Annotated in this window: 104 protein-coding genes and 1 pseudogene (1 of these 105 running past the window's edge); 50 read left to right on the top strand and 55 right to left on the bottom strand. The window is 66.0% G+C overall.

Going from position 1 to position 112,637, the window contains the following annotated elements; genetic code table 11:
- Window positions 1–206: 206 nt before the first annotated feature.
- The 3 genes from secF to yajC all read right to left on the bottom strand — a co-directional run bounded on the left by secF (window position 207) and on the right by yajC (window position 3,614).
- The gene (gene secF, locus ACZ47F_RS03860) at window positions 207–1,163 is read right to left on the bottom strand and encodes a protein translocase subunit SecF (protein WP_464925980.1); all 957 of its coding nucleotides are present in this window, start codon (window positions 1,161–1,163) and stop codon (window positions 207–209) included.
- A 39-nt stretch (window positions 1,164–1,202) separates the two neighbouring features.
- Window positions 1,203–3,170 carry a protein translocase subunit SecD gene (gene secD / locus ACZ47F_RS03865; protein ID WP_464925981.1) on the bottom strand — a complete coding sequence of 656 codons (1,968 nt, stop codon included), beginning with the start codon at window positions 3,168–3,170 and terminating at the stop codon, window positions 1,203–1,205.
- Window positions 3,171–3,278: 108 nt separating this feature from the next.
- Window positions 3,279–3,614, bottom strand: a complete 336-nt coding sequence (gene yajC / locus ACZ47F_RS03870; protein WP_464925982.1) for a preprotein translocase subunit YajC — start codon at window positions 3,612–3,614, stop codon at window positions 3,279–3,281.
- A gap of 168 nt (window positions 3,615–3,782) precedes the next feature.
- Here yajC and argC point away from each other — a divergent pair, with 168 nt between their 5' ends.
- Together argC and erpA are read left to right on the top strand one after the other, a co-directional pair.
- A complete protein-coding gene (argC, locus tag ACZ47F_RS03875; protein ID WP_464925983.1) occupies window positions 3,783–4,841 on the top strand; it encodes an N-acetyl-gamma-glutamyl-phosphate reductase in 1,059 nt (352 codons plus the stop codon).
- Between the two features lie 55 nt (window positions 4,842–4,896).
- Complete coding sequence (gene erpA / locus ACZ47F_RS03880) at window positions 4,897–5,274, top strand: iron-sulfur cluster insertion protein ErpA (protein ID WP_464925984.1); 378 nt, start codon at window positions 4,897–4,899, stop codon at window positions 5,272–5,274.
- 60 nt (window positions 5,275–5,334) lie between these two features.
- On the opposite strand, the gene ACZ47F_RS03885 is transcribed toward erpA, so the two are convergent.
- Window positions 5,335–7,812, bottom strand: a complete 2,478-nt coding sequence (locus tag ACZ47F_RS03885) for a YbcC family protein (RefSeq protein WP_464925985.1) — start codon at window positions 7,810–7,812, stop codon at window positions 5,335–5,337.
- A 1-nt stretch (window position 7,813) separates the two neighbouring features.
- The gene (locus ACZ47F_RS03890; RefSeq protein WP_464925986.1) at window positions 7,814–9,445 is read right to left on the bottom strand and encodes an NADH-quinone oxidoreductase subunit L; all 1,632 of its coding nucleotides are present in this window, start codon (window positions 9,443–9,445) and stop codon (window positions 7,814–7,816) included.
- A gap of 145 nt (window positions 9,446–9,590) precedes the next feature.
- Here ACZ47F_RS03890 and ACZ47F_RS03895 point away from each other — a divergent pair, with 145 nt between their 5' ends.
- The gene (locus tag ACZ47F_RS03895) at window positions 9,591–10,526 is read left to right on the top strand and encodes a LysR family transcriptional regulator (protein WP_464925987.1); all 936 of its coding nucleotides are present in this window, start codon (window positions 9,591–9,593) and stop codon (window positions 10,524–10,526) included.
- Here the strand turns inward: ACZ47F_RS03895 and ACZ47F_RS03900 are convergent.
- The 3 genes from ACZ47F_RS03900 to ACZ47F_RS03910 all read right to left on the bottom strand — a co-directional run bounded on the left by ACZ47F_RS03900 (window position 10,514) and on the right by ACZ47F_RS03910 (window position 14,421).
- Window positions 10,514–11,590: an anhydro-N-acetylmuramic acid kinase gene (locus tag ACZ47F_RS03900; protein WP_464926569.1), complete on the bottom strand. Its 1,077-nt coding sequence runs from the start codon at window positions 11,588–11,590 to the stop codon at window positions 10,514–10,516. The genes ACZ47F_RS03895 and ACZ47F_RS03900 overlap by 13 nt on opposite strands.
- 22 nt (window positions 11,591–11,612) lie before the next feature.
- The gene (locus ACZ47F_RS03905) at window positions 11,613–12,938 is read right to left on the bottom strand and encodes a peptidoglycan DD-metalloendopeptidase family protein (RefSeq protein WP_464925988.1); all 1,326 of its coding nucleotides are present in this window, start codon (window positions 12,936–12,938) and stop codon (window positions 11,613–11,615) included.
- Between the two features lie 67 nt (window positions 12,939–13,005).
- On the bottom strand, window positions 13,006–14,421 hold the full coding sequence (locus tag ACZ47F_RS03910; protein ID WP_464925989.1) for a peptidoglycan DD-metalloendopeptidase family protein: 1,416 nt from the start codon (window positions 14,419–14,421) through the stop codon (window positions 13,006–13,008).
- Window positions 14,422–14,726: 305 nt separating this feature from the next.
- Here ACZ47F_RS03910 and tyrS point away from each other — a divergent pair, with 305 nt between their 5' ends.
- Window positions 14,727–15,959, top strand: a complete 1,233-nt coding sequence (gene tyrS, locus ACZ47F_RS03915) for a tyrosine--tRNA ligase (protein WP_464925990.1) — start codon at window positions 14,727–14,729, stop codon at window positions 15,957–15,959.
- Between the two features lie 24 nt (window positions 15,960–15,983).
- Here the strand turns inward: tyrS and ACZ47F_RS03920 are convergent, their stop codons facing one another.
- Both ACZ47F_RS03920 and uvrA read right to left on the bottom strand, forming a co-directional pair.
- A complete protein-coding gene (locus tag ACZ47F_RS03920; RefSeq protein ID WP_464925991.1) occupies window positions 15,984–16,229 on the bottom strand; it encodes a GlsB/YeaQ/YmgE family stress response membrane protein in 246 nt (81 codons plus the stop codon).
- A 67-nt stretch (window positions 16,230–16,296) separates the two neighbouring features.
- Complete coding sequence (uvrA, locus tag ACZ47F_RS03925) at window positions 16,297–19,167, bottom strand: excinuclease ABC subunit UvrA (protein WP_464925992.1); 2,871 nt, start codon at window positions 19,165–19,167, stop codon at window positions 16,297–16,299.
- Between the two features lie 276 nt (window positions 19,168–19,443).
- Between uvrA and ACZ47F_RS03930 the strand changes: the two genes are divergently transcribed.
- Window positions 19,444–20,700: an MFS transporter gene (locus tag ACZ47F_RS03930; protein ID WP_464925993.1), complete on the top strand. Its 1,257-nt coding sequence runs from the start codon at window positions 19,444–19,446 to the stop codon at window positions 20,698–20,700.
- An 83-nt stretch (window positions 20,701–20,783) separates the two neighbouring features.
- Window positions 20,784–21,260, top strand: a complete 477-nt coding sequence (ssb, locus tag ACZ47F_RS03935) for a single-stranded DNA-binding protein (RefSeq protein ID WP_464925994.1) — start codon at window positions 20,784–20,786, stop codon at window positions 21,258–21,260.
- A gap of 64 nt (window positions 21,261–21,324) precedes the next feature.
- Here the strand turns inward: ssb and ACZ47F_RS03940 are convergent, their stop codons facing one another.
- Both ACZ47F_RS03940 and ACZ47F_RS03945 read right to left on the bottom strand, forming a co-directional pair.
- Window positions 21,325–21,981 (bottom strand): class I SAM-dependent methyltransferase, encoded by a 657-nt coding sequence (locus ACZ47F_RS03940; RefSeq protein WP_464925995.1) that lies wholly within the window; start codon window positions 21,979–21,981, stop codon window positions 21,325–21,327.
- Window positions 21,982–22,022: 41 nt separating this feature from the next.
- Window positions 22,023–22,472, bottom strand: a complete 450-nt coding sequence (locus ACZ47F_RS03945) for an OsmC family protein (RefSeq protein WP_464925996.1) — start codon at window positions 22,470–22,472, stop codon at window positions 22,023–22,025.
- A gap of 183 nt (window positions 22,473–22,655) precedes the next feature.
- Here ACZ47F_RS03945 and cydD point away from each other — a divergent pair, with 183 nt between their 5' ends.
- Window positions 22,656–24,425, top strand: coding sequence for a thiol reductant ABC exporter subunit CydD (gene cydD, locus ACZ47F_RS03950; RefSeq protein ID WP_464925997.1), 1,770 nt, complete (start codon window positions 22,656–22,658; stop codon window positions 24,423–24,425).
- A complete protein-coding gene (cydC, locus tag ACZ47F_RS03955; RefSeq protein WP_464925998.1) occupies window positions 24,422–26,206 on the top strand; it encodes a thiol reductant ABC exporter subunit CydC in 1,785 nt (594 codons plus the stop codon). Before cydD ends, cydC begins: the two co-directional genes overlap by 4 nt.
- Before the next feature lie 145 nt (window positions 26,207–26,351).
- Here the strand turns inward: cydC and ubiM are convergent, their stop codons facing one another.
- The 3 genes from ubiM to ACZ47F_RS03970 form a co-directional block, all read right to left on the bottom strand.
- Entirely contained in the window at window positions 26,352–27,608 is a 1,257-nt protein-coding gene (gene ubiM / locus ACZ47F_RS03960) for a 5-demethoxyubiquinol-8 5-hydroxylase UbiM (RefSeq protein WP_464925999.1), read from the bottom strand.
- Between the two features lie 31 nt (window positions 27,609–27,639).
- Window positions 27,640–27,891, bottom strand: coding sequence for a hypothetical protein (locus tag ACZ47F_RS03965; protein WP_464926000.1), 252 nt, complete (start codon window positions 27,889–27,891; stop codon window positions 27,640–27,642).
- 203 nt (window positions 27,892–28,094) lie between these two features.
- On the bottom strand, window positions 28,095–28,940 hold the full coding sequence (locus ACZ47F_RS03970) for a 23S rRNA (adenine(2030)-N(6))-methyltransferase RlmJ (protein ID WP_464926001.1): 846 nt from the start codon (window positions 28,938–28,940) through the stop codon (window positions 28,095–28,097).
- 120 nt (window positions 28,941–29,060) lie between these two features.
- On the opposite strand from ACZ47F_RS03970, the gene pyrE reads away from it, so the two are divergent.
- On the top strand, window positions 29,061–29,747 hold the full coding sequence (gene pyrE, locus ACZ47F_RS03975) for an orotate phosphoribosyltransferase (protein WP_464926002.1): 687 nt from the start codon (window positions 29,061–29,063) through the stop codon (window positions 29,745–29,747).
- Between the two features lie 22 nt (window positions 29,748–29,769).
- On the opposite strand, the gene ACZ47F_RS03980 is transcribed toward pyrE, so the two are convergent.
- The 6 genes from ACZ47F_RS03980 to ACZ47F_RS04005 form a co-directional block, all read right to left on the bottom strand.
- Window positions 29,770–30,408, bottom strand: coding sequence for an MBL fold metallo-hydrolase (locus ACZ47F_RS03980; protein ID WP_464926570.1), 639 nt, complete (start codon window positions 30,406–30,408; stop codon window positions 29,770–29,772).
- 35 nt (window positions 30,409–30,443) lie between these two features.
- Window positions 30,444–30,887 (bottom strand): BLUF domain-containing protein, encoded by a 444-nt coding sequence (locus ACZ47F_RS03985; RefSeq protein ID WP_464926003.1) that lies wholly within the window; start codon window positions 30,885–30,887, stop codon window positions 30,444–30,446.
- 51 nt (window positions 30,888–30,938) lie between these two features.
- Window positions 30,939–31,259, bottom strand: coding sequence for an antibiotic biosynthesis monooxygenase family protein (locus ACZ47F_RS03990; RefSeq protein WP_464926004.1), 321 nt, complete (start codon window positions 31,257–31,259; stop codon window positions 30,939–30,941).
- 220 nt (window positions 31,260–31,479) lie between these two features.
- The gene (locus tag ACZ47F_RS03995; protein ID WP_464926005.1) at window positions 31,480–31,689 is read right to left on the bottom strand and encodes a hypothetical protein; all 210 of its coding nucleotides are present in this window, start codon (window positions 31,687–31,689) and stop codon (window positions 31,480–31,482) included.
- Between the two features lie 14 nt (window positions 31,690–31,703).
- Window positions 31,704–32,837: a cytochrome d ubiquinol oxidase subunit II gene (gene cydB, locus ACZ47F_RS04000; protein ID WP_464926006.1), complete on the bottom strand. Its 1,134-nt coding sequence runs from the start codon at window positions 32,835–32,837 to the stop codon at window positions 31,704–31,706.
- Window positions 32,838–32,843: 6 nt separating this feature from the next.
- Window positions 32,844–34,481: a cytochrome ubiquinol oxidase subunit I gene (locus ACZ47F_RS04005; protein WP_464926007.1), complete on the bottom strand. Its 1,638-nt coding sequence runs from the start codon at window positions 34,479–34,481 to the stop codon at window positions 32,844–32,846.
- A 314-nt stretch (window positions 34,482–34,795) separates the two neighbouring features.
- On the opposite strand from ACZ47F_RS04005, the gene ACZ47F_RS04010 reads away from it, so the two are divergent.
- Window positions 34,796–35,119 (top strand): DUF1840 domain-containing protein, encoded by a 324-nt coding sequence (locus ACZ47F_RS04010; protein ID WP_464926008.1) that lies wholly within the window; start codon window positions 34,796–34,798, stop codon window positions 35,117–35,119.
- Between the two features lie 46 nt (window positions 35,120–35,165).
- Here the strand turns inward: ACZ47F_RS04010 and ACZ47F_RS04015 are convergent, their stop codons facing one another.
- Both ACZ47F_RS04015 and ACZ47F_RS04020 read right to left on the bottom strand, forming a co-directional pair.
- Window positions 35,166–36,218 carry a sterol desaturase family protein gene (locus tag ACZ47F_RS04015; protein ID WP_464926009.1) on the bottom strand — a complete coding sequence of 351 codons (1,053 nt, stop codon included), beginning with the start codon at window positions 36,216–36,218 and terminating at the stop codon, window positions 35,166–35,168.
- A 10-nt stretch (window positions 36,219–36,228) separates the two neighbouring features.
- Window positions 36,229–37,254 (bottom strand): YVTN family beta-propeller repeat protein, encoded by a 1,026-nt coding sequence (locus tag ACZ47F_RS04020; RefSeq protein WP_464926010.1) that lies wholly within the window; start codon window positions 37,252–37,254, stop codon window positions 36,229–36,231.
- Window positions 37,255–37,492: 238 nt separating this feature from the next.
- Between ACZ47F_RS04020 and ACZ47F_RS04025 the strand changes: the two genes are divergently transcribed.
- The 14 genes from ACZ47F_RS04025 (at window position 37,493) to hprK (ending at window position 51,501) form a co-directional block, all read left to right on the top strand.
- Window positions 37,493–37,888 (top strand): hypothetical protein, encoded by a 396-nt coding sequence (locus ACZ47F_RS04025; protein ID WP_464926011.1) that lies wholly within the window; start codon window positions 37,493–37,495, stop codon window positions 37,886–37,888.
- 37 nt (window positions 37,889–37,925) lie between these two features.
- Window positions 37,926–38,462, top strand: coding sequence for a hypothetical protein (locus ACZ47F_RS04030; RefSeq protein ID WP_464926012.1), 537 nt, complete (start codon window positions 37,926–37,928; stop codon window positions 38,460–38,462).
- A 233-nt stretch (window positions 38,463–38,695) separates the two neighbouring features.
- Window positions 38,696–41,155 carry a penicillin-binding protein 1A gene (locus ACZ47F_RS04035; protein WP_464926013.1) on the top strand — a complete coding sequence of 820 codons (2,460 nt, stop codon included), beginning with the start codon at window positions 38,696–38,698 and terminating at the stop codon, window positions 41,153–41,155.
- 58 nt (window positions 41,156–41,213) lie between these two features.
- Complete coding sequence (gene glyQ / locus ACZ47F_RS04040; RefSeq protein WP_464926014.1) at window positions 41,214–42,158, top strand: glycine--tRNA ligase subunit alpha; 945 nt, start codon at window positions 41,214–41,216, stop codon at window positions 42,156–42,158.
- 89 nt (window positions 42,159–42,247) lie between these two features.
- On the top strand, window positions 42,248–44,374 hold the full coding sequence (glyS, locus tag ACZ47F_RS04045) for a glycine--tRNA ligase subunit beta (protein WP_464926015.1): 2,127 nt from the start codon (window positions 42,248–42,250) through the stop codon (window positions 44,372–44,374).
- 20 nt (window positions 44,375–44,394) lie between these two features.
- Entirely contained in the window at window positions 44,395–44,958 is a 564-nt protein-coding gene (gene gmhB, locus ACZ47F_RS04050; protein ID WP_464926016.1) for a D-glycero-beta-D-manno-heptose 1,7-bisphosphate 7-phosphatase, read from the top strand.
- 11 nt (window positions 44,959–44,969) lie between these two features.
- Window positions 44,970–45,707, top strand: a complete 738-nt coding sequence (locus ACZ47F_RS04055; protein ID WP_464926017.1) for a lysophospholipid acyltransferase family protein — start codon at window positions 44,970–44,972, stop codon at window positions 45,705–45,707.
- Complete coding sequence (locus tag ACZ47F_RS04060; RefSeq protein WP_464926018.1) at window positions 45,694–46,533, top strand: M48 family metallopeptidase; 840 nt, start codon at window positions 45,694–45,696, stop codon at window positions 46,531–46,533. Before ACZ47F_RS04055 ends, ACZ47F_RS04060 begins: the two co-directional genes overlap by 14 nt.
- Before the next feature lie 112 nt (window positions 46,534–46,645).
- Window positions 46,646–47,035, top strand: a complete 390-nt coding sequence (gene gloA / locus ACZ47F_RS04065; RefSeq protein WP_464926019.1) for a lactoylglutathione lyase — start codon at window positions 46,646–46,648, stop codon at window positions 47,033–47,035.
- Between the two features lie 228 nt (window positions 47,036–47,263).
- Complete coding sequence (tetH, locus tag ACZ47F_RS04070) at window positions 47,264–48,064, top strand: thiosulfate dehydrogenase (RefSeq protein WP_464926020.1); 801 nt, start codon at window positions 47,264–47,266, stop codon at window positions 48,062–48,064.
- Window positions 48,065–48,095: 31 nt separating this feature from the next.
- On the top strand, window positions 48,096–49,130 hold the full coding sequence (locus tag ACZ47F_RS04075) for a molybdate ABC transporter substrate-binding protein (protein WP_464926021.1): 1,035 nt from the start codon (window positions 48,096–48,098) through the stop codon (window positions 49,128–49,130).
- 419 nt (window positions 49,131–49,549) lie between these two features.
- Window positions 49,550–49,882: a ribosome hibernation-promoting factor, HPF/YfiA family gene (gene hpf / locus ACZ47F_RS04080; protein ID WP_464926022.1), complete on the top strand. Its 333-nt coding sequence runs from the start codon at window positions 49,550–49,552 to the stop codon at window positions 49,880–49,882.
- Window positions 49,883–50,015: 133 nt separating this feature from the next.
- A complete protein-coding gene (ptsN, locus tag ACZ47F_RS04085; RefSeq protein ID WP_464926023.1) occupies window positions 50,016–50,486 on the top strand; it encodes a PTS IIA-like nitrogen regulatory protein PtsN in 471 nt (156 codons plus the stop codon).
- A 61-nt stretch (window positions 50,487–50,547) separates the two neighbouring features.
- The gene (gene hprK, locus ACZ47F_RS04090) at window positions 50,548–51,501 is read left to right on the top strand and encodes an HPr(Ser) kinase/phosphatase (RefSeq protein ID WP_464926024.1); all 954 of its coding nucleotides are present in this window, start codon (window positions 50,548–50,550) and stop codon (window positions 51,499–51,501) included.
- 4 nt (window positions 51,502–51,505) lie between these two features.
- On the opposite strand, the gene fur is transcribed toward hprK, so the two are convergent.
- Window positions 51,506–52,003 carry a ferric iron uptake transcriptional regulator gene (gene fur / locus ACZ47F_RS04095; protein WP_464926571.1) on the bottom strand — a complete coding sequence of 166 codons (498 nt, stop codon included), beginning with the start codon at window positions 52,001–52,003 and terminating at the stop codon, window positions 51,506–51,508.
- A gap of 98 nt (window positions 52,004–52,101) precedes the next feature.
- Between fur and ACZ47F_RS04100 the strand changes: the two genes are divergently transcribed.
- The 4 genes from ACZ47F_RS04100 to ACZ47F_RS04115 are packed head-to-tail and all read left to right on the top strand — an operon-like array spanning window position 52,102 to window position 54,681.
- Entirely contained in the window at window positions 52,102–52,734 is a 633-nt protein-coding gene (locus ACZ47F_RS04100) for an outer membrane protein assembly factor BamE (RefSeq protein WP_464926025.1), read from the top strand.
- Between the two features lie 16 nt (window positions 52,735–52,750).
- Window positions 52,751–53,572, top strand: a complete 822-nt coding sequence (dapB, locus tag ACZ47F_RS04105; protein WP_464926026.1) for a 4-hydroxy-tetrahydrodipicolinate reductase — start codon at window positions 52,751–52,753, stop codon at window positions 53,570–53,572.
- 8 nt (window positions 53,573–53,580) lie between these two features.
- Window positions 53,581–54,228, top strand: a complete 648-nt coding sequence (locus ACZ47F_RS04110) for a MotA/TolQ/ExbB proton channel family protein (protein WP_464926027.1) — start codon at window positions 53,581–53,583, stop codon at window positions 54,226–54,228.
- A 15-nt stretch (window positions 54,229–54,243) separates the two neighbouring features.
- Window positions 54,244–54,681 (top strand): ExbD/TolR family protein, encoded by a 438-nt coding sequence (locus ACZ47F_RS04115; protein WP_464926028.1) that lies wholly within the window; start codon window positions 54,244–54,246, stop codon window positions 54,679–54,681.
- Between the two features lie 9 nt (window positions 54,682–54,690).
- Here the strand turns inward: ACZ47F_RS04115 and ACZ47F_RS04120 are convergent, their stop codons facing one another.
- The 4 genes from ACZ47F_RS04120 to dnaA form a co-directional block, all read right to left on the bottom strand.
- Window positions 54,691–55,047: a c-type cytochrome gene (locus ACZ47F_RS04120; protein ID WP_464926029.1), complete on the bottom strand. Its 357-nt coding sequence runs from the start codon at window positions 55,045–55,047 to the stop codon at window positions 54,691–54,693.
- 169 nt (window positions 55,048–55,216) lie between these two features.
- The gene (gene gyrB / locus ACZ47F_RS04125) at window positions 55,217–57,700 is read right to left on the bottom strand and encodes a DNA topoisomerase (ATP-hydrolyzing) subunit B (protein WP_464926030.1); all 2,484 of its coding nucleotides are present in this window, start codon (window positions 57,698–57,700) and stop codon (window positions 55,217–55,219) included.
- A gap of 227 nt (window positions 57,701–57,927) precedes the next feature.
- Complete coding sequence (dnaN, locus tag ACZ47F_RS04130; RefSeq protein WP_464926031.1) at window positions 57,928–59,043, bottom strand: DNA polymerase III subunit beta; 1,116 nt, start codon at window positions 59,041–59,043, stop codon at window positions 57,928–57,930.
- Window positions 59,044–59,303: 260 nt separating this feature from the next.
- Entirely contained in the window at window positions 59,304–60,746 is a 1,443-nt protein-coding gene (dnaA, locus tag ACZ47F_RS04135; protein ID WP_464926032.1) for a chromosomal replication initiator protein DnaA, read from the bottom strand.
- A 591-nt stretch (window positions 60,747–61,337) separates the two neighbouring features.
- Here dnaA and rpmH point away from each other — a divergent pair.
- The 5 genes and pseudogenes from rpmH (at window position 61,338) to mnmE (ending at window position 65,562) form a co-directional block, all read left to right on the top strand.
- Entirely contained in the window at window positions 61,338–61,472 is a 135-nt protein-coding gene (gene rpmH / locus ACZ47F_RS04140; RefSeq protein ID WP_013107607.1) for a 50S ribosomal protein L34, read from the top strand.
- 113 nt (window positions 61,473–61,585) lie between these two features.
- Window positions 61,586–61,993: a ribonuclease P protein component gene (locus tag ACZ47F_RS04145; RefSeq protein WP_464926033.1), complete on the top strand. Its 408-nt coding sequence runs from the start codon at window positions 61,586–61,588 to the stop codon at window positions 61,991–61,993.
- Window positions 61,990–62,202: pseudogene (yidD, locus tag ACZ47F_RS04150) on the top strand (membrane protein insertion efficiency factor YidD); the annotation flags it as partial. The gene ACZ47F_RS04145 and the pseudogene yidD, both read left to right, overlap by 4 nt.
- A gap of 245 nt (window positions 62,203–62,447) precedes the next feature.
- The gene (gene yidC / locus ACZ47F_RS04155) at window positions 62,448–64,124 is read left to right on the top strand and encodes a membrane protein insertase YidC (RefSeq protein ID WP_464926034.1); all 1,677 of its coding nucleotides are present in this window, start codon (window positions 62,448–62,450) and stop codon (window positions 64,122–64,124) included.
- A gap of 19 nt (window positions 64,125–64,143) precedes the next feature.
- Window positions 64,144–65,562 (top strand): tRNA uridine-5-carboxymethylaminomethyl(34) synthesis GTPase MnmE, encoded by a 1,419-nt coding sequence (gene mnmE / locus ACZ47F_RS04160; protein ID WP_464926035.1) that lies wholly within the window; start codon window positions 64,144–64,146, stop codon window positions 65,560–65,562.
- An 8-nt stretch (window positions 65,563–65,570) separates the two neighbouring features.
- Here the strand turns inward: mnmE and ACZ47F_RS04165 are convergent, their stop codons facing one another.
- Entirely contained in the window at window positions 65,571–66,581 is a 1,011-nt protein-coding gene (locus ACZ47F_RS04165; RefSeq protein WP_464926036.1) for a D-2-hydroxyacid dehydrogenase family protein, read from the bottom strand.
- Between the two features lie 230 nt (window positions 66,582–66,811).
- Between ACZ47F_RS04165 and ACZ47F_RS04170 the strand changes: the two genes are divergently transcribed.
- A complete protein-coding gene (locus tag ACZ47F_RS04170; RefSeq protein WP_464926037.1) occupies window positions 66,812–67,381 on the top strand; it encodes a CoxG family protein in 570 nt (189 codons plus the stop codon).
- A gap of 15 nt (window positions 67,382–67,396) precedes the next feature.
- Here ACZ47F_RS04170 and ACZ47F_RS04175 read toward each other — a convergent pair whose 3' ends face one another.
- On the bottom strand, window positions 67,397–67,753 hold the full coding sequence (locus tag ACZ47F_RS04175; RefSeq protein ID WP_464926038.1) for an ArsR/SmtB family transcription factor: 357 nt from the start codon (window positions 67,751–67,753) through the stop codon (window positions 67,397–67,399).
- Between the two features lie 155 nt (window positions 67,754–67,908).
- Here ACZ47F_RS04175 and ACZ47F_RS04180 point away from each other — a divergent pair, with 155 nt between their 5' ends.
- Entirely contained in the window at window positions 67,909–69,204 is a 1,296-nt protein-coding gene (locus ACZ47F_RS04180) for an MFS transporter (protein ID WP_464926039.1), read from the top strand.
- A gap of 161 nt (window positions 69,205–69,365) precedes the next feature.
- On the opposite strand, the gene ACZ47F_RS04185 is transcribed toward ACZ47F_RS04180, so the two are convergent.
- Both ACZ47F_RS04185 and ACZ47F_RS04190 read right to left on the bottom strand, forming a co-directional pair.
- Window positions 69,366–69,647, bottom strand: coding sequence for a BTH_I0359 family protein (locus ACZ47F_RS04185; RefSeq protein ID WP_464926040.1), 282 nt, complete (start codon window positions 69,645–69,647; stop codon window positions 69,366–69,368).
- 72 nt (window positions 69,648–69,719) lie between these two features.
- Complete coding sequence (locus ACZ47F_RS04190; protein WP_464926041.1) at window positions 69,720–70,952, bottom strand: DUF3108 domain-containing protein; 1,233 nt, start codon at window positions 70,950–70,952, stop codon at window positions 69,720–69,722.
- 130 nt (window positions 70,953–71,082) lie between these two features.
- Between ACZ47F_RS04190 and ACZ47F_RS04195 the strand changes: the two genes are divergently transcribed.
- Window positions 71,083–71,697, top strand: coding sequence for a PhaM family polyhydroxyalkanoate granule multifunctional regulatory protein (locus ACZ47F_RS04195; protein WP_464926042.1), 615 nt, complete (start codon window positions 71,083–71,085; stop codon window positions 71,695–71,697).
- A gap of 155 nt (window positions 71,698–71,852) precedes the next feature.
- Here ACZ47F_RS04195 and trxC read toward each other — a convergent pair whose 3' ends face one another.
- Window positions 71,853–72,269, bottom strand: a complete 417-nt coding sequence (gene trxC, locus ACZ47F_RS04200) for a thioredoxin TrxC (RefSeq protein ID WP_464926043.1) — start codon at window positions 72,267–72,269, stop codon at window positions 71,853–71,855.
- Between the two features lie 142 nt (window positions 72,270–72,411).
- Between trxC and ACZ47F_RS04205 the strand changes: the two genes are divergently transcribed.
- Window positions 72,412–72,969 carry a carboxymuconolactone decarboxylase family protein gene (locus tag ACZ47F_RS04205; protein ID WP_464926044.1) on the top strand — a complete coding sequence of 186 codons (558 nt, stop codon included), beginning with the start codon at window positions 72,412–72,414 and terminating at the stop codon, window positions 72,967–72,969.
- A 59-nt stretch (window positions 72,970–73,028) separates the two neighbouring features.
- Here ACZ47F_RS04205 and ACZ47F_RS04210 read toward each other — a convergent pair whose 3' ends face one another.
- Window positions 73,029–73,883: a helical backbone metal receptor gene (locus ACZ47F_RS04210; protein ID WP_464926045.1), complete on the bottom strand. Its 855-nt coding sequence runs from the start codon at window positions 73,881–73,883 to the stop codon at window positions 73,029–73,031.
- Between the two features lie 17 nt (window positions 73,884–73,900).
- A complete protein-coding gene (locus ACZ47F_RS04215; RefSeq protein WP_464926046.1) occupies window positions 73,901–80,290 on the bottom strand; it encodes an amino acid adenylation domain-containing protein in 6,390 nt (2,129 codons plus the stop codon).
- Between the two features lie 223 nt (window positions 80,291–80,513).
- On the opposite strand from ACZ47F_RS04215, the gene ACZ47F_RS04220 reads away from it, so the two are divergent.
- The 4 genes from ACZ47F_RS04220 to ACZ47F_RS04235 all read left to right on the top strand — a co-directional run bounded on the left by ACZ47F_RS04220 (window position 80,514) and on the right by ACZ47F_RS04235 (window position 82,892).
- Complete coding sequence (locus tag ACZ47F_RS04220; protein WP_464926047.1) at window positions 80,514–82,073, top strand: sensor domain-containing diguanylate cyclase; 1,560 nt, start codon at window positions 80,514–80,516, stop codon at window positions 82,071–82,073.
- A gap of 128 nt (window positions 82,074–82,201) precedes the next feature.
- Window positions 82,202–82,345, top strand: a complete 144-nt coding sequence (locus ACZ47F_RS04225; RefSeq protein WP_464926048.1) for a hypothetical protein — start codon at window positions 82,202–82,204, stop codon at window positions 82,343–82,345.
- Window positions 82,342–82,521, top strand: coding sequence for a hemin uptake protein HemP (gene hemP / locus ACZ47F_RS04230; RefSeq protein ID WP_464926049.1), 180 nt, complete (start codon window positions 82,342–82,344; stop codon window positions 82,519–82,521). Before ACZ47F_RS04225 ends, hemP begins: the two co-directional genes overlap by 4 nt.
- 92 nt (window positions 82,522–82,613) lie before the next feature.
- The gene (locus ACZ47F_RS04235) at window positions 82,614–82,892 is read left to right on the top strand and encodes a hypothetical protein (RefSeq protein WP_464926050.1); all 279 of its coding nucleotides are present in this window, start codon (window positions 82,614–82,616) and stop codon (window positions 82,890–82,892) included.
- A gap of 10 nt (window positions 82,893–82,902) precedes the next feature.
- Here ACZ47F_RS04235 and ACZ47F_RS04240 read toward each other — a convergent pair whose 3' ends face one another.
- From ACZ47F_RS04240 to mnmG, 5 genes are all read right to left on the bottom strand, one after another.
- Window positions 82,903–83,802, bottom strand: a complete 900-nt coding sequence (locus ACZ47F_RS04240) for a ParB/RepB/Spo0J family partition protein (protein ID WP_464926051.1) — start codon at window positions 83,800–83,802, stop codon at window positions 82,903–82,905.
- A 21-nt stretch (window positions 83,803–83,823) separates the two neighbouring features.
- Complete coding sequence (locus tag ACZ47F_RS04245; RefSeq protein ID WP_464926052.1) at window positions 83,824–84,411, bottom strand: RBBP9/YdeN family alpha/beta hydrolase; 588 nt, start codon at window positions 84,409–84,411, stop codon at window positions 83,824–83,826.
- Window positions 84,408–85,181 (bottom strand): ParA family protein, encoded by a 774-nt coding sequence (locus tag ACZ47F_RS04250; RefSeq protein ID WP_464926053.1) that lies wholly within the window; start codon window positions 85,179–85,181, stop codon window positions 84,408–84,410. The genes ACZ47F_RS04245 and ACZ47F_RS04250 overlap by 4 nt, the downstream gene beginning before the upstream one ends.
- Before the next feature lie 76 nt (window positions 85,182–85,257).
- A complete protein-coding gene (gene rsmG, locus ACZ47F_RS04255; RefSeq protein WP_464926054.1) occupies window positions 85,258–85,926 on the bottom strand; it encodes a 16S rRNA (guanine(527)-N(7))-methyltransferase RsmG in 669 nt (222 codons plus the stop codon).
- The gene (mnmG, locus tag ACZ47F_RS04260) at window positions 85,923–87,857 is read right to left on the bottom strand and encodes a tRNA uridine-5-carboxymethylaminomethyl(34) synthesis enzyme MnmG (RefSeq protein WP_464926055.1); all 1,935 of its coding nucleotides are present in this window, start codon (window positions 87,855–87,857) and stop codon (window positions 85,923–85,925) included. The genes rsmG and mnmG overlap by 4 nt, the downstream gene beginning before the upstream one ends.
- A gap of 94 nt (window positions 87,858–87,951) precedes the next feature.
- On the opposite strand from mnmG, the gene ACZ47F_RS04265 reads away from it, so the two are divergent.
- Both ACZ47F_RS04265 and ACZ47F_RS04270 read left to right on the top strand, forming a co-directional pair.
- On the top strand, window positions 87,952–88,623 hold the full coding sequence (locus tag ACZ47F_RS04265; protein ID WP_464926056.1) for a Crp/Fnr family transcriptional regulator: 672 nt from the start codon (window positions 87,952–87,954) through the stop codon (window positions 88,621–88,623).
- A 94-nt stretch (window positions 88,624–88,717) separates the two neighbouring features.
- Window positions 88,718–88,906, top strand: coding sequence for a YgaP family membrane protein (locus ACZ47F_RS04270; RefSeq protein ID WP_464926057.1), 189 nt, complete (start codon window positions 88,718–88,720; stop codon window positions 88,904–88,906).
- Between the two features lie 653 nt (window positions 88,907–89,559).
- On the opposite strand, the gene ACZ47F_RS04275 is transcribed toward ACZ47F_RS04270, so the two are convergent.
- Both ACZ47F_RS04275 and hemN read right to left on the bottom strand, forming a co-directional pair.
- Window positions 89,560–90,183 carry a MarC family protein gene (locus tag ACZ47F_RS04275; protein ID WP_464926058.1) on the bottom strand — a complete coding sequence of 208 codons (624 nt, stop codon included), beginning with the start codon at window positions 90,181–90,183 and terminating at the stop codon, window positions 89,560–89,562.
- Window positions 90,184–90,231: 48 nt separating this feature from the next.
- Window positions 90,232–91,632 (bottom strand): oxygen-independent coproporphyrinogen III oxidase, encoded by a 1,401-nt coding sequence (hemN, locus tag ACZ47F_RS04280; protein WP_464926059.1) that lies wholly within the window; start codon window positions 91,630–91,632, stop codon window positions 90,232–90,234.
- A 188-nt stretch (window positions 91,633–91,820) separates the two neighbouring features.
- Here hemN and ACZ47F_RS04285 point away from each other — a divergent pair, with 188 nt between their 5' ends.
- A complete protein-coding gene (locus tag ACZ47F_RS04285; RefSeq protein WP_464926060.1) occupies window positions 91,821–93,716 on the top strand; it encodes a potassium transporter Kup in 1,896 nt (631 codons plus the stop codon).
- An 88-nt stretch (window positions 93,717–93,804) separates the two neighbouring features.
- Here ACZ47F_RS04285 and soxZ read toward each other — a convergent pair whose 3' ends face one another.
- The 8 genes from soxZ to soxA all read right to left on the bottom strand — a co-directional run bounded on the left by soxZ (window position 93,805) and on the right by soxA (window position 100,368).
- Window positions 93,805–94,116 carry a thiosulfate oxidation carrier complex protein SoxZ gene (gene soxZ / locus ACZ47F_RS04290; protein ID WP_464926061.1) on the bottom strand — a complete coding sequence of 104 codons (312 nt, stop codon included), beginning with the start codon at window positions 94,114–94,116 and terminating at the stop codon, window positions 93,805–93,807.
- A gap of 77 nt (window positions 94,117–94,193) precedes the next feature.
- Window positions 94,194–94,667, bottom strand: coding sequence for a thiosulfate oxidation carrier protein SoxY (gene soxY, locus ACZ47F_RS04295; protein ID WP_464926062.1), 474 nt, complete (start codon window positions 94,665–94,667; stop codon window positions 94,194–94,196).
- Window positions 94,668–94,809: 142 nt separating this feature from the next.
- Window positions 94,810–96,093: an Nramp family divalent metal transporter gene (locus ACZ47F_RS04300; protein WP_464926063.1), complete on the bottom strand. Its 1,284-nt coding sequence runs from the start codon at window positions 96,091–96,093 to the stop codon at window positions 94,810–94,812.
- Between the two features lie 13 nt (window positions 96,094–96,106).
- A complete protein-coding gene (locus ACZ47F_RS04305; protein ID WP_464926064.1) occupies window positions 96,107–97,171 on the bottom strand; it encodes an MBL fold metallo-hydrolase in 1,065 nt (354 codons plus the stop codon).
- 94 nt (window positions 97,172–97,265) lie between these two features.
- Complete coding sequence (locus tag ACZ47F_RS04310) at window positions 97,266–97,715, bottom strand: DsrE family protein (protein ID WP_464926065.1); 450 nt, start codon at window positions 97,713–97,715, stop codon at window positions 97,266–97,268.
- 36 nt (window positions 97,716–97,751) lie between these two features.
- Window positions 97,752–98,786: an MBL fold metallo-hydrolase gene (locus ACZ47F_RS04315; RefSeq protein WP_464926066.1), complete on the bottom strand. Its 1,035-nt coding sequence runs from the start codon at window positions 98,784–98,786 to the stop codon at window positions 97,752–97,754.
- The gene (gene soxX / locus ACZ47F_RS04320; protein WP_464926067.1) at window positions 98,783–99,496 is read right to left on the bottom strand and encodes a sulfur oxidation c-type cytochrome SoxX; all 714 of its coding nucleotides are present in this window, start codon (window positions 99,494–99,496) and stop codon (window positions 98,783–98,785) included. The genes ACZ47F_RS04315 and soxX overlap by 4 nt, the downstream gene beginning before the upstream one ends.
- Window positions 99,497–99,519: 23 nt before the next feature.
- A complete protein-coding gene (gene soxA, locus ACZ47F_RS04325) occupies window positions 99,520–100,368 on the bottom strand; it encodes a sulfur oxidation c-type cytochrome SoxA (RefSeq protein WP_464926068.1) in 849 nt (282 codons plus the stop codon).
- Window positions 100,369–100,915: 547 nt separating this feature from the next.
- On the opposite strand from soxA, the gene ACZ47F_RS04330 reads away from it, so the two are divergent.
- Entirely contained in the window at window positions 100,916–101,875 is a 960-nt protein-coding gene (locus ACZ47F_RS04330) for an AAA family ATPase (protein ID WP_464926069.1), read from the top strand.
- On the opposite strand, the gene ACZ47F_RS04335 is transcribed toward ACZ47F_RS04330, so the two are convergent.
- From ACZ47F_RS04335 to ACZ47F_RS04350, 4 genes are all read right to left on the bottom strand, one after another.
- Complete coding sequence (locus ACZ47F_RS04335) at window positions 101,865–102,392, bottom strand: TlpA disulfide reductase family protein (RefSeq protein WP_464926070.1); 528 nt, start codon at window positions 102,390–102,392, stop codon at window positions 101,865–101,867. The two genes, ACZ47F_RS04330 and ACZ47F_RS04335, sit on opposite strands and share 11 nt — an antisense overlap.
- 11 nt (window positions 102,393–102,403) lie before the next feature.
- A complete protein-coding gene (locus ACZ47F_RS04340; RefSeq protein WP_464926071.1) occupies window positions 102,404–102,916 on the bottom strand; it encodes a copper chaperone PCu(A)C in 513 nt (170 codons plus the stop codon).
- Window positions 102,917–102,950: 34 nt separating this feature from the next.
- Window positions 102,951–104,012: a transporter gene (locus ACZ47F_RS04345; RefSeq protein ID WP_464926572.1), complete on the bottom strand. Its 1,062-nt coding sequence runs from the start codon at window positions 104,010–104,012 to the stop codon at window positions 102,951–102,953.
- 101 nt (window positions 104,013–104,113) lie between these two features.
- Window positions 104,114–104,656: a hypothetical protein gene (locus ACZ47F_RS04350; protein WP_464926072.1), complete on the bottom strand. Its 543-nt coding sequence runs from the start codon at window positions 104,654–104,656 to the stop codon at window positions 104,114–104,116.
- 130 nt (window positions 104,657–104,786) lie between these two features.
- Here ACZ47F_RS04350 and ACZ47F_RS04355 point away from each other — a divergent pair, with 130 nt between their 5' ends.
- On the top strand, window positions 104,787–105,851 hold the full coding sequence (locus ACZ47F_RS04355; RefSeq protein WP_464926073.1) for a homocysteine S-methyltransferase family protein: 1,065 nt from the start codon (window positions 104,787–104,789) through the stop codon (window positions 105,849–105,851).
- Window positions 105,852–106,028: 177 nt separating this feature from the next.
- Entirely contained in the window at window positions 106,029–106,610 is a 582-nt protein-coding gene (locus tag ACZ47F_RS04360; RefSeq protein WP_464926074.1) for a hypothetical protein, read from the top strand.
- A gap of 62 nt (window positions 106,611–106,672) precedes the next feature.
- Here ACZ47F_RS04360 and ACZ47F_RS04365 read toward each other — a convergent pair whose 3' ends face one another.
- A complete protein-coding gene (locus ACZ47F_RS04365) occupies window positions 106,673–109,204 on the bottom strand; it encodes a DNA internalization-related competence protein ComEC/Rec2 (protein WP_464926075.1) in 2,532 nt (843 codons plus the stop codon).
- Window positions 109,205–109,379: 175 nt separating this feature from the next.
- Here ACZ47F_RS04365 and ACZ47F_RS04370 point away from each other — a divergent pair, with 175 nt between their 5' ends.
- The 3 genes from ACZ47F_RS04370 to ACZ47F_RS04380 form a co-directional block, all read left to right on the top strand.
- Window positions 109,380–109,976 carry an MliC family protein gene (locus ACZ47F_RS04370; RefSeq protein WP_464926076.1) on the top strand — a complete coding sequence of 199 codons (597 nt, stop codon included), beginning with the start codon at window positions 109,380–109,382 and terminating at the stop codon, window positions 109,974–109,976.
- A 222-nt stretch (window positions 109,977–110,198) separates the two neighbouring features.
- Window positions 110,199–111,968, top strand: coding sequence for a hypothetical protein (locus tag ACZ47F_RS04375; protein ID WP_464926077.1), 1,770 nt, complete (start codon window positions 110,199–110,201; stop codon window positions 111,966–111,968).
- A 242-nt stretch (window positions 111,969–112,210) separates the two neighbouring features.
- Window positions 112,211–112,637: the 5' portion of an indolepyruvate ferredoxin oxidoreductase family protein gene (locus ACZ47F_RS04380; protein ID WP_464926078.1), read on the top strand. The gene runs 3,263 nt beyond the window's last position; the window shows 427 of its 3,690 coding nt (coding positions 1–427); its start codon is at window positions 112,211–112,213; the stop codon falls past the right edge of the window.

Below are 112,637 nucleotides of genomic sequence, written 5' to 3' on the forward strand. Positions count from 1 at the left end.
CGCGTCGCCGAGGAGCTGACCCGCCTCTTTGCGCCTTTCGTCGACCGGGCGCCCTTGTGCTGCCCGCGGCCTGGCTGTACGAATGGCGCCGTGCCGAGCGGCATACTCCCGGTTCGGTAATTTGGAAAGACCGTCTCCAGCCCCTTGCTTGAACTCGTTAAGCGAAGGGCTTGAGCGCGCGCTGGCTTTTTGTTGCCTGGACGGGTTCAGACCACCGCGCCGGCGTTCGGGTCGTTGCGACTGCCGCTGGGCTTGTTGCCGCCGGGCTTGATCAGGTCGTCGCGCTTGACCCCAAACCACATCGCCAGCGCCGCGGCAACGAACACCGAGCTGTAGATGCTCATCGAAATGCCGATGATCAGCGCCAGCGCAAAGTAGTGCAGCGCCGGGCCGCCGAAAAAAAACATCGAGAACGCCATTGCCAGCGTCGAGCCGTGGGTGATGATGGTGCGGCTGGTGGTGTTGGTGATGGCGCTGTCGATCACCTGCATGGTGGTGTACTTGCGGTACTTGCGGAAGTTTTCGCGCACCCGGTCGAAAATCACCACCGATTCGTTGACCGAGTAGCCCAGCACCGCGAGCACTGCAGCGAGCACCGGCAACGAGAACTCCCACTGGAACAGCGCGAAAAAGCCAAGCACGATGATCACGTCGTGCAGATTGGCCAGTACTGCCGCCACGGCGAACTTCCACTCGAAGCGCACTGCCAGATAGAGCACGATGCCCACTACCACCAGTGCCAGCGCCTGCAGGCCGTGGCTGGCCAGTTCGGAGCCGACCTGCGGACCGACGAATTCGGTGCGGCGCAACTGGGCCTGCGGGTCGGCAGCGAGCAGCCCGGTCATGACCTTGGCACTCTGCTCCGAGCTGGTCTGGCCCTTGTGCAGCGGCAGGCGGATGACCACGTCGTTGGCATTGCCGTAAGCCTGCACCTGCGCATCGGCGTGGCCGAGCCTGGCAAGGGTCGCGCGGATGGCGTCGATATTGGCCCCCTGCGGGTAGCCGACTTCCATGACCGTGCCGCCGGTGAACTCGATCGACAGATTGAGCCCGCGGGTCAGCAGCAGGCCGATCGCGGCGACGAACAGCAGCGCCGAGATGATGTTGAACACCAGCGCATGGCGCATGAACGGAATGTCACGCCTGATTCTGAAAAATTCCATGGTGTGCCTTGGATGGAGGGTCAGTGGGCCGGTGCGGGTTCAGTGCAGCTTGCGGCGGGGTTTGGTACTGCGTGGCCGGGGCGCGTCGAGCGACTTGCCGACGCCAGCTGCGTGGCCGGCGACATCGGTCGCCGCAGATGCCGCCGGCGCGGCGGCCTCGGGCTTCCAGACCTGGCCGATGGAAATGCTGTGCAGACGCCGCTTGCGCCCATACCAGAGGTTGATCACGCCGCGCGAAAAGAACACCGCTGAGAACATCGAGGTCAGAATGCCCAGCACATGCACCACGGCAAAGCCGCGCACCGCGCCGGAGCCGAAGATCAGCAACGCGACCCCGGCGATCAGGGTGGTGACGTTGGAGTCGAAGATGGTGGCCCAGGCGCGCTCGTAGCCGTGGAAGATCGCTGCCTGCGGGCTGGCGCCGTTGCGCAGTTCCTCGCGGATGCGCTCGTTGATCAGCACGTTGGAGTCGATCGCCATGCCCAACGCCAGCGCCATCGCGGCGATGCCCGGCAGGGTGAGCGTGGCCTGCAGCATCGACAGCACCGCCACCAGCAGCAGTAGGTTGACCGCCAGTGCGATGGACGACACCACGCCGAAGAACATGTAGTAGGCCGACATGAACACAACGATGGCGACAAAACCCCAGGTCACCGAATGAAAGCCCTGGTTGATGTTCTGCTGACCCAGGCTAGGGCCGACGGTACGCTCCTCGACAATGGTCATCGGCGCAGCCAGCGCACCCGCGCGCAGCAGTAGCGCAGTGTCGTTGGCCTCCTGCACGGTCATGTTGCCTGAAATCTGCACCCGGCCGCCGGCGATCTCGCTGCGGATCACCGGGGCGGTGACGATCTCACCGCGACCGCGGTCGAACAGGATCATCGCGGTACGCTTACCGATGTTTTCGCGGGTGACATCCTGAAAGATCCGCGCGCCCTTGGAGTCGAGGGTAAGGAACACCGCCGGCTCGTTCGTTTGCTGGTCGAAGCCGGGCTGCGCGTCGGTCAGGTTGTCGCCGGTGAGCAGCACCTCGCGCTTGACCACGAGCTTGCCGCCGCCGCGCTCGGGGAAGATCTGGTCACCGGGTGGCAACGGCCCCTGGCCGGCGAGCGCGGCCAGCGCCGCCGGACTGTCGTCGACCATGCGCACCTCGAGCGAGGCGGTGCGGCCGAGGATGTCCTTGGCACGCGCCACGTCCTGGATGCCCGGCAGCTCAACCACGACGCGGTCACGCCCCTGCTGCTGGATGATGGGCTCGGCCACGCCGAGCTCGTTGATGCGGTTGTGCAGCGTCTGGATGTTCTGCTTGATCGCATACTCCTCCTCCTGCTTGACCGCCGCCGGGGTCAGCGTTGCGCTCAGGCTGTTTGGCCCGGCTGGAGGCTGCGCGGCGATCTGCAGGTCGGGGTGTTCGCGCGCGATGAGCTGACGCGCGGCATCGAGCGCCGCGGCATCGACGAACACCCCCTGGATGCTGTCGCCGACGCGCTCGAGCTTGGTGTAGCGCGCGTCCTTGTCACGCAGCGCGCGCCGCAGCTCGCCGACGATCGAGTCGAGCTTTTTGTGCACCGCGGCCTGCATGTCGACCTGCAGCAAAAAGTGCACCCCGCCGCGCAGGTCCAGACCCAGATACATCGGATGCGCGCCAAGCGCCTTCAGCCACTGCGGCGAGCGCGACAGCAGATTGACCGCGACGACGTAGTGTGGATCGGCCGGGTTGGGGTTGAGCGCACGCGCCAGCACGTCGCGCGCCTTGAGCTGCACGCTGGTGTTGCTGAAGCGGTAATTCACCGTGGTGCCGTTGAAGTCGGCCGATTCGGGCTTGAGCCCGGCGGCATCGAGAATCTGCTCGCCCTTTTGCAGCAGGACGTTGTCCACCTTGCTGCCGCCAATGCCGGAAATCTGCACCGCGGGCGACTCGCCGTACAGGTTGGGCAGCGCGTAGATCACGCCCACCACCAGCACGACGACCATGATGAGATATTTCCACCAAGGATAGCGATTCATAGCAACAACCTCGATTCGGCCGCGCATGCGCTGCGGCGTCGAAAGAAAAACCGCGCAGGCCCGGCCCGTGCGGTGTGGTGCGCGCAGGCGTGCGGCCGTGCGGTGCGATCACATACTGCTCTTGATCGTGCCCTTGGGCAGCACCATGGTCACGGCGCTACGCTGTACCTGCACTTCGGTGTTCGGAGCGATTTCAAGGCCGATGTAGTTCTCACCGACCTTGGTGATCTTGCCCACCAGGCCACCAGCAGTCACCACCTCGTCGCCCTTGGCCAGCGCCGCGAGCATGGCGCGCAGCTCCTTTTGCTTTTTCATCTGCGGCCGCAGCATGACGAAGTAGAGAATGACGAACATCACGATGATGGGCAGGAGGCTCATCAGCGTGGAGCCGGCGCTGGGCGCCGGGGTGGTCGCTTGGGCATGGGCAATGGAAATGAAATTCATGGGCTGTCGGAAAGGGTGAGAAGCATCGGCATCCCGGCAAGCCGCCGGGGTCGGTCCATCGGCTATTGTCGCAAAGCTGCGCCCCGGCACCGCGATTTCCGGAATTTGGGGCAACACTGATCAAGTCCTTCTGCGCATACCATGAGGGTTTTGAATCTAACCCGCACCATGAATCCTCTGCGCATCGGCATCGTTGGCGGCACCGGCTACACCGGAGTGGAGTTGTTGCGCCTGCTGGCACGCCATCCGCAGGCGCGGCTGGTGGCGATTACCTCGCGCAAGGAAGCGGGCATGCCGGTGGCCGAGCTGTTTCCCAGCCTGCGCGGGCAGGTCGATCTGGTGTTCTCCACCCCGGACGAGGCGCCGCTGCACACCTGCGATGTGGTCTTCTTCGCCACCCCGCACGGTGTGGCGATGGCCCAGGCGCGCCGGCTGGTCGACGCCGGAGTGCGGCTGATCGACCTGGCCGCCGACTTCCGGCTTAAAAACGTCGCTGAATTCACCCGGTGGTACGGCATGGAGCACGCCTGCCCGGAACTGCTGCAGGAGGCGGTGTACGGCCTACCCGAGCTGCACCGCGCGGCGATCGCCCAAGCGCGCATCGTGGCCAATCCAGGGTGCTATCCGACCACGGTGCAGCTCGGGTTTGCACCGCTGCTGCGCACGCCGGGGTTGGTCGAGACCGATCATCTGGTGGCCAAATGTGTGTCGGGCGTGTCCGGCGCGGGGCGCAAAGCGGAAATCGGCTTTCTGTTCAGCGAGGCGTCCGACAATTTCAAGGCCTACGGCGTGGGGGGCCACCGCCACGGCCCGGAAATCAACGAGCAACTGCGCCGCATCGCCGGTGTCGCTGCGGACAGCCGCGCGGTGGACTGCCTGTTCGTGCCGCATCTGGCACCGATGATCCGCGGCATGCACTCCACCCTTTATGTCCGGCTGACGCCCGAAGGACAGGCGACCGATCTGCAAGCGCTGTACACCCAGTTCTACGCGCAGGAGCCATTCGTCGATGTGCTGCCCGCCGGCAGCACGCCCGAAACCCGCTCAGTGCGCGGCGCCAATGTACTGCGCATCGCGGTGCACAAGCCGCGGCCAGATACCGCCATGATTCTGGTGGCGCAGGACAACCTGACCAAGGGGGCGTCGGGTCAGGCGGTGCAGAACATGAACGTGATGTTCGGCCTGCCGGAAACCACAGGACTGGACGGTCTGGCGGTACTGCCCTGACGCACCGCAGGGTCTTGCGCGGCACTAAAATTAAATTCCATTCAAGGAGAAGCCCATGAGCGCCATGCCTGACACCGCCCCCACCGCCGAAATGGCCGCCCCGCCGGCGCCGCTGCTGTTCACCGACAGCGCCGCGGCCAAGGTCAAGGAGCTGATCGACGAGGAAGGCAATCCCGATCTGAAGCTGCGCGTGTTCGTGCAGGGCGGCGGCTGCTCGGGCTTCCAGTACGGCTTCACCTTCGACGAAGCGATCAACGAGGATGACACGCAAATGGTCAAGAACGGCGTCACCCTGCTGATCGACGCGATGAGCCTGCAATACCTGATCGGCGCCGAAATCGACTACAAGGAAGGGCTCGAAGGCGCGCAGTTCGTGATCAAGAACCCGAACGCCACGACCACCTGCGGCTGCGGCTCGTCGTTCTCGGTCTGACGATCCCGTTTTCTCCGACAACAAGAACCGCCCTTTCAGGGCGGTTCTTGTTTTTCAGCGTCACACCCAGTGCCCCGCGGCCTTGCGGCGATGGGTGGTGCCGGAGGGGTCGATTTGCAGGATGTGCAGCCAGCCGCCATCGACCAGTTCGCGCACCAGTTGGTGCCGGGCGATGATGGCATCGATCGCCTCCTGCGGTGCTTCGAGGAACACCGACAGCCGCACCGGCTCGTGCATCCACTGCTTTCCGTCGTGCACCGACTGCAGCGGCAGGCCCACGCGCAGATCGCCGCCGTTGCCCTCGAGCACGCCGATCGCGCCGCCGACGATGTTGTGCAGCACCTTGTTGCCGCTGCCCAGCCGTGCAGCATCGACTACCGAGCCGTAGTACTGCAGGTTGATCCAGTTGGCCACGATCATGGGCGCGGTCATGATCAGCTCCAGAATCTTGAATCCTGCGTCCTGCTGCCAGACATAGTCATGCAGGAAGGCGCGGCCCTGTAGGTCGAGCCCGGCGGTACGCTGGCGCGGCGCGGCAATGAATGCGGCGTTGTTCGCCAGCGCCCATTCCGGCCGTACCTGCGCCCAGTCGCGGCTGCGGCGCTGCACCTCGGCATGCACCTTGTGGTCGGGCAGGTGTGTGAGGCCGAGGAAGGCGGCGCGCTCCACGCGGGTGAGGTCGCCTGCCTGCTCCAGCCACTGCCGGGTCTGCGCCAGATCGTCCCGCAAAGTCTCGGGCAGATCGTCGGTATCGAACACCCGCACCTCGTCGGTCGTGGTGTCGTGCAGCGCGGGCAGGAACCAGGTGTCGTGCGGGATGGCGATGCCGCGCGCTCGCAGCCCCTGACGCACCGAAGGCTGGTTGAGCAGCGCGGCGACCACCCGCGCGCTGGCTTCGCCGGTCTGCCCGGCACAGGCGCCGCAGTCCAGACTGGTGGCGTGCGGGTTGTTCACCGTGGTGCTGCCATGCCCGACCAGCAACACCAGCCGGGCGAACTGCTCGGTCAACCCCATGGCACGCAGGATGCGCTCGGCGTTGTCCACCCGGTCGGCCTCGGGAATGCCCACGGGCAGCACCCGGCCCGCATGGCTGCAACTGTTCGCCCCGTGCGCCGAAATGACCGGCCGCAGCCGCGCGAAGGTTCCCGAGTCCAGCCCCTGGGTCACCGGATCGGGCACCGGCCGCGACCAGCCCAGGCTGTTGGCCAGCAGCTTGGGGGCGTACATCAGGCCTGCGGCCTCGACGAAGGAAAAGCACGACGCGGCCGACAGCTTGAAGCCTTTCCACGCCTTGGCCATACCTAGGCGCTGGCGGCGCTGCTGCGCAACATGTGGCGTGCCGCTGCCTTCGACCTGCTCAGGGATGCAATAGCTCGGGTTGAAGATCACCGGCACATGCATGCGTCCGCTGTCGGCGCCCAGCGGCAGCACTTCGATGAAGATGCCGAAAAACCCGGCAAAGCCCACGGTCTGCACCTGCGGCGCCACAGTCTCCAGACTGCGGCGGAACACCTCCGAGCGCACATCGATGCAAAACGCCGCCTGCAGCGCAGGCCGCGACGGTTTCGCCGGGGAGGAGCGCTTGAGCCCCTTGGCAATGTGACGCTGCACCCCGACTTCCATCGCCAGCAGCACGATGCGGTCGATCTCGGCAGCGGCCTGGCGCTTGGCCGACGGCGGGCGCATGCTGGCAGCGAGCATGTCATGCCAGCGCGCCACCAGCGCCGAGCTGCGTTTTTCCTGGTAGAGCAGCACGTCCCACATCAGCCGGATGGCCAGCAGATCGACGATGGAGTCGTCGCGCCCCCCCTGCAGCTCGGCCTGCCAGCGCAGGTAGCGCGTCCAAGACGCCCAGCCGTTGATGCTCAGCAGCGCAGCATGCAAGTAGCGCTCGAGCGCGGCGTCGGGGATCTCCAGCTGCGCAATCGCCCAGGCGATCGCCTCGCGCGGCTGTGCGGGCAGGCGAGCGACCGCGGTGCGAAAGTCGCCCAGGCCCATCATTGCCGGGCTGCGGTCGATCATTGCCGCGGCCTTCCAGCTGGCGTAGAGACCCTGCCCACGCCAAGGCATGGCAACAAAAGCTTGGCCGAGATCGAAATACGCCGCGCAGTGCAGGCTGATGCGCTCGGTGACAAAGCTGGACCACAGCCCGCCCTCGACCCGTTCAAGGATCACGCTGACCGGCGCCATGCCCAGCCGCGGCTTGGGTGCGCGGGTGGACAGGGTGTGCAGCACGTCCTGCACGTCCAGCGCGCTGCCTAGGCGGGTGAGCGCCTCGTCGATATCCTCCGGCGTGATGCGGCCGCTGTCCACCTGCTCGCGCCAGTAGTCCCAGGGCATATACAGGCTGCTGCCGGCCACCCGGGCCAGCAGGTCGGAGGCATCCTGAAAGTGCAGGTCACGCAGGCCGAAATACGGGTTGACCGCGACGAAGTGCTTGAGCGGCCACAGTGGCGCGATGCGTGCGCAGGCGGCGTCGATGCGGGCGTCGAGCTGCTCGGCGGCGGTCAGGGCTTGGGTGGCGTCGGTGAGGTTCATGTCAGGCTCCGGTAGAAACGGGGGAGGTGGTTTGCAGCGTCGGCGACGGCCAGGCGCGCTGCAGCACGCGGGTAATCGCCACGTCGATGTACAGGCCGTTGTAGAGGTGCACCCACAGCCGCTGGCGCAGCGCCGAGGGGCTGCTGGAGATGAACCGCTGCGCGGCCAGCAGCAGCAGGAACACGCCGATGACCAACGGCACCAGCCAGACCTGTGCCGCAGCTGCGGCGGGCTGCAGCGGCACCACACTGCCACGCAGCAGCGCATCAAACCCGGCGTGCAACAGGTCATAGGCCGCGCACACCACCGCAGCCAGCCCGAATGCGCGCAGCCACTGCGCCGCGCCGAGCACAGCGGTGGTTTGCAGCATCAGCTGCGCGGTCGCCACCGACACAATGACCGCGGCGGCGATCAACGCCGGCTCGTGCCTCCAGTCCAGCCCGAACGCCGCCGCCAGCCCGACCGACACCACGGCCGCCAGCGCGAGCATGGCCACCGTCTGCAACAAGCCGGGCTGCGCGCCGCCGTAGCGCACCGCCGGGGCACGAAAGCCGTCCACCCCGCTGCCCGAGGCCAGAAAGGCATGCGCCTTGTACAGCGAGTGCGCTACCAGGTGCAGCATCGCCAGGCTGTAAAGCCCCAGGCCGCATTCGAGCAGCATGAACCCCATCTGCGCGGTGGTCGACCAGGCCAGCGACACCTTGATGCTGGTCTGGGTGAGCATGACCAGCGCGGCCAGCGCCAGAGTCACCAGCCCGACCAGCGCCAGCACCGACAGCGCCAGAGCCGACTGTGACATCAGCGGACTCATGCGCAGCACCAGAAACGCCCCGGCGTTGACAATGCCCGCGTGCAGCAGCGCCGACACCGGCGTGGGCGCCTCCATCACCTGGATCAGCCAGCCGTGCAGCGGAAACTGCGCCGACTTCAGCGCCGCACTCGCCACCACCAGCAGCGCAGCCACCTGCAGGCCCAGCGGCAGCGACTGCAGCGGCACGGCCAGCCGGGTGTAAAGCTCGGGCAGTTCCAGCGTGTGCAGATGACTGCCGATCAACAGCACCGCCAGCAGCAGCGCGGCATCGCCGATGCGGCTGGCGACGAATTTTTTGTGCGCCGCAAGCATCGCCGCCGGGCGCTCGCGGTAGAAGGTGAGCAACTGGTGCAGGCACAGGCTGGTGGCCATCCACGCCAGCGCGAACAGCAGCAGGTTGCCGCTGACGATCAGCGTCAGGATCGCCGCCAGCGTCCACATCAGCCACAGGTGAAACCGCCCCTGTCCTGGCTCGCGGTCGAGATAGGTGCGCGCAAAGCGCGAGACGATCACGCCGACGAACGACACCAGCAGCAGCATCACCAGGGTGACCGCGTTCAGATAGACGCTGAGCGAAAACGCCCCGACATGGCCGGGCAGAGCGATGGAAAACGCGCTCCACGCCACCGGCGGCCGCAGCGCAAACGCTGCGGCGATGCCCACCGCCGCAGCAAACGCAGCCCAGGCCGCTGCGGTATTCAAGCGAGCGACCGCGGCAGGCCGGGTCGCTGCCCAGCGGCTGCCGAGCAGCCCGGCCAGCCAGAGCACCGCCGGCGGCACCAGGCCGACGGCGGGAGAAACAACAGGGGTGAAGTCTGTCATGGGAATCTCCTCGGTGGGTTTGCAGCGTCGCGGACTGGGCGCGCATTGAATAGGAAGGCAGTCTAGGGAGAGCCAGATCAAAAAACTAATGAATTGTTATCATCAAAACCATTGCCTTTAGGCTATACTTTTGGGAGCGAAGCCGATGCTGCATGTCACCCTGCGTCAATTGCGCACCTTCGAGGCCGTGGCACGCTTGCGCAGCTTTTCGCGTGCGGCCGATGAGCAGCACGTCACCCAGCCCACGGTGTCCAAGCAGATCCGGCTGCTGCAGGAGGCCGTGGGGCTGCCGCTGCTCGAGCAGATCGGCAAGCGCATCTACCTGACGCAAGCCGGCGAGGCGCTGTACGCCACCTGCGGCGGCTGGCTGGAGACCTGGGGCCGGTTCGAGCAGACCATTGCCGACCTCAAGGGCATCAAGCAAGGTCGGCTGCGCATCGCCACGGTGACCACGACCAAATACTTCATGCCGCGGCTGCTCGGCCCGTTCTGCAACGCCTATCCCGGCATCGACATCGCGCTGGAAGTGGTCAACCGCGACCGCGTGCTCGAACGTCTGTCGCGCAATCAGGACGACCTGTATGTGATGGGCGTGCCGCCCGACGATCTGGACATCGTGCGCGAGCCCTTTCTGGAAAACACCCTGGTGGTGCTGGCCGCCGCAGACCATCCGTTGAGCGGACGCCGTAGCATCACCCTAGACGAAGTGGCGCGCGAGCCCTTCATCCTGCGTGAGCGCGGCTCGGGCACACGGCTGACCGTAGAGCGGGTGTTTCGCGAGCGCGGCCTGAACCTGAGCGTGCGCATGGAGCTAGGCAGCAACGAGGCGATCAAGCAGGCGGTGGCCGGCGGACTGGGGCTGGGCATCCTGTCGCTGAGCACCCTGCATGCCGACCCACGTCTGGACGAAGTTGCGGTGCTCGACGTCGAGGGTTTTCCGATCCGTCGCCACTGGTATGTGGTGTGGCCGCGCGACAAGGAGCTGTCGGTGGTGGCCAGGGCGTTTCTGGACTTTCTGCGCGGGCATGTGGACCTGCTCGCGCACCGCGAGCCGGCCGCGCCCGGGCGTCACGCCGGATAGATCGCCCCAAGAATGCGCGGCCCGGCAGCACCGGTGACTGCAGGCAGATTGCCGGGCAGGCCAAGCAGGGTTTGCCGAGCCAGCCAGGCGAACGCCGCCGCCTCGACCTGCTCGGCTGGAATGCCGCAGGCATCACTGAGCCGGCAGGGCACCCCGGGGAGGGCGGCCTGCAGCCGGCGCAGCAGATCGTGGTTGCGCGCCCCGCCGCCGCAGACCACCAGCCGACGCACCTGCGGCATGGCGTGCAGCAGCGCGTCTGCCACGCTGCGAGCGGTGAGCGCTGCCAGCGTGGCCTGCACGTCCTGCGGCGCGGGTGGGGTGGCCAGCCGGGCCAGGTGGCGTTCGAGCCAGGCAGGGTGGAAATCGTCGCGTCCGGTGCTCTTGGGTGCAGCGCGGGAAAAGAACGGATCGGCCAGCAGCGCGCGCAACAGCTCGTCCTGCACTGCGCCGCTGGCGGCCCAGGCGCCGTCGCGATCGAACGGCTGGCCGGTGTGGCGCTGCACCCAGTGGTCGAGCAGGGCGTTGCCGGGTCCGGTGTCGAAGCCCAGGGTGCGGCCGTCGGCGTAGAGCAGGCTGAGGTTGACAAAGCCACCGAGGTTGAGCACCGCGACATCCTCGCCGGTCACGGCGAACACCGCGCGGTGGAATGCGGGCACCAGCGGCGCGCCCTGCCCGCCAGCAGCGACATCGCGGCCGCGAAAGTCGGCCACCACCGTGATGCCGGTGCGCTCGGCCAGCAGCGCCGGTGCGTTGAGCTGGACGGTGTAGCCCAGATCGGGACGGTGGCGCACGGTCTGTCCGTGCGCGCCGATTGCAGCAACCACCCCGGCGCACGGCCCGGCAGTCTGCAGCAGCTCGGCGACCACTGCGGCGTAGACCTGGACCAGTTGCGCCGCGGCAAGGGCGCTGCGGTGCAGTTCGTCCGGCCCGGAGGTGTTCAGCGCCAGCAGCTCGGCGCGCAGCGGCGCGGGCAGCGGGCGCGCCGCATGCGCCAGCACCCGCGGCGGTCCGGCAGAGCTGTCGAGCAGCACGCCATCGACCCCGTCGAGCGAAGTGCCCGACATCAGGCCGATTGTGGACGCGGCTTCAGTCGGCACGGGCCAGCTGGACGACGTCACCACCGCCTGCTGCCTGCGCGAGCCGGGTGCGCAACACCGCAGTGGCCGCGAAAAACGCGGCCTTCTCGCCCGGGGGCAGCGGCTTGCCTTGCGGCACGTAGCTGGCCATGCGCTGGGGATCGACCAAGCGGCCCGCCGCGTGGAACTCGAAATGCAAGTGGGGCCCGGTGGACATCCCGCTGTTGCCGGTTTTGCCGATCAGATCGCCCTCGCTGACTTTCTGGCCGGGTTTGACCGCGATGCTGCTCAGATGCGCATAGACGGTTTCGAAGCCACCGGGATGGGCGATCTTGACCACAAGTCCATAACCGGCCTGCACCCCGGCGAATTTCACCCGGCCATCGGCAACGCTGGGCACCGGCGTGCCGATGTGTGCAGCGTAATCGACGCCCTCATGCATTTCACGCACGCCCCGCACCGGATGCAGGCGCATGCCGAACGGCGAGGTGATCTTGGCGCCGGGCAGCGGAGAGCTCGCCCAGGCCCGCTCCAGGCTCTGGCCCGCCGGGGTGTAGTAGGCACCCTGGCTGTCGTCGCCGCTGGCAAACCAAACCGCCTGCCGTGTGATGCCACGGGTGCGGACTTCCGCGGCCAGCAGCCGTCCTGGGCGCACGTCGCGGCCGTCTAGGGTCTGCATCTCGAACACCAGCGCGATCTGGTCGCCCCGGCGCAGACTGCGGCGCAGATCTATCTGCGGCGCAAACACCTTGAGCAACTGGCTGCCGATGTCCAGCGGCACACCGGCCTGCAGCAGCGCCGTGTTCAGCGCGCCGCGCACCGGTACATTGGCCAGGCGGGTGCGCAGCTGCATCGGTCGTTCGGTGGTGCTGACCTGCAGCGTGCCATCTGCGCCGCCACGCACCTGCAGCTCACGCCACAGTGGCGTGGTCCTGTCGCCCGCGGGCAGCGGCAGTATGGCGTCGAGCCGCACCAGTTCCCCCTGGGCGTTGACCAGTGCGCGCACCGGCTCGGGGCTGGCACCGGCGGACACCAGCGCGCGCAGGCGGGCATCGGCGCCGAGCTGCCGCACGGCGGCAGGGTCGGTCACGCCCAGACGCCGCAGCAACTGCTGCACCGTGTCCTGACGGCGCACCAGCGTGCTGTAGGCATAGTGCAGATCGGCACTGGCGATCGCCTCCGTCTGTGCTTGCACCCCGGCGTCATAGGCGCTGGCGACGGTGACCCGTGGCGGCAGCGGCGGCTGTGCCTCGACCAACGCCCAGGCCCCGGCACTGCTGAGCAGCAAGGCGCCGCCCACCGCCGCGGCAACGCGACGTGGATGCGACCGCAGCACGGCGGTCAAATCGACCGTTCGCTGGGAGAGGTGCTGGACGACTGCGGAAAGTCTGGCGCGGGAGGCATCAACCATGCCGCGCCCCCCTTGCCGGTGGCGTGGCGCTGGCAACCCGGGGAGCACGATCGATCACAGCCAGCAGCCTGCGTGGTTCGGCGGTCTGCGCCATGAACTCGGGCCGCAGCGCAGCAGGCACCGGCGTGCCCTTGGGCGCGTATTGTGCAATGGTCAGCGGGTTGACCGGGGTGCCATGCACGAAGAACTGGAAGTACAGATGCGGCCCGGTGGACCAGCCGGTATTGCCCGACAGCGCGACCACCTCACCCTGCTTGACCTGCTCGCCCACATGCACCTTGAACGCACTCAGGTGCGCGTAGATGGTGGCAAAGCCTCCAGGATGCTCGACCTTGACATACTTGCCGTAGCCCGTGCCCCAGCCCGCATACACCACGCGGCCATCGGCAATGGTCTTGACCGGCGTGCCGATCGGCACGGCCAAATCGATGCCTTTGTGGAACTCGTGGAAGTGCATCACCGGGTTTTCACGCCAGCCCCAGCCCGAGGTGATGCGGTCGTACGGCAGCGGAGAGAGCAAAAACGCGCGGGCCAGGCTGTCGCCGTTCGGAGCGTAGTAGCCCGAAGCCTTGGCATCGCCCCTGGCGTCGAACCACACCGCCTTGTACGCATGCCCCTGATTGACGAACTGCGCCGACAGCAGCCGGCCGTCGGCCAGGGTCTGGCCCTGCGCCTGATAGACCCGGTACACCACGTCGAAGCGGTCGCCCGGGCGCAGACTCCGGCGGAAATTGATCTGGGTGTCGAACACATCGATCAGCTGCGAGGCCACGCTGTGCGGCAGTCCGGCTGCGTCTGCCGCAGCAAAGAAGCTGGACTGGACCACGCCGCTGGCTGCGCGCAGCGCAGGCTCGACGATACGTGTTGCAGTATGGATATCCCAGCCCTGCGGCGTGGCCTGCACGCGCAACTCGCGCCACTGCCGCGCATCGCCGCCGCCTGGCGCCGGTGCCAGACCCGGCAAACGGCCCTGCAGACGTTGCAGCTCGCCGAGCGCGCTGACCTGCGCGCTGACCACGCGCCCTGGGTCGCCGCTGACCAGCGCACGCATCTCGGGCTGCGCGCTGAGCTGGCGCAGCTGCTGCGGATCGGTCACCTGCAGCCGGCGCAGCAGCGACTCCACGCTGTCGTTCGCTCGGACATGCGCGGTGGTGTAGACCACCTGGTCGGCGGTGGACAGCAGTTCGGCCTGTTGCGGTGCGGTGCTGGCCACGGCGACGCTCACCCAGGTCGGGGTCGGCGGGTGCGCCTGCGGCCCCTCGTAAGCCAGGGCAAAGGCTGCGGCGCTGGTCAACAGCAAACCCGCGCCCACCCCTGCGAACACCCGTTTGTGATGCTGGTGCAGCCAGTCGGCCAGATTCCGGGCTCGGCCCTGCCACGCAGCGCGATCGAATTCGACAAAAGACATCCCCACTCCTCACACTTCAGGCCGTGGCGCAAGCGCCGATCCCGACAATGGAAAGTGGCGCCGAAGGCGCAGCCTCCGACACCGTGATGGCGCCACCGACGACGGGCGGCGAGATGCGCGCGACCGCGCGTCTGCGAGCGCACCCTGGGCGCGGCTGGAGGGTCTGCGCGTGGGCTCATGCCAGCCAACCAGCGATCACGCTATGGCACCGAATACACTGCACCCTTTGCTGAAACCGGGTGCAGCACGGACTTCAGGCGGCAAGTCTAGCAGCCTGCCCGATGCGCCTTTTGATTTTCCCCACGATGAACTCCGACTCTCCCGCCGATCTCCCCGACGCCGTGCGCGAAGCGCTGGCCATCACCAAACGCGGCTGCGCCGAGCTGCTGGTCGAGGCCGACTGGATCGCCAAGCTCAGCCGCAGCCATCGCACCGGCCAGCCGCTGCGCATCAAGCTCGGGCTCGACCCGACCGCGCCCGACATCCACCTGGGCCACACCGTGGTGCTCAACAAGCTGCGGCAGTTGCAGGATCTAGGGCACACGGTGATCTTCCTGATCGGCGATTTCACCTCGCGCATCGGCGATCCCAGCGGGCGCAACGCCACGCGGCCGCCGCTGACCCTCGAGCAGATCCAGACCAACGCGCAGACCTATTACGCCCAGGCCAGTCTGGTGCTCGATCCGCAAAAGACCGAGATTCGCTACAACTCCGAGTGGAGCGAACCGCTGGGCGCCGATGGCATGATCCGCCTGGCGGCCAAGTACACCCTGGCACGGCTGCTCGAGCGCGACGACTTCACCAAGCGCTTCAAGGACGGCGTGCCCATTGCCATGCACGAGCTGCTCTACCCTCTGATGCAGGGCTACGACTCGGTGGCACTCAAGAGCGACCTAGAGCTTGGCGGCACCGACCAGAAGTTCAACCTGCTGGTCGGACGCGAACTGCAGCGCGAATACGGCCAGGAGCCGCAGTGCATCCTCACCATGCCGCTGCTCGAAGGGCTGGACGGCGTGGAAAAGATGTCCAAGTCCAAGGGCAACTACATCGGCATCCAGGAGCCGGCGGCGACCATGTTCGCCAAGCTGCTGTCGATCAGCGACACGCTCATGTGGCGGTATTTCGAGCTGCTGTCGTTTCGCCCGATGCAGGAGATCGCCGCACTCAAGGCCGAGGTCGAGGCCGGGCGCAATCCCAAGGAAGTCAAGGTGCTGCTGGCCCGCGAGATCGTCACCCGCTTCCACTCGGCTGCCGCAGCCGATGCTGCAGAGGCCGACTTCGCGCTGCGCGCCAGCGGCGGCATCCCCGACGACATTCCCGAGGTGCGCCTGACGCTGCCCGAAGGCGGCCTGGCCCTGCCGCAGGCACTCAAGCAGGCCGGGCTGGTGCCGTCCACCGCCGAGGGCGTGCGCATGATCGAGCAGCGCGGCGTGCGCATCGACGGCACGGTGGCCGAAGACCGCGCCCTCAAGCTCTCTGCCGGCACCGTGGTGCTGCAGGTGGGCAAGCGCAAGTTTGCGCGGGTGACGCTGGGCTGAAGCGGCGCGGGCCAGCGCGTTCGGTCAGGCTTTTTTCACCAGCCGGATCAGCCACAGCAGCACGATGGCGCCGATGGTCGCCACCACCAGACTGGGCACGATGCCCACCCCCGGGAACAGCCCCAGCGCGTTGAAGAGAAAGCCGCCGATGAACGCGCCGACCACGCCGACCACCATGTCGCCCAGCAGGCCGAAGCCGCCGCCGCGCATGATTTTGCCGGCCAGCCACCCGGCGATCAGGCCGATGAGCAGAAATCCGATGAGTCCCATGCCATGCTCCCTCGCCCGCAGGCGGTTAACGATGGATGCAAGGTATCACCCTTGGGACGGAATTGTCCTACGCGCCGCGCAGCACCCGCGCCAGATAGGGGCCGGTGACGCTGCTTGGATTGCCGGCAATCGCCTCGGGCGGGCCTTCGGCGATCAGTCGCCCGCCGCTGGCGCCGCCGCCGGGGCCGAGTTCGACGACCCAGTCGGCGCTGGCAATCACGTCCAGGTTGTGCTCGATGATCACGATGGTGTTGCCGGCGTCGCGCAGCCTGGACAGCACACCGAGCAGCAGCTCGATGTCTGCAAAGTGCAGGCCGGTGGTCGGCTCGTCGAGGATGTACAGGGTGCGTCCGGTGTCGCGCTTGGACAGTTCGAGCGCGAGCTTGACCCGTTGCGCCTCGCCGCCCGACAGGGTAATGGCCGACTGCCCCAGGCGAATGTAGCCCAGGCCTACGTCCTTGAGGGTTTGCAGCTTGCGAGCAATGGCGGGCACGGCGGAGAAGGTGTCCAGCGCCTGGTCGACCGTGAGGTCCAGTGCCTGTGCGATGTTCAGGCCGCGATAGGTGACTTCCAGCGTTTCGCGGTTGTAGCGCTGGCCGCCGCACACGTCGCACGGCACGTACAGGTCGGGCATGAAATGCATTTCCACCTTCACCGCGCCATCGCCCTGGCAGGCTTCGCAGCGCCCGCCCTTGACGTTGAACGAAAACCGCCCGGCGTCGTAGCCGCGTTCGCGCGCGGTAGGGGTTTGTGCGTATAGCTCGCGGATGGGGGCAAACAGCCCGGTGTAGGTCGCGGGATTGCTGCGCGGGGTGCGGCCGATGGGCGACTGATCGACCGCGATCACCTTGTCGAGTTGATCGAGCCCGTCGATGGCCGCATAGGGTGCGGCCTGCAGCCCGGCGCGGTTGAGTTCCCGCACACAGGCGGCGTATAGGGTCTCGTTGATCAGGGTGGACTTGCCCGAACCCGACACCCCGGCCACGCAGGTGATTCGCCCCAGCGGAAAACGCGCGGTGACGTCATGCAGATTGTTGCCGCAGGCGCCGCGCAGGGTGAGCCAGTGCTCGGGCGCGTCCGGCTGCCGCGGCCTACCGCGAAACACGCTGCGCCGGCCGCTCAAGAATGCGCCGGTGAGCGAGTCGGGGTGAGCCATGACTTGCTGCGGCGTGCCGTGGGCGATGATGCGCCCGCCGTGCTCGCCCGCGCCCGGCCCCATGTCGACCACATGGTCGGCGCACAAAATGGCATCGGTGTCGTGTTCGACCACGATCACGCTGTTGCCCAGATCGCGCAGGCGCTTGAGCGTGGCGATCAGTCGGTCGTTGTCGCGCTGGTGCAGACCGATGGACGGCTCGTCGAGCACGTACATCACCCCGGTCAGCCCCGAGCCGATCTGGCTGGCCAGGCGGATGCGCTGCGCCTCGCCGCCCGACAGGGTGTCGGCGCTGCGGTCCAGGGTGAGATAGTCCAGCCCCACGTCGATCAGAAAGCGCAGGCGGCTGCCGATTTCATGCACCAGGCGCGCAGCGACCTCGGCGCGCTGGCCGTCGAGCTGCAGCGCGCCGAACCAATCGTGCAGTTCGCGCAGCGGCAGCCGCGCCAGCACCTGCAGCCGCTGCCCGCCGATGGTGACATGGCGCGCCACCACGCCCAGGCGCGCGCCGTGGCAGTCCGGGCAGATCTGCACGGTGCGCATGCGCGCCAGTTCCTCGCGCACCGCGGGGCTGTCGGTCTCGCGCCAGCGGCGCTCCAGATTGGGCAGGATGCCCTCGAACGGGTGCTGCCTGACCGTGGGCTTGTTGCGATCGTTTAGATAGGTAAAGGCAATCGCCTCGGTGCCGCTGCCGTGCAGCAGCACATGGCGCACGGTCTGCGGCAACTGCTCATACGGTGTGTCGAGGTTGAAGCCGTAATGTGCGCCCAGCGCCTGCAGCATTTGGAAGTAAAAGGCGTTGCGCCGGTCCCAGCCGCGAATCGCGCCGCTGGCCAGGCTGAGCTCGGGGTGCGCCACCACCCGCGCCGGGTCGAAACGCTCGACCTGCCCCAACCCGTCGCAGGTGGGGCAGGCGCCGGCCGGGTTGTTGAACGAGAACATCTTCGGCTCGAGCGGCGGCACCGTGGTGTCGCAAATGGGGCAGGTCGGGCGGCTGTGAAACGCGGTGAGCGCGCCGCTGTCGGCGTCGAGCGCCAGCGCCCGGCCTTCGGACAGGCGCAGCGCGGTCTCCAGGCTTTCGGCCAGGCGCTGGCGCAGATCGGGGCCGGTCTTGATGCGATCGACCACCACTTCGATGCGCTGCGGCTGCGGCGCGTCGGGGCTGGGCAGGCTTTGCGCATCGACCACCTCGCCGTCGAGCCGAAACCGCACAAAGCCCTGCGCCCGCAGCGCGGCCAGCCGGGCCGCAGTGCCGGTGGGCGCCGGTGGCAGTGGCGCAAGAATCAGCAGCCGCAACCCCGGCGGCCAGGCCGACAGCACATCGACCATTTGCGAAATGGTCTGCGCCTGCAGCGGTTGATCGGGATGGTGCGGGCAATGCGGCGTGCCGGCGCGGGCATAGAGCAGCCGCAGGTAGTCATGGATTTCGGTGACCGTGCCGACGGTCGAGCGCGGGTTGTGGCTGGTGGCCTTTTGCTCGATCGCAATCGCCGGCGCCAGCCCCTCGATCAGATCGACATCGGGCTTTTCCATCAACTGCAGGAATTGCCGCGCATAGGCCGACAGGCTCTCCACATAGCGGCGCTGCCCCTCGGCGTACAGGGTGTCGAACGCTAGACTGGACTTGCCCGACCCCGACAGCCCGGTGATGACCACCAGTTTGTTGCGCGGCAGATCGAGCGAGATGTTTTTCAGATTGTGGGTGCGCGCCCCGCGCACGCGGATCAGCGCATCTGCCGGGGCAGGGTCGGGCGGCTGGTGCGTGGTGGCGGAATCTGTCATCGGAGCAAGCTGCAAAAGGCCAACCCGACACTATAAGGGGCAAGCGCGACCGCCGCTCACACCCACCCACCCAGACCCGTTCGTGGGGTGGCAAGGCCGGCAGCGTCGGCGCCAAGTGAAACCGCGTGTAACAACCGGCATTCTTGCCCGACTCGTCAGCAAAACGGATGCTTTTTGCGCGAAAATGCGCCCTTGCCGCAAAGCGGGCCGGTTGCCCCAGTCGGCATCCGGCTTCCGCCCCCCAGGTCCGACCCGCGGCCTCCGCAGTGCTCTCCCATGGCTTCCAAAACCTCCCGACGATCCCTCACCGCCCGCGCCGACGATGCGATGACTCCTGCCGAGCGCCGCGCCAGCATGACGCTCGCCTCGATCTACGGCTTGCGCATGCTCGGGCTGTTTTTCATCCTGCCGGTGTTCGCGGTGTATGCGCAGCATCTGCCGCAGGGGCATGACAAGTTTCTCGTCGGGCTGGCGCTGGGTATTTACGGCTTGACGCAGGCGCTGATGCAAATCCCGTTCGGGCTGGCCAGCGATCACTTCGGCCGCAAGCCGGTGATGGTGTTCGGGCTGGCGCTGTTTGCGCTCGGCTCGTTCCTCGCGGGGGCGAGCGACAACCTCTATCTCATCATCGCCGGTCGCGCGATCCAGGGCTCGGGGGCGATCTCCGCTGCCATTTCCGCACTGATTGCCGACTCCACCCGCGAGCAGCATCGCACCAAAGCCATGGCCATGGTCGGCATGAGCATCGGCATGGCGTTCATCCTGTCGCTGCTGCTCGGCCCGCCGATCTACCACGCGATTTCGGTACCCGGCATGTTCCAGCTCACCGGCGTGCTCGCGCTGGGGGCGATCGCGGTCGTCATCTGGGTGGTGCCCAGCGTGCCGATGGTCACGCACGCAGAGGAGGTCGAGGGCCACTGGGCACGCGCGGTGTTTGCGCCGGCGCTGCTCAAGCTCGACTTTTCGATCTTCGTCGTCAACTTTCTGCAGGTCAGCATGTTCGTCGTCGTGCCGGTGGCGCTGGTGCAGTACGCCAGCATTCCGCTGCTGCATCACTGGATGGTCTACCTGCCGGTCACGCTGATCTCGTTCGCGCTGGCGATTCCGGGGATCATCTGGGCCGAGAAATACGGCTACATGAAACCCGTGTTCGTCGGCAGCGTGGCGCTGCTGGTGCTGACCATGCTGGGTTTTGCCGCGGGCTACAAGCACCCGGTGGCGCTGATCGCGGCGCTGTTCTTCTTCTTCCTGGCGTTCAATGTGATGGAGGCGCTGCTGCCTTCGCTGGTGTCGCGCACCGCGCCGCCCAACCGCAAGGGGCTGGCGCTGGGCATCTACAACACCGGGCAATCGCTCGGGCTGTTTGCCGGCGGCGCGGTCGGCGGTCTGTTGGCGCAGTACGCCAGTAAGGAAGGTGTGTTCCTGGTGGCTGCGGCACTGGCAGCCATCTGGTTGGTCGTTGCCACCACCATCGAGCCGCCGCAGCGGCACAAAGCCGCCGAGGCCACGCCAGCGCGGCCTCAGAACGCCTGATTCCGTCGGGCGGCCTGCTGGTGGCTGGCGCTATGCTTGTCGTCTGAGCAGCGCACGTTGCGCCACGCAATCCAGGACACACCATGGCCTCTGTCAACAAAGTCATCCTCATCGGCAATCTCGGCCGCGATCCCGAAACCCGCTACGCGCCCAGCGGCGCGGCGATCTGCAACATCACCCTGGCCACCACGCGCAACTGGAAAGACAAGACCAGCGGCGAAAAGCGCGAGGAAACCGAATGGCACCGGGTGGTGTTCTATGACCGTCTGGCCGAAATCGCCGGGGAATATCTCAAGAAGGGCCGCCCGGTCTATGTCGAGGGGCGGCTGAAAACCCGCAAGTGGACCGACAAGGACGGCGTCGAGAAATACACCACCGAGATCATCGCCGAGGAGATGCAGCTGCTGGGCAGCCGCGACGGTGGCGGCGCAGCAGACGACGAGGGCTACGGCCGCAGCCGCGACAACGCTGCCACAGGTCGCCCCGCCCCGACCCGTGCGCCGGCAACCAGCAAGCCGCCGAGCGACTTCGCCGACATGGACGACGACATCCCCTTCTGACCGCACACGCCGCCCTCCGCACGGCAGACGGGGGCGATGCGCCGCCTGCCGCGCAGGCCCGGCGTCAGGCGGCGGGCTTGCGCGCCACCGCGTCGATCAGCGCCGAGCGGCCGACATGGCCGCGGCCTTCGTTGAGCACGGCCTCGTGCTGCTGCAGCAGCAGCCACTGCGCCTGCGGCAGCAGTTCGCGCAGCAGCTCCAGGGTGTAGAGATGATCGCGCCGACCCGGGCCGCCGGTGCCGTAAGCCAGTTGCTCCACCGCGTAGCCTTCGACCAGCAGCAGACCGCCGGGTTTGAGGGTGCGCCACATCCAGGAAAACAGCCGCGTGCGCAGATCCGGGTCGGCAAACTGCACGAAGATTGCCACCACGGCGTCAAATCGCTCAGGCGACCAGTCCCATTCGTCGACCGCGGCAACATGGAAATCCACCTCGACGCCGCGCTCGGTTGCCCAGCGCCGCGCCTTGTCGACCGCGATCGGCGAGATGTCGAAGGCGCTGACCTGATGCCCCTGCTCGGCCAACCAAATGCTGTTGCGCCCCTCGCCGTCGGCAACGCTCAGGATGCGGCTGCCCGGCGCGAGCCGGGACGATTCACGCACCAGAAAGGCATTGGGCTCGGCACCGTAGTGCAGTCCGGGTTGGGAGAAACGGGCGTTCCAGGTGTCGCGCGCGTCGGCAAAGCCGGCAGATGCGCGGGGGGCAGGCGATTGGGTGTTCATGACGGTTGCAACGGTTGTCGCAGAGCCGTCATTTTGCGCGCTTATTTGAGTTTCTGCCCGGCGCCGTCGAACACCGATACCGTGACCGGAATGCCCTGGCGCACGCTCTCGCCCACGGTACAGAACTGCTCGAACTGCATCAGCACCCGATCCAGACGTTCCATGCCCTGCGCGGCGGCGCCCATGCGGATGTCCACGGCAATCGACAGCACGCGCAGACGGCCCGCGACGTTGCGGCCGATCTCGGCGGTGGCCGTGGTGGTCAGCCCCTTGGGGTCGAGCTTGAACTTGGTCAGCGCGAAATACAGGCTGGAGGTCATGCAGTTGCCCACTGCGGCGAGCAGCAGGTGCGAGGGCGACGGCCCCACGCCCGCGCCCAGAGGTGGCGGCTCGTCCGACACGATGGCTGGACGGTCGGGCGCGTAATGGATGTCGAACTGATAGTCCTTGATCTGTCTGAGGGTGACGCTGGGAGGTTGTTTGTCGTCCATGAACGTTCCTGAGTGGCAGCGCTGCAAACGCACAGCAACAATTGTCCGCCGCATTCGTTGCGGGCCGTTTGTTTCCGGTGAACTTTAGTGCCTGTGCAATCGCCAGGAACGGGACGGCGGCGCCTAAGATGATGCTCTGATCGCGCCACCGCGCTGCGCCCCGCAATTGACGGTATCCCCATCTTGGCAACTCCCGAAGAACTCTGGCTCAAGTCGCGCAAGAAAGACATCCAGCCGGCGCTGAACCGCGCGGTCGGGCTGGGGCTGCTGGCCGGCTGGCTGATCATCGTGCAGGCGTGGCTGCTGGCGCGGGTGGTGTCAGCGGTCATCATCGAGCACCGGCAGTTGGCCGATGTATGGGGCGAACTGGCGGCGATGCTGCCCGTTTTCGTTTTGCGCTTTTTGCTCATGCGCGCCTCGGAAAACGTGGCCTTCGAAGCCGCGGCGCAGGTGCGACGCGATCTGCGCACAAGGCTGTACGACCATCTGCAGGCGCTCGGGCCGCTGTGGCTGAACCGCCAATCCAGCGGCGATCTGGCCAATGCCATCGTCGTGGGCATCGACGCGCTCGAGGCGTATTACGCACGCTATCTGCCCAGCATGTCGCTGACCGCGCTGGTGCCACTGTCCATTCTGATGTTCGTGCTGCCGCAGGACTGGATTTCTGGGCTGGTGCTGCTGGGCACGGCACCGCTGATCCCGATTTTCATGATTCTGGTGGGCAAGGGCACCGAGACCATGAATCAGCAGCAATGGCAGCTGCTTGCCCGTATGAGCGCGCGCTTTCTCGACAGCCTGCAAGGGTTAACCACGCTCAAGCTGTTTGGCGTGAGCCGCCATGAGGCCGAAGTCGTTGCCACGCTGACCGAGGAATACCGCGTCGGCACGATGAAGGTGCTGCGGGTGGCGTTTCTGTCGTCCGTGGTACTGGAGTTCCTGTCAACCATCAGTATTGCGATGGTCGCGGTGTTCATCGGCTTTCGACTGTTCTACGGCGAGATGCATTTTTTCAACGGCTTTTTCGTGCTGCTGCTCGCCCCCGAGTTCTACCTGCCGCTGCGCAATATGGGTACGTTCTATCACGCCCGCATGGAAGCCATCGGCGCAGCGCAAAAGCTGCTCGAACTGCTCGACACGCCGATCCCGCCGCATGCCAGACGCAGCAGCGGGACGCAAACCCTGGACGCGACACAAGCGGTGCGCATCCGCTTCGACGCCGTGACCGTGCGCTACGGCGACGACCTGCCCGCGGCGCTCGACGGGGTGAGCTTTTCCGCCCCGGCACGCGGGCTGACCGCACTGGTGGGCGCCAGCGGCGCAGGCAAGAGCACGGTGCTGCACGCGCTGATGGCGCAGGTGCAACCGGCGCAAGGGCAGATTCTGGTCAATGACACGCCACTGGCCGCGCTCGACCCGGACGACTGGCTGCGCCATGTGGCCTGGGTGCCGCAGCGCCCGCACGTGTTCGAGGGCACGGTGCGCGACAACATTGCGCTGGGCCAGCCAGATGTCAGCCAGCAGGCAGTGGAGCGCGCAGCCCGCGCGGCGCAGGTGCATGAGGTCATCGCCGCGCTGCCGCAGGGCTACGACACCCCGCTGGGCGAGCGCGGCATGGGACTGTCGGGCGGGCAGGTGCAGCGGCTGGCGCTGGCGCGCGCGCTGCTCAAGGCAGCGCCGCTGGTGCTGCTCGACGAGGCCACGGCGCAGCTCGACGCGCAGACGCAGGCGCAGGTGACCGCGGTCATCGCCGATCTGGCGCACCATCGCTGTGTCATTCTGGCAGCGCACCGCCTGAGCACGGTGCTGCGCGCCGATCATGTGGTGGTGCTCGATGCCGGCCGCGTGGTCGAGCAAGGCGCACCCGACGCGCTGCTGGCCGCCGGCGGCGCATTCGCGGCACTGGTGCGGGCGCATGACGCCCCGAGCGGCGCACTGCTGGAGGCCCACCCATGAGCATGCCCTTGTGGCCCGCCGATCTTGATGTCGCGCAGGCGCGTGCCGACCTGCTTCGGCTGATCCGGCTGTTCCTGCCCTACCGCAAGTGGATGCTATGGGGTGCGCTGGCGGCGCTGGTCACGCTGCTAGCAAACGTGGCGCTGATGGCGACCTCGGGCTGGTTCATTGCGCAGATGGCGCTGGTCGGCCTCGTCGGCGCGGCGATGGACTACTTCACTCCGGCAGCATTCATCCGCGGCATGGCCATTACCCGCACCGCGGGGCGTTACATCGAACGGCTGGTCACGCACGAAGCCACCTTCCGGCTGCTACAGGAGTTGCGGGTATGGTTCTACCGCCACCTGGAACCGCTGGCACCGGCACGGCTGCAGCAGCTGCGCGGCGCCGACCTCAGCAGCCGCCTGCTCAGCGACATCGACGCGCTCAATCACCTGTACCTGCGGGTGCTGGTGCCGGTGGGGGTGGCGCTGGTCGGCGGCCTTGCCATGCTGGCGATGATGGCGCTGTTCAGCGGCCGGGTGGCCATATCCACCCTGCTGTTTTTGCTGCTGGCCGGCGGTGCCGTGCCGCTGCTGGCCTTGCGCCTTGGCCATGCGCCTGGCCGCGCATTGGTGGACCTGCGCGCGCGGCTGCGCGGCGCCGCGGTGGACGGCCTGCAGGGACTGGGCGAGCTGCGCATCTACGGCGGCGCACAGCGGCAGGCGGGGCGCATCGTGCAGATTTCCGATGCGATGATCGACCAGCAGCGCCAGCTCAGCCGCGCCACCGGGCTGTCGCAGGGGCTGCTCGTGTTGTGCGCCAATCTGGCGATGTGGAGTGCGCTGCTGCTGGCCATTGCGCTGGTGGGCAGCGCCCGTCTGGCCCCGGCGCAGTTGCCGATGCTGGCGCTGTTCGTGCTGGCCAGTTTCGAGGCCGTGCTGCCGCTGCCGCTGGCGCTGCAGATGTTGGGCGAGACCCTGGCGGCGGCGCGGCGGATTTTTGACATTCTCGACGCCAGGCCGCAGATCGACGAACCTGCCGATCTGCCTGCGCCACAGTGGCTCGACTCCGGCCTGGTCATCGAGGATCTGGGGCTGCGCTACCCCGGCGCGCCCGACGGCGCCTGGGCGCTCGACGGCCTGAGCCTGCGGCTGCAGCCGGGTGTGCGGGTGGCGCTGGTCGGGCCCAGCGGCGCGGGCAAAAGCACGCTGGTGCAGGTGCTGTTGCGGTTCTGGGAGTACCAGCGCGGCACGGTGCGCATTGGCGGTCACGATTTGCGTGCCTGGCCCGGGCAGGTGCTGCGCGGGCATATCGCCGTGGTGTCGCAAGACACCTATCTGTTCAACACCACGATTGCCGACAACCTGATGCTGGCCAAGCCCGATGCCACACGGCAGGAACTGATCGCGGCATGCAAGGCGGCGCAGCTGCACGACTTCATCATGTCCCTGCCCGAGGGGTACGACACCTGGGTGGGCGAGGGCGGGACGCGGCTGTCGGGCGGGCAGGCGCGGCGCGTGGCGATTGCCCGCGCGCTGCTGCGCGATGCGCCGCTGCTGATCCTGGACGAACCGACCGAGGGGTTGGACACGCTGACCGAGCGCGACCTGCTGCGCGACATTGCCACGCTGATGCAGGGCCGTACGGTGCTGCTGATCACCCACCGCATCGCGGCGCTGCCTGCGGCGGTCGACCAGGTGCTGGTGATGGAAGCAGGCCGGGTGGTGGAAAGCGGCAGCCCGGCTGAGCTGCTGGCGCGCCCGCATGGCGCGTTTCGCGCGCTGCACGATGCGCTGTAAGGCAACACGGAGCATCCGGGTAGGGGAGGCGTTCTCGCCCACGGTGGTCACGCATGAGGCGCGGCCCCTCCCCCGCCGTGTGGGGGAGGATGGGAGGGGGAGGAGTTCAGACCGCTGCGTGCCGAATCAACAGGCTGCGGCGCGTTCAACGCAGCCCGGGTAGCGCCGGCAGCAGGCCGCGCAGGCTCAGCCCCTCCTCGCTCAACGCGGTAGCGATGGCCAGTCGCAGCGGGCCGAAGCGACTGGAGGCGTCGAGCACCAGCCGGCGCACCAGCCGCGCCGTGCGGCGATCGTCGGTGTAGAGGGTGGCGATCGCCTGGGTGGCAAGGTACAGCGGCCGGGTGGCGCGACGATGCGCCGCCTCGAAGCGCTGCAAGCGCTCGGGCGCGGCAATGTCGGTACCCGCGCGGACTGCGGCGAGGATTTCGCGCGACAACAGCTCCACCCCGTGCAGCCCGAAGTTGAAGCCATGCGCGGTGACCGGGTGCATGCCCACCGCGGCATCGCCGATCAGCGCAACACGCGGGCCGACGAACCGCTGCGCATAAACCCCGATCAGCGGGTAGGTGTGGCGGCTGCCAGCGCGCGTCATCCGGCCCAGCCGCCCCTGGTAACGCCGGGTGATGTCGCGCTCGAAATCGGCATCCGGGAGTTCGAGCAGGGCCTGCATCTCATGCGGCGGCAGGGTGAGCACCACCGACGACAGATACTCGGACAGCGGCAGCAGCGCCAGCGTCTGACCGAAGCCGAACCACTCCCAGGCGGTGTGGTGATGCGGCTGCTCGTGCCGCATGCGGCACACCAGCATGGTCTTGCCAAAGTCGTGCGCATCGGCGCCGATGCCCATCTTGCGCCGGGTGTCGGAAAACCGGCTGTCGGCGGCGATCAGCAGCCGGGCGCGAATGGGCCGCGCCGCTGCTGCCGCATCGGTCTGTTCCGCCGCAGCGGGCTCGGCCAAAGGCTGTAGCTCGATTTCCACCTCGTCCGCAGCGGTACGAATCGCGCCGACGCGGTGGCGGTCGAACAGAGTCAGTCCCTGTTGCCCCTGCACCGCGGCCCATACCGCGCGGCGGATCTGCTGGTTGGGCACCAGCGCGCCCAGCGCGGTCTTGCCGCGCAGCGGCGCCACGCGCATCGGCTGGCCGTCGTTGCCGTTCATCACGATCGCGTGTTCCAGCGGGAACACCTGGTCGGCAGGAATGTGGTCGAACACGCCGGAGGCACGCAGGCTGCGCAGGCTGCGCAGGCTCAGCGCGATTTCGCGGCCGTCGAACGGCGGATCGGCCAGCGCGGCGGCACTTTGCTGCTCGATGAGGGCGATACGCAGGCCGCTGTCGGCCAGCGCCCGCACCATGGACAGACCGGCCGGGCCGGCACCGATGATGGCAAGGTCGAACATCATGGGAAGAGATCGAAGGCAAGTAGAAACCAGCTTACAGCCGCGCCATTTCGAGCGGCGCCTCACCATACACTGCTCGCGCCAATCCCCGCAGCGCCGCGCACAAGCCCTCTTCGAGCACGGGGTGATAGAACGGCAGGGTGAGCACCCCGGCCACGCGGGCACAGGTGGTGCCGTAGGGGCCGTGGTTGACGATGACAAAGTCGTCGGTGTGCTTGCGCACCTGGGACAGCGCGGTCAGGCCGGCCGTCCCGGCGCCGAGGATGGCGATGTGGACGTGACGCACGCAGGGGCTCCTGGGAAGTGGAATCCGTGCCAGTCTATTGGCGCGGCAAGACCGCCGTTTTGGGCCGGGTCAAGCCGCATGGAGTGTTGCCGCGCAGTCAGGTGTGGTCATGCACTGGCGCTTGCCCGGCCTCGGCATGCACCACGGCGAGCATGGTGTCGCGCCTGTCGGCAGTGGCAAACATGGGGCTGGCGCAGCGCAGCTCAGCTCGCCTGCTGCTCCAACGTGAAATGCGCCCCGCCGAACTGGCCGAGCGCCCCGGTCAGCCAGGGCAGCAGCGCCCGCAAGGTGGCGTGCAAGGTCCAGGGCGGGTGGATCACGAACACCCCGCTGCCCAGCAGACCGAAGCCGTCGGCACCGGGCGCACGCACCTGCATGCGCACGTCCAGCCAGTCGGCCTGAGCGGCGATGCGGCGCAATTGCTGCGGCAGCAGGTGCGACTCGCGCCGCTGCAGCACCGGGTACCACACCACATAGGTGCCGGTGGCAAAGCGCCGCAGAGCGTCGGTCAGGGCTTGGCGCAGCGCGGCATAGTCGGTCTTGAGCTCGTAGGATGGGTCGAGCAGCACCACGGCGCGACGCTCTGGCGGCGGCAGCAGGCTTTTGAGCGCGACAAAGCCGTCGGCGCAGCGCACCTGCACCCCGGGCTGCGCGCCGAAGGTGGTATCGAGCACGCGATGGTCGGTGGGGTGCAGCTCGAACAGCCGCAATCTGTCCTGCGCTCGCATCATCCGCTGGGCGATCGCAGGCGAGCCGGGGTAGGCCAACAGCTGGCCGTCTGGATTGAAGGCGCGCACCACTGCCAAGTAGTCGGCCACGGCCCTGGGCGCATCGTCGCGGCTCCACAGCCGCCCGATACCGTCGGCATACTCCGCGTTTTTCTGCGCGGCGGGGTCGTGCAGCGCGTACGCTCCGGCGCCGGCATGGGTGTCGATCACCCAATAGGGCTTGTCCTTGCGGTTCATGTGCTGCAGCACCTGCACCAGCACCAGGTGTTTGAGTACGTCGGCATGGTTGCCAGCGTGGAAAGCGTGTCGGTAGGCGAGCATGGGAGTAATGTAGGGCAAGCGGGAGGCCGCATGGCGCAGCGTCACGCTGCGGCACAATGCGGCTGGCCATGCGCCCGCCTGCCTGCGGCGCGCGCAGTCATCGACTCTCGTTTAACCATCATGATCTCTGCTTCCGATTCCGGCCAGCCCGACCGCAATGCCCTGGACTTCATCCGCTTCGCCGTCGACAGCGGGGTGATCGCCTTTGGCAATTTCACCACCAAGGCAGGGCGGCACTCACCCTATTTTTTCAACGCCGGCCTGTTCAACGACGGCGCCATGCTCGGGCGGCTGGCGCAGTTCTACGCCCGCGCCCTGCTCGATAGCGGCGTGTCCTTCGATTTGCTGTTTGGCCCGGCATACAAGGGCATTGCGCTCGCTGCCGTGCTGGCGGTCGAGCTGGCGCGGCAGGGGCGCAACGTGGGCTTTGCCTACAACCGCAAGGAGGCCAAAGACCACGGCGAAGGCGGCACCACGGTGGGCGCGCCGATTCGCGGCCGGGTGGTGATCGTCGACGACGTGATTTCCGCCGGCACCGCCACCGGCGAATCGGTGCGGCTGATCCGCGCCGCAGGCGCCGAGCCGGCCGCCGTGCTCATCGCCCTGGACCGCCAGGAAAAGGCCGCGATCGACGGCAAGGCACTGGACATCTCCGCGGTGCAGCATGTCAGCCGCGAATACGGCCTGCCGGTGATCGCCATTGCCAACCTGGGCACGCTGCTGGCCTATCTGGAAGGCAGCGGCAGCGAGGCGCTGGCGCGCTGGCGCCCCGCGGTGCAGCGCTACCGCGAGACCTACGGCGTGTGAGCGCCCCGCCGCGGCGTTTTTGCTACATGCCGCCGACGAAGGGGTTACTGCGGCGCTCTTCGCCGAACGTGGACTCGGGCCCATGACCGGGAATGAATACGGTGTCCTCGCCCATTGGCCACAGCCGACCGGTGATGCTGTCGAGAAGCTGCTGGTGGTTGCCGCCAGGAAAGTCGGTGCGGCCGATGGACCCGGCAAACAGCACATCGCCGACCCAGCACCGGCGCGCTTCGGCCTGGTGAAACACCACATGCCCCGGGGTGTGGCCAGGGCAGTGGCGCACGGTGAACTGCAGGGTTCCGAGCTGCAGCATGTCGCCATCGGCCAGCCAGCGGTCGGGGGTGAACGCCTCGGCCGGCGGAAAGCCGAACATCGCGGCCTGCCGCGGCAGGGCGTCGATCCAGAACTGGTCGCCCGGATGCGGGCCGATGATCGGCACGCCGGCGCGCCGCGCCAGTTCGGCCGCGCCACCGGCGTGGTCGATGTGTGCATGGGTCAGCCACACCGCTCGCAGGGTCAGCCCTTCCTGCTGCGCGATCTGCAACAGCCGGTCTACCTCGCCGCCGGGGTCGGTACACACCGCCTCGCGCGTGGAGGCATCCCACAGCAGACAGCTGTTCTGTGCAAACGGGGTGACGGGAACGGTACGGTAGCGCAGCAGGGACATGTCTTTATCCATCGCGCAAGCCGCGCTGCTCAGACCGCTGTTGCGGCTGCTGCGCCGATGATGCGGGCGTGCTCGGCCAGTTCACCCAGCAGCTGCTCGGCAGCGGTGCCGCTCAGCGTCAGAGGGGAAAACCGTGCGTCGAGCGAGTAGGCGAGAAACAGGCTGCGGTTCTTGTCGTTGCTGAGCACATAGCCCATCGACCAATCGCCAAAGAGCCGTTTGTCGATCTCGCGGTAGTGCGGGATCACCGAATCGGTGTGCCGCCTGTCGCGCAGGATACGCGCGTAGAGGGCATTGATCCGCGAGCGCGCGCCTTCGAGCGCCTGCAGAAAGTATCCATCGGCAAACACCAGCATGCCCGATAGCCCAAGCGCCGGGTTGTTGCGGCGGGAGCTGTTGAGAATGTCATGCACGTCGGCCGGCCCGAGCTGGGTGATGCGGCTGGCATAGATCATGCGGATCATCGGGTCCATGGAAGTCCTCATCGAGATTGACACTGCCCGTCCAGCGGCGATAGGAAGCGGTCAGATGCCATTGCCTGCGGCGATGATGACCTCATGCTGCTCGATGCCGCCACCGTCGCCGAAGGCCTCCTTGGGCAGCGGGTTGGGGTTTTGGTGCGCGCGTCTGAAATCGTCACTGCGCATCCAGTTCTGGAAGGCCTCGCGGCTTTCCCAATGGGTGAGGACGACGTACAGGCCGTCGTCCTGCACCGGGCGCAGCACTTCCATGCGAACGAAGCCGGGCTGCTTTTCCACCTCGCCGGCGCGCTGGCGAAAGCGTTCTTCAAACTCTGCGCGAAACGCAGCGCGCACGGGAATGCGGTTGGCGACGACGTAATGCATGGAGATTCCTCATGGTGGACAAACCGGACCGGCACAAAGACGGCAGGCCACGCATCGTAAAACGGGTGAAGCCGCCCGGCGATGCACAGGGGTTAGTCGGGCCTGTTCACACGATTGATGCCGCGAGCCTGACCTGGCTGCGTGACAAAAAAGGCCAGGTAACCCTGGCCCGAGGCGGACGCAGACACGGGTGGCGCCGTGTCTGCGCTGTGCGGCGTGCTCAGTGCCCGCCTCCGGATGCGGCGCCGTTGCGACGATCGTCCTCCTGTGCGTCGAAAAACGCGCCAGAGGCCGCAGACACCAGCACGATCATCGCGGTGCCGACGATCCAGGCAAAGTACCAAGACGCGTAGTCGCCGATGATCACGCCGATGACGATCGCGATCATCGCGATGAACAGAAACAGCAGGAAGTAGAGAAAGTTCTTCATGATGGAGTCCTTGTTCAGTAGGCGTGCGGGTCGGCCTCGACTTCGCGGGGATCGACCTTGCCGCGCATGACATAGAACGCCCAGCTGGTGTACCAGAAGATGATGGGCACGAACACCACGGCCCAGCCGGTCATCCACAGCAGAGTAGTTTCGCTGGAGATCGAGTTCCAAAGAGTGAGGCTTTGCGAGGGGTTGGAGCTCGACGGCATGAGGAACGGGAACATGGCCACACCAATGGTGCCCACCACACCAACCCATGACAGCGCGCCCAGCCACCAAGCCAGGATGGGCTTGTTGCCGCGCACACTCATCCAGCCAAGGAACATGCCGGCGAATCCGAGCAGCGGGACCGCCCAGAGGACGGGGTAGGACTTGTAGTTCGACAGCCACCCGCCGGGCACGAACTCGACCGTTTGCTGCAGCGGGGTTTGTGGCACGCCGGCGCCGGGGAAGTCCACGAGCTTGTAACCGTTGAGCATGCCCACCCACACGCCCAGCACGGCAAACAACGCGATCGCAGCCAGCGCAGCATAGCCTGCGGCGGTGCGGGCACGGCCAGCGATCGGCTCAGGCGCGCGGCCCATCATCATCACCCCGCCCATGTAGACCGACAGCGACAGCGACAGCAGCCCGGCCAGCACCGCAAACGGGTTGAACAGGGTGATGAAGCTGCCGGTGTAGACCGAGCGCAGGTTCCACTCATAGTGGAAGGGCACGCCCAGCAGCATATTGCCCATGGCGGCGCCGAAAATGATCATCGGCAGCGCGCCGCTGAGCAGCAGCGTCCAGTCCCAGGCATTGCGCCAGGCCGGCGAGGCGATCTTGCTGCGGTATTCAAACCCCAGCGGGCGCACGATCATGCTCCACAACAGCAGCAGAATGACCACATACAGGCCGGAGAACGAGGTGGCATAGATCAGCGGAAACGCGGCAAAAATCGCGCCGCCGCCGAGGATGAACCACACCTGGTTGCCGTCCCAGTGCGGGCCGATGGCGTTGAGCATCACGCGACGTTCGGTGTCCGTTTTGCCGATGAAGCGCAGCAGCGTACCCACACCCATGTCCATGCCGACCATGGTGCCCAGGGCGACGAACAGCACGCCAAGCAAGACCCACCACAAGACTTGAAGAATGAGATAGAGGTCCATGATCGATTACTCCTTGTGCGCGCTCATCGGAGCGGCCGGGGTGGGAGCGAAGCCACCTCCGAACGACGGCAGCGGTTTGCGGGTAGGCGGGACGGCGGGCGCTGCAGGCGTGCCGTGCTCCTCAGGTCCTTGCTTGATCGCCCTGACCATCAGGTACATTTCTACGGCGATGAAAATGGAATACAGCGAGACGAAGCCGACCAGCGAGAAGATCATGTAGCCCACGCTATGGCTGGAAGCGGACATCCAGGTGGGAAGCAGGCCGAACACGGTCCACGGCTGACGGCCCACTTCGGCCACGATCCACCCCATCTCGCAGGCGATGAACGGCACCGGAATCATCCACGGCGCCAGCTTGAGGAACCAGCGGTTCTGCGGCGCCTCCAGCTTGCCACTGATGGTCAGCATGGTGGCGTAGATGAAGTAGGCAAGCATCAACAGGCCGAGCCCCACCATGACGCGGAAGGTCCAGAAAATCACGCTGACCTGCGGGATGGTGTCCTTCGCCGCCTTGGCGATGTCGGCATCGGTCGCCTTGGACACGTCCTGATCCGGCGCGTAGCGGGTGACGAGGAAGCCATAGCCTAGATCCTTTTCATGCGCCTTGAACTGTGCCATCGCAGCAGCATCCTTCGGGTTTTTGCTCAGCGCCTTGAGCGCCTCGACCGCCGGGATGCCGTTCTTGATGCGCTGCGCAGCCTGCGCCTCGAGCTGGTCGACACCGGGCACGACCTCGGTCATGGTGTGGGTCAGCAGCGGGGTAAGCACATACGGAATCTGGATCGACCAGACATTCCTTTGCTCGCTCTGCGACGGCCAGGCCACCAGATTGAACGGCGCGGGCGCCTTCTCGGTCTGCCACATCGCCTCCATCGCCGCCAGCTTGGTCGGCTGCGCATGCGCGCCGACGAAGCCCAGCGCGTCACCCAGGGTGATCACACCGGCGGTCGAGAGCACGCCAAACAGCGCCGCCATGCGGAACGAGCGGCGGGCGAGATCCAGATGCCGCCCGCGCAGCATGTACCAGGCGCTGACGCCGGCGACGAAAATCGCCGCGGTCACATAGCCGGCAATGCTGGTGTGCACGAACTTGGCCTGCGCGTCATGGCTGAAGATCAGCGCGCCAAAGTTGGTCAGCTCCATGCGCATGGTCACGGGGTTGAACGCCGCGCCCTGCGGATCCTGCATGAAGCCGTTGGCCACCAGAATCCACAATGCGGACAGGTTCGAGCCGATCGCCACCAGGTAGGTGACCAGCAGATGCTGTCCCTTGGTCAGGCGTTTCCAGCCGAACACCATCATGCCGATGAAGGTGGATTCCATGAAAAAGGCCATCAGCCCTTCGATCGCCAGCGGCGCGCCGAAAATGTCGCCAACGAAACCCGAGTAGAACGACCAGTTGGTGCCGAACTCGAACTCCATGGTCAGGCCAGTGGCTACGCCGAGGACGAAGTTGATGAGAAACAGCTTGCCCCAGAACTGGGTCATGTCGCGGTAGATGGTCTTGCCGGTGGTGACATAGACCGTCTCCATCGCCGCGATCATGAAACTGATGCCCAGGGTGAGGGGAACAAAAAGAAAGTGGTACAGCGCGGTGGCGGCGAACTGCCACCGCGACAAGTCCACGACGAGGGTGTCGATCATTTGGCGCTCCTGTTGTATCGATCCGTCAGTCCCCGACTGCAGGCCACGCAGAGTAGCGCGCCATGCGCAAGAACTTCACAGCAAGAATAGGCGCCGATGTATCTCGTTTTTTTGATTTGGCGCAAGGTCGGGGTATTCCCTAGGCCGAATCCGGCTCGCTGAAGCCAAAAACGGTGCGACGAATCGTCGCAGCCGCACAGCTGGGCACACAAAAGGGTGCACCCGGTCGCCGGATTGCGCGCATGCAGCCGGCCGAATCGGCACAATGCGGTGCATAGACGGCACATCGGCGTCGATCACAGCGGAGCCTCCCCATGATCTACAAATTTCAATCCAAGGCCGACAGCGACCTGTTCATGAACGCCGGCCCGGCCGAGCGGATCCTGTCCATCATCGGCAAGCAGCCCGGGCCGCAGGGCATCATCGAACCGGCGGAAATGCCCGCGGCGATTGCCGCACTCGAAGCCGCCATCGCGCAGGAGGAACAGGCGCGCAAAGCGGCACAGGAGTCGGCGGCAGCCGATGGTCAGGTGGTTTCGACGGCGCAGCCCATCGGGCTGAAGCAGCGCGCTTGGCCTTTCATTCAAATGCTCAAACGTTGCCAGCAGGCTGACACGCCGGTGGTCTGGGGCGTTTGATCGCCACTTCCAGCGCCTGCGCGCAGGGTGGAACTGCGCCGCGCGGTCAGGCCGGGTGGCCGCCGGAAGAGGCGCTGCTGCGCGGCGCGCCCAGGCGCCCGGCGAAGTGGCGCATCATGCGCCGCAGGCCAAGCCATTGCTGCGCCCAAAAACCCGCGCCATAGTCTTCGCCTTGCCCTTCGGGCGGGGGCAGTTGCGCGCGGATGCCAGTCGGCTGCAGAGGGGTGGTGAAGTCTGCTGAGCCGAACAGCATGTCCCACCATGGCAGCAGCACGCCGAAATTGCAGCCGTAAAGCCGCGCGTTGTTCTGGTGCCCGAGCTCATGGCCGTAGCCAACGGCATGGTGCAGGCGATGAAACCGCGGGCTGACCAGCAGCCGCTCACCCAGCCAGCCGAACGACAGCCGCACATTGGCATGCTGCAGGCTTTGCAGCGCGCCAGACACCAGCGACAGCGCGACGAACTGCGACGGCGGCACGCCAATGAACAGCGCAAGTAAGGCGAAGTAGGCGGCCTGCAGCACGTCGTCGAGCAGATGGTTGCGGTCATCGGCCCAGAGGCTGAGCTGGCGCTGGCTGTGGTGCACCGCGTGCAACTCCCACCACCACTGGATTTGATGCTGCACGCGGTGGTACCAGTAGCCGGCGAAGTCGAGCACGACGAAGTAGATGAGAAAGGCGACCAGCGGCCGGTCGGTGACGCCGGGCCAGAGGGTATCGAGGTTGATGTTGTCGATGCCGCGCAGCCGCAGCCACTCCTGCACGCCGTCGAATGCCGGCTGCAGGGTAAAAAACAGCACCAGATTGATCAGCCCGAGGCGGTTGATCAGGGTGTAGATCACGTCGACGCGCACCGCGCGGCGATCCGCCCAGCGCTCCAGCGGCCGCAGCGCCTCGAGCGGCCGCAGCACCGCATACACCAGCAAAATTTGCAGCGCCCCAGCGAGAAACCACAGTACCCCGTCGTACGCAAAGTCGTCATCGACCATGAGGTGGAAGTGGTAGAGCAGCGGCTGCACCAGGGTGACAAAAATCCAGGTCTGCAGCTCGCCGATGAGGTGGCTGGTGGCGTGGCTAATCCAGTCGAGCGGGTTGACCATGCCTGTGCTTTCAGTGCGCGGCCGCCACGCGCTGCGCCAGCTCAGACAGCGGCGGCAGGTTGTCGTAGAACGGCGCGCGGTTGTAGAAGTAGATGCCGTGCGGCGATTTGCCGACGGGGATGACATCGACCAGCTTGCGGGTGCGCATGTCGATCACGCCCACCGAGCGGGCAAAGCGAAAAGTCACCCACAGCCAGCGCCGGTCGGCCGACAGCTCCATGTCGTCCGGCCCGGGGCGCAGATCGGTGATGTCGCCAACCTTGGTCAGCGTCTGCATGTCCAGAATGCTGATGGTGTTCGACACCCGGTTGCTCACCAGCACATGCTGACCATCGGCCATCGAGCGGAAGTTGTGAGCCGCCTTGCCGGTGACGATCCGTTTGATGATGGCGCGCGTGCGCGGATCGACCGCGACCACCGCGTCGCTGCCGGTCAGCGCGACCAGCAGGGTCTTGTCGCCCGGGGTCAGCCACAGTCCGGCCGGGGTTTCGCCGACCTTCATGGTCCACAGCACGGTCTGCGTGGGCAGGTCGATCGCGGCCACCGAATTGGTTTCCTGCAGGCTGACATACACCGTTTTGCTGTCCGCGGTGAACGCCATATGGCTAGGCAACGCCTTGAGGGGAATGCGCCTGGCCAGCACAAACTTGCCCTGGTCGTAGCCGTAGATGTCCACACGGTTGAGCCGCAGGCAGTTCACCACGAACCAGCGGTGGTCGGGCGAAAAGCCGATCTGGTATGGATCGGGAATGCCCGGGACGCTGCCGATGGGTTTGCCGCTTCTGGGATCGAGCAGCAGCAAGTCGTTGCTCACCGCGTTGGCGACGATCAGATCCTGGCCGTTGGGCGTGGCCATCAGGTGATGTGGCTCCTTGCCCGTGGCAAAGCTGCCGATGGTCTGCCGCGTGACCGGATTGATCAGGCTGATGCGGGCATCGCCCGAATCGAGCACCACGACCACGTCGCCGCCGGCCTGCGCCTGCGCCGAACCGATCTGCGCGAGCAGGGCAAGGAAAACTAGGATGAGTCGACGCATCTGGGCACCACGGTTTGAACTGACGCGACGCCTGTGCGCTGCGTACTGCAGCCACTGTAACGCGAGCCAGCGCCAAACAGTTGACCAAAAACAGACGACGGCACCCTGCGCAACAAAAATTTGCAGAGATTTCATCCTGCGGATGTCAGCAGACTGTTGCCTTGCGCCGTTGCTTCTGGACGGCGCAAGGAACTCCGTCAGCGCGCGCCGTTCCAAATGGTGTATCGAAAGGTTTGACATGCACGCGATATTGCGCATCAAGGCGGTGCTGCTCGCGCTCATCGCCGCGGCACTGCTGGCGGCCCCCGGATGGGCCCAGGCGCGGGTGTACTGGAGTGTAGGCATCGGCTTGCCGGTGTACTCCGTCTATGGATACGGGCCGTTCTGGGGCGATTGGGACGCAGACTATCCCTGGTACCCATTCGATGACGGCTGGTTCGCATGGAGCCCGCCGGTGGTGGTCGAGCGCAGGCCGGTGGTGGTGCAGTCGCTGCCACCAGGGCCCGCGCCGCAATCGTTTTGGTATGTCTGTCAGAATCCGGCGGGCTATTACCCTTATGTCACAACCTGCCCCGGCGGGTGGACGCCGGTGCCTGCCGCACCCCCTGCGCCACCGCCTGCGCCGAGTAAATGAGCCGCTGCACTCTGCAAATCGTTTTCGAGGTCACATCATGCGAGTTTCCCGTTCCCTCTTTCTCCTTCCCGCTGCGCTCGGTGCGCTGTTGGTGCTGGGTGGCTGCGCCACGGCGCCCATGGGCCCGACGATCGCGGTCATGCCGGCCCCCGGCATGCCGTTCGAGCAGTTCCAGGCCATCGATGCGAGCTGCCGCCAGTATGCGCAGCAGCAATCGGCGCAGTACCAGACCGGCGCAAGCAACTCGGGGCTGACCTCGGCGGCAATCGCCACTGGCATCGGTGCCGCAGCGGGAGCGCTGATCGGCGGCAACAGTCAGGGCGCCGGTGTCGGCGCGGGACTGGGCCTGCTTGCGGGCAGCGCTGGCGGCGCTGGCACCTTTGGCGACACACAAAGCAGCGCCCAGCGTGCCTACAACATCGCATACCAGCAGTGCATGTATGCGCGCGGCGCGCAGGTGCCTGGGTATGCCCCGCCGCGCTACGTGCCGCCGCCTCCGCCGCCGTCCTACCCGGCCCAGCCGCCTTACCAACCGGCTCCCCAGTATCCCCAGACCTATCCGCCGGCACGGTGAAACCGTCGGGCAATCGCGCCCGCCCGCTGCAAACAGCGGGGCGAGCGCGGTCACATTTGGTCACGAGATGGAAGGTGTGATCACGCTGGCGGCGGCTATCATGCCGCGCGACCATGGGTACCTCTGCTGATTCCGCGACTGCGGGCTCCTCGCAACCGCCCGCGGGCCGCGGCAAGCGCCCCCCGAGTGGGACCCGCGAGCGCCCGCTTTGGCTCAGGATTCTGATCGGCACCGTGCTGTTCGTCCTCGCGGTGGTGCTGGGACTGGTATTCGCGGTGGTCATGCTGTATCCGCGGCTGCCCGCACTCAACGAGCTGACCGATTACCGCCCGGACCTGCCGCTGCGGGTCTACACCGCAGACGGGACGCTGATCGGAGAGTTCGGCGTGCAGCGTCGCACCGTGGTGCCGTTTGCGCAAATCCCGCTACTGGTGCGCCAGGCGTTTCTCGCCGCGGAAGACGCGCAGTTCTATCAGCATGGCGCGGTCGACTGGACCGGGGTGTTCCGCGCCGCGCTGGCCGACCTGATGCACGGCGCGGCGGTGCAGGGCGCATCGACCATCACCATGCAGGTGGCGCGGGATTTCTACCTCAGCCCGCAGAAAACGCCGCTGCGCAAGTTCACCGAAGCGCTGATGGCGTACAAGATCGAACACGAGCTGACCAAGGACCAGATTCTTGAGCGCTATCTCAACCAGGTCTATCTCGGTCAGCGGGCCTATGGCGTGGCCGCTGCGGCGCAGGTGTATTTCGGCAAACCGCTCGACCAGCTGTCGCTGGCGCAGGTGGCGGTGCTCGCCGGGCTGCCCAAGGCGCCGTCGGCGTTCAATCCGCAGACCAACATCAAGGCGGCGCTCATCCGCCAGCACTATGTGCTGGGCCGCATGCTGGCGCTGGGCGACATCACCAAGGCGCAGTATGACGAGGCCATGCAGGCGCCGCTGGACGTGGTGGCCGGCCAGGGCCTGCTGCGCTACAAGGTCGACGCCGACTATGCCGCCGAACAGGTGCGACAGATCATGGTGGCGCGCTTTGGCGAGTCGGCCTACACCGATGGCTACAAGGTCTACACAACCCTGCATGACCGCGATCAAAACGCTGCGGTGAGCGCTGTGCACAACGGGGTGCTGGCGTACGACCAGCGCCACGGCTGGCGCGGGCCGCAGGCGCGCATCGACCTGCCACCGCACGACGCCGATGCGCTGACGGTGGCGACTCGCGCACTCAAATCCTATGTCGCGGCCGGCAGCCTGCATCCGGCCGTGGTGCTGCATGCCAGCCCCATGCTGGTCGAGGCGGTGCTGGGGTCTGGCAACACGCTGGAGCTCAGCGGCGATGCGCTGCAGTTCGCCGCCGTCGGGCTGTCGCCTAAGGCCACGCCGGCGCAACGCATCGACCGCGGCGCCGTGGTCTGGCTGCAAAAGCTGGCCAAGGGCTGGCGCATCGCGCAGATGCCCGACGTGCAGTCGGCGCTGGTATCGCTCGATCCGCATGACGGCGCGGTGCGCGCCTGGGTCGGCGGCTTCGATTACAACCAGGAAAAGTTCGACCATGTCAACCAGGCGTTCCGCCAGCCAGGGTCGAGCTTCAAGCCGTTCATCTATTCCGCGGCCATCGACGAGGGGCTGGCGCCAACCACCATCATCGACGACTCGCCGATCACCATCGACCCTGGCCCGGGCCAGCCGCCTTGGACGCCGCACAACTATGACAACGAGCGCCTGGGCGCCATACCGGCGACGCTGGCGCTGGCGCATTCGGACAATGTCTGCGCGGTCAAGGTGCTGCTAGCCGTGGGCATTCCGTATGCCCGGCAGTTCGCCTCGCGCTTTGGCCTGCCGCTCGACCAGATCCCGCCGTACCCGACCATGGTGCTGGGAGCGGGCAGCTTCACCCCGCTGCAGATGGCCACCGCCTACGCCGTGTTCGCCAACGGCGGCTCGCTGGTCGAGCCGTATCTGATCCAGCGCATCGTCGATGCCCACGGCGCCACCATCTACCAGCACAGGCCGGAGGTCGCCGGCAAAAACGCGCCGCGCATCATCAGCACGGCCAACGCCTTTCTCAGCATCCAGTTGATGCAGGCGGTCATCCAGCAAGGCACGGGGGCGGCGGCGCGGTCGCTCGGCCGGGTCGATCTGGCGGGCAAGACAGGCACCTCGCAGGACTTCCACGACGCCTGGTTCGACGGCTTCAACCCCGATCTGGTCGCGGTCACTTGGATGGGTTACAACACCCAGCGCAACCTCTACCGCGGCGAGCAGGGCGCCAAGGCCGCGCTGCCGATCTGGATGGACTACATGCGCATCGCGCTGGCCGGCAAGCCCGATGTGCCCTGGCCGGTGCCGCCGGGCATCATCACCGCGAAGGTCAACCCGGCCACCGGCTTTGCGTCCAGCTCGCCCGATGCGGTGACTGGCTACTTCCTGCAGAACTTTCCTCCGCTGGCCATCGACGCGCAGATGCCGCTGTCGGCACCGCCTGCGGCATCTGCGCCGCAGGCCGCAGGCGGCGTCACCACCGGCAGCGGCGGCTTGCTGGTCGGCCCGGGCGGGGTGGCGGTGGGCACGTCCACCGTCAGCGTGCGCGGACTGGGGCCGGGAACGCACCCGGGCGCAATCGCCCAGCCGGTGCCTCAGCAGGGACCGCTGCAGCCGGGGGTGATCCTTCCCAGCCCGGACGCTCAGCCGTAAACCGGCGCGGCGCCGCTTGCGCGCTTCCTACAATGGCGCCTTCTCCAAGGCGGATTCCATGCGCACCTTTCAAGACCTCATCCTGACACTGCAGGCCTACTGGGCCGACCTGGGCTGCGCCGTGCTGCAACCCTACGACATGGAAGTCGGCGCGGGCACCAGCCACACCGCGACCTTTTTGCGCGCCATCGGCCCCGAGCCTTGGCGCGCCGCCTATGTGCAGCCCAGCCGCCGGCCCAAGGACGGCCGCTACGGCGACAACCCCAACCGCCTGCAGCACTACTACCAGTTTCAGGTGGTACTCAAACCCGCGCCCGGCAACATCCTGGAACTCTACCTCGGCAGCCTGCAGGCACTGGGCTTGGACCTCAAAACCAACGACATCCGCTTTGTCGAGGACGACTGGGAGAACCCGACGCTAGGCGCCTGGGGACTGGGCTGGGAGGTCTGGCTCAACGGCATGGAGGTGACGCAGTTCACTTACTTCCAGCAGGTCGGCGGCATCGACTGCAAGCCGCTGACCGGCGAGATCACCTACGGCCTGGAGCGCCTGGCGATGTATCTGCAGGGCGTGCAGAGCGTGTACGACTTGGTGTGGACCGAAACCGAGGTCGCGGGCCAGAAGGCGTTGCTGAAATATGGCGACGTGTTCCACCAGAACGAGGTCGAGCAAAGCGCCTACAACTTCGAGCACAGCGATGTGGAGTTCCTGCTGCACGCCTTTGCCGCGCATGAAAGGCAGGCCAAAGCGCTGATGGCCGCTCGGCTGGCGCTGCCGGCTTACGAGCAGGTGCTCAAGTGCGCGCATAGCTTCAACCTGCTCGACGCCCGCGGCGCGATTTCGGTGACCGAGCGCGCGGCTTACATCGGCCGCATCCGCAATCTTGCGCGCGGCGTGGCGCAGGAATACCTCGACAGCCGCGCCCGCCTGGGCTTTCCGCTGGCGCCGAAGGACTGGGCCGACGCGGTGCGCGCGCAGCTGGCGCAGAAAAAGGCCGCTTAAGCCGCAGCGCGGCCAAGCCGCCCTGCGCCGCCCGTACCGTTCATGCCGCCCCTGCTCCACGCCGCGTCCCGGTTTTCACCCCCTGCACCATGACCACCTCCAATTTGCTTATCGAACTGTTCACCGAAGAACTCCCGCCCAAGGCCCTGCCCGCGCTGGGCCGTGCCTTTGCCGACGGTCTGGCCGAGCGCCTGAAAGCGCAAGGGCTGGCCGCAGCGGATGCGGTGGTCACCCCGTATGTCAGCCCGCGCCGACTAGCGGCGCACATCACCGGTGTGGCCGCCAAGGCCGCCGACCGCGCAGTGGCGCAAAAACTCATGCCCGCGTCGGTCGGACTGGACGCCAGCGGCGCTCCCACGCCTGCGCTGCTGAAAAAACTCGCCAGTCTCGGGCTGGACGCCAGCGCCGCGGCGCGGCTGCGGCGCGAAGGCGACGGCAAGGCACAGGCGCTGTTCATCGATACCGTGGCTGTCGGCCTCACGCTGGCCGAGGGCCTGCAGGCCGCGCTGCACGACACCCTGGCCAGGCTGCCGATCCCCAAGGTCATGGCGTATCAGCTGGCCGACGGCTGGAGCACGGTGAAATTCGTGCGCCCGGCGCACGGTCTGGTTGCGCTGCACGGCACCGACGTGGTGCCGGTGCAGGCGCTCGGGCTCACCGCAGGCCGCCACACCCATGGCCACCGCTTCGAGGCGCTGTCCGACCCCCTCGTTTTGCCCCACGCCGACAGCTATGCCGAAGTGCTGCGCACCCAGGGAGCGGTAATCGCCTGTTTCGATGCGCGCCGCGCCGAGATCGCCGCGCAGCTGCAGGCGGTCGCAGCGCGCGCTGGCGACGGCCTGCGGCCGATCGATGACCCTGCGCTGCTCGACGAGGTCACCGCGCTGGTCGAACGCCCCAATGTGCTGCTGTGCCAGTTCGACCCGGCGTTTCTCGCGGTGCCGCAGGAATGCCTGATTCTGACGATGAAGGCCAACCAGAAATACTTTCCGCTGCTCGACGCCCAAGGCAAGCTGACAAACCGCTTTCTTGTGGTGAGCAATATCACCCCCGCCGACCCAACCGCGGTGATCCAAGGCAACGAGCGGGTGGTGCGCCCGCGCCTGGCCGATGCGCAGTTCTTTTTCGAGCAGGACCGCAAACGCACACTGGAAAGCCGCGTGCCCGGGCTGGACAAGGTGGTCTATCACGCCCGGCTCGGCTCACAGGGCGCGCGCATGCGCCGGGTGCGGGCAATGGCCGGAGCAATCGCCGCGCAAATCGCTCCCAGCCGCCCGGTGGCGCTAGCCGAGCGCGCCGCGCTGCTGGCCAAGGCCGATCTGCTGACTGACATGGTGGGCGAATTCCCCGAGCTGCAGGGCATCATGGGCCGCTACTACGCGCTGCACGACGGCGAAGACCCGCGAGTGGCGCAGGCGATCGAAGACCATTACCGGCCGCGCTACGCCGGCGATGCGCTGCCGCGCAGCGAGGTCGGTCTGGCGCTGGCGCTGGCCGACAAGCTCGACACCCTGGTAGGGCTGTTTGGTATCGGCGAGCGCCCGAGCGGCGACAAGGATCCATTTGCGCTGCGGCGCCATGCGCTGGGCATCGTGCGCATGCTGATCGAGCGCGGGGAGGCGCTGCGCGCGCTGCCACTGTCTGCGCTGCTGGTCATCGGCAACACCGCGTTTCAGGGCGTGCTGGGCTATCAGGACCCGACCGCGGAGGTCGCCGAGTTCGTGCGCGAACGCCTGGCCAACTGGCTGCGCGAGCAGGGATACACCGCGCAGGAGGTCGATGCGGTGCTGGCGCTGCAGCCGCAGTTTCTCGCCGAGGTGCCGCGCCGCCTCGACGCGGTGCGCGCCTTCTGCGCGCTGCCCGAGGCACAGGCGCTGGCCGCGGCAAACAAGCGGGTGGGCAACATCCTGAAAAAGTCCGAAGCGGCGGTCAACGCTGACGCGCTCGACGCCAGCCGCCTGGTCGAACCCGCCGAGCAGGCGCTGGCGCAGGCGCTGCAGGCCATCGCCCCGCAGGCCGACGCGGCCCATGCCCGCGGCGACTACACGGCTGCGCTCCGGGCGCTGGCCGCGCTGAAGGCGCCGGTGGATACGTTTTTCGACAGCGTGATGGTCAACGCCGACGATCCGCTGCTACGCGCCAACCGTCTGGCGCTGCTGGCACGGCTGCAGGCGGCGATGAACCAGGTGGCTGACCTCTCACGCCTGGCCGCCTGAAGCTGCGGGACAATGCCAGCATGAAACTGCTCATCCTCGACCGCGACGGCGTCATCAACCACGACAGCGACGAGTTCATCAAGTCGCCCGACGAATGGGTGCCGATTCCCGGCAGCCTGGAGGCCATCGCTCGGCTAAACCACGACGGCTGGCATGTGGTGGTGGCAAGCAACCAGTCGGGCATCGGCCGCGGGCTGTTCGACATGTCCACGCTCAACGCCATCCACCGCAAGATGCTCCGTGGACTGGCCGCCGTGGGCGGGCGCATCGACGCCATTTTTTTCTGCCCGCATGCGCCGGAAGATCACTGCAGCTGCCGCAAACCCAAGCCCGGTTTGTTCCAGGACATCGCCAAGCGCTTTGAGCTCGAGACGCTGCAGGGCGTGCCCGCCGTGGGCGACAGTGTCCGCGACTTGCAGGCCGCACAGCCGCTGGGCTGCGATCTGCATCTGGTGCGCACCGGCAAAGGCGAGCGAGTCGCCGACCTGGGCAACCTCCCGGTCGGCACGCGGGTACATGACGATCTGGCCGCGTTCGCCACCTGGCTGCTGCAACAGCCCAGGGCGACAGTCGACAAGGCCTGACGCTGCTGACCATGCGCGTCGTCCGCTCGCTGCTGTACATGGTCTGGCTGATCGTCACCGTGGTGCCGTATGCGGTGGTGGTGCTGGTGGCGTCGATCTTCATCCGGGGCACGCCGCTGTACCGTCTGGCCCTGGGCTGGGCGCGTCTGAGTGTGTGGGGAGCGCGCGTCATCTGCGGCATCCGCAGCCGCGTCTCCGGTCTGGAACATCTGCCGCAAGGCCCAGCCATTCTGCTGTCCAAGCACCAATCGGCATGGGAAACCCTGGCGCTGCCGCTGATCATGCCTCGGCCGCTGTCGTATGTGTTCAAGCGCGAACTGCTGTATGTGCCCTTCTTCGGCTGGGCGCTGGGCCGGCTGGATATGGTGCACATCGACCGCAGCAAGCGCGCAGAAGCCTTCGAGCGCGTGCAGCGTCAGGGCCGCCAGATCCTGCAGCAAGGCAACTGGATCATCATGTTCCCCGAGGGCACCCGCACCGCGCGCGGCCAGCAAGGCGTGTACAAGACCGGCGGCACGCGGCTGGCGATTGCCACCGGCGCCCCGGTCGTGCCGATTGCCGTGACCTCGGCACGCTGCTGGCCGCGCAAGGCGTTCATCAAGACTCCGGGGGTGATCGATGTGTCGATCGGCAAGCCGATTTCGCCACTTGGGCGCAAGCCGGCGGAAATGATGACCGAGGTCGAGCAATGGATCGAAGCCGAGATGCGCCGCCTCGACCCCGAGGCCTACACCCATGCGTCCCCCTGAGCGCTGCGCTGCCAACCACCAGCCGCACACCGTGCAGCTCGGTCTGTTCGACTGGCAGGCGCCTACCCCTGCACCCGCGCCTGCGCATACCCCACCCTGGCAGACGCACACGCCCGCGGTGCAGCGCTACGACGACGGCGTCCACCGCTTTGACTGGACGTTGCAGCGCGCCGCACGCCGCACCCTGGCGCTGCGGATCGACGACCGGGGCGTGAACCTGCTGGCACCGCGGCTGGCCAGTGCCGCCGCGATCGCGCGGTTCCTGCAGCAGCATGCCGACTGGGTGCAGCGCAAGCTGCGCCAGTGCGAACAGCGGCTGCAGACCCTGCGGGCTGCGCGCATCGACTGGGCCGACGGCGGCCAACTGCCCTATCTGGGCCGACAGCTCACCCTGCGGCTGCGCGGCGCTGCCCAACTGCACTGGGATGAGTCTCTGGCCGAATTGCACCTGCCGCTGCCACCAGGCAGCCAACCCCAGCAGATCCGCGACAGCGTGGCCGCCTGGATGCAGCAGCAGGCGCTGGCGCTGTTCCATGCCCGCGTGGCGCATTTCGCCGCACGGCTCGGCGTGCGCGTCACCGCGGTCAAGCTCAGCGCGGCGACCACCCGCTGGGGCAGCGCCAAGAGCGACGGCAGCATTCGCCTGCACTGGCGTCTGCTGCACTTCAGTCCGCAGCTGGTGGACTATGTGGTGGCGCACGAAGTGGCCCACCTGCGCGAGATGAACCACAGCCCGCGCTTCTGGGCGCATGTGGCCAGCCTCTACCCCGACTATCGCCAAGCGCGTCAGAACCTCAGACAAAGCATCCTGCCGCCCTGGGCGTGATGGCAACCCGGCAGTGAATCCCCCACAGTGTTACAAATACGCTGCGGGCTGCGATCGCAGTCTGCTGCCCTGCTTTGCGTCCAGCGCGGCGGCCCATCAGAGGAAATGCTCTATGCGATTTCTCCACACCATGCTGCGCGTCGGTGATTTGCAGCGCTCGATCGATTTCTATACCCGTGTCATCGGCATGAAGCTGCTGCGCACCATCGACCGCCCCGAGCAGAAATACAGCCTAGCCTTTCTCGGCTTCGAGCCCAATCCGGCGCAGGCCGAGCTGGAACTGACCTACAACTACGACGTGGATCACTACGACCTGGGCACCGCCTTCGGCCACATCGCGCTGGGCGTGGACGACGCAGCAGCCGCCTGCGCCCGCATCAAGGCCGCGGGCGGCACGGTCACCCGCGAGGCCGGGCTAGTGGCCGGCGGCAGCACCATCATCGCCTTCGTCCAAGACCCCGACGGCTACAAAATCGAGCTGATCCAGCGCGGCACGCTGTAGGGCCCAGCGACCCACGCGCGCCTTTTTTGCCCGCTCATGTGGCTTGGGGCTGATCCTTGCGGGCGCGCTGGTGATTCACCTGTTCTCCCGGTCGGTGGCACACTGAAATCGATCGATTCGCTCAATTCAATTGATTACAAATATCCGTTTGTCTTGTATGAGCTGGCGTCATATCTTCAAGGGGTTAACGCGTCCGTCGCTGTTGCACACCCCTGAAGGAGCTCATCCATGTCAATCACAGTTTCACCCTGCGCGTCACGCCGCCTGGCGCTGCAGTCCACACTGGTCGCTGGACTCGGCCTGACCGCGCTCGGCGGCCGCACCGCACAGGCCGCCAGTCTGCAGGAGCGTATGCTGCCTGCCGGCGCCACCACCCTTGCCGAGCTGGGCAAGAAGCTCGCCGCCACGCCGCGCCGGCGCGACTTCAAGACCACGCAGATGATCCTGGAGCACCCCGACGAATGGGACAGCGCGGCGCTCGATCTGCTGCTGAGCTACGGCGGCAAACCCAAGCAGGTGTGGGACAATACTCAGCTCGAAGGCCCGTGGCTGAACCTGATGCGCAATTCCATGAACGCGCAGATCTGGTCGTTCAAGCACCCGGATTTTCTGGCGCTTTCGGCCACCCACGGCCCGGCGCATCTGGCGCTGTTCGACGACGCGTTGTGGGCCAAATATCAGTTGGGCAAACTGACCAAGGGCAAGGCCAAGACCAATGTCTGGATCAAGACCCCGCCCGCAGCCGATGCCGACCCCAAGGCGGTAGAAGATTCCAAGGGCGTGTACTCCCCGGCGGACAACAGCATCACCGTGCTACAGGAGCGTGGCGCGGTGTTCCTGGCCTGCCACAACGCGATCTGGGAGCTGACCGGACACCTGCACGCCAAGGGCATCAACCCGGACAAAAAGTCCCACGGCGAAATGGCCGCCGAATTCACCAATCACCTCATCCCCGGCGTGGTGCTCACCCCCGGCATCGTCGCCACGCTGGTGGAGCTGCAAAACGCCGGCTACCGCTACACCGCCTGATTTGCGCATTCCATCATTCCAGGAGACCTCCATGCCCCGCACTTCCCGCACACTGCTGCGCGCGCGCCTGCTCGCTGCCCTGCTGCTGGCACTGCCCATGCTTGCCCAGGCGCAACAGACCCAACAGACCGACACCGGTTGGAACGGCAAGGTGCAGCCGCCGCAGTACAAAGAATCCATCTTTCCGCCATGGCAGCACGGCGCGAACAATCCCGCGCTGAACAAGGGGCTGGAATTCACGGTTCCCGAGGTGAACGATCTGCCAGACTTTCACGGCAATCTCGACCATCCCAAGCTGGTGATCTTCGTCGCCGGGAACTACTACTTCGCGATGGCCCCGCTGGTGCAGGCCTTTGAAAAGGAGCATCCGGCCTACAAGGGCAGCGTGTTCTACGAAACCCTGCCGCCTGGCATTCTGCTCAAGCAGGTGCACGCTGGCGGCACGATCACCGTGGGCAATATGACCTGGACGATCAAGCCCGATGTGTTCGCCGCCGGACTGAAAAAGATCGAGGCCGGCATCCATGACGGTGTGCTCACCGGCAAGGCTATTCCCTACGTGAGCAACGACCTGACCATCATGGTGCCCAAGGGCAATCCGGCGCACATCACCGGCCTGGCCGATCTGGGCAAGCCAGGCGTGAAGCTGTCCATGCCCAACCCGCGGTGGGAAGGCGTGGCGCGGCAGATCGAGGCGTCGCTGCGCAAGGCGGGTGGGCAGGCGCTGGAGCAATCGGTCTACGTCGACAAGGTGAAAAACGGCGAGACCATTCTCACCCACATCCACCACCGCCAGACTCCGCTGTATCTGATGCAGGGCATTGCCCAAGCCGGGGTCACCTGGAAATCTGAAGCCATCTTCCAGGAACAGGCCGGTCATCCAATCAGCAATGTCGACATCCCGGCCGACCAGAACACCACGGCGATCTACGCCGCCGCCGTGGTCAAGGGGGCCGCGCATCCGCAGGCCGGGCTGATGTGGGCACAGTTCCTGCACTCGCCCACCGCACTCCACATTTTCGAGCGCTACGGGTTCAAGCCAGTCAGCGCCAAACCCGCTGCCTGATCATCCTGCCGCGGCATCTGCCGCCTCCCTCCGAGAGTCTTGCACATCCGCCCCCGCCGCAAGGCCGGGGCGTTTTTTTCGTGCCCGAGGGTCGAATGCGCGCGCAATCTCTTGAACTCGCCCCTCCCAAGCTCCTCTGCGCCGATGGATGGGCGCCAAAGCCATCAGCCTTCTCCGGCCGCATCCGGTGGAGCCCGCTCGCGGCGATGCGGGCGCGAGCGAAAACCCGCCGATCGGCTCGGGGCAGGGCTTGATTTTGCCCAGTCGCCGTAGCACACTGCCTCTGACAAATCCACCACGACAGATTGGCCGGCACCTGCCGGCACGCACGACGAAAGGAGGCCTCACACCACGTTGCTGCATTCCGGCAAGGCATCGCTGCCCTGCTGTCCATCCTTTCCGCAAACAGGAGTCTCACTATGAATCTGACCATCAGCGGCCACCATTTGGATGTCACCCCTTCTCTGCGCAGCTATGTCGAAACCAAGCTCGATCGCGTGGTGCGACATTTCGATCAAGTGGTCCATGTCAACGTGCTGCTCAGTGTGGAAAAACTCAAGGAAAAGGAAAAGCGCCAGCACGCCGAATGCAGTCTGATGGTCAAGGGCAAGTCAATCTTCTGTGAAAGCCAGCACGAAGACCTTTACGCCGCCATCGATACCCTGGTGGACAAGCTCGACCGGCAAGTGGTCGAACACAAAAACCGCCTGCGCGACCATCAGGCCACGCCGGGCAAGCACTTGGCCAGCTGAGGCGCACGCAAGGCCTGCGCTGTGGCACTGCCGCGGCCCGTCCTGCCTTGACTGGACGAGGCCCCCGCGGCAGTGCCGGATGACAGCAAAACGCGGCTAAACTCGCCGTCCTGTTTGGCCCGAGCGTGATCCCATGAACCGTCTTGCCCAGATCCTGCCACCGTCGCATGTCCAGCTCGACGTCGATGTCAGCAGCAAAAAACGCGCGTTCGAGTATGCCGGTCTGCTGTTCGAAAACAGCCTGGGTCTGAACCGCGCACTGATCACCGACAACCTGTTTGCGCGCGAACGTCTGGGATCGACCGGGCTCGGTCAGGGCGTGGCGATTCCGCACGGGCGCATCAAGGGCTTGAAGCAGCCCAGCGCCGCGGTCATCCGTCTGCGTCAGCCCTTTGCCTTCGAGGCGCCCGACAACCAACCAGTGTCGCTGCTGGTGGTGCTGCTCGTGCCCGAGCAGGCCACGGCCAAACATCTCGAATTGCTTTCCACCATTGCCGAAATGCTGTCCGACGGCGATCTGCGCGCACAGCTGCTGAGCGAGACCGACCCGGCTGCACTGCACCGCCGCATCAGCCAATGGGCCCCGCTGCAAACTGCCGTCTGAACCGCGCCCAGCGCGTCGGGTTCGCGGCAAAACGCTGCAGCTCGCCCCTCCCCGCACCGACTTGAAAGCCACCACTCTTGCTGCCGAGCGCCTGTTCGACGCCAATGCCGCACAGCTGATGTGGCAGTGGATCGCCGGACAGAACAATCCCGAGCGCCGCTTCGACATGGCCGCGATCGAAGGCGCCACATCCGGTGCCGATCTGGTCGGTTACCTGAACTACATCCACCCATACCGGGTGCAAATCTTGGGCTGGCGCGAGGTGGATTACCTCAACAACTCGACGCCGGAGGACCGGCTGCGGCGGATCCACCGCATCATCGCGTTGGAGCCACCCGCCTTGGTGCTGGCCGACGGCAAGGAACCCCCGCCCGGTCTGGTCGAAGAATGCAACGCCGCGCAGGTGCCGCTGTTTCAGACCGCCGAGACCGCGGCGTTCACCATCGACGTGCTGCGCGCCTATCTGTCCAAGCACTTTGCCAATCGGATCACCCAGCATGGCGTGTTCATGGACATTCTCGGTCTGGGCGTGCTGATCACCGGCGAATCCGGCCTGGGCAAGAGCGAGCTGGGCTTGGATCTGATCACCCGCGGGCACGGCCTGGTCGCCGATGACTGCGTCGATCTGCTGCGCATTTCGCAGAACACCATCGAGGGACGCTGCCCGCCTCTGCTGCAGAATCTGCTGGAGGTGCGCGGCATTGGCCTGCTCGACATCAAAACCATCTTCGGCGAAACCGCTGTGCGCCGCAAGATGCGGCTCAAGCTGATCTGCCACCTGATTCGCCGCGACGTGCTCGACCGCAATTTCGACCGCCTGCCCACAAGCCATCTGGAAGAGGACGTGCTCGGCGTGCCTATCCGCAAGGTCATGATTCCGGTTGAGGCGGGGCGCAATCTTGGCGTGCTGGTCGAGGCCGCGGTGCGCAACACCATCTTGCAGTTGCGGGGCATTGACACCCTGCGCGAATTCCAGGAGCGCCAGCGCCAGGCGATGCAGGACGCAGACGATTGAGGCCCTAGCGCGTCGTGTCCTTTGTCTGCGGCGGTTTGCCGCGTGCACCAAGCGGTGTGTGATCGGTATTGTTGTAGTGTGGGCATTCGGCCTTCTTGGCGCAGCTTGCATACAGCGACAGCGAATGCTCCTGTAGTTCAAAGCCGTGTTCGGCGGCGATTTTCTTTTGCCGGCGCTCGATCTCGGCGTCGTAGAACTCCACGACCCGCCCGCAGTCCAGACAGACCAGATGGTCGTGGTGCGTGCCCTCGTTGATCTCGAACACCGACTTGCCAGACTCGAAATTGCTGCGCAGCAAAATGCCTGCCTGTTCGAACTGCGTCAGCACGCGATACACCGTGGCCAGACCGATGTCCTGTTGCTCCTCGAGCAGCACGCGGTACACGTCTTCGGCGGTCATGTGCCGCTGCATGCCTTTCTGAAAAATTTCCAGAATGCGCAATCGCGGCTGCGTGACCTTCAGACCGGTACTGCGCAAACCTTGTGCATTGCTCTGAACCATGGGCAAGAAACCGCATTCAGTAGAATGCGGCGATGTTAAACGACCCCGGCCGCGTTCACCACGCGGGAGTCCCGATGCGGTGTTTCCCTGCCTTGCACATGCCCGAACCTTCTGCCGCGCAGCCGTCGCCCTGCCGGACGTGGCGCCCCGTGGTCACCGCGCTGGCGCTAGCTGGCGTATTCCTGCTCGGCGGATGCAGCAGCACCGCAACCCAGCATGATCTGACCTCGATTTTCAAGCCCTACCGCGCTGACGTCATTCAGGGCAACTTTGTTTCGCGCGAGATGGCTGCCGAACTCAAGCCCGGCATGACCAAGGAGCAGGTGCAGGCCATCATGGGCACACCGCTGCTCAAAACCATTTTCAACCAGAACCGCTGGGAATACGTGTTCAGTCTGCGGCAGGGTTACCAACCGCCGATCGTGCGGCGCTTTACCGTGTATTTCGACAAGGACGGCAAAATGATCCGCGCCGACGGCGACCCGCTGCCGTCCGAGCAGGAATTCGTCGCCCAGATCAATGCCCTTCGCGACGGTGGCAAGAAACCCAAGACTCTGACCGAAGCGCAGCTGCAGGCCGAGGTCGCCGCTGCGGAAAAAAAGCTCGCGCAGACCAAGCAACCGGCTGCCGCTGCCTCGCAACCGGGGAATCTGACCCTACTGGCCCCGCCGTCGGAAATCGCCGCGCTGCAAGCTGCGCAGCCCCCGGCATCCGCCCCGGCCGGCAACTGAATTTCGCGCAAGGCCGATGAGCACACCGACCAACACGCATCGTATTGCCATTGCCGGCGCCAGTGGGCGCATGGGCCGCACCCTGATCGAGGCCGTGCTGGCCGCGCCCGACTGCAGCCTCAGCGCCGCGCTGGACATGCCCGGCAGCCCGGCACTGGGGCAGGATGCGGGGGCCTTTGCCGGGGTGCACACTGGCGTGGCCATCCGCTCCGATCTGTATGCCGCGCTGCAGCACGCGCGCTACTTCATCGATTTCACCCGACCCGAAGGCACGCTAGCACATCTGGCCGCGTGCGAGGCGGCGGGGGTGTCCATGGTCATCGGCACGACGGGTTTCAATGACGCGCAGCTGGCGCGCATCCGCGCCGCGTCGCAGCGCATCGCCATTGTCATGGCGCCCAATATGAGCATTGGCGTCAATGTGGTGTTCAAGCTACTGGAGCAGGCCGCGCGCGCGCTGGCGCAGGGCTATGACATCGAGATCATCGAGGCGCATCATCGCCACAAGGTGGACGCGCCGTCAGGCACCGCGCTGAAAATGGGTGAAATCGTCGCAACCGCACTGGGCCGTGACTTGAAGCAATGCGCGGTCTATGGCCGCGAAGGGGTGACCGGCGAGCGCGATCCGTCGACCATCGGTTTTGCCACAGTGCGGGGCGGCGATATCGTCGGCGACCACACCGTGCTGTTCGCCGGCACCGGCGAACGCATCGAAATCACCCACCGATCCAGCAGCCGCGCCACCTATGCTCAGGGCAGCCTGCGCGCCGTGCGCTTTCTCGCGACCAAACCCCACGGCCTGTTTGATATGCAGGACGTGCTGGGCCTCAAGGGCTGACGCAGCGCATGGGGGGATTGGCCCAGTTCTGGCATCAGGGCGATGCGCTCAGCCATCTGGTTGCCTTGGTATTGCTGGCCATGTCGCTGGCAAGCTGGTTCGTCATTCTGTGGAAAACCGCGTTGCTGTGGCGAGCGGTGCGCCGTGTGCCAGCAGGCATCGCTGCCTACTGGGGTGCCGAGTCGCCGCAGCAGGCCGCCGCCGCGGCACAGGCGGCCGACCCGGACGGCCTGTCCAGCCTGCTGGCCGAAGCCGCATTCCGTCTGGCCCGTGCGGACACCACGCACCGCTGGCAACCGCACGCGGACCGGGTCACCCGCGAATTGCGTGATGCGCTACAGCTCGCCCAGCGACGGCTGCAGACCGGGCATGTGCTGCTGGCCAGCGTAGGCAGTACCGCGCCGTTCGTTGGCCTGTTCGGTACGGTCTGGGGCATCTACCACGCGCTGATTGCGATCGCCGCGAGCGGCCAGATCAGCGTGGACAAGGTGGCAGGTCCCGTGGGCGAAACCCTCATCATGACCGCCGCCGGCCTGGCTGTAGCGATTCCCGCCGTGCTGGCCTACAACGCGCTGACCAAGCGCGCGCGCCGGGTGCAAGGCGCGCTCGAGGGCTTTGCCCACGATCTGCAGCGTCTGCTGACGTTGCAATCCTGAGATTCGGCGCCTGCCATGAGCTTCGGAAGTTTCGATTCGCAAGAGCCGGGCGAGGCGATGAGCGACATCAACATGACGCCGCTGATCGACGTCATGCTGGTGCTGTTGGTGATTTTCATCATCACCGCGCCGCTGCTCACCGGCAGCCTGCAGCTCGATTTGCCCAAGGTCGATGCGCCCGCAGCGCAACAAACGCCCGATGTGCTGCGCGTGGGTTTGCGCAAGGACGGGCAGCTTTTTCTCGCCGATAAACCAATCACCCTGGCCGCGCTCAAGTCCCATTTTGCAGCCAGCGCGCAGCAGTCGAGCAAAACGGAAGTGCACATCAGCGCCGATGCTGCGGTGCCCTACGGCGATGTGGCGCAGGTGATGGGCGCCGCACAGGCGGCCGGGCTCAGCCGCATCGGGCTGATCACCCAACCACCCACCGGCGCGGCGTCGACGCCGCGGTAACGCCCCGGACTATTTGAATTTGTAGTAGGTCTGGTTGAGGTAGGCGGCGATGTCCTTGACCTCTTCCGGAAACAGGTCGTGGTTGAGCTGGGTGACGCACATCTGCGTGAAGGCCAGCAATTGCTTGGGATTGTGCACCTTGCGATCTGCGCGGGTGTACATCGCCGAGGTCGAGCCCATCATGCGCTCGGCATGGCAGGCGGCGCATTTGAGCTCGGTGTAGAGCTGCTGGCCCTTGGCTGGGTTGGCGTCATGGAATTCCTGCGGCATCGGATCTGCAGCCTGTGCCATCGACGCCAAGGTGAACAGGCCCAGCGCTGCGCCGCCGGAGGCGATGCGCTGCATCAGATACATGGAAATTGCCATGGATGTCTCCCGAGTCGTTATGCGCGCAGTGTGCAGGCTGCGCAGCAGCGTTGTCCACCACATCAGGCAACATCCCTGAGCGGCTCAGGGGTTCCTCACGACCAAGCGTGATGTGGAGACAACGGCCGCCGACACTGCCCAAGGCGCGATACCCCGCTCGGACACGAACTCAAACATCCAGGTTTGCCACCCGCAGGGCGTTGGTTTCGATGAAGTCGCGTCGGGGTTCGACCTCGTCTCCCATCAGCATGGTGAAGACGCGATCGGCCTCGATCGCATCGTCGATCTGCACGCGCAGCAGACGGCGCACTGCGGGGTCCATGGTGGTTTCCCAGAGTTGTTCGGGGTTCATTTCGCCCAGGCCTTTGTAGCGCTGGCGGGCCACGCTGTTTTCGGCCTGGCGAATCAACCAGGTCATGGCTTCGCGGAAGCTGGACACCGTGGCTTCCTTGGCGTTGTCGCCGCTGCCGCGTCGCACGACCGAGCCGGCAGGTAGCAGGCCGTGGAAGGTCTGTGCGGCCTGTGAAAGCACCGCATAGTCGGCGCCGTGGACGAAGTCGGCATGGAGCATGGTGGACTTGAGGTTGCCGTGGTGACGGCGCACGATGCGCAGATACGGCTTTTCGGTGCGCGGGTCGACCTCGGCGAGCACCTGCGGCGCCTGGCCATGCTCGGTGTGCGCGGCCAAATACGCCTCCAGCGCCTTGGCGCTGGCCTGGGCAGCGTGGTCGAGATCGATGCTCACGCCGTCGACGATGGCGCGCAGCGCCTGCTCATCCATGAATGCGCTGAGCCGCGCAATCACCGACTCAGCCAGCACATGCTGGCGGGCGAGCTGTTCAAGCGTTTCACCGGTCAGCTGTGTCGAGGTATCGGGGCGGTGGATCGCGGCGTCTTTGAGCGCAATACGCAGCAGATAGGCGTCGAGCTCGGCGGCGTCCTTCAGATACTGCTCGTCCTTGCCGTGCTTGACCTTGTAGAGCGGCGGCTGCGCGATGTAGATGTGCCCGCGTTCGACGATTTCTGGCATCTGGCGGAAGAAAAAAGTCAGCAGCAGGGTGCGGATATGCGCGCCGTCGACGTCGGCATCGGTCATGATGATGATGCGGTGATAGCGCAGCTTGTCGATGTTGAAATCGTCCTTGCCGATGCTGGTGCCCATTGCCGTGATCAGGGTGAGAATTTCGTTGCTGGTGAGCAGCTTCTCGAACCGCGCCTTCTCGACATTGAGAATCTTGCCGCGCAGGGGCAGGATGGCTTGGAACTTGCGGTCGCGGCCCTGTTTGGCCGAGCCGCCTGCGGAGTCGCCCTCCACCAGATACAGCTCGCAAAGCGCCGGGTCTTTTTCCTGGCAGTCGGCCAGCTTGCCGGGCAGGCCCAGGCCGTCCATCACGCCTTTGCGGCGGGTCATTTCGCGCGCTTTGCGCGCGGCTTCGCGGGCGCGGGCAGCATCGATGATCTTGCCGCAGATGATCTTGGCATCGACCGGATTTTCGAGCAGGTAGTCGGTCAGCGCCTTGCCCACCAGGTCCTCGACCGGGCCGCGCACCTCACTGGACACCAGTTTGTCCTTGGTCTGGCTGCTGAACTTGGGATCTGGCACCTTGACCGACAGCACGCAGGTCAGGCCTTCGCGCATGTCGTCGCCAGTGATCTCGACCTTGGCTTTTTTCGCCAGTTCGTTGTCGTCGATGTATTTGTTGATCACCCGGGTCATGGCCGCGCGCAGCCCGGTGAGGTGAGTGCCGCCGTCACGCTGCGGAATGTTGTTGGTGAAGCATTGCACGGTCTCGGCGTACCCGTCGTTCCATTGCATCGCGACTTCGACACTGACGGTGGTGCCGACTTCGGAAGCTTTTTCCGCCTGGGCGTAGAACACCGTGGGATGCAGGACGTTCTTGCCGCGATTGATGTATTCAACAAACCCTTTCACCCCGCCGGAAAAGGCAAAGTTCTCTTCCTTGCCCTGACGTTCGTCGATCAGCCGGATGCGCACACCGTGGTTGAGAAAGGACAGTTCGCGCAGACGCTTGGCCAGGACTTCATAGTGGAAATCGACCGTGGTGAAGATTTCGGCATCGGGCAGGAAATGGACTTCGGTGCCGCGCTTGTCGGTCTTGCCGGTGATCGGGGCCAGCGAGACCAGCACACCGTCGATTTCCTGGATCTGGCGATTCTGCAGCACGCCGCGGGCAAACTCGAGGGTGTGCACAAGGCCGTCACGGCGCACGACCAGGCGTAGCCATTGCGACAGGGCGTTGACACAGCTCACGCCCACCCCGTGCAGACCGCCGGAGACCTTATAGCTGTTCTGGTTGAACTTGCCACCGGCGTGCAGTTCGGTCAGCGCGATCTCGGCGGCGCTGCGCTTGGGCTCATGCTTGTCGTCCATCTTGATGCCGGTGGGAATGCCCCGGCCGTTGTCGGACACGCTGATGGAGTTGTCGGAGTGGATGGTGACGACGATGTCGTCGCAATAGCCGGCCAGCGCTTCGTCGATGGCGTTGTCGACCACTTCGAACACCAGGTGGTGCAGCCCGGTGCCGTCCGAGGTGTCGCCGATATACATGCCGGGACGCTTGCGCACGGCTTCGAGACCTTCGAGGATTTGAATGGAATTTTCGCTGTAGCTGTCGGTGTTCGGTTCGTTCATCAGAGGCTTTCGAGGCAGGCACCGCTGCACCGGGCAGCGGGCGGGATGGCAATCGGTTGGAGGTGGAACGAGTCCTGTGCTCAGACGTTGTGAGACTTTTTGCTGCGCGGCCCGCTGGCCGCAAAGCGCGGTGCTCGGGTCTGGCCGATCTGGTCGATCTGTCTGGACCCTGCGCGCCGTGCGCATGGGCAGCGGGCCGCTTGCGACGACGACATCTTCACAACGTCTCAGATCCGCATGGGCATGACCACATATTTGAAGTTAGGCTCGTCGGGCATGGTCAGCAGTGCGCTGCTGTTGCCGTCTTGCAGTTCGATGCGCACCTGGTCGCTGGGCATATTGGCCAGCGCATCGATGAGGTAGGCGATGTTGAAACCGATCTCGATCGCATCGCCCTGGTAGTCGATGTCGATTTCCTCCTGTGCTTCTTCCTGCTCAGCGTTGATCGAGGTCAGCCGCAGCAGCCCAGGTTCGAGGTTGACGCGCACGCCCTTGAACTTGTCGTTGGTCAGGATGGCTACGCGCTGCAGCGCGGCCTGCAGGGTCGTGCGCTCGACCTGCAGCAGGTTGCGGTGGCCCTTGGGCACGACCCGCTGGTAATCAGGGAACTTGCCTTCGATCAGCTTGCTGGTGAATTCCAGCGGTCCCAGAGTCAGCCGGGCCTGATTGCTCGCCAGCGCAATGTCGATCATCGCCCCGTCATCGTCGGCCAGCAGGCGAAAGAGCTCGAGCACCGTTTTGCGCGGCATGATGACTTCGCGACGGTCGGTAGCGGTTTCGAGCGCGGCGGTGGCCAGGGTCATGCGATGGCCGTCGGTGGCCACCAGATGCATCTGGTGGCCGTCGGCGACCCACAACATGCCGTTGAGATAGTAGCGGATGTCATGCTGCGCCATGGCGAAATGGGTCAGCCCCAGCAGCCTTTTGAGTAGCTTTTGAGGCAGGCGCAGCACCTGATCGCTGAAATCGCTGGCAGCGCGCACCAGCGGGAAATCGTCCGCGGGCAGGGTCTGCAGGCTAAAACGGCTCTTGCCTGCACGCACGGTCATCTTGCCTTCGGCCCATTCAAGGGTCACGGCTCCGGGCGATACCGCGCGCAGGATATCAAGCAGCTTGCGCATATTGACCGTGACCGCCGCATCTTCGCCACTCGCCTGAATCGTGTCTCCCGCATGCAGACGGATCTGCATTTCCATGTCGCTGGTGGTCAGCACGGTGCCGTGCGTGTTGTGCTGGATCAGCACATTGGCCAGGATGGGTAGGGTTTGCCGGCGCTCGACTATGCCAGCACCTTGTCCCAACAGCTTGAGCAAGTCGTCGCGGATGGAGGTCAATCTGTTCATTCTTTTATTCCTTTATTCAGGATAGGACCGATAGTAAGGGGTGGCTTGCGCTGTGGATAAGACAAAAAACGCTGTGGTCTTGCGGCTCAAAGAGAGGTCGATCGCTGTGGACAACTGAGCTGTGACACAAGGATGATTTGGAACAACTTGCGCTGCGGATGCGCGCGGTCGGGGTTGTTCAGAATCTCTCCACATACTGTGCAAGGACTTGCTCCCGTGCCGGGTCGGGATCGACTGCAAGGCGGGGGCAAAGCCGCGGATCAGGCTTTCAAGGTTTGCTCGAGTACATGTAGTTGCTGGTTGAGTTCTTGCAGCTTGGTGCGCTCCTGACTGATCTTGCGCACTGCGTGCAGCACCGTGGTGTGATCGCGCCCACCGAACAACTCGCCGATCTCGGGCAGGCTTTTGTGCGTGAGCTCCTTGGCCAGATACATGGCGATCTGCCTTGGGCGGGCGATGCTGGCCGGACGCTTCTTGGAATACATGTCTGCCACCTTGATCTTGTAGAAGTCGGCGACGGTTTTCTGGATGTTTTCCACTGATACCTGGCGGTTCTGCAGCGACAGCAGGTCTTTGAGCGCTTCTTTGGCCAAGCCGATGGAGACGTCCTGGCCGCTGAACCGGGCATAGGCCAGGATTTTGCGCAGCGCGCCTTCGAGCTCACGCACGTTGGAGCGCACATTCTTGGCGACGAAAAACGCCACCTCTTCGGGCAGCGGCATCAATTCGGCGTCAGCCTTACGCAGCAGAATGGCTACGCGCATTTCGAGTTCGGGCGGCTCGATCGCCACGGTCAGCCCGGAGTCGAATCGCGACACCAGGCGCTGATCCATTTCGCGCAATTCCTTGGGGTAGGTGTCGCTGGTGAGGATGATCTGCGAGCGCTTGGTGATCAGCGCCTCGAAGGCGTAGAAGAACTCCTCCTGTGTCTTGTCCTTGCCGGCAAAGAACTGCACATCGTCGATCAGCAGCAGATCGAGCGAGTGGTAGTAGCGCTTGAACTCCTCGAAGGCCTTGCGCTGGTACGCACGCACGACCTCGCTGACGAACTGTTCGGCTTGCAGATAGCGGATGCGTGCGCCGGGTTGCTGCGCCATCAGCGCGTTGCCGACCGCGTGCATCAAATGCGTCTTGCCCAGACCCACCCCGCCGTAGATGAACAACGGGTTGTACGAGCGGCCGGGATTTTCCGCAACCTGGATCGCCGCCGCGCGCGCCAGCTGGTTGGCCTTGCCGGTGACCAGCGTCTCGAAACTGAGCATCGGATTGAGCCGTGAGCGTTCGAGCGCGTCGGCTTCCATCGCGTCTTTTTGCGTCTGCGCGGCCTGCAGGCTCGGCGATGCGGCAGTGGTATCCCTGTCGGCTGTGCCTGCGGTCTGCGGTGCCGTGACATTGTCGTGCGTTTGCGGCAGACCCTGGCCGTCGGTGCGCCCAAAGGCTGCGCGCGGCGGGGCTTTTTGCACGACAAAATCGACCTGGACCGGATGACCGATGACCGCGCTGAGCGATTCGGCGATGCGCGCGGCGTACTGCGCACGCAGCCAGTCGAGCTTGAAGCGGTTGGGGACTTGCAGCACCGCAGTGCTGCCATCCTCACTCCACAGCGGAGCGGGCAAGGGTTTGATCCACGCAGCAAACTGTTGTTCGGGAATGACTGTCGCCAGCTTGGCGCAGCATTGCTGCCAGGAAGTATCGTGATTCATGCGGGAATTAGGGGCGAATACAGACCGTGGAATGCGCTGACGCGGGGTCACGCTCGCCCGGCGGCTGAGCACGCGCGGCACAAGCCGCTCGTCCTGCCGAGGAAGGACCCGGTCGGATGGGCCAGTTTAACTCTGCGCGCCAAGTTATCCACAAGCGCGTTTTGGCGCTGGTGGCGGTCCAGCGCGACGCAGCCGGAAACTCGTCTATCAGGCCGTTGAAAAACTACTGCGGTGGGCCATCTGCGGCGTTGCACGGTGCGCGCTGCCTCGCCTATCTATTTGATATGTCTCGGTCGCTGCGCGCCGTGCGCCTTGCATCTGGCCATCCTCGCGACGTTTTTCAACGGCCTGCTATTGGGCCGGCGGCACGAGGAATGACGTCAAAAATTGACAAACCGAGCGTTCATGAGTCCAATAGTGGGCTTTTTTCATTGCGCTTTGCAGCGGTGGAGCAAGGGCAGCCCAGTTGCCTGCCACGCATTGCTGGCGCAGCTGGCTGACACTCCGCCCGTTGCCCTGAGCGCTTCGCAGCCGTGGGCAGAGATGGTTGCGGATCTGGCCCCAGCGCAGAACCCTTGACAAGGTGAGATCATGAAACGTACTTATCAACCCTCGAAGACCCGCCGCCAGCGCACGCATGGCTTTTTGGTGCGCATGAAGACCCGTGGTGGCCGTGCAGTGATCAATGCACGCCGCGCCAAGGGCCGCAAGCGCCTGGCTGTCTAAAGCCCGCCTCTGAAGTCCTGTCGCGGTTGCGCGCGGCGCGGCTCGGTTGGTGCAGACCAGCTTGACCTGCTAAAGCGCTGCGCGCCCTGCGCCCAACAGCCTTGAAATTCGCCATGCTGCGGCAACCCGACGCGTTTGCCGCGTGTTTTGCTGCGCGCTCCGTGCAGCAGGCGGAATTCCGGTTGCATTTCCGTGCGGCACCCGAGGAATGGAACTCCCCGCAGATGGGGCAGCCGCAGTGCTGGCTGGGCCTGGTCATTCCCAAGAAATTTTGCAAGCCGGCAGTGCGGCGCAACCTGATCAAGCGGGTGATGCGCCAGGCGCTGCGCGAACTCGACCTGCCAGAAGGCACGGTGCTGCAGGCGCCGGTGTTGATGCTGCGTCTGACCCGCAAGCTACCAGCCGAGTTTCGCAGCGCGCGCTCTGCCGCGTTGCTGGCGTATGTGCGGCAGGCAGTGAACGCTTTACTTGCGTCCTGGGTCGAATGTACGGTTAACGTCTTGGCGCCGGGTCCGGCATGAAGCGCTTGTTGATCGTTCTTGTCCGTCTGTACCGGGTGCTGCTCAGCCCCTGGGTGGGCGGGCAGTGCCGTTTCTACCCCACCTGTTCTGCTTACGCCATCGAAGCGCTCGACCGGCACGGCGCCGCAGCCGGCAGCTACCTCGGGGCGGTGCGCATTCTGCGTTGTCATCCCTGGTGCGAGGGAGGGCACGATCCGGTACCGCAGCGCTTCACCTGGGCGCCGTGGCGACGGGCGCAATCAGAAGCAGCCGACCACCATCTCACTGCGCCGAACCCATTTGTGCAGACGGCGGTCACTGGGCCCATGCACAATAGCGCGTCTTTGCCGGAAGAGCCGGCTCAGGGTGCCACACTGGATGCCTGCGCGTCGGCGTCGCCACCTCGGCCTCCCATGTCCAAGCCCTGAGCCGCGCTCAGGCCGCTTCGCTACACGATCAACAACAGGATTTGCGTATGGATCTCCGTCGTTCGGTGCTCTGGGTGGTCTTCACCATGTCGATGATCTTTCTGTACAACGCCTGGCTGCGCTACAACGGCGAGACGGATTTGTTCGGCACACCCCCGGCGCATCCTGCACATGTGGCCAGCACACCGGCCAGCGCGGTGCCGCCGGCCGCCCCCGGCACTGCAGCGCTGCCTGGCACTGCGCCAACAGCAACACCGGCGGCTGCGGCAACGCCTGCAGCGCAGCTCTTCTCCATCCAGACCGATCTGATGGACCTGAAGATTTCCTCGCGCGGTGGCAATCTGGTGTACGCCAAGCTGCTCAAGTACGAGAGTCGCACCGAGCCGGGCAAGAACGTGGTGTTGTTCGATGACACGGCCAACAACAAATACATGGCGCAGTCCGGGCTGATCGGCGGGGATTTTCCCAACCACGAAACCGAAATGACCGTGCTTCCCGGTCCGCGCAGCATGGGAGATGCCAAGACCCTGCAGGTCAAGCTGGTGTCTCCCGATCTGGGCGGCGTTCGCCTGGAGCGCACCTACACCTTCACCCGTGGCAGTTATGTGGTGGATGTGCGAAACACCATCACCAATACCGGCACCGCCCCGGTGAGCCCGCAGATCTACATGCAGATCGTGCGCGACGGCAACACCCCACCGGGGGACGACTCGCACTTTTATCACACCTTTACCGGTCCGGCGTATTACGACAACACTGACAAGTTCCAGAAGTTCGAATTCAAGGATCTGAAGACCGATACGGTGCCGAAAAAGGCTGACAGCGGCTGGGTGGCGATGATCCAGCATTACTTCGTATCCGCCTGGATTCCGCAGCCATACGAAGGCCCGCGCGATCTGTACGCACGCAAGCTTGGCGACAATCTCTACGCGGTCGGCGTGATCCAGCCGCTGCCGAGCATCGCTGCGGGCAAGGCCATTACCACCGATGCCAAGCTGTTCGTCGGTCCCGAGCTGGAAAGCACGCTGGCTGCCCTTGCGCCCGGACTCGAGCTGGTGAAGGACTATGGTTGGGTGACCATTCTGGCCAAACCGATTTTCTGGCTGCTCGAGCTCATCCACCGCGTGGTGCAGAACTGGGGCTGGTCCATCATCGTGCTGACCCTGCTGATCAAACTGGCGTTTTTCCCGCTGACCGCGGCGAGCTACAGGAGCATGGCGCGGATGAAGGCAATCGGCCCGCGCATCAATGCGCTGCGCGAGGCCTACAAGGACGACCAGGCGAAGATGAACCAGGCCATGGTCGAGCTCTACCGCAAGGAAAAGATCAATCCCCTGGGCGGCTGCCTACCGATCGTGATCCAGATCCCGGTCTTCATCGCGCTGTACTGGGTGCTGCTGTCCAGCGTGGAATTACGCGGCGCGCCGTGGATTCTGTGGATCCACGACTTGTCGGCCAAGGATCCGTACTACATTTTGCCGGCCATCATGACCGCGACCTCTTTCCTGCAGGTCAAGCTCAATCCGACACCGCCAGACCCGATGCAGGCGCGGCTGATGTGGATCATGCCGGCGGCGTTCTCCATCATGTTCTTCTTCTTCCCGGCCGGACTGGTTCTGTATTGGCTGACCAACAACGCCACGTCGATTGCGCAGCAGTGGTTCATCAATAAAAAGATGGGCGTAGGCGTGCTGACCGATACCTCGGCCAAGCCGGCGCAATAAGGCCCGGCCGGATGCGGCGATGAACCCCTTGGCGCAGGACGCCGACCCGGTGGTCGCCATTGCCACGGCGCCGGGGCGCGGTGCCGTGGGGATCGTGCGGGTTTCGGGCAAGTCGCTGGCCGCGCTGGCCCGTGCAGTGACCGGGCGCGAACTCCGCCCGCGGCATGCCACCTACCTGCCGATTCCCGATGGGCGCGGCGGCATTCTCGATCAGGGGCTGGCGCTGTATTTCCCCGCGCCGCACTCGTCCACTGGGGAGGACGTGCTCGAACTGCAGATTCACGGCGGCCCGGTGGTGCTGCAGCTGCTTCTGGCCCGGTTGCTCGAACTGGGCCGCGACATACGGCTGCGCGTGGCGCAGCCCGGCGAATTCACCCGGCGTGCGTTTCTCAACGGCAAGCTCGATCTGGCGCAGGCCGAGAGCGTGGCTGATCTGATCGATGCCAGCACCGAAGCGGCGGCGCGCAGCGCAACGCGGGCATTGGCCGGCGCGCTGTCCGGTGCGGTGCATGGCTTGGCTGCGCAGCTGGTCGAGCTGCGCATGCTGGTCGAGGCCACGCTGGACTTTCCTGAAGAAGACATCGACTTTGTGCACCAGGCCCAGGTGCAGCAAAAGCTGCACGCCCTGCGGCAGTCGCTGGCCCAGGTGCAGGCCAAGACCCGTCAGGGCGCGCTGCTGCGCGAAGGGCTCAGCGTGGTGCTGGCCGGCCAGCCCAATGTGGGCAAGAGCTCGCTGCTCAACGCGCTGGCTGGGGCTGAGCTGGCCATCGTCACCCCAATTCCCGGCACCACGCGCGACAAGGTCAGCCAGACCATCCAGATCGAGGGCGTGCCGCTGCGCATCGTCGACACCGCGGGCTTGCGCCACAGCAGCGACGCGGTCGAGCGCATCGGCGTGGCGCGCAGCTGGGAGGCGATTTCCGCCGCGGACATGGTGCTGTTCCTGCACGACCTCACCCGGCTGCAGTCCCCGGACTACGGCCTGGCCGAGGCCGAGATCGCCCGCAGCTTGCCCGCTGGGGTGCGCGTGCTGCATGTGTTCAACAAGTGCGACAGTGTCGACCCGCAGCAGGTCACGCCGCAAGTGTCGCGCGTTTGGTCGCAGTGGGGGCTGGAGCCGGATACCGGGGTGTGGATTTCCGCCGCGCACGGCCACGGCCTGCAGGAGCTACGCAAGGAACTGCTGCACAGGGCCGGAGCGCAGCAGTGTGCCGAAGGCGTGTTCATCGCGCGACAGCGCCATGTGCAGGCGCTGGAACAGACGCGCAGTCATCTCGATCAGGCCGTTGAACTGCTCGCCCTCGACGCGGGCGCACCGCTGGATCTGGTTGCCGAGGAATTGCGCCTGGCGCATCAGGCGCTGATGACCATCACCGGGCAGTACACCCCGGATGACCTGCTCGGGGCGATTTTTTCCAGCTTCTGCATCGGCAAGTGAGGGCGCGCTCAGTTGCGCCGCAGCGCCAATGCCTGAGCGTTGAGAATGCCGCTGTAGTCTCCTGCGGCAAACTGGGTGATGGTGCGGAAGGCCTGCGCGAACATCGCCTCGTAGTGCTGCTGCTCGACAAAGCCGATGTGCGGGGTGCAGATGGCGTTTTCCAGCCGCAGCAGCGGATGGCCTTGCAGGATGGGCTCGGCCTCGAACACGTCCACCGCGGCCAGGCCCGGGCGGCCGCGGTTGAGCGCAGCGACCAGGGCATCGGGCGCGAGCAGCTCTGGCCGGGCGGTGTTGACCAGCAGCGCCGTGGGCTGCATCTGCGACAGATCGGCCAGGGTGATAAGACCGCGCGTGGTCTCGGTCAGGCGCAAGTGCAGGCTGAGCACGTCGCTGGTGGCAAACAGCTCCTCGCGCGAGGAGCAGGCGCGCAGCCCGTGTTCCACCGCCAGCGCGCGTGACTGTGCGCTGCCCCACACCTGCACCTGCATGTCGAACGCCTGCCCGTAGCGCGCCACCCTCTGGCCGATGCGGCCATAGCCCCAGATGCCCAGAGTCTTGCCGGCCAGGCGCTGTCCCAGGCCGAAGTTGGGCGGCATGGACTGTGATTTCAGCCCCGCCTGCTGCCAGGCGCCGTGCTTGAGGCTGGCGATGTATTGCGGCAGTCGGCGCATTGCGGCAAGCACCAGCGCCCAGGTGAGTTCGGCGGTCACCCCGGGGTCGGTCTGGCCCTCGGCCACCGCGATGCCCAGATCAGTGCAGGCCTGCACATCGACATGCGGGCCGATGCGTCCGGTCTGCACGACTAGCCGCAATTTGGGGCACTTTTCCAGCAGCTGGCGCGACAGCGTGGTGCGCTCGCGGATCAGGACCAGCGCCTGTGTGTCGCGCAGGCGCACGCTGAGCTGCCCGACGCCCTTGACGGTGTTGTTGAAAATCTTCAGATCGTGACCTTGCAGTTGCTGGGCGCAGTCGAGCTTGCGCACCGCATCCTGGTAGTCGTCGAGCACGGTGATTTGCATGGAAGTCGGTTCAGGCGGACGCAAAGCCGGTCAGTGTAGGCCCTCTCCCTGGTGCGCGAAATGCACGCGCCGCACGCGGGCTTGGTAGAGACCCGATCAGGATTTTCCCCATTTTGCTGCAGTGCAGCTTGCCTCGGCGCCGAATGGCGAATATAAGTTTTGCTTGATATGCACCGGTCTGCTGCCCGGTCACGTTGGAGTGCAGTGGGTCAGACGACATGGGGGCTGCAATGGATGTCAAAGGAAAATGGCTGTTGCCGACGAGTCCGGAAAAAACCTGGGAGGCGCTGAACAACCCCGAGGTGCTCAAGACCTGCATTCCGGGGTGTGAATCGATCACCGACACCGGCGGAGGGCATTTCGAGATCGTTCAGGTGCTATCGGTGGGCGGCTTCAAGACCCGTTTCAGCAGCACCCTGACGCTGGAAGATCCCAATCCGCCGCACAGCTATGTGCTGCGTTTCGAGGGCAATGCCGGCAGCGCCGGCTTCGGCCAGGGCCGGGCGCTGGTTGCGCTGCAGCCCACGCCCGACGGCGGCACGCAGATGAACTACCAGGCCACGGCCGAGATCGGCGGTGCGATCGGTCAGCTCGGCAAGGGGACGGTCGACAGCGCGGCACAAAACCTGACCGAAACCTTTTTCAAGCGCTTCGATCAGGTGATGCGCGGACAACTCCCGGTTGACGACGGCGCCGGTGTGCTCGACCGGGTGTGGAATCTGCTTCCGCCCTGGGCCTGGGCGGTGTCTACGCTGGTGCTGGTGTTCATCGTCTACTGGGGCCTGCACGGCACCTGGTAGACGGCGCGCGGCAGCTCAGCTCTCCTCCGCCGGGCACAGAGCGCGCACCACGTTGAGCACCTGCTGGCTTTTGATGTGGTAGTGGACGAAGCGCCCGCGGCGGGTGGCTTCGACAATGTTTTCTGCGCGCAGCTTGGCCAGCTGTTGCGACAGCGCTGCCTGGCGCATGCCGACTTCGTGTTCGAGCTCGCGCACGCAGCGCTCGCCGTCCATCAGCAGGCACAGAATGGCCAAGCGCTCGCGATGCGCCAGCGCTTTGAGAATGCGCACCACGTCGCCTCCGGCCATGCTCTCGAGCCGGGCCAGCCGGGCCATCGATGTCACGGGGGCGCGGGCCGGCGTTGTCGAAGAGGGCAGTTCAACGATATTCATGGTTTGGAGTCTATGAATATCAAACCACAAGGTTTTGATTCAACACAATAAAAAAGGAACAACGCTGTGCGCGGTGCTGAACCGGGGTGGCGCTGCACTGCATGACATCGGCTGCACGGGTAAGCTGGCAGACTTTTGTCTTCTGTGCTGCTGCCATGTCTGCTGTCCATCGCGCTCCACCGTTGCGCCTTGCCGTGTTGTTCTGGGCGATTGCGGCAGTGGCGTACATGGTGGGATTTTTCCTGCGGGTCACCCCCGGCGTGCTCAATGCCGACCTGATGCGCGACTTTCGCCTGAACGCGACACAACTCGGCAATCTGGCGTCGTTCTATTTCTACTTCTACGCGGCATCGCAGATTCCTACCGGCATTGCCAACGACCGTTTCGGGCCGAAAGTGCTGATCGTGGTCGGGCAGACGGTCACCGGGCTGGGGGCTGTGCTGTTCGCGCTGGCCGGCAGCTTCGAGTCGGCGGCGGTGGCCCGGGCGCTGATCGGGCTGGGGCATGGCGTGGCCTGGGTGTCGCTGTTGGAGCTATCGGCGGCGTGGTTCGCGCCACGGGTGTTCGGCACCATCTCGGGGCTGTCGCTGGCGCTGGGTACGCTGGGCGCGGTACTGGCGCAGGCGCCGCTGTTGCTGCTGTCGCATCGCTTTGGCTGGCGCTGGGTGCTCGGCGCGGTTGGCCTGCTTTGCCTGGGGCTGTCGCTGCTGGCGCTGTGGCGCATTCGTAACCGGCCCGAAGATCTGGGGTTCGACGGCTATTTGCCCGTGCGTCGGGCGCAGACGCTGGCCGAGGTGGGCCGCGGCCTGGCGTCAGTCTGGCGCTATCGCAACACGGTGTTGTTGTTCGTCGCGCCGGGCGGGGTCTGCGGGGCGTTTCTTACCTTCACCACGCTGTGGGGCATGCCCTTTCTGGTGCAGCAGCGCCAGCTCCCTGCCGGGCAGGCATCCTGGACGATTGCCGCGATGCTGGTGGCGTTTTCCGCCGGCGGGGTGCTGTGGGGCCGGGTGTCCGACACCCTGCGGCGGCGCAAGCTGCCTTACGCGCTGGGAGGCATGCTGATGCTGACAGGGTTCGGCGTGCTGGTGGTCTGGCCACAGGCGCCCTGGCCGCTGCTGCTGGGCGCGCTGCTGCTGGCCTCGGTGGGGTCGGGCAGCATGGTCGTGGGGTTTGCCTGGGCCAAGGAGTCGGTGCCGCAGCAACTGGCGGGAACGGCCTCCGGGGTGCACAACACCGGGGTGATGCTGGGCACACTGGTGCAGCTCCCGCTACTGGGCTGGGTGTTGGACTTGCTGTGGGACGGGCGCAGCAGCGTCGGGGTTCGCCTGTACGGTGCGCGGGCGTTCGAGGCGGCCAACGGCGTGCTGCTGGCATGGATTGCGGTGTCGGTGCTGTGCGTGCTGCTGGCGCGCGAGACGCATGCCCAGTCGCTAAGGGACGCGGCGCGGTAAGGTGCCGCGGGGTGCGCGGTGACTCAGACGTTGTGAGACTTTTTGCTGCGCGGCCCGCTGGCCGCAAAGCGCGGCGCTCGGGTCTGGCCGATCTGGCTGGACCCTGCGCGCCGTGCGCATGGGCAGCAGGCCGCTTGCGACGACGACATCTTCACAACGTCTCAGTGTGCGTGCAGCGGTTGCCGCGACAGCGCGGAGTAGCGATCGAGGAAGTCGTCGATTTCCTCGCTGGTCGGCTCTTGCGCGATCAGCTGTTGCACACTGTCGCGAAAGCTCTCGGCCGCGCGACCGCCCAGAAAAATTTCCTTGCGGGCGAATTTGTCGACGATTTCATAGCCGCCACGCGAAAAGTCGGAGTGTGGGCCGCCTTGCCCCGACCGTGCATCCGACCAATCGAGCTGAAGGACACAGAAAGCGTCCGAGTCATAGATCATGGTTTGCATGGTGTACCTCCACTGGTTGAATCGGAGATGGGGGTCGTGAAAGCAAATATCAAGCCCGGCTGATCTGTCGGTTCATGGTACTTGCTCAACGGGCTGCGTGTTCACGGGGTTGACAGGGATACCGAGGTCGACGGGAGATTGCCGGATCGGTGCGGACGACTGCGGCGCCGTGGCGGTTTGCTGGGCCTGATCGAGGGTGAACAGCAGGTAGATCTCGGCGGACTGTTGCAGGCGGATCTGCACCGGCAGGTTCTGCAACTGCGGCGACAGCCAGATCTGCGCGCCGAGTTCGTTGGACTGGGTGGCCTGACGCACCACATGCCAGCATCGCAGCGGCCCCAGTGGCGTGTCCACCGTGTCCATGCCGGCGATGGTGAAGGTCCAGTCGGTCAGGCCACTGGGCCGGGCGACGGCAAAGGTGAGCGTCGCGCCGGGGCGGAAGTCGTCGGGGCGGGTGCTCAGGCGGTGCGCGAGTTGCAGAAACAGGCTGGCGCTGTCTTGCACATGCGGCGGCAGCGGCAACACATCGGCGGTGGCGCTGAAGTGTAGGGTGCCGCTGGCACGGTCGAAGCGGACGGATTTTTCGCGAGTGAACACCCGCTCGGTGTAGCGCTCGGGTGCGAGCCAGTCGCGGTCGATGCGGCCCGCGCTGCTGTAGGAAAAGCCGATCAGCGCACTGCCCGACAGGTCGGCTTCGTATCGGTTGCCATCGACCGTCCAGACCAGTGCACCGCTGCCGTGCAGCGCGCCGCGCCACTGGCCGGAGATGGTGTAGGTCAGTCTGGTGGACGGCGGCCAGGCTGGCGGCGGTTGTGCGCCAGGCGCGGATGCGGCGGGTGTGGGCGCCGAGACAGCGCGGTCCGGGGCGGACACGGCCGCAGCCGAGGCGGGGCTGGACGCAGGCGCGGGCGCGGCGCTGGCCCCAGATGCGGGGGCGGTGTCAGGAACGGTCGCGGCAGCAATCGCAACCGGATCTGCCGGCACAGGCTGCGGTGCGGTTGACGCTGGCGGCGGAGTCGGCGTGGGCCGGGGTGTCGGGGGGGCCAGCGGTGGCGTGGCCGCGCGCGGGGGCTGGGGGGGCGGTGTCGGGCGGAGGATTTGTGTGTAGATCGGCTCGGGCAGCCGCCCGGCGGCCAGCGGCTCGACCGCGTGGCCGAGCCAGCCGAGCACGGCCAGGTGCAGCGCAAGCACCAGCAGCGCAAGCCACACCACGGTCGGTCCGCCGCGCAGGCGCGACCGGCGCAGCAGGTTCACCTGCGCCAACCCTGAACGCCACTCTGCAGTGCCGGACCACCGGTGGCGCATGACAGGGAGAGTATGGACATGGGCGCTATTTTGCCGGGCCAGGCCGACCGCTGCCGCGATGCACCTTCCCGCGCGAGCGGGGCGCGGGTATGCTGCTTTGGCAGTACGACTGACGCGCAGGGAGATCGCAATGGCACAGCCCCCGGAGTTCAAGGACTTCATCCCCGGCATGGAGTATTTTCAGACCCTGCTCAAGGGCGCGGGCCTGCCGTCGCAGTTCGCCAGCTGGGTTGCGCCGACGCTGGACGTGCAGGAGATCGAGCAGCGCATCACCGATCTGAAAGCGGTCGCAGGCTGGCTGGAGACCAACGCCCGCATGACGCAGAACATGATCCAGGCCCTGGAGGTGCAGCGCATGACTCTGCAGGCGCTGCGGTCGATGAATGTGGACATGCAGGCCTTCGCCCAGGGCATGGTCGCCGAGCCGCCGCCCAGGGCGAGTGACGCGGCGCAGCCGGAGCAATCCGCAGCGCAGGGCAGCGCTGCACCGCCGGTTCAGCCGGCCGCAGCACCGCTGTTCGATCCGTTGCAATGGTGGAACAACGTGACCCAGCAGTTCACCGACCTGGCAAGCAAGGCGGCACAGGACAGCGGCGCACTGCAGGCCGGATTCACCGCACCAGGCGCCGCATCCAAGGCGGGCAATGACCCAACCAGCACGGCACCGCAGGCCAAGGCTGCCGCGCCCAAGAAGACGGCGCCGCGCCCGGGCCGTTCTGCCGCCAGGCGCGCTGCACCCAAATGAGCGCAGGTTACTCAGAGGTTGTGAATCTCTCTACTGCGCAGCCCGCTGGCCGTAAAGCGCGGCGCGCGGGTCGCGCCGATCTGGTTGATCTGTCTCGACCCTGCGCGCTGTGCGCATGGGCAGCAGGTCGCTCGCGACGACATCTTCAGAGCTTCTCAAACCCCGATCCAGCGCACCAGTTCCTGCGCCGGCATCACGCCCGACTGGCGCTTGACTTCCTGGCCGCCGCGGTAGAGCGCCAGGGTGGGAATGCTGCGGATGCGGCTGCGCACCGAGACCTGCGGATTGGCATCGGTGTCGACCTTGGCCAGCACCGCCCGGCCCTGCAGTAGCCGGGCGGCCTGCGCGAACTGCGGCGCCATCATCTTGCATGGCCCGCACCATTCGGCCCAGAAATCCACCACCACCGGCAGTTCGCTCTTGGCGATGAAGCGGTCGAATTGGGCGTCGGTCAGGGTGACCGGCTCGGGCGGCAGGATTTCCTTGCCGCAATGTCCGCAGACCGGGTTGTCGCGCAGGCGATCTTCGGGAACGCGGTTGAGGGTGGTGCAGTGGGGGCAGACGACGAGCATGATGACCTCTGGAAGCGGAAACTACCGGCAACATGCGGCAGCGCACGGGCTTTTCAAGTGCCCATGCGCCAGCAGGCGCTTTTGCCGCGCGCGGGTTTGCGGCTACATTGCCACCATTTCCTGCTCTGCCGCCTCGCCCATCATGCCGCGCATCGCCTATCTGCCGCCCCACCATGCCGAGCCAGCCGACCTGGTGGATACGATCCGCACGCGCCGTGGCGGCGAGTTGCTCAACCTCGACCGCATGCTGCTGCACAGTCCAGCGTTTGCGCGTGGCTGGAATAGTCTGTTCGGCGCGGTGCGCGGCGAGCTTGCGCTCGATCCGGTGCTGCGCGAGCTGGCGATCTGCACCGTGGCGCGGCTCAACGGCGCGGATTACGAGTTCATGCACCACGCCCAGCCGTTCATGGCCGCAGGTGGCAGCGCAGAGCAGCTGGCGCTGTTGCACGATGTGCCGGCCGCGGTGGACAACCGGCTGGCGTTTTCCGTGCAAGAACGCGCGGTGCTGGCGCTGACCTATGAGATGACCCGGCGCGTGCGGGTGAGCGAGGCGCATTTCGCCGCAATCCGTGCGCTGCTGCCGCCGCAGCAGGTGGTGGAGCTCGTCGGCGTGATTGCGGCGTACAACATGGTGTCGCGTTTTCTCGTGGCGCTCGATGTCGGGATCGAAGACCGGCTGGAGCCGGGCGCGGCGCCCTGAACCGGGCGCAGTGGTTTGCCCTGGCAGCGCCGCATGCCCGCGTGGCTGCGGTGGCCGGTTCAGGCGGTTCCTGCGCCAGCGCTGGCTGCGAGTTGCCGCAGACCATCGATGGCCCGCACTCCGTACCAGCTGACCCATTCGCCTGGAATGCAGCGCACCTCGGGGTGCAGGCCGCGCGCAGTGAGCAGCCGGCGTACTTCTTCGGCGTGCGCCGCGCCGAAGCGGTATGGCTCGCTGGACAGCAGCACACTGTCCACTGCGTCCAGCCAGTTGGCAGACCAGTCGAACACCGGGTAGCGGGCGCTCCCCGGTTGGTGCAGGCCGTCGCCGCCATACACCTCGGGCAGGGTGTGCCAGCCGACCGCGGCCAGACTCTGGCTGATGTAGGTGTCGCGCGCGACCGTCATCCACGGCTGGCGCCAGATCAGGTAGAGCACCCTGCGTGCGGCAAAGCGGCTGGCGCGCAAGCCTGCGAGCACGGCCTGCAGCTGCTGGCGCAACGCCGCGGCGCGCTGCGCGGTGCCAGGGACGCGGGCGAATGCGCTGCCCAGCAGATCGAACAGCGGCAGGTTGTCCTCGGGGGTCTGCGGATGCGTGACCAGGATGTGCGGCACGAAGCTGCGCAGCGCCTCCACGGTGTCGCGGGTGTTCTCGTCGATGTTGACGAGCGCGTGCGTGGGCGCAAGCGCCCGCAGCGCGCTCAGGCGCACGTCCTTGGTGCCGCCGACCTTTGGAATGTCGCGCACTGCGGCGCGCGGATGCACGCAGAACCCGGTGCGGGCGACGAGTTGCGCGCGCAGCCCAAGGGCGCACAGGGTTTCGGTCAGGCTGGGCACCAGGCTGGCGATGCGCGCCTCGGTTCCGGCCGGGACGAAGGTCTGGCCGAGGGTGTCGGTGACGTCGGCTTGCAGCATATCGGCGCGCGGCGGGTTCAGGCGGTTTCGCGCTGTGGGGCGCAGGCGTCGCCGCGCGCGAGCTGCCCCAGACTTTCGAAAATCAGCCGGCGCGGAGCGATGCGCCAGCCGAGCTGCTGCTCGATCGCGATCACCGCGCGCATGGCCAGCAGCGAGTGCCCGCCGAGGTCGAAAAAGTTGTCGGTCAGCAAGACCCGCTCGACGCCGAGCAGCTCGCACCAGATCGCGGCGATGCGGCGCTCGGCGTTGGTGGCGGGCAGACTCGCGTGCGGGGCCTCGGCGGGCGCGCTGCCCAGTTGCGGTAGCGGCAGTGCAGCGCGATCGAGCTTGCCGTTGGGCAGCAGCGGCAAGGCACCCAGCAGCACGATGTGCTGCGGCACCATGTAGTCTGGCAGCTGCGCGCGCAGCGCCCGGCGCAGCGCGGCGGGGTCGGGCTGGGGTGCACCGGGTGAGGGCACGACGTAGGCGACCAGTCGCAGGTCGTCTGCCGACGGGGCATGGGGACTGACCACGCACGCGGAAACTGACGGGTGCGCGCGAAGCGCCGCCTCGATCTCGCCCAGCTCGATGCGAAAGCCTCTGAGCTTGACCTGATGGTCGAGGCGGCCGAGGTGTTCGAGCTGGCCATCAAACCGCCAGCGGCCGAGGTCGCCGGTCTTGTACAGCCGCGCACCGGCATGGGTGGAGAACGGATCGGGCACGAAGCGCTCGGCGCTGAGGTCTGGGCGCTGGAAATAGCCCAGGGCCACACCGTCGCCGCCAATGTGGATTTCGCCGGGCGCGCCGATCGCGCAGGGCTGACCCTGCGGGTCGAGCACCCAGACCTGGGTGTTGGCGATCGGCCGACCGATGGCAATGGGCCGCTGCGTTTGCACCCGCCAGCAGGTGGACCAGACCGTGGTTTCGGTCGGGCCGTAGAGGTTCCACACCTCGGCGCAGGCGGGCAGCAGCCGCGCCGCCAGATCGGCGGGAAGCGCCTCGCCGCCGACAAAGGCGCGCAGCCGCAGGCTGCCCGACCAGCCGGATTCAAGCAGCATGCGCCAGGTCGAGGGTGTGGCCTGCAGCACGGTGGCGCCGCTGCGCTGCAGAGCATCGCGCAGGGCGTAGGGATCGCGCGCCTGTGCATGATCGGCGAGATGGATGCGCGCACCCACGGCCAGTGGCAGCAGCAGTTCGAGCACCGCGATGTCGAACGACAGGGTGGTGACCGCCAGCAGCACATCGTCCACCTGCAGCCCCGGAGTGTGCGCCATGCCGTGCAGAAAGTTGACCACGGCACGGTGCGGTACCAGCACGCCTTTGGGCTGCCCGGTGGAGCCGGAGGTGTAGATCAGGTAGGCTGGGTCGTCTGGCTGCGCGGCGTGCTCCGACGGCAGCGCGGCCTCGCTTTGCAGCGGGGCGAGCGCGGGACTGTCGAGCGCGAACTGCGGCAAGCCGGTGCCGGCCAGCAGCGGCAGTAGCGCGGTCTGGGTGAGGATGGCGCGCGGCTGCGCGTCTGCCACCATGTACCGCAGGCGCTCGGGGGGAAAGGAGGGGTCGAGAGGCACATAGGCGGCGCCGTTGTGCAGCACGCCCAGCAGCGCGGCGACCAGATCGGCCTGCCGCTCGAGGCACACGCCCACGCGGTCGCCGCAGCCGATGCCCTGCTGCCGCAACAGGTGGGCGATGGCCAGCGCCCGCGCGTGTAGCTCGGCGTAGCGCAAGGTGCGGCCTTGCGCGTCGGTCAGGGCGATGCGGTCGCGCTTGGCCGCGGCATCCAACTGCAGATACTGCGGCAGATTGCACTGTGTGGGGTAGGCGGTGGCGGTGGCGTTCCACTGTGCCAGCAGCGCGTGCTGCGCCGGGGTGAGCAGCGGGTGCGCGCCCACCGGGCGCTCGGGGTGCGCGAGCAACTGCGCGGTGAGCTGCAGATAGCTCTCGAGCAGGCGCTGCGCGGTGGCGTCGCTGAACAGCTCGGCGGCGACTTCGAGCTGGACATGGTGGCTGAATTCGGTGTCCACATGCAGCGACAGGTCGAACTGCGCCGCAACCCGCGGGAAATCGAACGCTTCGTAGCGAAACGGCACGCTGGCGCGCTGGCCGAGCGGGGCGTTGAGTACATTGAACAGCACCCGCACCAGGCCCTGCGGATGGTCGGCGCGCAGCGCGGCGAGGCGCTCGACCAGTTCGTCGAACGGCGCGTCCTGGTGGGCGTAGGCGGCCAGCGCAGTGTCGCGCACCTGTTGCACCAGCGTGTCGAAGCTGACGTTGATGTCGACCGTGTTGCGCATGACCAGGGTGTTGACCAAGGTGCCGACCAGCTGCTCGGTGGCGGCATGGTGGCGGTTGGCGATCGGCGTGCCCAGGGCGATGTCCGTGCTGCGGCACAGGCGGGCGAGCAGCACATTGAAGCTGGCCAGCAGCAGCATGAACGGTGTGACACCCAGCCGCGCGCTGTGCGTGCGCAGCGCCTGCTGCAGCGCGGGCGGCAGCGGGGCGACCACGGTCTTGCCTGCAAAGCTGGGCTGTGCTGGGCGCGGAAAATCGGTGGGCAGCGGCAAATCGGTCAAGCCCTGCAGGCGTTGCATCCAGTAAGCCAGATGCACTTCACGCGCGGCGGTGGCGGATGCGCTGCGCTGCCAGGCGGCGTAGTCGGCGTACTGGATAGGCAGCGGCGGCAGGTCTGCATAGCGGCCCTGCAGCAGGGCGGAGTAAGTCTGCAGCGCGTCGCGCGACAGCACGGCCAGCGCCCAGTTGTCGGCAATGGTGTGGTGCAGCACCCACAGCAGCACATGGTCGTCCTCGCCCAGGTGCATCAGCGCCACGCGGTACAGCGGCGCGGTGGACAGGTCGAACGGCCGGGCGGTGAACGCGGTGGCCGCCTGCCGCGCAGCGGCCTCTCGGGCGTCTGCGGTGGGCAGGTGGCGCAGGTCGATGTACTCCAGCGCCACAGCCACCTGCGGCAGGACGATCTGCACCGGCTCCTGCCGATGCAGCGCGAACTGGGTACGTAGCGCCTCGTGGCGCGCGATCAGCAGGGCGAGCGCACGCTCGAGCAGCGCAATGTCCAGCGGGCCGCGCAACCGCAGCGGAGCGGTGACGTTGTATGCCACCGACTCGGGATGGAAGTGCTGGATCACCCACATGCGGCGCTGCGACAGCGAGGCCGGCAGCGGGCCGTCGCGCGGCACGGGGGCAATCGCTGCCTCGGCTGCGGTGCCTTGCTGCTGGCGGTCGAGGTGCGCGGCCAGGTCGGCGATGCTCAGGTGGGTGAACAGGTCGGCCAGCGGCAGTTCCACACCGAAGCGCTCCCGGATGCGCGAGCGCACCTGGGTGAGGGTGAGCGAGTGGCCGCCGAGGTCGAAGAAATGGTCGTCGATGCCGAAGGCGTCGAGCTGCAGCACCTCGTGCCAGATCTTCCACAGCGTCTGCTCGGTGGGGTTGCGTGGCATGCGTCGCAGCGAGCTGGGCGCGGCGGACGCGACCAGCGGCGCAGGCAGGTTGCGCCTATCGATCTTGCCGCTGGCGGTCAGTGGCATCGCAGGCAGCACCTGCCATGCGGCGGGAATCATGTAATGCGGCAGGCTGGCCTTGAGCGCGCGCTGCAGCGCGCTGACCGGGGTGTGCGCGTACCCGGCGCGCAGCACCACATAGGCGGCGAGTTGCACATCGTCCGCGCGGGCTGTCCAGGCCACGACCGCCGCCTGCGCGACCGCCGGGTGGCTGGCCAGCTGGCGCTCGATTTCGCCGGGTTCGATGCGAAAGCCGCGGATCTTGATCTGCGCGTCGTTGCGCCCGGTGATGTGCAGCAGACCGTCGGCCGACCAGTAGCCCATATCGCCGGAGCGGAACATGCGCTCGCCAGGCTGGAAGGGATCGGGGAGGAAACGCTCGGCAGTCAACTCGGGTTGGCCGAGGTAGCCGTGCGCCACCCCGGCGCCGGCGATGCAGACCTCGCCGATCACATCGAACGGCACCGGACGCAACTGCGCGTCGAGCACATGGATGCGGGTGTTGTCGATCGGCTGGCCGACCGGCAGGCTGCCGTGGGTCTGGGTGATCGGGCTGTCGATGGTGTAAAGACTGCTGTCCTCGGTGGTTTCGCTCGGGCCGTAGAAATTGAGCAGCCGCGCCTGCGGCAGCAGGGCCTGAAAGCGCGCGGCCAGCGCGGCCTCCAGCGGCTCGCCGCCGAACTGCACACAGCGCAGGCTGGTGCAGGCGGAAAGCAGCGGATCGTCCACCAGCGCCCTGGCGGTGGACGGCGCCAGCGTCAGGTGGGTGATCCCCTTGGCGATGACGGTCTGCAGCAGCGCCGGCAGGTTGCGCTGCAGCCCCGGCGGAGCCAGATGCACTGCGGCACCGCACAACAGCGGAACGAAAAATTCGGACACCGAGGCGTCGAAACTCAGCGCGGTTTTCTGCAGCAGCCGGTCGTTTGGGCCAAAGTCCACTGCACGCAGATTCCACAGCGCATGGTTGGACAGCGCGCGGTGCGGGATCATCACGCCCTTGGGCTGGCCGGTCGAGCCGGAAGTGAAGATGACCAGCGCCAGATCGTCGCCGCGACAGTCGATCGCAGGCGGCGCAACCGGCGTGCCGGGTTGCAGCTCGGCGTCGAGCAGATGCAGCGCTGCGGCAGGGTCGGCGGCCTGATGCAGCACGGCATGCAGCGCCGGCTGGGTGAGCACGACCCGCGCCTGCGTCTGCTGCAGGATGCGGCGCAGGCGCTCGGCGGGCAAGTCGGGGTCGAGCGGCACATAGGCGCCACCGGCCTTGAGCACGGCCAGGAGGGCTGCGACCAGCTCGAGGCGGCGTTCCATCATCACCGGTACGCAGACACCCCGCTTGACGCCGAGGCCGCGCAGGGTGTGCGCCAGACGGTTGGCCGCCTGGTCCAGCGCGGCATAGCTGAGCCGGTGCGGGCCGAAGCGCACGGCGCAGGCCTGCGGGGTGCGTTGCGCCTGCTCGGCCACCAGCGCGTGCAGGCATTGCGGCCCGGCGTGCCGCCGCGGCGCGGGTTGCAATGCACGCAGCGCGGCGCGTTCGGTCGGGGACAGCAGGTCGAGGTCGCGCAGGCAGGACTGAGGTTGGTCGATCAGCGCGTCAAGCAGCTGGTCCAGCCGTGCCGACAAAAACGCGGTGTGCCGCAGCGCGGGCGAGGCGCGCGGGTCGATCACCAGGTCGATCGGCAGCTGGGTGTCGCTGTCGTCATACTGGCGCACATACGCGGCCAGCGGTGCAAACCCGGGGTGGCCGCTGAACGGCGCAAAGCGCAGCCGCGCGGTGCCGAAGGTGGCCTGCGGGTCGAAGTGCTCGAACGACACCACCAGATCGAAATGCATCCCGGCGATGCCTTGCCGGGGCGGCTGGCGGGTGAGCAGGGCGTCGAGCGCAACATGCTGATGACGCAGCACCTGCCGGGTCTGCTCGCCTAGCGTGCGCATGAGCTGAGGCAGCGCAGCGTCGGCTTCGGCGTGCAGTCGCAGTGGCAGGGTGTTGACGAACAGGCCGACGGTCTGTTTGTCGATCGCATCGCGGCGGTTGTGCAGCGGCAGGCCGATGACGATGTCGGACTGCCCCGCAACCCTGGACAGATAGCAGGCCAGAAAAAACATGACCGCCTGCGCAGGCGACAGGCCGTGCGCGGCGGCGTGGTCGATGTAGCGTTGCCAGCGCGCGGTGTCCACGCTCCAACGATGCTCGATGGGCGTGGGCAGGGCGTGCGGCCCCGCGGCAGGGGCAACCGCCGTGGCCGGGTCGATGTCGGCCAGGCGCGCGGCCCAGAACGCCAGGCTGCGCGCGTGGCGAGGGGATTGCGCCTCGGTTTGCAGGCGCTCGACGAAAGCGGCGTAGCTCGGGCCCGGTGGCAGCGGGGCGGCGTCGGCACAGAGCAGCGCGTTATAGCGGTGCAGGATGCGCTGGCCGACCAGCATCACGCCATAGCCGTCGAGCAGCACGTGGTTGAAACACAGCAGCCATTCATACCGCGCGGGACCGGTACGATACAGCGCGAAGTGCCAGAGCACAGGGCCTGCGGGATCGATGCCCTGGATCTTGCGCACCGCGATCTCGCGTGCGGCCTGCTGCGCGGCGGCGCGGCTCGACCCGGCCTGGGTCAGACAGTCGGTGTACGGCAGGGTCCAGTCCAGCCGGGGGGCGACCTGCCATTGCGGGCCGTCCGGCGTGGCCACCACCCGCGCGCGCAGCATGGGCTCGGCGGCGATCACATCTTGCATGGCCCGCTGCAGCAGCGGCAGGTCCAGTTCGCCGTCGATCGATACGGTCAGGCCGATGGTGTAGATGGCGCTGCCGAACAACTCCTGCCGCAACAGGATGTGCTGCTGCGCTGGCGCAAGCCCGAACCGTTCGGTCTGCGACGGCGCGGCAGCGGTGTGGCCCACGGTGGGGCAGGTCAGGCTGTAGGGCATGGCGCGGGGAAAGGCGGCACGGTCGGTGAAGTTTTATCCGGGATGGAGCGAAAAAGACCCACTTTGGCACGCACTGCCGCCAATTTTTGGCGATTCGTGAAAGATTGCACGGTGTCCCGCCGTTGGTGGGTGGCGTGCGGTGCAAACCTGAGAATACGATGCAACACGGGGAATGCGGCAAGGCCGTGTTCACGTGGTGTTCGCACAGCGACAGGGCGGTTCCATGGCAAGGCATCCAGTGCCGGCTGATCCAGATTTGCAGTGGCGCATCGGTGCCGACGGGCTGTTCGTCGATCCGGCGCACGAGGAGGCGTTCATCCGCGCAGAATGGGGCAGCCTGGGGCCGCGGGTGCGGCAGATCGGGCTGTACGGTGCCCTGGCGTTTCTGTCTGCCACGTTTACCGATCTGGCGGTGCTGGGGCCGACATGGGTGTACTGGAGCCTGTTGCTGGCCCGGTTTGTCGTGTTGGGCTGGGGCATCACGCTGGCGCGTGCGGGTCAGAGGCCACAGGTTCAGGAAGTGCGCCGGGTGGCGACCTCGCTGCTCGGTTTCGAGGTCAGCATCCTGGCGCTGTTTCTGCTGGTGGTGCTGGCCTATGGCGGCAACGCCGACTATCACTCGATCACCGCGCTGGCGTTGATTTTCGCGGCGTACGCCTATGTACCGGTGCTGCGACGCGAGGCGATGTGGATCGGCGGTGTGTTCACCGCGCTGTTCGCGCTGGTGGTGTGGACCTCGCTGCACTTCGATGTCAAGTATGTCAGCATCGCCGTGACGCTGTTTGGCTTTGCCAATCTGGCCGGTTGGCAGATCGCGGTGTCGCTGAGCCGCAGCATGCGTCTAGCCTGGCTCGACCGGCGACGGCTGCAGGTCGAGGCGCAGGCTGCGCAGCAGGCGCGCCGCCAGGCCGAGCAGAGCGAGCAAAACCTCGGCCATTTGTTCGACGCCACGCCGATACCGCTGGTGCTGGCTCGGCTGTCCGACGGGTGGGTGCTGCGCTACAACGCGGTGGCAAAGGCGCTGTTCGATCCGCTCGATTGCCTCGCGGCTGACACATTCACGACCGAGTTCTATGTCGACCCGGAGCTGCGGGAGCTGCTGCTGGCGCGACTGCGGGCCGAAGGCGCGGTGCAGCAGATGGAAGTGCGGCTCAAGACCACCGACGGGCGGCCGTTCGACGCGCTGGTGTCCGCGCAGCAGGTGCGCTTTGGCGGAGACGACTGCGTGATCACCGGCATGGTCGAAATCTCGGCGCAAAAGCATCTGGAACATCAATTGCGCGCGCTGGCCTACACCGATCCGCTCACCGGGGTGCAGAATCGGCGCGGGTTTTTTGCCGCGGTCGAGCAGGCGCTGCAGGCGGTGCCTCCGGGTGCGTCCGGCCCCTGTGTGGTGCTGCTCGATCTGGACCACTTCAAGCAGATCAACGACCGCTACGGCCACCCGGTTGGTGACGAGGTGCTGGTCGAGTTTGCGCAGGTCGTGCTCTCGCAGCTGCGCGACGGCGACGTGCTCGCCCGCCTGGGAGGCGAGGAGTTCTGCATTTTGTTGTCGCATGCCCGCGCCGACCAGGCGCTGGACATTGCCGAGCGGGTGCGCGAGTTCGTGGCGCAGCATCCGTTTCACACCTCAGCCGGGGTGATCCGGCTCAGTCTGAGCCTGGGGATCGCGGGGTGCGGTGCCCAGGTGCACAGCATCGATGCGGTGCTGGCGATGGCCGATCAGGCCATGTATCGCGCTAAAGAGAGCGGACGCAATCGCAGCGTGATGTTCTGCGCCTGAACCCGAGCGGGGCGGGTTGCGCCCGGGCGCCGCTGACAAGCAAGTCCACACAGTCCCCGCGCCATTTTGCAAATAGGAATAGTTCGCAATAATATGCGTGGCGTTGCCGCTGGGGTTAGCGGGCGCACATGCAGCGTCCAGCCTCAGCGCGCATCCCCCGCCACAGCGTGGCGTTGATGCTCGATGGAGGAAACATGGGATATGAAGAACTGGGGCTCAGTCTGCTGACTGTGCTGGTGATGACCTGGGTCGTGATGGAGTGGCCAAAATGAGCGCGACCCCGAGCAGGATGCCGTCGGACACGGCAGCGCCCACAGCGGCGCGCACCGGGCTGACGCTGCATTCACGCGAATTGTTTCGGCAGGGCGCAGTCGTGCAGATCCGCCACCGAGGTCAGACCTATCTGCTGCGCCTGACGCGGCAGGACAAGTTGATCCTGACCAAATGACCCGGCGCAAGCCGGGCGCATCTGCCGCAGCTTTGCTCGCCAGCCGTGTACGGCCCAGTCCTCCCGTGCACCCGCCAGCCATGCGTTTTTCGATGAACCAGACTGAACAGAACAGCCCACAGGCGCTCGAGCCGCTCCTGGCGGGCACCCTTGCACTCATGACCTTTTATGCCGACAGGCCCAACATGGCGGCGGTGCAGAGTATCGGCCGAAACCTTCAGGCGCTGCAGCAACATCCTCAGCTCAGCGTGGAAATGTGCGTGCTGTGCCAGCGGCTCGCGACCTATTGGCTGACCCTGGGTTGCGAGATTGCGCGAAAGGATGCCCACAGCGCATGCCGGTTCGCCATGACGTCTGCGACGACGCAATAGCGATATGACATTACTGTGGCTGTTGTCCGCCGCGCAGCAGCCCGAGTAGGCCGTCGAGTTCGTCCAGCGAGGAAAAGGCGATGACGATTTCGCCGCGGTGCACGCCGTGGCGGCTGGATTTGCTGCGGATTTCGACCGGCGCGGCAAAGCGTTCGGACAGTTCTTCTTCCAGCCGCTGCCAGTCGCGGCTCTTGGCCGGCTTGTTCGTTTTGGGGATGCGCGCGGCGCCGTGTTCCTGTTGGATGCGGCCGACCAGACGTTCGGCTTCGCGCACGCTCAGTCGCTTGGCCAGGATGTGCTGCGCGGCCTGGACCTGCTGCGCCTTATCCAGCGCCAGCAGCGCGCGGGCGTGGCCCATGTCCAGGTCACCGGCCAGCAGCATGGTCTGCACCGCGTCGGCTAGTTGCAGCAGGCGCAGCAGATTGCTGGTCGCGGTGCGCGAGCGGCCGACCGCCTGCCCGGCCTGCTCGTGGGTGTAGCCGAACTCCTCGATCAGCCGAGCGATGCCGCGGGCCTCTTCCAGAGGGTTGAGGTCTTCACGCTGCAGGTTTTCGATCAGCGCCATCGCCAGGGTGGTGCGGTCGTCGACTTCCTTGACCAGTGCGGGCACGGTCTCGAGCCCGGCCAGGCGCGCGGCGCGGGTGCGGCGTTCACCGGCGATGATCTCGAATCGGCCGTCGGGAAGTTCGCGCACCAGCACCGGCTGCATCACGCCTTGTGCCTTGATGCTCTGTGCCAGCTCGTACAGCGCGCCTTCGTCCATCTGCCTGCGCGGTTGGTAGCGGCCGGGCACCAGATCGTCCAGGCGCAGTTCGCGCAACGCGGCGGCGTCGCGCTCGGTCAGATCCACCGACGGGCCGAGAAGCGAGTCGAGTCCGCGTCCGAGTCCTTTGGGTTTTTTGCTTGCCATGCGTTGGAAAGGGTGGCCCGGTCAGCCCGGGGAAGGGGAATGATTGTGCCTGTTGCGCTGAAAGGTCGCCCGCAGCAGCGCGCGGCCCTGCGGCCAGTCGCCCAGGCCGGAGTCGGCGTTGATGTGGCCGAGCGCGCCGATCAACGCGCAGTCCGCGCCCCACTGCTCGGCCATGCGCTGCGCGGCCTGCGGGCTGCAGTAGGGGTCGTCGGTGCTGGCCACCACCGTGGCGGCAAACGGCAGGGCGTGCGCGGGCAACGCGCGTTGCCACGGCAGCAGCGCGGGCGGCAGGTCGGGGCGGGTCAGATCGGGCGGGGCGACCAGCAGCGCGCCTGCTACGCGGGCAGTCTGTCGGCTGCTTGCGACCCAGGCCACGGCGAGATGGCACCCCAGGCTGTGCGCGACCAAGGCAACCGGGCCAGGCTGGGCCAGCACCACGTCTTCCAGCCGCGCCAGCCAGTCACCACGCCGCGGGGTGATCCAGTCGGACTGCTCGACCAGGAGGTCGCCATGCTGCTGCCAACGCCGCTGCCAGTGCCCCGCGCCGGAGCCCAGCCAGCCGGGCAGCAGCAGAATGCGCGGCGCAGCGGGTGGGGATTCGTGGCTCATGCTGCGACCGCCAGACGGCCGACCAGTTCCTGGGCAAACTCGGCAAATGCGCGGGCGCCACGGCTGGCCGGGTCGAACACCACGCCGGGCAGGCCATAGCTCGGTGCTTCGGCCAGGCGGACGTTGCGCGGGATCACGGTGCGGAACACCTTGTCGCCGAAATGGCCGGCGATCTGCTCGCTGACCTGCTGCTGCAGGGTGATGCGCGGATCGAACATCACGCGCAGCAGGCCGATGAGTCGCAGCTCGCGGTTGAGATTGGCGTGGACCTGCTTGATGGTGTTGACCAGGTCGGACAGACCTTCGAGCGCAAAGTATTCGCACTGCATCGGCACGATGACGCCATGCGCCGCGCACAGACCGTTGAGGGTGAGCAGACCGAGCGCTGGCGGGCTGTCGATCAGGATGAAGTCATAGTCCGAGGCGACCGAGGCCAGCGCCGACTTGAGGCGGCGTTCGCGCTGCGGCTGATCGACCAGTTCGACCTCTGCGCCGGCCAGCTCACGGTTGGCGCCGAGGACGTCGTACCCAGATTTTTCGCTGCGCTGGCGGGCCTGGGTCAGCGTGGACTGCTCAATCAGCACCTCGTAGACCGATGCGCCGAGGCGGAGCTTGTCGATGCCCGATCCCATCGTGGCATTGCCCTGCGGGTCCATGTCGACCAGCAGCACGCGTTGTCCAAGGCGCGACAAGGCGGCGGCCAGATTGACGCTGGTGGTGGTCTTGCCGACCCCGCCTTTTTGATTCGCGATGCAAAAAATCTGCGCCAAACGGGACTCCACAAATCCGGATGTTTCACGTGAAACCATGCCGGGCCGCACCCGACAGACGGTATTGTGCCGCAGACTACGCTGCGTTCGGCCGCAGCCAGACCAGACAGCGCGCCGCGTCCAGCCCGGGCACCTGCAGCGGCTCGACCTGCGCGGTGATGTCGGGCGGCAGTTGCGCGAGCTCTTCCGCGGGCACTTTGCCCTTCATTGCGCACCACTGCCCGCCCGCCGCGAGCAAATAGCGGCTGCTGTAGACCAGCAGCGGCAGTTCGCTAAACGCGCGGCTGATGATGCAGTCGAAGCCGGCGGCGTCGCGCAGGTTCTCGACCCGGGCGTGGTGTACCGTGACGTTGCGCAGCCCGAGGCTGCCGCACACCTGCTGCAGGAATGCGCATTTTTTCTGTACCGCATCGACCAGGTGGATCGCGACACCGGGCAGGCCGATCGCCAGCACGATGCCGGGCAGGCCGCCGCCCGAGCCCACATCGAGTATGCGTCGCGGCGCAGCGCGGGCAATGGCAGGCAGCGCCGCCAGGCAGTCCGCCAAATGCATGCGCGCCATGCCCTGTGGGTCGCGTACCGCGGTGAGGTTGTAGACCTGGTTCCAGCGCTGCAACAGCGCCGCATAGTCGAGGAGTTGCTGCAGCTGGTCGGGGGTGAAATCCAGGCCGAGCGCCGGCACCGTGTGCTGAAGAATGGCTGCGACCGCGTCCGCCCCGGGATGCTGCGGCTGCGATGCGCTCACGCTGCGGCGTCCTTTTCCTGCCGCAGCGCCTGTTTGAGCACGCCCTTGCGCAGGTGGATCAACAGCAGCGACACTGCAGCCGGGGTGACACCCGGCAGGCGCGAGGCCAGCCCGAGGGTGGCGGGTCTGGCCTGATTGAGCTTTTGTTGCACCTCGATCGACAGCCCTGTGACCTCGCGGTAGTTCAAATCGGTGGGCAGGCGCAGCGATTCGTATTGCGCGGCGCGCGCCACCTCCTCCTGCTGGCGGTCGATGTAGCCGGCGTACTTGATCTGGATTTCGACCTGCTCGCGCTCGGCATCGGCCAGCGGCGTGTCGGGGGCAAAGCCGGGATGCGGAAACTGGGTCAAGGTGTCGTAGCGCAGCTCTGGACGGCGCAGCAGATCGGCCAGGCTGTATTCGCGCTCGATCGCCTTGCCCAGCAGCGCCTGCGCCTGCTCGGGCGGCAGGGTCTGCGGCGTGACCCAGGTGCTGCGCAGGCGTTGGATTTCGCGCTCGATCGCCTCGCGCTTGCGGCAGAACGCATCCCAACGGGCGTCGCCGACTACACCGAGGCTGCGGCCGATTTCGGTCAGTCGAAGGTCGGCATTGTCTTCGCGCAGGCTCAGACGGTATTCGGCCCGGCTGGTGAACATGCGGTAAGGCTCGCTCACGCCTTTGGTGACCAGATCGTCGACCAGCACGCCGAGATAGGCCTGGTCGCGCCGCGGACACCAAGGCTCGCGGCCCTGCACCTGCAGCGCCGCGTTGATGCCGGCGAGCAGGCCCTGCGCCGCGGCTTCCTCGTAGCCGGTGGTGCCGTTGATCTGGCCGGCAAAGAACAGCCCGTCGATTGCCCGGGTTTCCAGCGAGGTCTTCAGCGCTGTGGGATCGAAATAATCGTATTCGATCGCATACCCCGGGCGCAGCAGGTGCGCATTTTCCAGCCCGGGAATCGAGTGCACCAGGTCGATCTGCACGTCGAACGGCAGGCTGGTGGATATGCCGTTGGGATAGAACTCGTTGGTCTGCAGCCCTTCGGGTTCGAGAAAGATCTGGTGCGACGGCTTGTCGGCAAAGCGGTGGATCTTGTCCTCGATGCTCGGGCAGTAGCGCGGGCCCACCCCCTGGATCACCCCGGTGAACATCGGGCTGCGATCAAGGCCGGCACGGATGATGTCGTGGGTGCGCTCGGTGGTGTGGGTGATCCAGCAGGCCACCTGTGTGGGATGCTGGTCGGGCGAGCCGAGAAAGCTGAACACCGGCATGGGATTGAAATCGCCCGGTTGTTCGGTGAGCTTGGAAAAGTCGATGGTGCGGCCGTCGATACGTGGCGGCGTGCCGGTCTTGAGCCGGCCCTGCGGCAGTTGCAGCGCCTTCAGTCGCGCAGACAGGCGTAGCGCCGGCGGATCGCCCGCGCGCCCGGCGGCGTAATGATCCAGCCCGATGTACACCTTGCCGTCGAGGAAGGTGCCGGCGGTCAGCACCACGGTGCGGGTGCGAAAGCGGATGCCGGTTTGCGTGACCACAGCGGTGACCCGCTCGCCACGGCCGGTGGATTCGACCAGCAGATCATCTGCCGCCTGCTGGAACAGCCAGAGATTGGGTTGGTTCTCCAGTCGCGCGCGGATCGCGCGCTTGTACAGCTGCCGGTCCGCCTGTGCGCGCGTGGCGCGCACGGCGGGGCCTTTGCTGCCGTTGAGAATGCGAAACTGGATGCCGGCCTCGTCGGTGGCCTCGGCCATGGCACCACCCAGCGCGTCGATTTCCTTGACCAGATGGCCTTTACCGATCCCGCCGATCGACGGGTTGCACGACATCTGGCCCAGAGTTTCGATATTGTGGGTCAGCAACAGCGTGGCGCAGCCCATGCGCGCTGCGGCCAGTGCCGCCTCGGTGCCGGCATGGCCGCCGCCGATGACGACGACATCAAACTTGCGGGGATAATCCACGAGCGTCTCCTGAATCAGCGCATTTTATGCGGGTTTACCCTGCGCGATCGGCCCGAAGGGCTTTGTTTCACGTGAAACCTCCACGGCGCTCCCCATGCTCACAATGAATGACATCCAAGGCTTGTATCCCGCACTGGCATCGGTCCCCGCAGCCGAGCTCGAGGCAGAATGGGCATCGCCAGACGCGATGATGCGGGTGCCGCGTGGAGCGCAGCTGTTCGCGCCTGGCGTCCAATGCAGCGGCTTTCCGCTGATTCTCGCCGGTGAGGCGCGGGTGTTTCGCATGGCGCCGTCTGGGCGGCAACTGGAGATGTACCGTCTCACTCCGGGAGAAATCTGTCTGGTGTCCTCGGCCAGCCTGTTCTCGGGTGAGGCGCTGTCGGCATACGCGGAAATGCAGACCGACGGCGTGCTGTGGATGATCCGGCCCGGGCTGTTCGAGGACTGGCTGCAGCGCGTACCGGCGTTTCGGCGCCTCGTGCTGGCGCAGTTTGCCACGCGCATGGCTGATCTGACCGCGCTGATCGACGCGCTGGCATTCCATCGCCTGGACCAGCGGCTTGCACAGGCCTTGCTCGGTCAGGGCCCGCGGGTGCTGAGCACCCATCAGCAGCTGGCCGATCGCCTAGGCACCGCACGCGAAATCGTCACCCGTCTGCTCAAGCGCTTCGAGGCGGCCGGCTGGGTTGCACTGTCACGCGAGCGCATCGACATCCTGCAGCCCGCCGTCCTGCGCCATGTGGCTGCTGGCGACATTTCGGGGTGAGGTTGCAGCAGGTGCACGGCGTGTGACTGCAGTCACAGTGCGGTCACGCAAAAAGGTGTTCAATAAGGCTGTTCTTTCTTTTTGGGAGTGGGTCATGAAAAGCAATGTCGGTGGGATCGATCAGATCTTGCGCATCGTCGTCGGCGTCGTCCTGATCGCGTTGACGGCCTTGGGCTATATCGGCGTCTGGGGCTGGATCGGTGTGGTGCCGCTGGTCACGGGTTTGTTCAAGTTCTGTCCGCTGTATGCCCTGATCGGCATGAACACCTGCCCGAAAAAATAAGCCGCCAGCCGCGCAGCGACCGGCGTTGCCCGCAAGGGCATCGCCGTTTTTGATGGGCCATCAGAAATACGCGTCCCGCGCGGTTTTGAGAATCTGCGCTGCGACGACCAGTAAAAACATCCCGCGCACGAAATGTGTGCCGCGGCGCAGCGCCAACCGGGTGCCCAGCAGGTGGCAGGCGCATATTGCACACCGCGATCAACACGGCATTGAGCCACATCGCATGCCTCTTGCCGACGAAAATCGGTAGCGCGGCGAGCAGGATGAACGGCCGCGCCTGACGGAAGTCGTTCGACCGCACTAGGGGGTCACCCATGGACCGCCGAGCGCGCCGGCGAAGGCCGCCGGCAGGGCGTCGGGAAATGCGGTGAATCGCGCGGCCGGGCCAGGCAGCAACAAGTCCATGGACGACCGGCCCAGGGTGGGTGCTGCGCAAAGGAAAAGGCGCCGGAACAGGGTTCGCGGCGCCTCGGGGACGCAGCGCATGGTCAACGCCTGCGCTGCGGTATTGTCGTGCAACGAGCGGACGGGCCGTTCGTCTGTCTCCTCGGTCCCTCTTGTGGGGTCTGCAAGGTGTGACCCTGCAATTCAAGAAAGATTGTTCAAACTTTGCGCGCCCCACGCACTAGGAGCAACCCTGAGGCGGGGCCCAGTTATCGCCCCAGTCCGGGAAACAGCTTGAGCAGGCCGTCGCTCATCATTTCCACCGACAGCGCCGACAGGATCAGGCCCATCAGCCGGGTCATCACATTGATGCCTGTCTTGCCGAGGAACCGGGCGATGGGCTCGGCCGCCAGAAAGCTCAGCGCTGCCGCGCCGGCGATGACCACGCCATAGCCGATCAGCACCGCATGCTGCCACCAGTGGTGTGTGTTGCTGGCGTAGATGATGACTGTACTGATGGTGGCCGGGCCGGTGAGCAGCGGGATGGTCAGCGGCACTACGGCGACGCTGGCGCGGTCGGCGGCTTCCTCCACCTCGTCGCTGGTCGACTTGGTCGCGCCGGTCTTGGCGTTGAGCATGCTGATGGCGGAAATCAGTAGCAGCATGCCGCCGCCGACCTGGAACGAGGCGATCGAAATGCCAAAAAAGCGCAGCAGATCGGCGCCGATCAGCGTGCTGACGGCAATGACCAGAAAGGCTGACACTGAGCTGACCAGAACGGTCTTTTTCTTCTGCTCCGCGGTGAAGCTCTCGGTGAACAGAATGAAAAACGGAATGATGCCCAGGGGATTGACGATCGCCAGCAGCGCGATCAGCGGTTTGACCAGATTCATCGGGGCGGGGGCGTGCAGTGCAGGCGCCATTATCGGCCTGCATGTGCCTCAGATCACCCGAGAATAACGTGGCTGCAGCACCTGCTCGCGCGGTTGGTGCAGGTATGCGTCGAACTGCATCGCCACCACGCGCACCAGCAGCCGGCCCTTCGGCGTGACCCGCAGATGCAGCCCATCGGCGCCGTCGCGGGTCACTAGCCCGGCGTCTTGCAGCGGCCCCAGGCGCTGCAGATCTGCGGCGAATGTGGTCTCGGCATCGACACCATGTTGCGCCGCGAGCGTGCGCAGATCGAGCTGAAAATCGCACATCAGCCGCTGGATCACGCGGCGGCGCAGATGGTCTTCCGCGCTGAGGTGCGCGCCGCGTGCGGTGGGCAGCTTGTCCTTGGTCAGCATCTCGGTGTATTCGTCGATAGTCTTGGCATTTTGCGCATAGCAGTTGCCCACATTCGAGATGCTCGACACGCCAAAGGCCAGCAGATCGAGTTCGGCCTGGGTGGAATAGCCCTGGAAATTGCGGTGCAGCTTGCCCACGCGCTGCGCATGGGCGAGTTCGTCGCCCGGCTTGGCGAAGTGATCCATGCCGATGTAGACATATCCAGCTTGTTCCAGCCGCCGGATCGCCAGGCCGAGCAGCGCGAGCTTGAGCTCGGGGCTGGGCAGTTCCTCGGCGTGGATGCGGCGCTGCGGTTTGAACAGATGCGGCAGATGCGCGTAGCTGTAGACCGACAGGCGGTCTGGAGAGAGAGCGAGCACCTGGTCGAGGGTGCGGGCAAATGAATCGAGGTTTTGCCGCGGCAGGCCGTAGATCAGGTCGAGGCTGATCGAGGAAAAACCGCTTGCCCGCGCGGCATCGATCACCCGACGGGTTTCCTCGACGCTCTGGATGCGGTTGACCGCCTGCTGCACTTCGGGGGCGAAATCCTGCACGCCCACGCTCATGCGGTTGAAGCCAAGCTGCGCCAGATGCGCTACGCGGCGTTCATCGACCTTGCGCGGATCGATTTCGATGGAAAACTCGCCGCCGGGGTGCAGGTCGAAATGCGTGCGGGTCATGTCCATCAGCCGCGTGGCCTCGGCATCGCTGAGGAAGGTGGGCGTGCCGCCGCCCCAGTGCAGTTGCGTGACCGGCAGGCGGGTCTGCAAGATGTCGGCAACCAGTCGCAGCTCGGTCTCGACACTGTCGAGGTAGGGCGCGGAGCGGCCGTGATTCTTCGTTGGAATCTTGTTGCAGCCACAGTAGTAGCACAGCGTCTCGCAAAACGGGATGTGGAAATAGAGCGATACCGGCTCGAGCGGCCGCTGTGCACGCTGTTGCAGCGCCTGGGCGTAATCGCGCGGACCGAAGCCCGAATGCATGCGGTCGGCCGTGGGGTAGGAGGTGTAGCGGGGACCTGCGATGTCGAAGCGCCGCAACAGTTCGGGCTGAAAGTCCAGAGATTGATTCATCATCATGTTTGCATGTTTGCGCAAAGCGGTGCGCAGGGTCTTGATCTGCAGCAATGGATGACGTCGGTACAGCGCGATTGCTGCAGCGCAAAACCAACAGCCAGAACGGTCAGGCCGAGTTGCACGGATGGAATGGGTTATTCTGCGGCGCGCATCCAACAACGCGGGTGCGGTCCCGCAATCTCCAGATGCAGACAGATTCGTCCTCTACCTCTGAACACAAGGCCACCATGGCCGCGCTCAGCCTCGGCGCACTGGGCGTGGTCTATGGCGACATCGGCACCAGCCCGCTGTATGCGTTTCAGACCGCGTTCAGCCCCGATCATGGCGTGCCCTACAGCCCGAACAACATTCTGGGCGTGCTGTCGCTGATCTTTTGGGCGCTGACCCTGATCGTGCTGGTGAAGTATGTGCTGCTGGTGCTGCGTGCCGACAACGACGGCGAAGGCGGCATTCTGGCGCTCATGGCGCTGGTGATGCGCCGCTATGCCAAAGGCACGCGCGGCCGCACCGCGGCCGTCACCCTCGGGCTGATTGGGGCGTCGATGTTTTACGGCGACAGCGTCATCACCCCGGCCATTTCGGTGCTGTCGGCCATCGAGGGCATCAGCGTGGCCACACCGGTTTTCAACGACTGGATCGTGCCCATCACGGCCGGCATTCTGGTGGGACTGTTCGTGGTGCAAAAGCACGGCACGGCACTGGTCGGGCGGTTTTTCGGCCCCATCATGCTGCTATGGTTCACCACCATCGGCCTGCTTGGATTGGTGCAGGTGGTGCAGAACCCCACCGTGTTGCTGGCGATCAACCCGTATTACGGCGCCGAACTGTTCGCGCGTGAACCTGGCGTGGCGATCATTCTGCTGGGTGCGGTGTTCCTGGTGCTGACCGGTGGCGAGGCGCTGTATGCCGACATGGGGCACTTCGGCCGTAAGCCAATCCAGTTAGCGTGGATTTTCCTGGTCATGCCCGGGCTAGTGCTCAACTATTTCGGCCAGGGCGCACTGGTGCTCGCCCACCCTGAGGCAACCAAGAATCCGTTCTTCTATCTGGCGCCGCAATGGGCGCTGTGGCCGCTGCTGCTGCTGGCCACTGCCGCGACCATCATTGCGTCGCAGGCAGTGATCACCGGCGCCTACTCCATCACCACCCAGGCGATCAAGCTCGGCTATCTGCCACGCATGCGGGTGCTGTTCACCAACGAGGAAAACCAGGGGCAGATCTATGTGCCATTCATCAACTGGCTGCTGCTGATTTTCGTCCTCCTGCTGGTGCTGAGTTTCAAGACCGCCGAGAATCTGGCGGCGGCGTACGGCATTGCGGTGAACATCACCATGCTCGTCACCACGGTGTTCATCTGGATGATTGCCCAGTATCGCTGGGGCTGGAGTGCGGCTAAGGCCAATATCGTGTTCGGCCTGTTCGCGCTGATCGATCTGGCGTTTCTGGCGTCCAACGCGCTCAAGATCGACCACGGCGGCTGGTTCCCGCTGCTGTTCGGTGCGGTGACGTATACCCTGCTGGCGACATGGAAGCGCGGCCGAAGCCTGCTGCGCCAGCGGCTCGAGGAGCATGCGCTAAATCTGCGCGATTTCGTCGCCAGCCTGTCCACCTATCCGCCAACGCGGGTCGAGGGCACAGCGATCTACCTCACGCCCTCCCCGAACACCGTGCCGCATGCACTGCTGCACAACCTCAAGCACAACAAGGTGTTGCACGAGCGGGTGATCTTTCTGTCGGCACAGACCATGGACGTGCCGCATGTACCTCCCGAGCAGGGGATCAAACTCACGCCGATGGAGGAGGGCATCTACCTGCTGCATGTCGAACTGGGCTTCAAGGACGAGCCCGACATCCAGCGTCTGCTCAAGGAGTGCGAGCGGCTCTACGGTCTGGAATTCCATCTGATGGAGACCTCGTTCTTCCTTGCGCGGCAGACCATCATTCCGTCCAAGCTGCCCGGCATGGCGCTGTGGCGTGAGGTGTTGTTCTCCTGGATGAGCCGCAACGCGCAGGACGCCTCCGACTACTTCCGCATCCCGCCCAACAGAGTGGTGGAGCTGGGCACGCAGATCGAAATCTGAGTGGCGATGAAACGCGTCCGTGCCGTTGCGGCAGCGGACGCGTCGATCCGTGCACGCCACGGACAGTTGCGCACGACAGGGTGGATTTTCAGCCCACGGTCGTGTCGGCGGTCGAGGTCTCGCCCTTGTTGTCGATCCAGGACACCGTGACCTTGTCCCCGCTCTTGCCGCCCTTGAAGCGGAACTCCAGGAACGGGTTCTTGGAAATGGCGGTGCCCCAGTCGCAGGTCAGCACGGTCTTGTCATTGTTCTTGCAGGTGACGGACTGGATGAAGTGCGCCGGGATGATCTTGCCATCCTTGTCCTTGGCAATGCCTGAATCTTCGGGGTGGGTCATCAGCACGCGGACGACCACGGCGTCGCCTTCGACATTGGCGCGCATGCGCATTGGAAAAGCCATGAGTGACTCCTTGATGGTGGGCTGCGGTGCAGCCGGAAATCGAAAAGAGATGTTCTGGAGGGGCCGGGTAGCCGGGTTCAACCGCCGCAGCCGCCGAGCGTGACCTTGATTTCTTTTTTGCTGAACAGCAGCTTGTCGCCGACCTTGGCCACGGCGTAGACATTGGAGGTCTGCGCCATTTTCACGCGGGTGGCCACGTTGGGCACCGAAGCATCGGTCAGGTTGAACACGCCGACCAGCACGGTCGGGTTCTTTTCGACGATGATGCCCAGCGCGGTCGCGCCGGCCGCGGTGCTCTTGATGCCCACGGGCACGACCGCACCGTTTTCGGCGATGTCGGGACCGATGATGGACACATCGGTGCTCTCGGTGGGCGTACCCCCCCAGATCTTGGCCACGTCAGCGAAGGACTTGGCTTCGAACAGCGGGGCATTCCAGCCCGGGGCGTCTGCGGCCATGGCGCGCTGCGGCATCAGACCGGCCGACGCGGCAACGCCCAGCGCGGCCGCGCCTGCTCCGATTTGCATAGCCTGGCGACGGGTTGTCTTCATGAAAACTTCTCCTCAATGAAAAGGGCGCGGCATCCCGGGGCGGGACGCCGTGCGAAAGCGACAACGAGAGTTGTCAGGACGGACGGCACGGACGCATCGGGGTGCGTCCGTGCCGCATCGGGGACGATGGGCACAGCCGATTTCACAGCAGGCCCACCAGCAGCCAGAAGTTGATGGTGACGATGACTGCGGCGCTCAGCCACCCGGCGGCCTGCACCGCGCGGGTATTGACTAGCGCGCCCATCCTGTCGCGCCGCGCGGTGAACAGAAGCAGCGGCAGCAATGCAAACGGAATGGCAAACGACAGCACGACCTGGGAGAACACCAGTGCCCGGGTCGGATCGACGCCCAGCAGGATGACCGCAACCGCCGGCAGGGCGGTGAACAGGCGACGCAGCCAGACCGGAATGGAAAAGCCGACGAAGCCCTGCATCACGACCTGCCCGGCCATCGTGCCGACCACGCTAGACGATAGCCCGCTGGCCAGCAGCGCGACCGCAAACGCCGTAGCGGCCGCCGGCCCGAGCAAGGGGGTGAGCGCCTGCCAGGCGTGCGTCAGGTCGCCGCTGGCCGCAGCCGCGTCGCGGCCATGGAAGGTCGCCGCGGCGCAGGCCATCATCGCCATGTTGAGCAGCCCGGCCAGCCCCATCGCAACCACGACCTCGCGCCGGGTTACGGCCATCAGCCGGGGCTTGACCGCGTCTGCCACCTGCAGCCGCCGCTGGGTCAGGCCGGAATGCAGATAGATGACATGCGGCATGACCGTTGCGCCCAGAATACCAGCGGCAAGATAGGCCGCGTCGCCATCGCCGAGCTGCGGCCACAGGGCGCCGTGCGCGGCAGCCCGCCAGTCGATCGGGCTGAGCAGCAGCTCGACGCAGTAGGCTGCGGCGACCACCGCCAGCAGGGCGCCGACGGCCATTTCCAGCGGCCGGAATCCGCGCTGCTCCAGCCCGAGCAGTGCGAACACGGCCGCCAGGCTGAGCAGCGCGGCAGCGGGCATCGAAAAGCCGCCCAGCAGATGAAAGCCCAGCGCGGCGCCGAGGAATTCGGCCAGATCGGTGAAGATGGCCACTAGCTCGGCTTGCACCCAGTACAGCACAACCACCGGGCGCGGCCAGTGGGCGCGGATGAGTTCGGGCAGATTGCGCCCGGTGGCGATGCCCAGCTTGGCCGACAGGGTCTGGATGAGCATGGCCATGGCATTGGCCAGCACGACCACCCATAGCAGCGCATAGCCGTGGGTCGAGCCGGCCTGCAGATTGGTGGCGAAGTTGCCCGGGTCGACATAGGCCACCGAGGCCATCAGTGCCGGGCCGAAAAACGCGAGCCGCCCCCGCAGCCGCCTGCCCGGCGCGTGCAGCGCCGCCAGCGCGGCAGTGCGGGTGCGCTCGTCCAGGCTCAGCGCGGCGGCGGTGGATTGCATGAAGCGGGCGAGCTCAGAAGTTGTTTTGCTCGGCCTCGAGATACGCCAGGCTGGTCCACTTGGCCACGCTGTTTTCGAAGTCGGGCGTGTGCTTGGCGTACTCGACCATGAACGGCGTGGCCTTGATGCGCTTGAGCGCGATGCTCACGCCGTTGGGGTCGTCGTTGGTTTCCTTGATCACCGCCACCGAGGTGTCGTAGAGGGTGTGGAATAGCGTGATTTCCTCAGCCAGCAGGCTGTTGCGCCACTGGCCGTGGCCGGGGATGAAAGTGCGATCGCCAAAGTTGCTCTTGATTTTGTCGAGCACCTTCATGCCCTCGACGAAGCTGCCTTCGTTGTCCCCCATTCCGGCCATGCGGTGACCCATCAGCACATCGCCGACATGGATGTACGGCGTGCCGTTGAACTCGACCAGCAGGTCGTAAGGGGTGTGGCATTTGCCGTAGTGGTGGATGTTGAGCCTGGTGTCGCCGAAGTCGAGCACGTCACCGTCCTTGATGAAGCTGTTGGGCGGGGTGATGACCGTGCCGCGCGTGGCCTTGTCGGTGGTCTTGAGCGCCATCTGGATCCACTGCTCGCCCAGCACGTTCTTGATCGCCTCGGCCGATTCCTTCATCGAGTACATCGGAATGCCCGGGAATTGCTCGGCAAACGCCTGGTTGCCCATCCAATGGTCACCGTGGTAGTGGGTGTTGATGACCGCGACGACGGGCTTGGGTGTGACGGTCTTGATCATGCGGATGGCCATGCGGCCGATTTCCACCGAGGCGCTGGGGTCGAGCACCACCACCCCCTTGCTCGTGACGATGAAGGTGATGTTGGTGAAAAAGCCCAGGTTCTGCGGCGTGGGGAATTTGTCGCGCGCCTTGATGACGTAGAGCTTGTCGGTGAGCTGGGTGGGCTTGACGTCGGGCACGCGCGGGCCCATCAGCGTCTTGCCCGCGGTGTCGGCGGCAACGGCCTGCCTGAGAAACTCGGGCGTGAGCGCCGATAGCGCTGTGACGCCGAGCAGACGTTTGAGAATGTCACGCCGCACGTTGTCGGTGGGCGATAGATCGGAATGGTCGAAATCGAGCATGGAAGGCTCCTGGGGACAAAGAAAGGGAGGTGCACGAGGAGGTCGGCACGGAACGCGGGCGCATGGTGGCGCCCGAAGAGCGAATCTGAGGGGGTCAGGGGCTGATGTAGGCGTAGCCCTCGCGGTTCTGCAGCCGCGCGGCCTCGACCACGCCCGAGGGCACGAAGCTGGCATCCATCAACACCTTGTCCTTGCTGATGTTGCGCGCCTTCAGGGTGTTTTCGCAGACCAGAAACTTGACCCCCTGGCCGGCGAAGTCGCCCACATTGCCAGCGAATTCGGCGCCGCTCTTGGTCTTGGCGCCGTTGAGCAGGAAGTCGATGCCGCTGCCGTTGGCCACCACGACCAGGGTCACACCCGGCTCGCCAGCCAGGTGGTTGCGCACGAAATCCAGGCAGCGCTCGGGTTGCCCGTCCATGCGGGTGACGTGGTAGACCACCTTGGCCTTGCCGTCCTTGTCGGCGGCGCGGGCGCGGCCCGTGAGCGCGAGCAGCCCGGCGCCCAGCCCGGCGAACAGCGCATTGCGGCGTGTGGATGTCTGCATGGGAAACTCCTCCAGTGTTGGGTGGTGATCGCGGTCTCAAGACCCTTGCTGCTCGGCTTCCAGGTAGGCGAGCGAGGCGAACTTGCCGATGTTTTTCTCGAACCCGGCGGTGGTGCCGGCGTTTTTCGCCACGCGCGGGTCGGCCAGCACATACTCCTTGGCCACGGTCGGCCCGGCCATCTCGCGCGCAGCCTTGAGCGCGCCATCGAAAATGCCCTGAAAGATTTCGCGGTTCCACGCCAGGATGTCGGCGCTGGCCGCGCCATGGCCGGGCAGCCACATCCTGGCGCCAGTGGCCTTTTCCAGCTTGTCGTAATACGCCAGGGTGCCCAGAAACGAGCCGTCTTCCATATTGGCGATGCGGTGGTTCATCATGATGTCGCCCGCGCATACCGCCTTGTCCTGCACGATCTCGATGCACAGATCGTCCGGGGTGTGGGCCTTGCCGTAGTGATGCGCCTTGAGCGTAATGCCGCCGTACTCGAACACATCACCACTGCGCACCTCAAGCGTGGGCGCGACCACCTTGGTGCCCAGCGACGAGTTGTTGGTCCACTTGAGCATGTTCTCGCGCCAGGCATTGCCCTCGACCCCGGCGATAACCCGGCGTGTGCCCGGCAGTGCGTAGATCGGCAACTTCGGTCCGAAGGCATCGACATACGCCTGATTGCCCAGCCAGTGATCGCCGTGGAAGTGCGAATTGAACACGGCGATCACCGGTTTGTCGGTGACGGTGCGCAGCATGCGCAGGCACATCTGCCCGATCTGCAGCGATGAGCCGGTGTCGAACACCACCACGCCCTTGGGAGTCAGAATGAAATGCGTGTTGCTGAAAAAGCCCTGGTTGTCTGGCGTGGGAAAGGCGTCCCTGGCGACGATGGACCAGACGTGTTCAGAGGTCTGCACCGGCTTGACATCGGGCACCTTGGGGCCGAAGGCATAGGCCTGCGCCGCAACGGCCAGATCAATCGCGGCAGGGGCGACGCCCGCGGTGCCGACCACGGCAGCCGACCACGCAGCTCGGCGTAGCCAGGCGCGCCGGGAAGGATCAAACGATACGCGCGGCGTCATTTGGCCTGCACCATCTGGTTGCCGCCGTTGTTCACCGGCGATTGCGGATCGAGCAGGTAGGCGGTGATGTCGGCCACCTGTTCGGGCGTGAGCAGATGCTTGGGACCGCCGTAGCGCGGCATCAGCGAGCAGGGGTTGAGCGACTTGGAGTTGTAAATCTTGTCATAGGTGTACTTGATCACCGCCTCGCTGGTGCCGCGCAGCTTGCCGTAGTCGGTCAGAGACGGGCCCATATTGCCGTGCTGTGGGAACTTGGGGTCCATTGCGTGGCAGGCATAGCAGTTGGCGCCGTTGGGGTGGCTGGGGTCGTCGGCGTCCTTAAAGCCGGGGTAGCCGATGCGCCCGCCGTGCACGTCCTCGGCCCACTTGGCGCCGAGCTTCCAGTCGCCCATGAGCTTGCCGCTTTTTGGGTAGACGATGGATTTGGTTTCGCGCCGGATGATCTCTTGCGCCTGCGCGGCGCTGGGCTGGCTGTCCGTTGCGTTGCAGATTTCCAGCGTCTTGGAATAGAAGCGATCCCACTCTTGCGGATTGTTGACGTAGAAGCTCTTGCGGATTGCCTTGGAGAAGTCTTTTTCCGTGATCTTGGGCAGGCCCTCGATCTTGGGGATGTCCACATGCTGCGCCTCGTCGGCAAGTGCCGGGGCGATGGAGACCAGCGGCAGCAGCGCGGCTGCCACGGCCAGGCGGAGGAAAGGTCTGGATGTCATGCTGGGAGGTCCGTCGATGCGGCTCAGGCGCGGGGCTTGATGCCGGGAACTTTGATGGGATGGCCGCTCTTCTTGGCTTCGATGGCCTGGAACAGGGTGAGCGCGGCGTCGATTTCCGAGCCGGTCATCAGCCACGGCAGGCGCATCGCGAGCAGGCAGCGCTCGTTACGCCACCAGAAGGTGCGCACATTACTGTCCTTGAGCACATACGCAGGGAACGCGGCCATCACGCGGCCGGCGGTCTTGGGGGCGGTCATCACCGGCAGCTCGACGCCACGGATGGTGCGGCCTGGCACGCCGTGGCAGTCTGCGCAGGACAGATCCATCTTGCCCATGCGGCGAAAGAAGGTGTACTTGCCCAGGGCGTAGACGTATTTCTCCTGCGGCGTGTTCATCGGCGGGTTGAACGGCATGCCGTTGGACTGCGCGGCGACGAACGCGGTCAGCCGCGTGAGATCGTCCGGGGTGCCGTTTTCCTCGTCGGCATTGGTGTAGTGGGGTTTGAGGATGTCATCGGCTTTGAGTCCCTGCAGCTTTTCCATGCAGGTCAGCAAACGGCCCTCGAGTGTCTGCACCTGGCCGGTGTCCTTGAAATAGCGCGGCATCTGCGCATACGCACCCTTGAGCACGCCGGGCCCCAGGCCGAAGTCGCATTGCTCCAGCGAAGCGTTTTTGGGTCCGCGCTTTTTGTAGAACAGCGCCTTGCCTTCATCCACCCAGAACTGCCCCGGGTTGTCCTGTTCGAGCATGCTGCGATAGGCAGCAAATTTTTGGTCATCCGACTCTGTTGCCGCGCCCGGGTGGCTGGCCAGCAGCCCGAGCGTGAGGCCCCCGGTGAGGGCGAGGGCCTTGATTGCCTTCGATCGTTTCACTGCATCCCCTTGAAAAAGCCTGAGAGGTTCCGAAGCGTTTCAGAACATTCGCATAAACAGAAGGAACGATATATTTCGTGAAATACAGCGTCATTCAGGTAAACCCTAGGGTGTCGCAAGCCGTGTTCAAAAAGTGACAAAAATCAAACTCGTGTCACATGCGGTGGGGCAAGGCAACATGTTGAATGTGCGCATGTTTCTTTCGTGGGTCGTGGCGTCTAGCGCCGCCGGCCCCGTGCCGGCATCGGGCTGGGTCTGTCTGCGACTTTGTTGGATATATCCAGATAAATATTTCTATACGGCTTTCGTGTCGCCTTGGGGCGAGATGATGTCGATCACTCCGGCGCGGTCTGCGGCATGCGCTTGCGAGAACAGGAGGGCAGGCTCTGCCGATTGACCGCGGCCGCCGTGGCGTGCACTTGTTCACGAATTGCCCGACCAGATGCAAGGGCGGATCCGACAGGCTCTTGCACGACGCGGCCGGGCTGTGGATGATTCGGGCATGGTTGATGCTTGTATTCGATCAACCTGCATGAAGGAGAACGTGATGCTTTCCGTAGCTGCCTATAAGACCGTGTTCGATGTCAGCGCTGTGGAGCGCAAACTCAACGCGATGGGGCCAGATGCCAACGAAACCCTGCGCAGCACCTACCAGCGCATGCTCGCCACCGGCGGCGAGCGGCTGGCGATCAAGCCGCAGGACCCGCCGCAGGTCGAGCAGCTCAGTGCCGAATTGCCCAATTTTGGCGCGCCGCTGCGCGACATCCAGCGCAGCGTGGCGCTGTGCGCCGACAGCCGCGACCCGGTGGAAATCATGCCCATGCTGCTGCTGGGTGATCCGGGCATCGGCAAGACCCATTTCGCCCGCCGCGTCTCGGCGCTGCTGGGCACGACCTGCGCAGTGGCGCCGATGAATGCGTTGACTGCGGGGTGGATTCTGTCGGGCGCGTCATCGCAGTGGAAGAATGCCCGCCCGGGCAAGGTGTTCGACACCTTGGTCGGCGGCGAGTACGCCAACCCGGTGCTGGTGATCGACGAAATCGACAAGGCTGCGGGCAGCGCGCAGTACGACCCGCTGGGTGCGCTCTACAGCCTGCTCGAGGCGGACACCGCGCGCGCCTTCACTGATGAATTCGCCGAGGTGCCGATCGACTGCAGCAGCGTGATCTGGATCGCCACGGCCAACGACGCCAGCCACATTCCCGAGCCGATTCTCAACCGGCTGAATGTGTACGACATCGCCGCGCCCGACGCCGAGGGCACGCGGCAGATCGCCACCAATCTCTACCGCGAAATCCGCAAGGCCCACGACTGGGGCGCGGCCTTCCCCGAGGAGCCGTCAGAGGCCGTGCTCGACTTGCTGCAGCACTGCAAGCCCCGCGAACTGCGTCGCCTGCTGCTGAGCGCATTCGGGGCAGCCAAGCTCGACAAGCGGACGGTGCTCGCGCCCAAGGATTTCGACTTCGATCGGCTGCGGCGTCAGTCGCGCATCGGCTTCACGCATTGAGCAGCGGACCGACCACGCGCTGCAGTCGTGCGGGGGTCCATGCGGGGTGCGGGTCGTCCCAACCGTTGTCGGCCAGGCGCCCAGCGCGGTCGATGACAAAGCTCACCGGAATGCGCCAGATGCGCCCATAGGCGCCGAACCAAGGGCTTTGTAGCAAGCCCACGGGAAACGACAGGGTCGCCGCCACCGCGCGCACCTGCGCCAGGCGGTCGGCTCCGTCGAGGCAAAAGCCCAGCACCCGCAGCCCTTGCGCTGCGTGCGCAGCGGCGTAATCCGACAGCACGGGCAGTTCCTGCCGGCAGGGGTCGCACCAGGTCGCCCAGAAGGTGAGGATGACCACCTGTCCGCGCATGTCGGCGGTCGACAGCGTCTGCCCGTCCAGGGTGTGCAGCACCGCCACCGGTGCCGGCTGACCGACGGCGAGCCCCGCATGGGCGGGCGGCGCTTGGGCGGCGAGCGCGCCGGCGCCGAGCAGGCCGGCCCGCCGCAGCAGCGCGCGCCTGGACAGATCGGGCATGGCGCGGCGGATCAGTGCTTCATGCCGTGCATGTGATCCATGTCCATGCCCTGCGCTTCGCCAGGGCCGGTGGCGGTGGGCTTGCGCACCTCGAACTCGGCGGTCACCGACTGGCCATCAGCGAACTCGAGCGTGACCGGCACCTTCTGCCCCGGCGCAATGCCCGGCTTGGGCTGCATCAGCATGATGTGATAGTCGCCCGGGGTGAAGGCAATGCTTTTGTGCGGCGCAATGGCAATGGCGTCGACATGCACCATGTGGGACATGCCGTTCTTGCTCACCGTGCGGTGCAGCATGACCATGCCATATTTCGGGCTCGAGGCGCCGATGAGCTTGACCTCTTTGTTGGTGTCATTGCGCACCTTGGCATAGCCGCCGGCAGGCAGACCGGACGGCAGCCAGCGAATCCAGGCGTCGGTCACCTGAATGCCAGCGGCAAAGGCGGAGCCGAGCAGCCCCAGGCTGAGCGCGCCGGCAGCAAGGGTGCGCAGCGCGGTGCGAGATAGGCAATAGCTTGAACGCATGGAGAACTCCAGTGAGAAGGTGACAGATGAGAGCTTAGAACGCAGTACTGATTCCCAGGCTGGCGGTCCAGTGCGGGGCGAGTTGCACGCCGTCAAGTTGGCGATAGACCGGCAGTTGCACGAATCCGTAAGCCTGCCAGCCTTGGCCCACCATGACCGACAGGCCGGGACTGAGATAGGCCACGGTTCCTGTAGTGTCCGCGGTGTCGGCCAGCGCCCCCTGGTCGTGGCTTTTGTGCGAGAGGTTGATCTGCAATTGCGGCATCCAGTCGGGGCGCGCCGCGTCCCGCAGGCCGAAGCTCAGGCTGGCCAGATTGCCGGGACGGTAGTCTGCGCCGGGTGTGTCCAGACGGTGCGCCACCGCCGCCTGAAATTGGCCGTTGACGAAGGCATCGACATTTTGGCTGACCGCCTGGACGAAGTAAGCGCCGACGATCAGATCGGTGCTGCCGGTGCCGGGCTGCAGACTGGTGTCGAGCAGATTGCCGGGCGATGGCTGCTGCGCATTGGGCCCGCGGCTGAAGGCCACCGGGTCGCGGCCGACGATGCCGGTGCCGTCGGCGTTCGGGCCGCCGTAGCGTCCGGTCGGCAGCTTCACGCCGAGCTGGACGCCGAGATTGTGTGTCGCCAACGCGCCCTGCCAGGCGGCGATGAACTTGACATCGCCCAGGCTGCTGACGGTCGCGCCGCTGAGCTTGTCCGCGCCGAGCTGGTCCGGCGTGGCGGTGCCATAGGTGGTGTGGCTACGGTCGACGTACGGGATCCGCAGGGTGAAGTTCCAGTCGGGGCTTGGGCTGTAGCCCATGCCAAGCGTCAGGTCGCGGTTGATGGTGTCATGCTCGACCTCCTGGCCGGCGTCCGGGTTGCGCGCGGCGACTATGGCGGCCGAGACCGCATGCGCGCTACTGCGCAACTGGTTCTGGTTGATGAAGTCGTATTGCAGATACAGACGCCAGCCGGGCTTGGCCGAATCGCCAAGGGCGGCATCGGTACTGAGGCTGCAGCCGCAGCTCGCGCAGGCAAGCGCCTGCTGCGGCACGAGGGTTGCGCCGCAGCAGGCCAAGGCCAGCAGCGCGCGCACGGTGGGGTGCGACATGGCACGCATGAAGCGTCTCCTGTTGGTTTGATGCCCGCGTAGCGGGCAAGGTGCGGCGCGGCAAGCGCAACGCGCGCTGCGGCGGCCGCGATCGGAGGGCGTCAGGAGACTTGCGGTGGAGCGCGCGGCTGCTGTGGGCGAGCGCGCAGCAGCAGGCGGTGCGGTGCGCTGCAGTCGGCGGCGGGCGCTTGCGCCACCGGCGCGTCGAACACGAGCGCGTGCTCGGCTGGCGGCATGGCCCACGGCGAGCCGCTGGCGCAAAGAACCGCCGTCGGATTGAGCAGCACCCAGAGGTTGTGAATCTTGCTGCTACGCGGCCCGCTGGCCGCAAAGCGCTGTGCTCGGGTCTCGCTGGTCTGATGGATCTGTCTCGATCCTGCGCGCAGCGTGCTTTGCCACTGGGCCGCTCGCGACGACATCTTCACCACTTCCCAGATGTGGTGCGCACGACCCTGGGTGTTCGCCCCGCTGCGCGCTGCCGCCTGCTGCGTCGGGCCTGCGCTGCCGACGCAGTACGGCAGGCTGACCCAGCTTGCCGCAGGCTGCCGCGCCCAGGTCAGCGGCTGCAGCGCCAAGGCCAGCGTCAACAGCCAGATCAGGCGAGCGATGCAGGACGACTGAACGCGGCAAGACAATGTGCGCATGATCAAGCCATGCTAACCAGCCGGCGGCGATTTGCGGTGAAACAAATTGTGTCGGTCGACTTTGTGGTGGGCCGCTTGGTGGCGCTCGCGGCGGCTGCGGCGATACCGTGCGAGCCACTACCATGCCACCATGCTGACCATCCACCCTCCTGCTCCCCGCCCGTACACGCGCGCTGTGCAACTGCCCGAGCTGCTTGCGCAGCGCATCGTCATTCTTGATGGCGCGATGGGTACGCTGATCCAGCGCTTCAAGCTCAGCGAGGCGCAGTACCGCGGCGAGCGGTTCAAGGACTGGCCCCGCGACGTCAAGGGCAACAACGAGCTGCTCAGCCTGACGCAGCCGCAGATCATCCGCGACATCCACGAGGGCTATCTTGCGGCCGGCGCTGACCTCATCGAGACCAACACCTTTGGCGCGACCAGCGTGGCGCAGGACGATTACGGCATGGCCGAGCTGGTCGACGAGATGAACGAGGCCTCGGCGCGCCTGGCGCGCGCCGCCTGCGACAAGTTCAGCACCCCGGACAGGCCGCGCTTCGTCGCCGGGGCGCTCGGGCCGACGCCGAAAACCGCCAGCATTAGCCCCGACGTTAACGACCCCGGCGCGCGCAACATCGACTTCGAGACACTGCGTGTGGCGTACGCGCAGCAGGTGCACGCGCTGCTGCGCGGCGGCGCCGACGTGCTGCTGGTCGAGACGATTTTCGACACCCTCAACGCCAAGGCCGCGCTGTTTGCGATCGACGAAGTATTCGAGGAGACCGGCGAGCGGCTGCCGCTGATCATCAGCGGCACGGTCACCGACGCCTCCGGGCGCATCCTCTCCGGGCAGACCGTCACCGCCTTTTGGGCCAGCGTGCGGCATGCCCAGCCGCTGGCCGTCGGGCTGAACTGCGCGCTCGGCGCGGCGCTGATGCGCCCGTATCTGCAGGAGCTGGCCAAGGCCGCGCCCGACACCTACATCAGCTGCTATCCCAACGCCGGGCTGCCGAATCCGATGAGCGACACCGGCTTCGACGAGACGCCCGAGGTCACCTCGCGGCTGCTGCACGAATTCGCCGCCGAGGGGCTGGTCAACATCGTCGGCGGCTGCTGCGGCACCACGCCCGAGCACATCGCCGCGATCGGCGCGGCGGTGCGCAGCGAGGCGCCGCGCAGCACCCGCCGCGCCGGGTTCTACCCCGAAAGCGAGTAACTCCCGCGTGCGGCACCACGGACGGGAAAGCGCAAACGACGCCACACTGCCGGGGCCGTTTCGGCTGTGGCGTGACTGGCTGACCCTGCGCGTCGCCGGGCTTTGACTGCGCGGGTGCGCGCCCGACGGTGGCCGGGGCAAAATGTGCCCCACGGCTCAACCCTGCAGGAGACATCGATGCAACTGCCCGACATTCGCGTGGGAGACCGCTGGGTCTTCATCACCCGCACCCAGGAGGAGATCGACCGCGGCGATCCCGGCCTGGTCATGTCCAACCAGGTCACGCACATCACGCCCAATGGCGAAGTACATGTGGAAGTGAAGCGCACCAACAAGGCTGACTCGCCGGCGCTGAAGAACATCTACTCCAAACAGTTCGACCTGCTGTCGCGCGAAATCGTGCCGGGCGAGGCGATCGAATACCGCCCGGCGTTTCCGCAGTTCGTGTTTCCGCTGAGCGTGGGCAAGAACTGGAAGGACACCATCACGCAAAGCCAGCCTGAATGGGAACTGCACACCAAGCTGGGCGTGAGCGTCAGCGTGGAAGCGGAGGAAACCATCACCGTGCCCGCCGGCACATTTCATACCTTTCGCCTGCAGGGACATTACACCGCAGCGCAGGCGACCGTGATGACCCACTACTGGTACGCCCCGGCAGCAGGCCGCGCGATCAAGGGCATCGAGGACACGCTGTCGATCAACGGCGTGCGCACCCGGCTGGTCTACGAACTGCAGTCGCTCAACCGGCTGCGGGTGTGAGTGGGGCTGGCCCATCGCCCCTCCGGCCCCGGGTGGGGAGGAGTTCAAGCCATTGCGCCGGATCAATCGGGAAAGGCAGATGCCACCCAGCGATCCGGCGCATTCCAGTAACGCGCGGCCGTGGCGCGCCAGCCTCGCAATGCGTCGGGCGCGGTGTCTCGCCACAGCAGCGCACCCTGCAGATCGGTGCGCCACACCGCAATGCCGCGCGCGGCGTAGCGCTGCAGCACCAGCGGGTGCGGATGGCCATGTGCATTGTGATAGCCGGCCTGCACCACCGCGGCGCGTGGCATCACGGTGTCGAGCAGCGCGTCGCTGGATGAAGACTTGCTGCCATGATGCGGCACCAGCAGCACGTCGGCATAGGGCAATGCGTCAGCAGCACGCAACGCGCGCTCCTGTGCCTGATCGATGTCGCCGGTGAGCAGCACCGAGCCGCCGCGCGCGCTGACATGCAGCACGCAGGAGCTGGCGTTGTCGCTGCGCGGTTGCGCGCCCGGCAGCGGGCTGACGATGCGAAAGTCCACCCCGTCCCAGTTCCAGTGCTGTCCGGCCACGCAGCGTTGGTGGGTGGCGTAGCCCAGGCGCCCGGCCCGGTCTGGTGTCATGGAGGTCAGCAGCGCAGCCTCTGGGTGGGTGTGGGCGATTGCTGCCGCGCCGCCCGCATGGTCGTTGTCATCGTGGCTGACCACGACCCGGTCCAGATGCCGCATGCCCAGGCTGTGCAGCAGCGGCAGCAGCACCCGGCTGCCAGTGTCCAACCCGGGCGCCTGCTGCGGGCCGGTGTCGTACAGCAGGGTGTGCCGCGCGGTGCGCACGACCACGGCCATGCCTTGGCCGACATCGGCAAACCACAGCTCTACATGGCCCGGTGCAGGCGCGCTGCCGGGGTTGCTGGTCAGCGGCAACATCAGCAGCAGGCCGGGTGTGCGCAGCCGCCAGGTCCAGGGCAAAGCCAGCGCCAGTGCGCCCAGTGCGGCCAGCACGAGCGTGACCGGGTCGGGCGCGGCGGCATGCCACTGAGCCAGCGGCCAGGCCGCCATCTGCTGCAGGATGTGATCGAGCATGTGCTGTAGCCAGGCGGCAAGCTTCCAGACCCAGCCGTCCAGCGGCGCGGGCAGCAACAGCCCAAAAATGGACAGCGGCGCCACCGCCAGGGTGACCAGCGGAATCGCCACCGCATTGGCCAGCGGCGACAGCACCGCGATCTGCTGAAAGAACAGCAGGGTTAGCGGCAGCAGCGCAATGGTGGCCACCCATTGCGCCTGGCTGGCGCTGCGCACGGACTGCCAGCCGCGTTGCCACACTCCGGGTGCCGATGCGGTTTGCGCGCCTGCGGACGCAAGGGGCGCGGTTTCCGGGTGTCGCCGCTCGCCCGAGACGAACAGCAGCCCCACGGCGACGAACGACAGCCAGAACCCCGCCAGCCGCACCGCCCACGGGTCCCACAGCAGCACGGCGATCAGCGCCAGCGCCATCACATCGCGCCAGTCGGCCCGCAGTCCGCGTTGGCGCAGTAGCAAGACCACGGCGAGCATCAGCAAGGTGCGCTGCGCCGGTACGCCCCAACCAGCGATCAGCGCATAGACCGTGGCTGCCAGCAACGCGGCCCAGGCGGCCAGGGTGGGCGCGGGCACGATCAGCGTCCACGGTCGGGGCAGGCGTGCGCTTTGTCGCCACAGCCAGCCCGCCAGGTGCAGCGTCATCCAGGCCAGCAGGGTGATGTGCAGCCCGGAAATGCTCATCAGATGCGCGACTCCGGTGGTGCGGTAGATGGCCCAATCCTGCGGGGAAATCGCCGCCTGATCGCCCAGCGCCAGCGCGATGATGGTGTCGGCGGAGGAGGGAAGCATTGCCCCCAAGTTCGCGGCCGCTCGCTGCTCCCCGATCGGGATGCTTTGCACATGCAGCGCGGCCATCATGCGCTGGCGCAGGTGGTCGCGCAGCTGCGCGATCCAGTCAGCCGGTGTGCTGCGCATGCTGAGCAACTGTGGCTGGCCGACGCGGCTGACCGTGCCGGTGGCGCCGATGCCGTCCTGAAACAGACTCAGCTCGAGGTCGTGGCCGCCGGGGTTGAACAGGCCGTGGGGCTGCTTGAGCCGCACCGGCAGCTGCCACTGCTGCCCGGGATGCACGCGGGGCGGCGGCCCCGGGCGGTCTGCATGTCGATCGCGCCTGGCATACCAGCTCACCGACAGCCGACTCGGCATCCCCGGCGGCACTGGATCGGCGAGGTCGAGCAGAAACCGGGTGCTGTCCGGATACAGCACGGGTAAATCCACCACCGTGCCGCGCACGGTCAGTACCCGTTCCTCCAGCGCTGGGTCGAGCCGGTCTTGGAGCACGGGATGCGCGCGCCAGCCTGCCAGCCCGAACGCCAGCGCCAGGCCGGCCAGCGCGGATGTCACACCGAGCGCACCGCGAGACCAGCCGCCGACCGGCAGACTGCTCCGGCGCATCTGCCACAGCAGCAAGCCGAGCGTGACGAGCAAACCCGCCAGCCCGATTCCGCCATAGACTGTGCGAGGCCACAGCGCCGCCTGCGCGGTCTGCAGTGCGCAGCCGAGCAGCACGGCAAGGGCGTAGATCGGCAAGGCTGGCTCCTTCGGCACGTGGCGGCAATCGATCCGGGCGGTTTTTAAGCCGCATCATAAGGAGCCGGTGCGCCTGCGCGTCCTCGACAAGTCTCCCCAGTTGTACGGCAGCACGCGGAGCGGCTGGTCGTGTTTGTATGGTTCAATTTCCACAACTGTTTTCGGGAGTCCGTGCATGAAACCGCAACATCGACGCAGCATCCTGGGGCATCTGGGCGCTGGCGCTGCCGCGCTGGGTGTGCTGACGCTGGCGGGCTGCGCCACGCCGGTGGACCTCAACCAGCCGGTGCCGGTGCAGCAGCTCAATCCCCCTGCTCCGCGGGTCACCGTGCCGCCATCGACCTACGCACCCGTGGTGCCGCAGGCCCCGACTAGTCAGGCCCAACCCCTAGCGCCGAGCGCACCGATCACCGTGCAGCCGCTCGGCCCGGCAGGCGTGGCCCCGGCGGCCAGCGCACCGGCGAGCCCGGGTGCTTCGCAGTCCGCCCCTGCGGCCGCAGCGCCCGAGGAGTCTGCCCCGCAGCAGGCGGCGCCTGCACTGCCGCCGGGCGCGGTGCGCTTCAACTGCCAGGATGGCACGTCCTTCGTTGCCACGTTCGGCGACGTGTCGGTCACGCTGCAAACCGCTCTGGGCAATCTCACACTGGATCAGACCGTCTCGGCCGACGGCGCGCGCTACCGCAACAGCGCCTTCCAGGTGTGGTTCAAGGGCCGCCAGGCCACCGTGACCAATTTCCTGCAGAACACTACCACGGTCTGCCAGCAGCAATGAGCCGCGGCGACCGGGCGCAAGCAGGACTTACACACCGTTATTGAAGGAGGGCTTGTCACCCTCTACAATGTGATCTATTCGATTTTTCGCGTCAGGCGATGTGCATTTTTCGCCGTTACCGGGCCGCTCGAGGGCGCCGCTTGCCTGGGGTGGATCGGTATGGCGCGTGCAGGCGCACACGCAGGCCAGCGGCACGAGTGCAGCCATCACTGGAGTTCCCCCATGCAGCCATCGCGCCGTCGGTTCATCCAGAAGTCTCTGCTCACCCTGCCGGCGTTGGGCTCGCTGGCTGCCTGCGGAGGTGGCGGCGCAGGCGGATTGGTTACCAGCCCGACGTCGGGCACCAGTCCGACATCAGGCACTAGCCCGACATCAAGTACCAGTCCGACATCAGGTACCAGTCCGACATCAGGTACCAGTCCGACATCAGGTACCAGTCCGACATCAGGTACCAGTCCGACGTCAGGTGCCAGTCCGACATCAGGTACCAGTCCGACATCAGGTACCAGTCCGACGTCAGGTGCCAGTCCGACATCAAGTACCAGTCCGACATCAGGTACCAGTCCGACGTCGGGAGCAGTGCAGGCCAATCTGGACCTCTCCGCCGGCATGAAGCAGTTTGGCAAGGCACCGGTTCCCTACACCGCGCTGGCCAAGCCGGCGAAGGGGCAGCGCATCACCGACCCCGATTTCGGCACGACGATCATCCGCATCACCGACGGTGTGAACGACTTCAACAATCTTTGCGTCGCGCCAGCCTATCCCACGGCAATGGCGTGGAACTGTGATGAAACCCGCTTCATCCTTTATGCGCCCGGCTCGACGGCGCAGGCGGGTGGCAAACAGGGCTGGGCTCTGTATGACGGGACGACCTATGCCTTCATCAAGTTCCTCGACATCAATCCTGGCGATGTCGAGCAGTTTTACTGGGATCATGCCGATCCAGCGACGCTGCGCTATATCGACAACCACCAGATGGGCAGCCAGTATTTGGCAGACCTCACCGCGATCAATGTCGAGACGGGCGTCAAGACCATCATTTACAGCTTCTTGCCCAACGGGTTGCCACCCGGTTGTCCGAAAGACACGCAGGGTGTGCGCTGCGGCTATCCGTTTGCTCTGGGCGTCAATGCGCAGGGGCAGCGCATCTGGGGGCTGGGGGCATTCGGGCCGAGTGTGCCCAATGTCGCAGGCGAGCTGGGCCTGTGGGTGTTCGGCTTCAACGAGGCCACCAGAGCGTTCACGCTGTACGACACAAGCGTTGTGCCGCAGCCGCAGGCCCGAGGTTCGACACCATTCCCGTCGGTATCAGGCAAGTTCTTCGTCTGGAATGCCGCGCCGGGGCTGAACTCGACCCCGTCGGTGCAAAGCGCCGTGCTCGACGCCACCACGGGCAAGCTGGTGCGCTGGGTCGATTTCGACACCAACGAACATTGCGACACCGCGATGGACGCAAACGGCAACGACCTGCTGGTGGGCTCGCAGTTCTCGCGCAACACCGGCGGCAACGGCAACGTGATCGTCTGCAACCTCAACACCGGCGCAGTGAGCAATTTCGTCGGCGAGAGCAGTGGCTGGGGCTATCCTGCAACGGGCAGCCTCAGCGGGTCGACCGCGTGGAAAAACCCCTCCTGGGTCGTCACCGGCATGACCGGCAACATCTACGGGACGGGCAGCAACGGGCAGGCGACGCCGGGGTCCGGCGGCAACAGCGGCCCGACCGCCAACCCCTGCACCATTCTCGACCAGGAGATGATGATCACCAACCTGACCAGCGGCGTGACCTGGCGCATCGCCCATCATCGCAGCACCGGCAACTACAGCAACGCACCGCAGAGCAATTACTGGGCGCAGCCCAACGTGACCTTCAGCACCAGCGGCACGCGCATCCTGTTCAATAGCGACTGGGGCGACGGCAATCCGAGCAATCCGGTGGTCAACCCCAACGCGCCGGTCGATACCTACGTGCTCATCCTGCCCTCCTTCGGCTGATCGTGCGGGGCGTTTGCGGACCCATGTCCGCAAGCCAAAAGCGCCTATTGCTTCTCCCCTGTTCACTCCTGCGCAGTCGCACTAGCATCGCTTTACCGGCATCAAGCCGGTCGCCGTCCACAAGACGGCGTGCGGCCCGCACCGGGTGTGGCGCCGCATCTGCCCGGCCTGCCTGATCGGCGGCCGATCGGTGACCCCTAGGCGCAGCCCACGCAAGGTGCGCCCCGACAAGGAGACAGACGATGAACGCTCCGCTACCCGAGCACATCCGTCATGCGCTGGCGACCATGTCGCTGGATGACAAATACACCCTCACTTCCGGCCGCGCGTTCATGAGCGGCATCCACGCCCTGGTGCGTCTGCCCATGCTGCAGCGCGAGCGCGACGCTGCAGTCGGCCTGCACACCGCGGGCTTCGTGTCAGGCTACCGCGGCTCGCCGCTGGGCGGCTACGACCAGGCGCTGTGGAAGGCCAAGGCCCTGCTCGAGGCGCACGACATTGTGTTCCAGCCCGGGGTCAACGAAGAGCTCGCGGCCACTGCGCTGTGGGGCACGCAGCAGCTCGATCTCTACCCGCAGCAAAAGAAGTTCGACGGCGTCTTCGGTATCTGGTACGGCAAGGGGCCGGGGGTGGACCGCTGCTCGGATGTGTTCAAGCATGCCAACATGG

The organism is Thiomonas islandica, from assembly GCF_055383445.1.

Coding starts and splice junctions, on each gene's coding strand:
- secF (WP_464925980.1), bottom strand. CDS start 1,163: ATGGAATTTTTCAGAATCAGGCGTGACATTCCGTTCATGCGCCATGCG.
- secD (WP_464925981.1), bottom strand. CDS start 3,170: ATGAATCGCTATCCTTGGTGGAAATATCTCATCATGGTCGTCGTGCTG.
- yajC (WP_464925982.1), bottom strand. CDS start 3,614: ATGAATTTCATTTCCATTGCCCATGCCCAAGCGACCACCCCGGCGCCC.
- argC (WP_464925983.1), top strand. CDS start 3,783: ATGAATCCTCTGCGCATCGGCATCGTTGGCGGCACCGGCTACACCGGA.
- erpA (WP_464925984.1), top strand. CDS start 4,897: ATGAGCGCCATGCCTGACACCGCCCCCACCGCCGAAATGGCCGCCCCG.
- ACZ47F_RS03885 (WP_464925985.1), bottom strand. CDS start 7,812: ATGAACCTCACCGACGCCACCCAAGCCCTGACCGCCGCCGAGCAGCTC.
- ACZ47F_RS03890 (WP_464925986.1), bottom strand. CDS start 9,445: ATGACAGACTTCACCCCTGTTGTTTCTCCCGCCGTCGGCCTGGTGCCG.
- ACZ47F_RS03895 (WP_464925987.1), top strand. CDS start 9,591: ATGCTGCATGTCACCCTGCGTCAATTGCGCACCTTCGAGGCCGTGGCA.
- ACZ47F_RS03900 (WP_464926569.1), bottom strand. CDS start 11,590: ATGTCGGGCACTTCGCTCGACGGGGTCGATGGCGTGCTGCTCGACAGC.
- ACZ47F_RS03910 (WP_464925989.1), bottom strand. CDS start 14,421: ATGTCTTTTGTCGAATTCGATCGCGCTGCGTGGCAGGGCCGAGCCCGG.
- tyrS (WP_464925990.1), top strand. CDS start 14,727: ATGAACTCCGACTCTCCCGCCGATCTCCCCGACGCCGTGCGCGAAGCG.
- ACZ47F_RS03920 (WP_464925991.1), bottom strand. CDS start 16,229: ATGGGACTCATCGGATTTCTGCTCATCGGCCTGATCGCCGGGTGGCTG.
- uvrA (WP_464925992.1), bottom strand. CDS start 19,167: ATGACAGATTCCGCCACCACGCACCAGCCGCCCGACCCTGCCCCGGCA.
- ACZ47F_RS03930 (WP_464925993.1), top strand. CDS start 19,444: ATGGCTTCCAAAACCTCCCGACGATCCCTCACCGCCCGCGCCGACGAT.
- ssb (WP_464925994.1), top strand. CDS start 20,784: ATGGCCTCTGTCAACAAAGTCATCCTCATCGGCAATCTCGGCCGCGAT.
- ACZ47F_RS03940 (WP_464925995.1), bottom strand. CDS start 21,981: ATGAACACCCAATCGCCTGCCCCCCGCGCATCTGCCGGCTTTGCCGAC.
- ACZ47F_RS03945 (WP_464925996.1), bottom strand. CDS start 22,472: ATGGACGACAAACAACCTCCCAGCGTCACCCTCAGACAGATCAAGGAC.
- cydC (WP_464925998.1), top strand. CDS start 24,422: ATGAGCATGCCCTTGTGGCCCGCCGATCTTGATGTCGCGCAGGCGCGT.
- ubiM (WP_464925999.1), bottom strand. CDS start 27,608: ATGATGTTCGACCTTGCCATCATCGGTGCCGGCCCGGCCGGTCTGTCC.
- ACZ47F_RS03970 (WP_464926001.1), bottom strand. CDS start 28,940: ATGCTCGCCTACCGACACGCTTTCCACGCTGGCAACCATGCCGACGTA.
- pyrE (WP_464926002.1), top strand. CDS start 29,061: ATGATCTCTGCTTCCGATTCCGGCCAGCCCGACCGCAATGCCCTGGAC.
- ACZ47F_RS03985 (WP_464926003.1), bottom strand. CDS start 30,887: ATGGACCCGATGATCCGCATGATCTATGCCAGCCGCATCACCCAGCTC.
- ACZ47F_RS03990 (WP_464926004.1), bottom strand. CDS start 31,259: ATGCATTACGTCGTCGCCAACCGCATTCCCGTGCGCGCTGCGTTTCGC.
- ACZ47F_RS03995 (WP_464926005.1), bottom strand. CDS start 31,689: ATGAAGAACTTTCTCTACTTCCTGCTGTTTCTGTTCATCGCGATGATC.
- cydB (WP_464926006.1), bottom strand. CDS start 32,837: ATGGACCTCTATCTCATTCTTCAAGTCTTGTGGTGGGTCTTGCTTGGC.
- ACZ47F_RS04005 (WP_464926007.1), bottom strand. CDS start 34,481: ATGATCGACACCCTCGTCGTGGACTTGTCGCGGTGGCAGTTCGCCGCC.
- ACZ47F_RS04010 (WP_464926008.1), top strand. CDS start 34,796: ATGATCTACAAATTTCAATCCAAGGCCGACAGCGACCTGTTCATGAAC.
- ACZ47F_RS04015 (WP_464926009.1), bottom strand. CDS start 36,218: ATGGTCAACCCGCTCGACTGGATTAGCCACGCCACCAGCCACCTCATC.
- ACZ47F_RS04020 (WP_464926010.1), bottom strand. CDS start 37,254: ATGCGTCGACTCATCCTAGTTTTCCTTGCCCTGCTCGCGCAGATCGGT.
- ACZ47F_RS04025 (WP_464926011.1), top strand. CDS start 37,493: ATGCACGCGATATTGCGCATCAAGGCGGTGCTGCTCGCGCTCATCGCC.
- ACZ47F_RS04030 (WP_464926012.1), top strand. CDS start 37,926: ATGCGAGTTTCCCGTTCCCTCTTTCTCCTTCCCGCTGCGCTCGGTGCG.
- glyQ (WP_464926014.1), top strand. CDS start 41,214: ATGCGCACCTTTCAAGACCTCATCCTGACACTGCAGGCCTACTGGGCC.
- glyS (WP_464926015.1), top strand. CDS start 42,248: ATGACCACCTCCAATTTGCTTATCGAACTGTTCACCGAAGAACTCCCG.
- gmhB (WP_464926016.1), top strand. CDS start 44,395: ATGAAACTGCTCATCCTCGACCGCGACGGCGTCATCAACCACGACAGC.
- ACZ47F_RS04055 (WP_464926017.1), top strand. CDS start 44,970: ATGCGCGTCGTCCGCTCGCTGCTGTACATGGTCTGGCTGATCGTCACC.
- ACZ47F_RS04060 (WP_464926018.1), top strand. CDS start 45,694: ATGCGTCCCCCTGAGCGCTGCGCTGCCAACCACCAGCCGCACACCGTG.
- gloA (WP_464926019.1), top strand. CDS start 46,646: ATGCGATTTCTCCACACCATGCTGCGCGTCGGTGATTTGCAGCGCTCG.
- tetH (WP_464926020.1), top strand. CDS start 47,264: ATGTCAATCACAGTTTCACCCTGCGCGTCACGCCGCCTGGCGCTGCAG.
- ACZ47F_RS04075 (WP_464926021.1), top strand. CDS start 48,096: ATGCCCCGCACTTCCCGCACACTGCTGCGCGCGCGCCTGCTCGCTGCC.
- hpf (WP_464926022.1), top strand. CDS start 49,550: ATGAATCTGACCATCAGCGGCCACCATTTGGATGTCACCCCTTCTCTG.
- ptsN (WP_464926023.1), top strand. CDS start 50,016: ATGAACCGTCTTGCCCAGATCCTGCCACCGTCGCATGTCCAGCTCGAC.
- fur (WP_464926571.1), bottom strand. CDS start 52,003: ATGGTTCAGAGCAATGCACAAGGTTTGCGCAGTACCGGTCTGAAGGTC.
- ACZ47F_RS04100 (WP_464926025.1), top strand. CDS start 52,102: ATGCCCGAACCTTCTGCCGCGCAGCCGTCGCCCTGCCGGACGTGGCGC.
- dapB (WP_464926026.1), top strand. CDS start 52,751: ATGAGCACACCGACCAACACGCATCGTATTGCCATTGCCGGCGCCAGT.
- ACZ47F_RS04110 (WP_464926027.1), top strand. CDS start 53,581: ATGGGGGGATTGGCCCAGTTCTGGCATCAGGGCGATGCGCTCAGCCAT.
- ACZ47F_RS04115 (WP_464926028.1), top strand. CDS start 54,244: ATGAGCTTCGGAAGTTTCGATTCGCAAGAGCCGGGCGAGGCGATGAGC.
- ACZ47F_RS04120 (WP_464926029.1), bottom strand. CDS start 55,047: ATGGCAATTTCCATGTATCTGATGCAGCGCATCGCCTCCGGCGGCGCA.
- gyrB (WP_464926030.1), bottom strand. CDS start 57,700: ATGAACGAACCGAACACCGACAGCTACAGCGAAAATTCCATTCAAATC.
- dnaN (WP_464926031.1), bottom strand. CDS start 59,043: ATGAACAGATTGACCTCCATCCGCGACGACTTGCTCAAGCTGTTGGGA.
- dnaA (WP_464926032.1), bottom strand. CDS start 60,746: ATGAATCACGATACTTCCTGGCAGCAATGCTGCGCCAAGCTGGCGACA.
- rpmH (WP_013107607.1), top strand. CDS start 61,338: ATGAAACGTACTTATCAACCCTCGAAGACCCGCCGCCAGCGCACGCAT.
- ACZ47F_RS04145 (WP_464926033.1), top strand. CDS start 61,586: ATGCTGCGGCAACCCGACGCGTTTGCCGCGTGTTTTGCTGCGCGCTCC.
- yidC (WP_464926034.1), top strand. CDS start 62,448: ATGGATCTCCGTCGTTCGGTGCTCTGGGTGGTCTTCACCATGTCGATG.
- mnmE (WP_464926035.1), top strand. CDS start 64,144: ATGAACCCCTTGGCGCAGGACGCCGACCCGGTGGTCGCCATTGCCACG.
- ACZ47F_RS04165 (WP_464926036.1), bottom strand. CDS start 66,581: ATGCAAATCACCGTGCTCGACGACTACCAGGATGCGGTGCGCAAGCTC.
- ACZ47F_RS04170 (WP_464926037.1), top strand. CDS start 66,812: ATGGATGTCAAAGGAAAATGGCTGTTGCCGACGAGTCCGGAAAAAACC.
- ACZ47F_RS04175 (WP_464926038.1), bottom strand. CDS start 67,753: ATGAATATCGTTGAACTGCCCTCTTCGACAACGCCGGCCCGCGCCCCC.
- ACZ47F_RS04180 (WP_464926039.1), top strand. CDS start 67,909: ATGTCTGCTGTCCATCGCGCTCCACCGTTGCGCCTTGCCGTGTTGTTC.
- ACZ47F_RS04185 (WP_464926040.1), bottom strand. CDS start 69,647: ATGCAAACCATGATCTATGACTCGGACGCTTTCTGTGTCCTTCAGCTC.
- ACZ47F_RS04190 (WP_464926041.1), bottom strand. CDS start 70,952: ATGCGCCACCGGTGGTCCGGCACTGCAGAGTGGCGTTCAGGGTTGGCG.
- ACZ47F_RS04195 (WP_464926042.1), top strand. CDS start 71,083: ATGGCACAGCCCCCGGAGTTCAAGGACTTCATCCCCGGCATGGAGTAT.
- trxC (WP_464926043.1), bottom strand. CDS start 72,269: ATGCTCGTCGTCTGCCCCCACTGCACCACCCTCAACCGCGTTCCCGAA.
- ACZ47F_RS04205 (WP_464926044.1), top strand. CDS start 72,412: ATGCCGCGCATCGCCTATCTGCCGCCCCACCATGCCGAGCCAGCCGAC.
- ACZ47F_RS04210 (WP_464926045.1), bottom strand. CDS start 73,883: ATGCTGCAAGCCGACGTCACCGACACCCTCGGCCAGACCTTCGTCCCG.
- ACZ47F_RS04215 (WP_464926046.1), bottom strand. CDS start 80,290: ATGCCCTACAGCCTGACCTGCCCCACCGTGGGCCACACCGCTGCCGCG.
- ACZ47F_RS04220 (WP_464926047.1), top strand. CDS start 80,514: ATGGCAAGGCATCCAGTGCCGGCTGATCCAGATTTGCAGTGGCGCATC.
- ACZ47F_RS04225 (WP_464926048.1), top strand. CDS start 82,202: ATGCAGCGTCCAGCCTCAGCGCGCATCCCCCGCCACAGCGTGGCGTTG.
- hemP (WP_464926049.1), top strand. CDS start 82,342: ATGAGCGCGACCCCGAGCAGGATGCCGTCGGACACGGCAGCGCCCACA.
- ACZ47F_RS04235 (WP_464926050.1), top strand. CDS start 82,614: ATGAACCAGACTGAACAGAACAGCCCACAGGCGCTCGAGCCGCTCCTG.
- ACZ47F_RS04240 (WP_464926051.1), bottom strand. CDS start 83,802: ATGGCAAGCAAAAAACCCAAAGGACTCGGACGCGGACTCGACTCGCTT.
- ACZ47F_RS04245 (WP_464926052.1), bottom strand. CDS start 84,411: ATGAGCCACGAATCCCCACCCGCTGCGCCGCGCATTCTGCTGCTGCCC.
- ACZ47F_RS04265 (WP_464926056.1), top strand. CDS start 87,952: ATGCTCACAATGAATGACATCCAAGGCTTGTATCCCGCACTGGCATCG.
- ACZ47F_RS04270 (WP_464926057.1), top strand. CDS start 88,718: ATGAAAAGCAATGTCGGTGGGATCGATCAGATCTTGCGCATCGTCGTC.
- ACZ47F_RS04275 (WP_464926058.1), bottom strand. CDS start 90,183: ATGAATCTGGTCAAACCGCTGATCGCGCTGCTGGCGATCGTCAATCCC.
- hemN (WP_464926059.1), bottom strand. CDS start 91,632: ATGAATCAATCTCTGGACTTTCAGCCCGAACTGTTGCGGCGCTTCGAC.
- ACZ47F_RS04285 (WP_464926060.1), top strand. CDS start 91,821: ATGCAGACAGATTCGTCCTCTACCTCTGAACACAAGGCCACCATGGCC.
- soxZ (WP_464926061.1), bottom strand. CDS start 94,116: ATGGCTTTTCCAATGCGCATGCGCGCCAATGTCGAAGGCGACGCCGTG.
- soxY (WP_464926062.1), bottom strand. CDS start 94,667: ATGAAGACAACCCGTCGCCAGGCTATGCAAATCGGAGCAGGCGCGGCC.
- ACZ47F_RS04300 (WP_464926063.1), bottom strand. CDS start 96,093: ATGCAATCCACCGCCGCCGCGCTGAGCCTGGACGAGCGCACCCGCACT.
- ACZ47F_RS04305 (WP_464926064.1), bottom strand. CDS start 97,171: ATGCTCGATTTCGACCATTCCGATCTATCGCCCACCGACAACGTGCGG.
- ACZ47F_RS04310 (WP_464926065.1), bottom strand. CDS start 97,715: ATGCAGACATCCACACGCCGCAATGCGCTGTTCGCCGGGCTGGGCGCC.
- ACZ47F_RS04315 (WP_464926066.1), bottom strand. CDS start 98,786: ATGACGCCGCGCGTATCGTTTGATCCTTCCCGGCGCGCCTGGCTACGC.
- soxX (WP_464926067.1), bottom strand. CDS start 99,496: ATGACATCCAGACCTTTCCTCCGCCTGGCCGTGGCAGCCGCGCTGCTG.
- ACZ47F_RS04330 (WP_464926069.1), top strand. CDS start 100,916: ATGCTTTCCGTAGCTGCCTATAAGACCGTGTTCGATGTCAGCGCTGTG.
- ACZ47F_RS04335 (WP_464926070.1), bottom strand. CDS start 102,392: ATGCCCGATCTGTCCAGGCGCGCGCTGCTGCGGCGGGCCGGCCTGCTC.
- ACZ47F_RS04340 (WP_464926071.1), bottom strand. CDS start 102,916: ATGCGTTCAAGCTATTGCCTATCTCGCACCGCGCTGCGCACCCTTGCT.
- ACZ47F_RS04345 (WP_464926572.1), bottom strand. CDS start 104,012: ATGTCGCACCCCACCGTGCGCGCGCTGCTGGCCTTGGCCTGCTGCGGC.
- ACZ47F_RS04350 (WP_464926072.1), bottom strand. CDS start 104,656: ATGCGCACATTGTCTTGCCGCGTTCAGTCGTCCTGCATCGCTCGCCTG.
- ACZ47F_RS04355 (WP_464926073.1), top strand. CDS start 104,787: ATGCTGACCATCCACCCTCCTGCTCCCCGCCCGTACACGCGCGCTGTG.
- ACZ47F_RS04360 (WP_464926074.1), top strand. CDS start 106,029: ATGCAACTGCCCGACATTCGCGTGGGAGACCGCTGGGTCTTCATCACC.
- ACZ47F_RS04370 (WP_464926076.1), top strand. CDS start 109,380: ATGAAACCGCAACATCGACGCAGCATCCTGGGGCATCTGGGCGCTGGC.
- ACZ47F_RS04375 (WP_464926077.1), top strand. CDS start 110,199: ATGCAGCCATCGCGCCGTCGGTTCATCCAGAAGTCTCTGCTCACCCTG.